Raw genomic sequence first — 115,343 nt, 5'->3', positions numbered from 1 at the left:
CATCCAATCTATCTCGGATTCGTCATTGGCTTCTGGGCAACTGCGAGGATGACGGTTGGGCATTTGCTGTTTTCGATTGGAACCACCTGCTACATACTGCTGGGAATTTACTTCGAAGAACGCGACTTGATCGCCAGCTATGGACAACGCTATCGCGAATACTGCCGGCGCGTCCCGATGTTGATTCCCTTTCTGAAACGTCCGGAATCAGCGCAGAAGCAGCCCAACCCGACAGCAGTTCAGGCAGGATCGACTCGACAAGAGCGAACAAGTCCCCGGGCGCTATAGCCGGACTTCCAAATTGTTGCAGGAGACTTTGAATGACTAACACCCTCGACATCATTGCGCTCGAAGCGGCAAATACTTCGCGCGTCTCCTTTTCGACCATCGCCGAGCTTGCATCCGCGATTTGCGAAGGGCACCTTGACACGTGGTCGCATCGAATGCTGGAGGAAGCCGGAATACGCTTAAAGGTGATTGGGCGCCAGCACATAAGGGAAGACCGAGGCTACATTGTGATGAGCAATCGTCAGTCCCGCTACGACATTCCAGTGCTCTACCAGGCCCTGGGAATACCGATGCAGATGGTTGAGTCAAAGGAGATCCTGGGCATCCCCTTGCGAGCAGTGGCAAGCGGCAAGCAGATTTTGCCCGTCACAATCGACGGAACGCGGGCAATATCGGCAAGTGGAGGGAGCCACGCATCTCCCGAGCGCACGGCGACCGTCACGATTGGCGAACCGATTGATCCAAGTCCTTATGGTCGCGAGAAAATCGACCGCCTCATCACTGTCGTGAAAGACGCAATCGAGAGCAACCTCTCAGCATCGTCATAGCCTTTGACTCGAGTGTGGAGGAGACCTGAGCAAAGGCACCCGCCCGCTTACCAGCGAACTTCAACCGCAGCGTGCGTGCTGAAGGGTTCCGAGGCTTTTCTGTCAGCCTCGAGAACGTCCGATTCATTCGGAGTGGTCGAATGCGCGAACCACTCCGGTGATTCGGATCGCTCGCGTACAGCAAGGAGCCGAATTCATCCCACGTTGCACACCCTTCGCGGGCCGCGCGGGCGTGTCATTCGGTGTGGTTCGAGTGTTCACTGCGCAATGATCTACGAGGCTGGGAAAGGCGTGGCAGCCGATCTCTCGCAAGCTGCGCGATGGTATCGCAAAGCTGCAGATCACGGTAATCGGTTTGCACAAAATAATCTTGGCGGCCTCTACGAGAAAGGCGCAGGCGTTTCCAGGGACAATGCTCAGGCGATCCATTGGTATAACCTCGCGGCTGAACGAGGAGAAACAATGGCTTGGCACAATCTCGCAAGGATCTATGCCGGTGGAGGCGCCCTGTCGCCGGACAACAACTTGGCCTACTTCTGGGCCCGCGTAACTGCCAGCGCAGCGGCTGATCGCGCACAGAAAGATTTTCCGGCCTTTGTCGAATTGCTGCGCAAACGCCTATCTCTTGAAGATGCGCAGCGCACCGAGGCCCGAGCGGAACAATGGATTGAAGAGCATCGCTCAGCGTGGAAGGACGACGGAGAAGTGACGTTGGAGTTCCCGAATGTCGCTGAGGGGGTAAATTAGTGAGTTATCGCACCTCTTTATATCGGCGAAAATACCTCAAAAGCGCGCTTAAGTGCCCCGAAAGTGTCCCGCCAGCGCCCTGAAACTGCCGCGTTAGTGCTCTGAAACCGCCTCGTTTGGGCCTTAAGACGTAGTTATGGTGCCTTGGACAAGTGCTCGAAGCGGCGCTAAATCACTCAGTTAGCGCCTAGATAGTAGGGTAAAGCAGCGTCTGAGCGATGCCAGTAAGCGGAAAAATCACGCTTATTTCAGCGCATTTTAGTTCCCGGATTGCTGCTTGGCGACCAGGTTTGGTGTCAGATTCCGTCGCGTGAACGCCAACTCATGCCCCAGGAGTAGAGGCTAACGAAGATCAGAACGTCGAGGAAGGGGCCGAAAACGAAGTACAGAAGCGGCATATAGAGGATGGAATTGTGGATTATCCAGACGTGCAGCATGTACTGGAACGGCAGAAAGACGACCAGATAAGCCATGATCCCGACGGTTAGGCCGACTTTTTGCAGCAGCCGGAAATCGAATAAGAAGTAGCTGAAACCCAGAATCAGCGGCAGCAGGGTGATAAAAATTGTCCCGAAATGGAGCATTCCGACGATGTAGCTGGGCAGATCGTGCGGAAATTTTGCCGCCGCAAAGAGAAAATATGCGAGCGCTGTGCCCTGAATGATCACTAGAAAGCGCAGTAAATATGCGAATGGAAGATGCTCTTCGGGGATTCCAAACGACATCCAGAGGGCCAATAGCGTCACTGCGGCCGTTGTCCACCACGTGAAAGCGTCAGGCGGACCGGCGGAAATGAGCACCGTTGGCATCGAAAAATGTATCGGTCCCCAAACCTGAGGCGCGCGCGCAACCGATCCTTCAAGTCCTAAAGCGCGGTGCCAAAACCGGAAAATATGGAACCAAAGCTCTCCAACGTAACGCAGTGAGAGCAACCACGCTGCGCTAATTGCCAAAACTGACGCCCCAATGAGGTAAAAATCGCGCGCAGTGAAGTGCAAACGCGCAAATGCGCGGTGAGGAGTGATGATTCCACCGCGCCAACCCCGGCGTCGAATGTCGTAAACCTGCGCTTCTGTAAGCGCTGATGGAGTGGTTGTGCTCATTAGAACTCCACGAATAGGCCTACCGTGCCTCCGTTGCGGCGAAAGAACGGGGTGTTTTCGTGATTAAAGATGATGTTTACGCCCCATCCTGGGCCGATCCACTGGCGCCACGTGCCCGAATATTGGCGGAAGGCGAAGTTCTGGAGCACATTCTGTGGGCCCACGATCAGGTATCCCTCGCGTCCCAATTCGGCGCGAACGGTGATGTAATGTTCCTTTTCGTGTCCTTGTGTGAGCGCCAAGTACTCAGAAAAAGTGGATATATTACCTGGATTCGCCCTCACAAAGTTCACTCCACCCTGCGCCGTAATAGGCCAAGGGGTGTAGTAAGTGAACGCTGGACCGAAGCGAAAGTCGTGATTCACTTCTTTGGATTTGTCATATCCGAAGATTCCGGTAAGCACGAGCCGCTTATTGCTAAGAACTTTGCGGCTAATGCTGCTATCTACGCGCAGTTTTGGAAGGAAAAATCCGCCTACGCTGCTGCCAACATGTGCATCGGCGAACCAGTTCTCGGAGATGTCCCGCACAATTCCGGCCCCGTAATACCAGCCAGTGTCGCCATATCGGTCTAGGCGAGATGCTTCGCCATGGAAGGTATTTCTTCCACCGGAGGCGAGGATCCGCACATAGGCATCTCGCCAAGGCACGTATGGAGGCGGATACATGTCGCTATATCCGCCGCCAAATTCAATGTAGCCGGGCCCATCGAGACCGGATCGGATGCCTCCCAATCCGGGAACGCTTGCTCCCTGTGCCACAGGAGTACCCGTATCCTGCGCAAATAGTGCAGGTAAGAGAAGCAAACACAATGCAATCGCGAGAGTCTTTTTTGTTTTTACAGTCATTCGAAGCCTCAAGTGCTAGTTTCCAGCCTGAGGATTCGCATTGCTTGTCTGGCGCTCTGCTAGTGAAACATTGAGATTCTTGCAGTCCTTCGCAGCCACGATCCAATAACCGTCCTGATCGTGGATGTCTGCGAAGCCTTTAGTCACACGTGGCTGACCGTATTTCGAGTCTGGAAAGATCCACGCTTCGTGCTCGAGAGTGCGGTGATGGCTCGCCGTAAGCACGGAATTGGCGCCGCGATGCTGGATCGACCACGTAACTTCCTGCCGCTCATTCAGGAAATTCGCTGCCTGCGACATCGTGTACCAGCGGAATCGTCCCTCACCGGTAAGTTCGCGCGTGTGCTGAAACCAGGTTTGCAGCGTCTCGATGTAGCGTGATGCCCCCAGCGGATGCGAATAAACTAGCCGGACGACGTGCTTACCAGACGTAAAATCCGCCACATTTGTCAGCCAATTCTGCACTGCGGCCTCGGAGATCGATCCCATGTGCATCTCCTCGAGGCTGGCTTCAGTCCCAAAATGGAGAATGGGGAATGCCCAAATTCTGTCTCCATCACGGCCATTGTCTCGATAAACTCGCGTTGGACCCATGCCCGAGTCGCCTGCAAAGTAATAGGCAACAACGTTGTTCTTCTCTAACCACCGCGTAACCCATGCTGGTTGATTGCCGAGCGGCGCCGAATATTCGTGTACGGGATGGCCTGTGCTCTCTTCAATGGTCTTCTTATTAAGTTCCAGATATTGCTGGAACGACTCCTGGTTGGAATCGGACAGGTTCCTTCCGAAATAGTTGTGGATCCAGCCACCGTGACTTCCAACTTCATTGCCGTGTTCGATCAGGAAACGCACCCAGGAACGTGATTCCGCGTCATTCTGCAGATTGAGGCCCTTCCCATCGTGGAACTCATCCACATCCGGGCCTGCCGTAAAGTCTGCCGAGAATGGCCCATTATTGAAGATTCCTGCTTTGCGCAGCATCGTCAATGGCTTGAGGGCAGACGCTGCATCGATATGCCAGTTCATCACAACGCCGCCGATTCCGTCGGGAACGTTCGCCAGATGTGGCAGTTGCAGCATCTCTTCCGCGAAGTAATGAAGGAAGGAGTGAAGCAACATGCCGTCGGTGCGAGTTGTGAGATATCCAAGCGGGAGATTTACGAATAGCACCCGACCCGCGCCGTGGTCTTTTTCGCCTGCGACTATGCCATTCGTCGTCTGCAACAGGGCCTTACCCTGGTATTCGCCCGTGGTCTGGAAACTCGGATATTCCAGTTCTCCATACAAATATCCGACCAGAACCTGACGATCATCCGCCGAGTGGGGCCCATGCATCGCTACGCGCTTTAACGGTGGCGATTGCCGCTTCTCCTTAATCGGCGCAAAAGCTCCCGGCGGAATTCCCAAATCCTGCATGGCCTGAGTGCTACCCCAGACATTTCCGGAGAGGATGCTGTCTGTACCAAAACGGTCATAGAGCGCATAATCAACGCCGGCAAGATCAGATAATCGCGAGCTTCGCGTGGCATAGCGGCCGTTCAGGTCCCAAGTGCAGGCATCGTAAACCAGCATTAAAGCCCCGCCTTGCTGGACGTAATGGTGCAACGCGCCGACAAGTGCGTCGTTGGCGTGTCTATGAATTTGATCAGGGACGATCAAACCGGCTGCCTTTATCGCAAACATCGGATCGAGCAAGGCGGAGTCCGGTATGACCTGAAGATGAAATCCTTCTTCGGCGGCTGCATCAAGCCATACCTGGACTTGAATGTCTTTATCGCTGAGCGAATCGGGAAGCAGAAGCAGAATCGTGTCGGCAGAAACCGGCGCGATGCCTTTGTTGTGATACACGACAGCCGCCGCGCACGTGAGGAGCACCATGGCAACTGCAATCGCCAGTTTCGGTTTCAACATGGCCTTCATGGTGCGCTGTTCACCTCGGAACAAGCATTAGGATTCGACTTCACTGCATCTTGCAAATGTGCCTGCACAGCCTGGAACGCAGACTCTTCGAGCACATTCCAATTCGTGCTGTACCGCAGCGGCTCGGAGCGTGAGAGCCAGCAGGCAGCGCTGGCGTCGTCACCGAATTTCAGCGCGGCCATTGCTACCAGCCCCCACGGATGCGGATCAACTTTCTTTTCCAGCCACTCACTGGCGAAACGATTCCTCCACCGATCCCATGCTTCCCGAGTTTGCACGTCAGACTCCATAGGGAGATCGGCCAGCCAGGGATATACCTGGGCAACAACGTCAGGATAGAAAGCAGACCTGCTCTTCTGGATAGATGGTCGAAACCACTCCGCGTGTTTGTTCCAAAACACTTTCTGGATGCCGAAATTCAGCTTCTCTGCTTCTACATACGTGGATTGCGCTTCCTTAGTGTCGCCGAAGCGCTTTTCCGAGTGCGCAATGGCCATGAGCGCGGAGTAGACCTCGATGTTGTCCATGAGAAGAGCAACATGGTTACTGCGCGAAATGTAATAGACCTCGAGTCGTCTGTTTCTCAGGCCTTTCAAACTATCGCGGGCTTTGCGAACGCTTTGCTGCCATTCTGTCGGGATCCCCGAATCCGGAGCGTTCGTATAAAGCAATTGCAACCAGAGTGCGAGCATGGAATCGTCGGCGTCTGCCGGCGCGCAGAGCTTCCAGTCGGCGCCTGGCTTGCGGCAATAGCGGCCAAACCCTCCATGCTTGTCCTGCCGCGGAAGCAGCCACTGGATCCACTGCTGAATCGGCTGGCGTGCGTCGAGTCCTGCTTCCTGTGCGAGAAGCAACGCTTTGGTCGCAAAGTAGGGCTCGATGTATTCGCCATGATGGTGGAGTGAGATCGCACCATCGGGAAGCTGATAGCCGTTAGGATTGAACTCGCGCGAAGTAGTGGTTGCGCAGAGAGCCAGCGAACCAAGGAACAACACAAGGATTGTGCCGCGCATTCAGTCTCCCACGCGGCCTTCTGCTCTTGCCCACACAGTGCCGTGGAGCACTGACCCAGGAGCAAGACGAATCAGAGGAGCGCTGATCGTCGTTGGAGTTCCTGGGAGCCCCACCTGTACGCCTGAGTCGATGATCACTTCGCGCTCTGCGATGATTGGGCCTTTGACAAAGGCTCCGCTGCAAATGTGAATCCGTTTTGTGCTTACGACACTGCCGTGCACCTCAGCTCCTTGTTTGAGCAGAATCTCGCCATTAGCCTTCACACTGCCGTAGAGGCATGCCCTTTGATCTAAGTCGAGCTTTCTGGTTGCTAACACGTCTCCACGGTGCTGGTCATCGGCAGGGAAGTGCATTGCGCCGCGAATGCGCTTGCGCCCAATGCCACTCTGCGCCAGCTTTGCATACACGGCGTATTCGATTCGCAGGGTGAGTGCCTGTGCTTCGCTTGAGCTGTAGATTACTGGTGCGTAAATGCGTTCGAAGGTGCATCCAGGTGATAGAGTCAGCGATTTGCCGGACGACGCACGGTTGAATAGCCTGCAGTTTCTTCCTGCAAGCAGAGCGGATTCAGAATGAATCCAGCGGAGAATCTGCGTGCCCTCGCCTAAGACGATTTCTGCGTCGCTCAGAAGAGCACGAAACGTGTTCTGCTCTCCGCATCGCACGCTTCCTCGAGAATAAAAGTCGCCGATTGATTGGTATTCAGCAGGGAGTTCGAGAGGTCCGGCGCAGAGGACAAGTGTGGTCGTGTGTTGCGGACCGGTCCATCTCCCGGGCTCTCCAATCAGAAATACGTTGCCCTGCGGAGACTCAACAAACTGGTTCTCGCAACGCCGTGCACACTCATCCAGCATGGTTTGAAGCGGTATGCAGCGAGTGCGCAACGAGGAGGCGAAGTTGGCAATATTGCCATCGTCTTTGCGAGTGATGAGTGGCCCGGCATCGCGCTTGCGAATCAGCTCACGCAGAGCTGGGGCGAGTGGCACCATCAACAAAGCACCAGTAGAAGCAGCCAACGCTAGAGGGCCGAGAATGGAGGTCACGCAGACTTCTCCAATACCACCGGCGCCACACGCGAGCGCTCCGTCTTGTGCCACACCATTTCCTGACCTCGAATCGACGCAGTGAACTGCTGCCAGGCGGCGCGAGAGACGCTGATCGCGCTTACGGTAAAGCCGAGGAATGTAAGCGGCAGTAGCTGAATCCGTCCTCTTGATCCGTCAAGACGCGCAGCCGCCGCAATCTCGAAGAAAGCGGCGAAGTTTCCGAGAGTCGTAAATGCTGCGAGACCCAATACCGCAATTCCACCACCGACAGGAGCGCCGAGATAGAAGAGGACGATCGCCAGCAACCAGCCCAGGAGTAAGACGGGAGCCATCATGTAGACACCGAGCAGCAGCAACCCATCGAATCGTTCCCACCAACTGACGTTGTGACTGCGCAGCAACGCAGCGGAGTAGCCAACCATCGCCTGGTTATGGCCCTTGGCCCAGCGCATGATCTGGCGCACCCGAACTGGCCATCGTTCAGGCACTTCTTCGTAGCATTCTGCGCGGTTCTCGTAAACGGTTTTCCATCCGGCGAGGAGCAGGCGATATGTCAAGTCTGTGTCTTCAGCAAGGGTGTTCTCATTCCAGCCCCCGATTTCATCGAGAGCAGACTTGCGAATGCCTGCCACAGTTCCACCGTATTGCGGAACAAAGTGCAGATTCATGCGCGCCTGTTGATCCACCTGATATCCACCCGACCGTTCAAGATCGAGGATGCGTGTCAGTAATTTCTTGCCGACGTTCAACGGCACAACGCGCCCCATAACGCTTCCCACTTCGGGATCGAAGAAGGGCGAGGCCAATTGCCGGATCAGAGCTTTTCCGGGCACATAGTCCGCGTCGAATACGAGCATGATCTCCGTATTCACATACGCCATCGCGTCTTTCAGCGCTGCAGCTTTACCGGGTTTGCCGCCACTTCGGTGGAATGGAGTGATGCGTCCGGGATACCTGACTACGTAGCTGTCGATGATTTCGCGAGTGCGGTCGACTGAGCGATCGTTTACCGGGACAATCGCGAGCTTCTCCGCTGGATAATCAACTTCCAGCAGAGCGGTAAGGATGTCGCCAACAACCGCCTCCTCGTTGTGAGCGGCAATCAGGACAGTGACTGGAGGCCACTCGGCGGTGTCGACATCAACATATGGATGGCGTTGCTGACCGACGAGGCGACTGACCGTAAAGCAGTAGTGCCGGATCGTGTAAATACAGATCAGCACGACAACTGCTGTGAATAAACCCAGTAACATCTTCCCTCCCGAGTGGCTCCATGCTTGACGAGTCAGAAGCCATCGGTCGGGCAAGCTTGATGCACGCGCATGCTAAGGCCCTTAACCCAATGAGATCGACGCTCTGAAATTTCTGCTGCTTCAACGTTCGGTGCGGCTCAACTATGTAACTGTGGCTATTTGCTCCCTAATTCCACTTTCAAACTGTTCCGACGTGTCCAGCACTGGCATGACCCCATTGAGCCACCGTGAGAGACTCTGGACGATTCGCGCGGAAGCGCGTCCGTCCCCGTATGGGTTCTGGCCTTCGGACATCGTGCGGTACACAACTGTGCTGCCGAGGATGTCGCTGGCTTCTCTTACGATCGCTTCTCGCGATGTACCGACGAGGCGCCCGAGTCCCATCATCGAAGCTTCCGGACGCTCTGTAACTTTTCTGAGCACCAGCACCGGCTTTCCAAATGTGGGAGCCTCTTCCTGCACCCCTCCCGAGTCCGTCAACACCATGTAGCAACGGCGGAGCAACGATAAAAATCCGAAATAATCGACAGGCTCGATCAAATGGACCCGGTCCAAATTTCCTAAGCGGGACATCACCGTGCTGCGAACGTTCGGATTCAAGTGCACGGGATACACGGCGCGAACGTCAGGGAACGCCTCAATCAAGTCACGTATTGCATTGCAGATGTTCTCGAGTTCTGTCCCCCAGGATTCGCGGCGATGAGAAGTGATGAGTAACAAACGAGAGCCATCATCCGGGACACCGACCGGCAGATCCTGATCTGCCATCTTCCTATCGACCAGCATCTTTACCGCATCGACCACGGTGTTTCCAGTGGTCACGATCGCCGTCGGTGCAACTCCCTCCGCCAGCAAATTGTCGCGTGCCATGGAAGTAGGAGCTAAGTGCAGAGAAGTCACAACGCCAGCGAGACGGCGGTTCGATTCCTCAGGAAATGGATTCATCATGTCGCGGCTGCGTAGCCCAGCCTCTACATGTGCGACTGGGATCTTGCGATGGAAGGCTGCCAAAGCCGCCGCCATCGCTGTCGTGGTGTCTCCCTGGACCAGAAGGCAATCAAGCGGATTTGCTGCGAGGACGGAATCCATCGCCTGGAGAACGCGACAGGTAAGGCTGTTCAATGTCTGATTGGGCTGCATCAGGTCAAGATCGATGTCAGGCGTGATACCGAACACTTGCATCACTTGATCGAGCATCGAGCGATGTTGCGCAGTCGAAATAAGGTACGGTTTGTATTCGTTGGAATGCTGCTTCAGCTCCGCAATTACCGGAGCGAGTTTGATAGCCTCAGGTCTAGTGCCAAATACCACTCCCACTTGTAACCGCTTGTTAACCACTGGATAAATAGTCACTCGACTGAGTAGAGTCCGAAGCCGCCGCTCTGGTTGCCCTTCAAATCAGTGCTTCCACAACACTTACAATTTTTTCGATGTGAATTCACAGGAAAGTCGACACCAGCGAGCAACACCGCTCTTAACGAATTCATCACTACCACAGTGAGCTGCACAAGCAGAGACTCTGCTTCGCGATAATCAAGAAGAGGAAGAACCAGAAACGAATCAACGCGCCGCGAATCGCTTCCGCGGAGTGTGTGACCGAAAACGCTGGCAAAGAGTTCAGGAGTTATGTTGAGGCGCACGAACACACAACCTCTTCCAGAAGCGACGCCGGACGTACGTTTCCGACGTTTGGCTACTCTTCACGAAATTCCACAGCCGAAGTCCATAAAAGGTACATCTGCGATCCCAACCTTTACCGAAGTAAGCGCGCCCAGGCAATGGAGCCGTTGGGGAGCCAGCGGCCTGATTCACTTTGCTGCGCTTCTCTCCATCCTGCAAATCGCCGCCTGGCTGCCGCGAGAGACAGCGAAATTTGTAGCGCCGACGCATGAAAGTGTGACCTTGATCGCGCCCACGCTGGAGAAGCCGGTGATGGTGAAGCCCGTGCCTCCACCGCCTCCCAAAGTTCTCGCGCAACTCCGCGAGGAACCCAAGCTGCCAGCTCCAGCGCCCAAGGAACTTCCCAAAATGGAAGCGCCGGTTGTTAAGCCCATGCCTGTGCCTGAGGCCCCTAAAGTTGTCGCGGAGAACACGCCACCTCCGGTTTTGCCAAAACCGCCAGTCCCGGAAAAGAAGGTGACGGAAGGCTTGTTTGATTCCGGCAGCTCGGCCAAACCCACGATCAAAGCTCCTGTGCGCGAAGTACAAACCGGTGGATTCGGCGATCCGAATGGGGTTCCCGGCAAGTCCAACGCTGACCGAAAACTAACTGTCGCCGCTTTGGGAGCATTCGACATGCCTAGCGGTCCTGGAAACGGCAATGGCGCCGGTGGCGCGCACGGAAAACAAGGAGTCGTGGCCAGCGCTGGATTCGGAGATGGAATGGCAGGAGCCGGTTCCGGTGACCGGAATCCTCGCGGAGCTGTGAATACCGGCGGATTTGGCGACGCCACCACGGCTGAAGCGCCGGCAAAGCGCGCGGCTCGGGCTCCTGAGACTACGCCAGTAGAAATTCTTTCGAAGCCTCGTCCGGTTTACACCGCCGAAGCGCGGCAACAGCGAATTGAAGGCGAGGTTCTTCTCGCCGTGATGTTCGGCGCTTCAGGGGATATCCACGTGGAGCGCGTGATTCGGGGCCTGGGACACGGACTGGATGAGGCTGCGCAGCGCGCGGCAACGCAGATTCGTTTTAATCCCGCAAAGAAGGATGGCCGGCCCACTGACTCTGACGCCGTCGTGCACATCGTCTTTGCGTTAGCACAATGAAGTTTCCTACTTGGAGGAATTACATGTCGTTCGCACGCAAAATCTGGATTCTCGGCGCAACAGTGCTGACGGCCTCACTCGCCATGGCAGCGGATAGTGCCACGCCGCCTCCGAGTTCAGCGAACTCGCAGCAGCAAGCCGTTGTTAACAGCATCTTCTACCAGGAAGCGAAGCTCGTCGAGAACATGCACAAGTACACGCCACTGGTGGAGACCTACATCCAGAACCTAAAACCCGATGAGGAGCTTGGTGAAGTGCCCGCCAGCGACCACTATTTCCTGGGTCGTCTCGTGCTCGACAAGCGCGGCATCAACGACATGAGCTACGACAAAAAGAAGATGGGAATGTTCTCGCGTGTGCTCGATCGTCTCGATAGCTTCTACAAAATGAAGTACCTCCCCGAAGGCTTCATGCAGCTTGTCTTCCTGAGTCACGGCTTCAACGCACAGAACTATGACCTGAAATATCTGCGGCAGGAATTTCTCGGAGATGTACGTACGCTTGTGTTTGATGTGGTTCCTCACAAGAAGATCAAAGGCACCCATTTTGTGGGACGCATCTGGGTGGAGGACCAGCAGCACAACATCGTCCGCCTGAACGGGACATACGAGCCGCAACGCAGCGGCAATTTCTATTTTCACTTCGATAGCTGGCGCATGAACATGCAGCCCGGATTGTGGCTGCCGGCGCTGGTTTACACCGAAGACTCCGACGTGAAGTATGACGTCCTTCGCAAGATCAGCATGAAGGGGCAAACCCGCCTGTGGGGATACGACCTGAAGCATTCCGGCCGGCAAACCGAATTCACCGATATGCAGGTGGAAGAAAACAATCAGGGGGTGACAGACAAGAGCGGATCGAGCGCCAATGAGATGAGTCCGCTCGAGAGCCGTCATAAATGGCAGCGCGAAGCGGAAGACAACGTTCTGGATCGAATGGAGCGCGCGGGGGTATTAGCGCCAGCCGGTGAGGTCACGAAGGTCCTTGAAACCGTAGTGAACAACCTCGAGGTCACAAACAACCTGAATATTCAGCCCGAGGTTCGCTGCCGGGTGCTCCTCACTACTCCGCTGGAGTCGTTCACGGTTGGAAACACCATCGTTCTCAGCCGTGGATTGCTGGACGTGCTTCCCGACGAGAGCTCGTTGGCGATGATGCTCTCGCATGAGCTGGCCCACATTGCATTAGGTCATTCGGTCAACACGAAGTATGCCTTTAGCGATCGCATGATCTTCCCCGATGAACAGGTGCTGCAGAAGATTGGTATGCGGCGCAACGACTCGGACGAAGATGCTGCGGACAAGAAAGCGGTCGAGTTGCTTCGAAGTTCGCCGTATAAAGACAAGCTGGCGAACGCTGGGCTCTTCCTCAAAGCGTTACAGGCACGATCGGACGAGTTGAAGTGGCTCATCAGTCCCAATTTCGGAAATCGGATGGCCAAGGGCAGCGATATCCTCCGCATGGAGTCCCTGATTCAATCGGCCCCTGAACTCAAGACGAGTGATGTTCGCCAATTGGCCGCACTTCCACTGGGCAGCAGAATCAAACTCGATTCGTGGGATGACCACGTAAACCTGAAGCGGAGCAAGCCCGAGTCCGTGCTCTCTGCCCGCGATAAGTTACCTTTCGAGGTTACACCGATGATCCCCAATTTGGTGCGTGTCGGCGAAGCTAAAGGGAACGAGGTAGCTGAGAAGCGCTGAGGTTTTTCGGCGAAAGCCCCCGATTTCCGGGCTTAAAAGACTGTCATCCTGAGGCCCTATGTTGGCCCTGAGCCTGTCGAAGGGATCGCCCGGAATGGTTCAGACTGATTGCTGCATCTCGGCTCTTTCACGAGGATCTTCGCCGGAGAGCCTGACGCAGCATGGATGCCGCAATCATCGCGGGAGATCCCTTCGACAGGCTCAGGGCCAACACAGGGCCTCAGGATGACAGTCTTCGGTGATCCCGCAACTCTCGATTGCTGGATTATCAGCAGAGCTGCACAACTCGCGCCCGCCGGCCTTCATCACAACCCAAAACGCAGTATTGACCGCCACTTCGAGCAAAGGTGATTCATGCTACGGGCTCGTCTCACAGGATTCTGGCATTGTGCCGTGATTGCTCTTGCTTCCTGCTACCTTGCGGGGTGCATGGCGCTGGTCGGCTCCTCAAATGGCTCGGGAGGCAACAATCCTGGAGGAAATTCCGGCGGAGGTTCTGGCGGTTCTACCCCGGTGACGAGCACTCCTGGTCCGAACAACGGCCCAACGGGAGACATAAGCGCAATCAATCACATCGTTTTCATGTCTCAGGAAAATCGCTCATTCGACGCCTACTTCGGGCACATGAACGAATATCGCGCGTCCCAGGGTCTTCCTCAGGATGTCGACGGAATGCCGGCCAACGCGTCGAATCCGGCCTTTGATGGAAGCATCATCAAAGCCTTCCATCTGCAGACTATGTGCGTAGAAAATACCAGCGCCGACTGGGCTACCAGCCACATCAACTTTAATCGCTTCAACGAAACTTCGGATATTCCGACGATGGATGGCTTCGTCGTACAGGCGGGAGCCGCGGCCATGGGCCAGGGAAGCAAGGACACAGTCGGTGTCCGCGCAATGGGTTATTACACCGCAGCCGATCTGCCTTACTACCACTTCATGGCGTCGCAGTTCGCTACTTCTGATCGATGGTTTGCTCCGGCGCCAACTGAGACGGAAGCCAATCGTATGTACCTGGTAGCCGCGACTTCAGCAGGGCACGTCCATAGACCAACGGCTCAGGTGAGCGCGAAGACAATCTTCGACCTGCTTGATACGAAGAACATTTCTTACAAGATCTACTACCTGGATACAAATCTCAATACTGAGTTGGACGATTTCTCTGGGTTCATGGCTACGCACCAGGACAAGTTCGCGCCGATATCGCAGTACTTCACCGATCTTCAGAACGGAACGCTCCCACAAGTTTCGTATATTGAACCTGGATTTATCGAGGGCACTTCTGAACATCCCGGATTGGGAAATCACATTCAGGCAGGAGCCGCCGAGACGGCAAAAATCATTAACGCGTTGATGGCCAGCAGCGCGTGGAAAGACTCAGCCTTCATCCTCGTTTACGATGAGGGCGGCGGCTTTTACGATCACGTTCCGCCACCCACGGCCAATGTCCCGAATCCGGATGGCATTCCGCCGCAGGACCTCATTACTACGAGTCCGCCCGATCCGAAGGGGGACTTCACGCGTTATGGATTCCGCGTTCCCATGATGGTGGTTTCGCCGTTCACGAAGAAGCATTACGTCTCACATACAGTCACGGACAGCATAGCGGTGCTGAAGATGATTGAGGCGCGGTTCGGACTGCCCAATTTGAACAAGCGCGATGCCGCTGGAATGGACATGAGTGAGTTCTTCGATTTCACAGGGAAGCCATGGGCTACGCCTCCGACGCCGCCGGCACAGCCGACTAATGGACCTTGCTACGACGCCTTGCCGTAGTCTTCGCGGGCTAGTACTGGTTCGGTCTGACGATTGACCGCTCCTCAAACCGCCAACAACATTTGAAACTGTCATCCCTCGCGCGCTTTTTGCGCGGGGGATCTGCTTTTCTGCTTAGAGACAGCAGATCCCCCACTCCGCGTTGAAATCATTGATGAGATAGACGGCGTCGCCTGCGGAGTGAGGGATGACCGTGTCGGCGAGGGTCGCGTCCCGTGCAATCGCGGCACTTTTCAAATTAACCCACCACCTCACTCTAGTTGCATCTTCCAGCCGCGCGTCATAGCCTTGGACGTGCGGCTTCATCCCGGCAAAATCTTCGCGATTCTACTTGCCTCTGTTTCGCTTACTTCTATTGGTCTATTTGTCTCTCGTCATTGGTGGATGCCCGCGCCAGCGGTCAGTCATGCGTCTGATCTCGACCGGCTGGTTGTCCGGGCGATGATCGATGTCGGCTTTGCGTTTCTGCTGGCACAAATTCTGCTCGCAGCACTGGCGTGGAAGTTTCACGCGAACTCGACGGCGAAGCCGCTGACTTCCGCGGCGCGCGTTGCCCTCATCGTGAGCGTACTTTTTATTTCTCTTGAGCTGTTCAGCGCAGCTACGCTTGGCCGACGCGCTTGGGGAAGCATGTTCTCGGTTCCGTTTAGTGGGGATGTGGTCAGGGCTCAAGTCATGGGGCAGCAGTTTGCCTATTACTTTCGCTATCCGGGGCGTGACGGTCAATTTGGTCCAATCCATGTTCAGAAGATCGACCCGAGCGTCGGCAATTACTTCGGATTGGATACAAAACAAGACGTCGCTTCCAGAGACGACGTCGTAAGTGCGAGTCTGGTGCTTCCTGTCAATCAGCCAGTCGAGCTCATCTTGAATTCTGAAGACGTAATCCACAGCTTCTATGTTCGCGAATTCAGGATCCAGCAGGACATGGTTCCCGGCATGCAGATCCCTGTGCGCTTTACGGCGACGAGGATCGGCAAATACGAGATCGCGTGCACACAGCTGTGCGGCTTGGGGCACTACAGAATGCGTGCCTATTTGGAAGTTGTTTCGGCAGATGATTTTCAGAAGTGGATGCGGGCGCATGCGCGCTGACTGGGAATGTCTTATGGGGACTGATTCAGATAAATTCCAAACTGTCATCCTGAGGCTCGCTGTTGGCCGAAGGATCTCCCGTGATGATTGGGACATACATGCTGCACCGCGGCTCTTTGGCGAGGATTCTCGTGAAAAAGCCAGGATGCAGCAACGAAGTCCAGTCCATTCCGGGAGATCCTTCGGCCGACAGCGGGCCTCAGGATGACAGTCAATCAACTCCGCAATGTCACCAGAGATCCAACTTAGCGCTGGTCAGCAGACAAAGGGATTTCTGCGCAAATACATCTTCAGCACCGATCACAAGATTGTCGGACTTCAGTATTTCTTCCTTTCGCTTTTCGCGGTCGTAATTGGAATGGCCCTCTCCTGGTTAATGCGAATCCACGTCGCCTGGAGCGGCGCGCGAATCTTTGGGCTTGAACATCTTTCTGCTACCGGAGCTCCAGGCGGGGTGATGACGCCTGAGTACTACCTGTCACTGATGACTCTGCATGGCACGATCATGATCTTTTTCGTGCTTACGCTCGCTCCTCAGAATGCCTTTGGTAATTACTTTCTGCCGCTTCAGATCGGTGCGGAAGAGACCGCCTTCCCGATTGTGAACATGGTGTCGTTTTGGATGACGCTTGTCGCTCTCCTTGTTCTTGCCGGGACCTTCTTTGTCAAAGACGGCCCACCAATTTCCGGCTGGACTGCATACCCTCCGATGACTGCGGTCGGAAACGATGCTGGTCCCGGACTGGGAACAGGACAGAACCTCTGGCTCATCTCAATCGGCATCTTTTGCATCGCTTCAGTGGCAAGCTCAATCAACTTCCTCGTCACCTTCATCGACATGCGATGTAAAGGCATGTGGCTTCAGCGCCTGCCCCTGACCTGTTGGGCGTGGTTCATTACTGCGATTCTGAGTCTGTTGAGCTTTTCTGTCTTGCTTGCTGCCGTTGTTTTGCTCTTCCTCGACCGCAATGCCGGCACCAGCTTCTTCGTGCCCGCCAATCTGCTGGTAAGCGGCAAAATCGAACCACACTCCGGCGGGTCGCCTCTGCTGTGGCAGCACCTGTTCTGGTTCTTCGGGCATCCTGAGGTTTACATCACGATTCTTCCCGGATTCGGCATTGTCTCTCATGTTCTCGCTTGCTTTTCGCGCAAGCCAATCTTGGGTTACAGGTTAGTGCTGGGATGCATGCTGGCGATCGGCTTTTTTAGCTTTGTCGTCTGGGGCCATCATATGTTCGTGAGCGGCATGAGTCCCTTTTCGGGATTCCTGTTCTCGATTCCGACGATCATTATTTCGCTGCCGGCGACGATTACCACGCTGTTGTGGCTAGGCACGCTCTGGGGAGGCAGACTGCAATTCACCACGGCGATGATGTTTTGCCTCGGCTTCATCTCAACCTTTGTAGCAGGTGGACTCGGCGGGATTCTACTGGCACATCCAGCCGTCGATTCGTATTTGCACGCTACATATTTCGTCGTCGGTCATCTGCATATGGTCATGGGAGTCTCGGCAATCTTCGCGATCTTCGCTGCAATTTATTTCTGGTACCCGAAGATGTTTGGAAGAATGCTGAATGAACGGCTCGGGCAGATTCATTTTGGGTTAACTTTTGTCGGGGTCTATTGCATCTTCATGCCCATGCATCTGCTTGGGCTCTCCGGCAATCCACGTCGCTACGCGATGCTGAGCGACGACTTTCTGCTTCCACTGATTTCATTACACCAGTTCATTACTGTGGCCGCGCTGGTCACTGGAGCCGTCCAGTTTGTTTTCCTGTTCAATCTCTTCTGGAGTATGTACAAGGGCGAGCGCGCCTCCTCAAATCCATGGAATGCGTCATCTCTGGAGTGGACAACCAGTTCACCTCCGCCGGAAGGCAACTTCATAGAGCAGCCAGTTGTCCATCACGGGCCGTACGAATATGGTGAGACGAACGTCGGAAGGGATTTTGTCATGCAGTCGAATCCCGAGAACCTGAAGGTGAAAGAGTGAATCGGATTAGAGGAATCGTGCTGGCGGCTGGAATATTGTGCGCACTCTCGCTGTTTTCAGTGAAATTGTGTGCTCAAGGATGCGCATCGTGCTACACGACGGCCGCGGCTGGTGGGCCGCAAACTGCGCATGCGTTGCGCGTCGGAATTTTGCTGCTGGTATTTCCGCCGACACTAATCTTTGCGGGCATCATTATCGCGGTTCGAAGGTGGAAGAATGCGCCTCAGACGCTTCCGAATTTCACCGAGCAATACTGCGGACTCGAAAACTCTGAGCCGGATGTTGTGAGGACAGAATGAGCGTTCTCTCGCCAACGTCGCTCGCAGATTCGGCAGGCAGTATCCCGCCAAGACTCGATCCGCCACGCATTTGCGGCGAAGATGACTTCTCCCTGATGTTGAGACGTTATCGCCTCGCTCTCGCCCTGTTTGTCGCTTCGGTTGCAATGTTGTTCATTGGCTTCAGCAGCGCGTACGTCGTCCGCAGAGGAATTCCGACCTATGACGCGGCGACGGGTGCTTATTCGACTGCGTGGGAACCACTGCGGCTTCCGATCGGAATTCTGATCCTAAATACGTGTCTTCTGATTTGCGCAAGCGGAGCGATTGAGGTTGTTCGCCGCAAGGCTCGAGTTCTTCTACACGGAGAAGCAACAATCGAACGAGGCAGTAGGTTGTGGCTCAACGCATCGCTGTTGCTGGGAATCGGATTTCTAGTGGGGCAGGGACTCGCTTGGCATTCACTAGCGTCGAGCGGGCAACTACTGAGCACCGGGGCGCGGGCCGCATTCTTCTACGTCCTGAGTGGTACGCACGCGGTGCATGCATTCGTAGGAGTGCTGGCGGTTGCGGTGATCGCTGTCTTCAACGTGCCAGTGTCCGCTGCGCGTCGGCGCATTGCTGTGGATGTGACGGCATGGTATCTGCACTCGATGACCTTGCTGTGGATCTACCTAATCTGCTTCTTGCTGTTTGCCTGACAGGGCTGCAGCGAGGCCGTCATCTCAGCCGGAGTTCCCCTGATAGTTCCCTGTTAGTTTCTTGAATCCCGAGCAAGACAGCATTAAGTGCTTTGCGAATGGTGGTTTAGGAAGAAGTCCACAGAAATCGCTGATAATTCCCTGGTTTTGACCGAAATTCGCGGATTTTGGGCAGAATTCGATAACTTTTAGATCGAATTCGAATTTTCCCCTGCTATTTTGGCTGTTTCTTGTGTGTGAGCGGATTTTTCCTGCCTGTAAGACTCAAATAACCGCGGTGATGCTAGTGCCGGTCGCAGCGAATACACCAGCAACTTCGAGTTCGGCAATCTCCAGGAAACACCGCAGCACACTAGGATCGAACTGAGTGCCGCTACCGGCATTCAGCCGGCGAATCGCTTCGGCATGATCAAGGCCTTTACGGTAGCAGCGGTTGGAGATCATGGCATCGAAGGCATCGACGATGGATACGATTCGTGAGCCTAGGGGAATCTCCTCGGCCTTGAGACCCCCCGGGTAGCCAGTGCCGTCGTACGACTCGTGATGATGGAGTGCGAACAGACTGGCCTCTTCCAATCCGGGAAACAGCCGCAGAATCGACCAGCTGTATTCCGGATGCTTGTTCATGATCGCGCGCTCTTCGTCAGTGAGCTTGCTTGGCTTCTTCAGGATCGCGTCGGGAACACCAATCTTGCCGATGTCGTGTAAAAGAGCGGCAACTTCATACTGATACAAGTTCTCTTCTTCAATTCCCAGCCGGCGCGCGACTCGCACCGCCCACTCTGCCAGACGCGTGCTGTGCACACCAGTATTGAGGTCTTTTAAGTCGAGCAATTGATTCAATGCGCATATGGTGGCGGTGCGCATGGTCACCTGCTGCTCTTCAAGTTCTTTCACCCGAAGAAACAGCGGTGACCACGAATCAAATGTCTGATGCAGGCTCATGCGCGTAGTCCAGCGTTTCGTTACCGCAGCCCCAGGGCGTTCCTCCAGGCTTTAATGGCTTGATAAGTATCAAGCACGCCGTAGCCGTACTGAGAGTAACCAATTTGCTGCGCATTCGAGAGCGCCTTGGCCGCCTGCTGCTTTGTCAGGAACAGAGAGTTCACATCGGCCATTAGCGCCACGGTTCCAGAAACCAGCGGTGCGCTGAACGATGTACCCCAACCGGCAGCGTACGTGTTGAACGGATAAGTGGTCATCACGGCTTCACCGGGTGCTGACAACCAGACCGGTGGTGCACCGTAGTTCGAGAACGCTGATGGCGTGTTGTTGTTCGAGGTCGAAGCCACGTCGATAACGCTGGGAAGTGACGCCGGATATACCGTGGCGATCTGTCCGTCATTTCCGGCCGAAGCTACGCAGATCACACCTCGCATAGTGGCGTAGTTGATGGCCGTCGCCAGCTCCTGCGAGTACGAAGTGAAGTCAAAGCTCATGCTGATGACCTTGGCTCCATGATTGGTCGCGTAGTAAATCGCGCGCAGAACATCGGAGGCGTACCCGGTGCCGTTTGCGTTGAATGCTTTCAACGGCATGATCTGTGCATTGGGAGCTACCAAGTGCACAATGCCTGCGGTCATGGTGCCATGTCCAAATGCGGCATATTGGGAGTTGTCCACGACCCCAACCGTCGATTGGTCCACAACACCAACGGTGGATTGGTTCAGCTGTGCTGGCTGAGATGAACCATCGACAACGCCAACCGTCGACTGGTTAATGTCTCCCATTTCGGATCCGCCGGTCTTGTTGCGGGTGAAATCGTAGCCGTATACCAGTTTGCTCTTGAGTACCGTGTTGTTCGGATCGACGCCTGTGTCGATGATCGCCACAGTGACGCCGGTTCCATCCACACCATATGCAGACTGCATGGTGGCGGTTCTGACGATCTGGTTCGGTGTCTGCAGCACGTATCCTTCCCAAACCGTACTGCCGTAATAGGACACCGGAGTCTTGTCGGTCAAGTACGCAGGTGTGGCGCCGATCGTTGAGCCTTGAGTCGCTACGGGCTGATCGTGTTCCACATTGGTAATGCTACCGCCAGACAGGAGCTGAGTAATGAAGAGCACCGGATTCAGAAGACCAGAAGTTGTGACTACGTATAGCTGGGCATCGGGATCGCCGATACCCTGAAGTACCTGGCAGTGAAAAAGCAGGCAAGTTAAATTCAAGTCCAGCAGGCCCTTCGTGTCCCGAACAATGTAACGGTTGGTCGCGAGCAAGCCACCGCCCCCCAACAATCCGCCAAGCAGTTGCGCATTGGTTTTTGACGGAGGCGGTGTTATGGCAGACGCAGGCTGCACATACACGCTGAAAATCGCCAGAATAAGAGCGATGCAGACCCCTGCTTTGGCTCGGCTGCATTTTTGGACAAAGGTGTACTTACTAGTCATCGGATCTCCAAAGACTCTCGCCTCTTAGAATTTTGCAGGGGGACTACAGCGGGGAAGTATCCAGTTTATGAGGCGCCTGGCTCTATCGGCCAGTTACGCCAGTAACTTCAAAACTAGTTCTGCCCTCGACTTGCTCCCACCGGTCGCTTCCGTTCTTCTATTCCTGTAATGGGCAGGTAGACGGGGTTTCCGTCACCAACCGTGACCGAAAGGCGCAAATTGTTTTTGATCATGAATTCAATCTGAAACTCGCCATTGTTGTTACTGATGGCGCTAGCTACATTCTTACGGCCGTCCAGCAGTATTACGGGGACTCCGGACACCGGGTGGCCGGGCCGGGCGCTATCCAGCATTTGGCCAACCAGAGCGGCGCGCTCGGAATTCACTTCGGAATCCACGCGCATATCTACATAGACGGTTCCAACTCGATACAAGAGTTGACGCGCGGAAGCCACCGAGGCCCTCGCTCCCGCAACTGCTGGCTGCGCTAGGCTGTCAAAGAGCAGCTCAAATACGCCCTTTGGCTCAGGAGTATCGCGTTGCTGAGTCTCGAAATAGGCCTTCACTATGCGCAGGATCCCTGCTGGAGGTTCATAAGCCGATTCGTTCGCGCCAACACGCACCACTTCGCGAAACAGTCCAGCTAGATCGGTGCACTCACGGCATTCTGCCAGGTGCTGTTGCACCTGACCGGCTTCGGTTGGGGGTAAGGTCTGCCGAATGAATTCAGCCAGCGATTCTTGAGGGATATGCCGCATCAGTTCTCCCGTGGGCGCTCTCTCCTTGGGGCGCCAACCAAGTTTCTTCCACGTCTGAGCATAAGTGCGCGCGGCGGCTCCAAAAATATAGGCTGATTGATAAAAAATTCGGTCATGCGGAACCGCCCGCGTACTTACCCATCAAAACAAACGGAGCCCATTGATAAGGATGGGGATAGCTCTCGCGCATCTGGATCATCGCCCCACGGACGGCTGTCGCCTTATCTTCGCCTGCCTGAAACCGTCGGTAGAAAGCAGCCATAAAGTCAGCTGTACTTTGATCGTGGACGTCCCACAGGCTTAACAACAACGATTGCGCACCTGCCTGGAACAGCCCGCGTGCAAGGCCAATCAGTTCGTCTCCCGCTGCGACGACGTTCAAGCCCGTGGCGCAGCCGCTCAAGGTCACGAGTTCGACGGGTAAATGCAACTGATAAAGGTCGTACAAGCTCAAGTAAGAGTTCCCCATTCGGATCGAGGAGAACATAGGGCTGTCCTGCCGAAAGTATCCATGCGTTGCGATGTGAATCAGCCGTACGCTTTGTGCGACATCTTTCAGAACGTACTCGCTCGCGAATCTTCCAACGAACATCTTGGGATGCGGCAGGATCTTGCACAACGCACGCAATTCACCAAGGATCGATGGCGTGTTCTGATCTGGGACTCCCATTAGCAACGCTGCACCGGACTTGTTTACCGCCTTTTTAGTACAGAGGGCGTAGATGCTCGCGCTTGGCGCGTACGAGACCGTGTAGTCATCGATTAAGTAGCGGTCACCGTCGAATAGCGCATGAAAAGGAACGTAGTGTAGAGCCCCGTGTGGCACAAAAAGCAGATGCTTCGCATCCATGCGGTCGCGAATGGGCGCCAGAAGCTCGTCATAAAGCGTCTTCAAGTGTGTATTTGTCGATTGAATTAGAGAGTCGCGAAACGCCGATGCGTATTCAGTGCCAAGCCGGAACTTTGAGAGTTGGAATTGCAGCAATCGCAATGCATTGCTGATTCGGGAGGCCAGCGTGACCGGCAGGACTTGCAGGCGTTCCTGTCCAAGCAGGCAGGCGAGAATCCGATCGCCGGTCTGGAAGTATTCAACAATGAGCGTATCGGGAGTAATCGCTGAGCGTATTTCGTCGATCGATATATTTTTGCTGAATTGCATTTCCGGATTGTCGATCCCGGAAAGATTCGATTCCTGAAGAACGCGTATTAGATCCGTCTCGCGCGCCCGGACTTGTTCCTCCAGCCGCTTTATGTGCTCCGGAGAGCGCTGCTCCGGGCGAAGCTGCTCGAGTTCGATGAGGCTGTAATACCAATTCAACTCGTCACGCAGACTGCGCATGCGGCGAACGAGATCGCTTTGACCGCTTTCATCCGCACTGGAGTACACCGGCTGCAGCATTTGGTCCATCAAGGTTCGCGACTTGGCTTCTTCGATATATCCGAATGCCTCCTCGAGCGAGTTTCCGCCAGGTTGGCCAGAGAGGCACGCGTCCACGAGCAATTCGTACACTTCTAGGCGATTCTTCAGAAAAGCTAACTTGAGTTCCTGGCCGCGTAGATTGCTGCGCAACATCTCTAGTGATTCGCGGGAAGTTCGAAAGCATTCGTATGCTTCTCTCCTGTTTCCCGAAAGGGAATGCATTTGGCCCATCAGCAGATACGCCTGATGCCGGAGCATCGGCGCCTGCATGTCTTTTAGCTTCTCGATCGCCGTACTGCATTCCTTATGCGCAGTTGCAAGGTCGTTAGTTCGCTGAGCAATGCGTGCGAGCAATAGCCGGCAGAGCACGGCCTTTCCTGGCAACAGTGAAGAATCAAAGAACTCCAGCGCAGACTTTGCCAACCTGCGAGCTTCGAAGTGTCTGCCTTCGTTGAACAGCACCAGGGCCTGATACAAGTCGATCAGCGACGGCCAGACCTGGTTCCTCTCCTTCACGAACAACTCACGAGACCGAGCAAAGACCTTCAAACTCTGGAACGCCTGTCCCTGCTGTCCCATCGCGATCGCTTCGAAAGCGAGACACTTGGCCGATTCATAGCCCATCTGGAGGGCCTCGAATTCAGCAGAGCCAAGGCGGGAAAGCTCGGCTGCTTCCGCACTGAGGTTGAGCTCCAGATAAAGTTCCGAAAGGTCGAGGTTGCAGAGGCCATAATGATATCGATCACCAATCTCGCTACAGCGCAATCGCGTGGAGCGAAGCATATCGATTGCTCGGCTGTATTCCCCCCGCAAAAAGTACAGATACGCTATGTTGTAGTCGGCCTGTGCAACCAGCAACGGCATGCCGTGCTTCTCGCAATACTCGCGCGCGTTTTGATAGCTCTCAAGCGCCTCTTTGAACTGACCAAGACCGATCAGACAAATGGAAAGATTGCTCAGCGCTGCGGCGATGCCTTCGCTATTTCCGTGCTTGATTACACCTTCATACGCACGGCGGTAGCAGGCCAGGGCATCTGAAAATCGATCCTGGCGGTAAAAGACGTTTCCAATGTTGATGTCGAGACGAGACAACCGCAGCTCGTCTCCCAATTGGGTAAAGATGAGCCGCGCTCGGTCGGCAGCCGCAAAAGCTGCGTCGTAGTCTCCGCACAAATTCAATGAAAGGATGCTGGCGCTGAGGGTTCTTCCGACTTCTTCCATTTCTGCAGCAGCGTCAAATAACCGGATGGCCTCTGTGTGCAGTTCAACAGCGGCTGAATATTGCCCTAGGGCATGCAAAGCGTTGGCCTTAATGCGGATTGCATGGGCCATTCCGACTTCACTTTGAATGATTCCGGCGATGTCTATTGCCAGTTCCGCAAGACTGAGAGACTGCCGTGCGTCGACTCGTAAGAGCCCGCGAGCCTGATTCGCAAGCTCGACAATCGCGTCCAGGGCTAGCTTACCTTTTCGAGCGGCGAGCGATTGCTTCCGCACTTGCGCATCAGGAATTGCGGCGAGCTCCTGGAGTGAGAGTTTCGCCGTTGCGATTGAGGCAGCGGTGCTCATTTCCAACCCCGCGACAAAAGCTGTTTCCTCAGGCGATCCAGGCAGCGCCCGCGTATGAATCCGATTGACCCGGTTGCCAGTCCAAGCTTGCGCGCGATGTGCTCGTACGGTAGGGCCGGAGAATCAAAGAACAGCATGCGGATCATCTCTGCACAGCGTCCAGCTACTGCAGCGATCGCGTCTCGCAAGATCTGCTCACGCTCTACTTCTTCAACAATCGTGCCGGCGGGGACGGTCGTCAGAGCCAGACCTTCTGAAATCTCCTGATCCGAGAACCGGCTTTGCTGTTGACGCCAACGCGCACACTTATGCACCGTTGTTTGAATTAACCACTTCGGCAGCGCTCGTGGCTCGCGCAGTCTGGATAATTCCGAGTAGAGATCAACGCACACTGATTGAAAAATGTCGTTGGCATCCTGGTGAGGAAGTTGCCATTTGACGGGAATGGAGTAGATCAGCTTCTTGTATTTTTCAATGAGGGCAGACCACGCCTCCTGATTGCCGCGAAGGCATTCTTGTACGAGACGCTCGTCGGACCAAATCGGTGCGCTCTCTTGTTCGGCTTTGGCGGTGGCAATCACTTTGCCTGGGCAACTCCTTCCTGACGTAGGTAGAGCTCATCTACGTTCCACAAAACATACGGTTCGAGGGCGGCAGGGCGAAAATTCGCAACTTGCTTCGTTGCGCCTACCACCACATTGGGGCTAGCCAAAAATATGAACGGCAGATTGTGCGCAATGATGGCCTGCGCTTCGTCATAGAGCTGCTTGCGCTTCTTATAGTTCAAGGTCACTAGTTGCTGATTGAGAAGTGCATCGAGCTGCGCTTCCCAAGCTGTTGCAGGCTTGCTCTCGTGCATGTTCCAGAGATGGGTGCTCCCATTCGACATCCAAACATTCATGTCGCCGTTTGGGTCTGCATCGCCGCCTCCGAGTGCGAACACGCTAGCCTCGTAGTCGGTTGACTGAAAAACCCGATCCATAACCGCGCGAAACTCGAGCGGCACGACGTGCACGCTCATTCCAAGTTGAGCCAGATCATCCGCGATGAGTGTCGCCATTTTTACGCGCTGTGCATTCGAGGAGCTCGTAATGATTGTGAATTCGACGGGATTATGCAGAGTGTCAAAGAGCTTTCCGGCTTGATCCCAGGAGAACCCCGCAGATTTCAATAGCTCTTTCGCTTGTGGAATTGAACGTTCCGGATGTGGGAGGTCTCGATTGATCCACAGTTTGTTTCCGGGAGTCACGTTTCCCCAAAGAGCGGTCCCGCGTCCGTTGTAGACCAGTTTCACGATGCTCTGACGATCAACAGCCAGGGAGACGGCCTGGCGGAACTTCACGTCACGAAACCACTCTTGCTTTCGAGAAATCGCCGGAAACTGATCTGCCGGTAGTTCGTTTAGATTAAAGAACAGAAAGTTGTATTCAAGGCTTGGCCCGAGGTCCACCAGATCGTAACCGCGGCTTTGCTGCTCGCGCGCCAAAGCTGAGTAGTTTTCCGGGCTGAAACGACTGATTACGTTGGTCTCGCCGGATTGAAATCGCAGAATCTGTGCGTCCTCGTTACCTACGAACAAAAACGCAATTTCGTCGAGGTAAGGTAGACGGCGATGGTTCCGGTCCGCCTTCCAGTAATACGGATTTCGCTCCAGAACCAGTCTCTGGCCAGGGAGATATTGCTTTAACCGAAACGGTCCCAACCCTGCGATAGCATCAGGCGCGGTATTAAGCGTGAGCGCCTGCGCGAAGGATCCCTGTTCGTAGCTCTTACGCAGCAGATGTTCCGGGAGGATCGCCAGGTTATCGAAAATGCGTTCCGCCGCAGCGTACGGCTGCGACATATCGAAACGCACTGTATGATCGTCGATCTTGACCGCAGAAATCGGCTTGCCGCCGATAATTAAGAGGTCGCGATTCGAGGAGCGGATCTTTTCGTCCAGGTAGAGGCGAAAGCTGAAGACTACGTCATCGGCACTGAAGGGATAGCCATCGGAAAAGCGGACTCCACGTCGCAGCTTCACGGTGAAGCTGCGTCCATCTGTTGATAACTTCCACGAACTTGCCAGTGCGGGTTCCGTCTGCTGCGTAACCCGATTGATGTGGACGAGGTCCGCCATCATGCGGCCGATCACCTCGCGTGATGGTGCATCTGTGGCCGTAAGAGGGTTCAGCGTCTTCGGTTCGGCACGCTGCCCAACGACAAGCATTCCGCCGTACTGACCAACATCGGCTGAACTTATTGCTAGCTCCTCACCTCGCTGAGTCGGCTCGGGACCTGGCGCCGATGAGGCATGGCTGGCAATGCCCAATATCACCGTAGAGAGGAGTAACGGAATAGCTCCGAACTTACGCATAGCTTTGTCCCGATTTGATTCCGGCTCCCGCATGATGCAGAGCATCAGCCAGAACAAAGTAAGTGAGGGAAACCGCGATCAAGGCGGCTAGAGGGAACGCCATCCACCAATACGAACTTACCGTCGAAAATTGCTGAAACGCCGAGAGCATGTTTCCCCAACTGGGCACAGGCTCCCCGATGCCGAGGCCAAGGAACGAGAGGGTGGCCTCGGCCGCGACGAATTGCGGAATCAGAGTTACGGCTTGCGCAGTGACTATCCCTAGAGTCTGCGGAAGAACATGGCGTCGCAGCAGATACCATTCTGAGGCGCCGAATCCTCGTGCAGCCGTAACGAAGGGCCTTTCCTTTGCGCTGAGAACCGCACCCCGAATGAGACGTGCTGGGCGCGCCCATCCCATTACGCCGATAACCAGGGATAGCAGGACCAAGGTTCTGGCAGGATCAAGGTGCAATGGAAGAGATGCACGAATCGCCAGCAACAAGTAGATCCATGGCAGCGCCAGAACGAGTTCTGAGCTGCGCATGACAAGTGAATCAACGCCGCCACCGAACTGTCCTGCGATCCCTCCCATTACAGCGCCAATCAGGAGCGCAAAGAGGGTTGCCACGGCTGCAGCCAGCAGTGATGTGCGCCCACCGAACAAGATGCGGGAGAAAATGTCGCGTCCATAACCATCGGTTCCCAGCAGGAATAAGTTTGCTGGGGTGCCAACCGCCAGCAAGTGAAATCCATCTTGTTCGCGAGTCAGGCAGCGAACTGGATATTCCGAATCGCGATCCTCGCTGTATCGGAACCCTTCGCCTTCCATCGGAACCGACCGGTAGACGAATGGCCGAAGGTGGATATGACCCTCCGCGCCTATGAAGTGCAACCTCGTGGGCGGAGCATAAGCGTATTGCCTGTGTTGTTCGGTAGGCGCATAGGGCGCGACGAATCCTGCGAACAGAATTCCACTGTGAACAAAGGCAAACGCTAAAGCGATGACCAGCATCTTTCGGCGGCTCAGCATTCTGCCCTCACCCGCGGATCGATCGCATACAGAAGCAAATCGCTTGCGAGACTCGCGATAACGAGCACGACGGAAAACAGCATAACGACGGCCACCACGACGTGAAGGTCGCGAGCGAATATGGCACTAATAAAGAGCGGCCCGAGTCCCGGCCATCCTGTGATGACTTCCACGAGAAATGATCCACTTACCAGTCCCGCGAGAGACAACCCGAAAAGCGAGATCAGGGGATTCGCAGCCACCGGCAAAGCGTGGCGAAAGAGCAAGCGGGCATTTCCAATTCCGTGTCCTCTTGCCGCCTGGATGAAGGGTGCGTTGAAGGCTTCGAGCATCGCTGCGCGAACGTGGCGGAGGAGCACAGGCGCGGCTGCCAGCGCGAGCACTACGGCAGGCAGTACGAGATGACGAGCCACATCAGCAACAGCGAGCCAACGATTTTGCGCCGGATGTATGGACGTCATTCCCCCCGCAGGCAGTATTCCCAAGCGAGTCGCAACCAGCAGGCACACCATGGCAAGGGCTAGTTCCGGCGTACCAAGGAGTAAGGTCGATACTACTGAACTGCCACGATCAATCCAGCCTTGAGGATGGAATGCGGTCCAAATCCCTAATGACAACGCGAACATCCAACCGATGATCATCGCAGCGGTGCCGAGCAGAAGAGTATTCTGCGTCCTGGTCCACAACAGCTTGCTTACTGGAGCGTTGTATGCCAGTGAATAGCCAAACTGACCAGTGACTACAGAGGAAAGCCAGCGAACATATCGAATCGGGAGCGGTTGATCGAGACCGTACTGCACTCGCAGCGAATCAATAGTCTGTGCTGAGATTTGCGGATTCAACCTCATCTCGTCCAGAAAGGTGCCTGGAGCGAGTTGGGCAATCGCGAACGTGAACACCGAAATTGCCCCGAGCAAGAGCGCAGAGTGCACGAGCCGGCGTTTGAGGTGACGCGCGGCTCTCACTTCGCCTCCAAAAGTGCGAAGGGATTCCGAGCCTGCGCGTTCAGCAACTGCTCCGGGAAGATGCTCGCATTGCGGTCCTTATCTTCTCTATGCTGTTGCTTTACGATTCTGCCGTCATGCATGACCGCGACGCTGTCTGCAACTCTGGAGACAACCTCGAGGTCGTGGGAGATGAGGAGCTGCGTGATTCCGAGCTTCTGTCTCAAGCTAACAAGCAAATCGAGAATTTCATTTCGGGTCTCGGGATCAAGTCCGGAGAACGATTCATCGAAAATTAGGAGACTCGGTTGAAGTGCCAGCGCTCGCGCGATGATTAGGCGTTGCTTTTGGCCACCACTGAATTCGTGGCACGATCTGTGAGCTACCGCCGGATCAAGTCCTGTCTGTTCCATCAGTAATTCGGCTCGCCTGTTCCTGTCTTCTCTGGTCCCAAGATTTTGAATGACTAATGGCTCTGCGATAGTTTCTGCTGCTGAGAGTCGCGGATTCAGAGCCGCTGCCGCATCTTGGAAAACGTATTGCAGGCGTGCGCGGAACGTGCGGAGCTCTGCGGCTCGTACGCGAACAAGGTCCTTATCCTCGAAGAGAATCTCTCCTGCATCCGGCCTTTCGAGTAGTGCCAAGCAGCGCGCTAGGGTCGATTTTCCGGAGCCGGAAGGTCCGACAAGTGCCATCAGCGAGCCTCTCGCGATGCTTAGATCTATGCAGTCAAGAACTTGTTTGTCGGCTTGGTTGTTTCTGAAGAGCCCCCGAGGTTGATAAGACTTGCTTAGGTTCCGTACGGAGACTAGCTGGGTGTTTTCGCGTAATACAGAGTTTCTATGGTCCGCAACCGAAGGAGCGCTCATAAGGACGACAGGAGTTCTGCGCTCACCGTCTAGCGAGAGGTCAACGGTCCGATTCGCGAGTCTTCCCGTAACGCTACGGTCGTGACTGATTAGCAGGAGCGCCGCTCCAGTTTCGCGCCGCAGGCGATCGAGCAAATCCAGAATTTCGTTCTTAAGTGCGTAGTCGAGGCCTGCCGTAGGTTCGTCGGCGATCACAAGCGCAGGGCGACACACAAGTGCTTGCGCCAGTACGACGCGATGGCGCTCTCCGCCGCTCAGTTCGTGCGGATAGGCTCGGTAATAGCGCTCGGATCCGAGTTGAACCTGATCTAAAATCTGCCGAGCCTGCTCGCGACGCTCGGAAGGGGTGAGGGTAGTGTGAGCACCGAGGATCTCGGAGATCTGCTCGCCAACTCGCATTACAGGGTTCAATGCGAGAACGGGCTCCTGATACATGATGGAGACTTCGCGGCCACGGACTTCGCGGAGCTCAGATTCCGGAAGCTTCAGCAGGTCTCTGCCGCGGAAAAACACCGCACCACTGACCTTAGCGGAAGTTGGTAGGAGTTTCAAAAGAGCCAGCGCGGCGGACGTCTTTCCACACCCTGACCGACCCTGTACGCCCAGCACCTCTCCGGCGCGAATCTCAAAATTCAGGGCATCAACGACCACACGTGTCTCGTCCCCTGCACCATAGGAGACAGAGAGGTCGCGCACCTCCAGCACGGCACGGTTTGGCAAGCAAGCCGGCAAAAGCGACACTCCGTCCATAGCGCCGCCTAGGCGCTTGTAGCGATCAACTAAGTATTTCCAATCCAGATAGGCATGGCGCTATGGAACTCAGGGGGCACAGTCACTTTGGTAATCAGGAGACCGCCAGACTGTAACCGCCAAAAACATGAGGCAGGAAAGAAAGGTTGACACGACTGGTGCCAATAAAGGACGACGTAGCAGGCGAGCCGCTGAGGAAAACAATCGAACGTGAGGTATCACGCGCGAAGCCCAACAATCTCAGCCGTTTGATCCTTCATTCTTGCCTGGAGCGATTGTGCCGTGCGGCCCGATTCAACTGCGCATCGTAAGATGCTGGTTTCTGCTGTGTGGTTGGCCATGAAGGTCATCACTGAAGGAACCAAACCTGACGCCGAACCTGTTTGGCATGAACCATGTTACAGGCGGGCAAGCGGGCTACCCCAGGATCCGTGTCCCTGGCAACCTGGTATTACTGAATGCGAACGATATAGAAGATTGATCCCGCCATGGGCAAACAAAAAAGGAAACCCCACGATCGTGACCGAAACCGCACACCTGAAACTGGATTTCGGTCCAAACTCTTGTGCGTCAGTGAGTACTCGCGTCAGGAACAAAGGGCTTATATAGACATTCGACTGGAGAGGGGATTGCTCAGATTTCTATCAGACTAGCCTTACGGAGATATTGATCGTGAAATCTCGAGTACCAAGAGTAGCTGTTTCAGCTATAGTCTCGTCCATTCTCGTCTTAGGGAGCGTTTGCCATGCGGCGGAATCAGCCGCGCATCCCGAAATGTTGGTTTCAACCGCGTGGTTAGCCGATCACTTGAGCGATTCCAAGGTCGTCGTTCTTCAAATCGGGCACGACAGCAGCGACTATCAGAAGGAGCACATACCAGGCGCGCGTTTCTTAGGCACAAATGATTTCACAACCGGGCACACAGGTCTGATGGTTGAGTTGCCAACGGTTGAGAAGCTCAAGCAGACGTTCGAGGGCTTAGGAGTTAGAGACGACACGCGCGTCGTAATCTATACGGTCGATTGGTATCCGGTTGCGGCACGAGCATTTTTTACCCTCGATTATCTCGGACATAACAACGCGGCTTTGCTCGATGGCAGCTTGGCGCAATGGAAGGCGGAGAATCGGCCAGTGACTCCGGAGGCTCCCAAAACCGAAAAGGGGAGCATGACCCCGCATGTCAACGAGTCAGTGCTCGCCCTACTTGCTGATGCGAAGGCTGCATCACAGTCAGGTTCTCAGGCCATCCTTGTCGACTCGCGCCCGCAAAAGCGTTATACCGCAGGACATCTTTCCAGGGCTGATCACATCTTTTGGGAAGAGACCGTAAAGAACCCGAACAGGCCGATTTTTCTCCCGCCGGACGATCTGCGCAGGCTCTTTGTGTCGAGAGGCGTTACACCCGGGAACAAGCTCATCACCTATTGCGAGATTGGTCTGCAGGCTTCGCATATGTACTTCGTTGCGAAATACCTTGGTTATGACGTTTCAATGTTCGATGGTTCGTTTTATCAATGGAACGATGTTGAGCACCTTGCATCGGTGAAAGGTAATTCGCCGCAGTGAATGGTTGCGACAAGGATAGAGCGCTTCGCTCAATCCAGAGATTCATAGCCATAGTCGTGGCGACAATTAACTTCGGACCTTCGTCTCCGGCCGCGCAATCGGAAGCTCCCATCCGACGAGAAATGCTAGTGAATACTGATTGGCTAGCCACCCACTTGCATGACCCCAATCTGATTGTTGTCTGCATTGTGGATGACGAGCGCTTCTACTTGTCCGGTCACATTCCCGGCGCACGGATGATTCGCCTATCCGACATTGTGACCACGCGCGACGGGGTTCCGAATGAGTTACCGTCGGTTAGCCATCTTCGATCTGTATTTGAGAAGGCGGGAGTAAGCAACGATTCGCGCATCGTTCTTTATGGGGAGCGTTCAGGGATGCCTGCCGCTCGCGCTTACTTCACACTCGATTATCTGGGCATCACAGATCGAACGTCGCTACTGGACGGTGGCATGGAAAAATGGCGAGCGGAGGAACGTCAGGAGTCAACTGCGACCCCTCCTGTTCGCGTGGGCAAGCTGGAAATCCGTGCTCATCCGGAGATTGTTGTGAGCCTTGCGAAAATGGCTGAGTATTCACGCTCCACTGAAGGTCCCGCAATATTGATAGATTCCCGCCCGAAGGCCGAGTACACCGGAGAGAAGTTGTCCGAGGACGTGCCCCAAAGAGGTCATATCCCACATGCCGCGGGACTCTACTGGCGCAATTTGCTTCGAGACGATTCCATTCCTGAATTGAAATCGGCTACCGAACTGCAAGAGTTGTTCCATGCCGCCGGTGCTGCTCCGGGTAAGGAAATAATCACCTACTGCCGAACCGGCATGCAGTCCTCGTTCAGCTACTTCGTCGCCAAATATCTCGGTTACAGGGTCCGAATGTACGATGGCTCGTTTTACGAATGGAGCCGCTCATCCCTGCCCATTGAGCCTTGAATCCCTACGAGGCTTGGTAGTAAGCCAAGCAGACTTGTACGCTTCCTGCAACACTACTCCACTCCAAGAATGAGACACATCTTTTCAGCCTGCGTTACGACTTTCGCCCTAATTCTACTTTTTGCCACAACAGCAACTGCACAGACGCCGGATACCGCGACGATCGTGGGACAGGTCTTTGACCCAACGCACGCTGTAGTTCTTGGCGTTCACATCACCGCCACCAACGACTTGACCGGCCTGCAACGTACCGTCGAAACCGACAGCGGGGGCAAGTTCTCTCTGACTGCTCTGGCGGTCGCGGGCAGCTACACGCTTACGACCAGCAAAACTGGATTCGCAGATGCTCGAATTCAAAATCTGACTCTGGCTGGTGGGCGCACCGCAGAAGTGACTCTGCAGCTCAATCCTGCAGCGGAGTCCACGGTGATAAACGTGACCGGAGTGGTCGGTGAAGTCCCAACTGACGAGCCTCAGTTAGGCGAACGCATTGATTCGAAGCAGGCGCAAGAGACTCCTCTTTTGAATCGGCGCATTACCTACCTTCCCTTGTTGAACGCGGCGAATCGTCCAGCGCTGAACCAGGGCGATGTGTTCATGAATGAGAATTTGTTTACCACCAACGGGTCGGGCAGACGTCAGACCTCTTTCGAGATAGACGGCAGCACAGGCAACGATAGCTGGGGCAGGCAGACGATATTTACGAACCTGCCGCTGTCCAGCGTGCAGGAGATGACCGTTCTCGAAAATGCGTTCTCTGCGGAGTATGGAGCAACGACGGGTGGAGTAGTAAACATCGTCACCAAGAGTGGGAGTAACGAGTTTCACGGCGAGGCCCTCGGCCTATTCCGTCCATCCGAAACCCAAGCCAAACTTTCAGGATTTACCGCGGCGAACGCCCCCAATGGCAACGCGATTACTGACGATTCGCTGAAGCAAACGTCAGCTTCGCTGGGGGGGCCGATCGGTTCGAGCGGGCGCACCCACTTTTTTGGTTCCGGCGAATACAGTTGGCAGAATCGCACTTCACCCGTAACCGCGCCGGTCGCACCCGGCACATTTGAAGGACATTATCGAGGCTGGCTGGGCTTTGCTCGCGTCGATCATCGAATCAACGATCGCAATAATCTATTCTTCCGCGGCAGTGCGGATAGCTTTCACGACACTAATCCCAATGGCGCAGTCGGCGGCAACAGCATGCCCACTGTCGATCGGGTGTTCAAACGGCGAACCTATTCGGCAGAGGTAGGCGAAACTGCCGTACTAAGGCCTTCACTCATTAACAACGCCCGTGTGCAATTCCAACTGGGATCGCCGATCACTCAGTTTGATCCCGTAATCTTCTCTACGCAGTACACAGTTCCAATTACGGGAGTCGGAACTTTTGTAACTGGAACATCACAAGCGGCGCAGTTGCAGAATCGACAGTACCAGTTCAGCGACACGCTTTCGGTGTCCAGAGGTCGGCATGAGTTGCGATTTGGCGCCGACATGATTCACGCCCACAATGGTGGGAATGGAAAAGAATTTGGTGGCCCGAGTTTCCTGGGAGCTTTTACTTATAAGGCCTGCAATTTGGGAATCGCGGGGTGCGAAAGCCAGGCATACATCGGCAACATTAATACTGTCAGCAGTTACACGCAAAGCTACGGCAACGCTACATACACTGTCGACGATACGCTTTGGGCCTTGTTCGCGCAGGATAATTTTCGCGTACTCCCAGATCTGACATTGAATCTTGGATTGCGCTACGAGCAACAGACATTTACCGATGCTCGCAAGGATTTTGCGCCCAGAATTGGATTTGCCTACAACGTCGGGGGGAATGGAAGAACGGCAGTTCGCGGTGGTTTTGGAATCTACTACTCCCAAGTGATCAACAATGCGCAAGCCAACTATGCTCTGTCAGGACCAACTGGCTTCTTCAACTTCACAGCTGCCGCTGGCCAGATAGGCTTTCCAAGCAGCGTATCGGCAGCTCCGTTGCCTGCGTTTCCACCGGGGGCACGGATGCCGGTCCGCAATCTCTACGTCCGCCCTGGCCGGGCCTCCTTCTACAACCAGTTCTTTCCCGTCTCCACGCTGGTTGGATATCCTGATGCTCTGCTCAATCCTTATTCAGAGCAATGGACTCTCGGTGTCCAACACCAACTCGCTCCGAACTGGCTGTTGTCGATGGACTATCTGGGTTCACACACGTTGAGGATCGTTCGCCCTCTCGATGTCGATTCTCCAGCATCATTCGTGCGGACGATCACCAGTGCTAGCACACAATCAGTACGTACGGCACAAGCAGCCAACTGTACCCGCCCGCTCTGGATCGCTTTCTACAACCAGCTTGGTACTCCTTGCAACACAACCCAGGCCACCAATCCACAACCCGCGTATGCGCAAATCCTCAGCGACGTAAACAATGGCTACGCCTTTTATCACGCGCTGAACGTGAATCTGAATCATCACTTCAGCGATCATTTCGTGATGCTTGCCAGCTACGTCTGGTCACACTCAACCGATAACGTCGATCCAGATGTGCCGGGCCAGAATCCGAACGATCCGAATATTACCGGGGCTACGGAGTATGGCAATGCCATCTTCGATCAACGTCATCGGTTTGTGCTCAGCGGATATTACGTGGGCCCGCTGAAGATCACCTTTGGCGGAGTCGCCACTCTCGCTTCCGGTTTGCCCTACAACCTCACGACAGGAGCAAACAATTTTGGAGATCCTGGTGCAACGGCAGATCGCCCCCTGATAAATGGAGTGATTGTTGGCAGAAACGCTGGGCGGGGAAGAGCGATCTATGACGTCTCGCCGATGATTGAGCGACCGTTTGCGCTTGGATCTGAGCGCGTCCAACTAACACTGCGCGCGGAGGCTTTCAATGTCTTCAATCATCCCAACTTCGTCGGGTTTAATGGCGCATTCGGAAACGGTGTGGCTCCACCTTTAGGACCAAACGGCCAAAGCGTCATCGGACAGCCGCTGATCGGAATCACAAACCAGTTGCCCCCGCGTTCATTGCAATTCCAGGCCAGACTCAATTTCTAACATTTGCCCGAAGAGTGACTGCTCGATCTATACTTGACGCGACTGGAGAACCTGGATGTGGCTTAAACGGAAATCCGGGGCGCGACAAGCCCCGGTAGAACAATTGGGCGCGCTCGAGTCGGAATTGATGGAACGGATTTGGGCTCGCGGCGAAACCAGCGTCCGAGAGCTTCACGACGAGATCGGCCCCCGCTTGGCATACACCACAGTCATGACGACCCTGGATCGGCTCTTCAAGAAGGACCTCCTCGAGCGCCGGGCGGTGGGGCGTGCCTTTTACTACACGGCAAGAGTAGGCAAGCACGATTACAACCAACAACTTACACAACATTTGCTCGGCATCGCCGTCGAGGAAAGCGGGAGCAAGCACGCACTGTTGTCTTGTTTTGTCGATTACGTGAGCGAGTCCGATCGCAAGCTGCTCGATGAACTCGATGAGCTGATCAAGGCGAAGCGGCGCAGTCTACGGCAGTCTAAATGAACGCGTTTTGGCTATTGTGCGTAACTCTGTCACTGGCGGTGTTTTTCATCGGCTGTGCGGCAGGCACCTTACTTGCAAACGCTGCCGCCTGCGCCATTTGCCATGTAGGCAGTAAGCCACCGGTCCTTCGTTTGCCTGGATTGTTGTTCTCAATCCGGGTGTTTCCGATTGCTTTTGGGGCGGCTCTTACCGTTGGTTTCGCCGTGCCTTCCTTTCTTTTACTTGAGCCAGATCGATCGGTAGAAGCTCCAGAGCCTTATCTAATCGTCCTGGCGGCCCTTGCAGTTGCTGTCATTTTGTTCCTCGCAGCACGATGCGCACGGCTACTTTCCCGCTCACGGAAAATCCGCAACCAATGGTTGCGGGAAGCGGAGTTGTTGCCGGTCTCTGTCTCCGTTCCTGTATATCAGGTGCAAGCTCCGGAGTCGTTGATTGCGGTTGTGGGTATTCTCCATCCAAAGATCTTTGTGGGAAAGGCAGCATCAGCTAACCTGACCAGGGAAGAATTGGAAGCGGCAGTCGCTCACGAGTTGGCTCACATCCGTTCGTTCGACAACCTCAAGCAATTGGTTCTGAAGACCACGCGATTACCAGCCTTCTTTGCATCTCTAGGGAAAATGGATCTGGCATGGTCGGGCGCTGCCGAATTAGTAGCCGATGCAAGTGCTTTGCGAAAAGGAACGTCTGCACTTGAATTAAGTTCCGCAATTCTCAAAGTTGCCCGAATGAAGACCGTCCCAAATGAGGTCATAGCCGTTGCCGCCTGCCATTTGGTTCCACCAGATACCTCATCTTCCGCGCTGGCGATGCGGGTACAGCATCTGCACGATGTGCTGGAGATGCATGCACGGCCGAGGACCCAAGATGCCAGGTACTGCCTGCCTGCAATTCTGTTAACAAGTGCGGTCGCGTACCTGCTGGTTTTGCCAACTGCGCTTCCCGTCGTCCATCGATGGATGGAGTGGCTGGCGAAATAAGAGAAGTCCCATTGTCGGGACATTGGGGCGAACGTCCAACTGGCGCGGGCGCAGATCTTCAAGCCAAGTTGTTCGATCCTCCGAACAAGCTGCCTTGTGCGCCAGTGTCGTTTTTTAGGCCGAACCGGGCCGAAACGGGAAGAGCTTACAAAAACCGTAAATCCCCGTCAGTCGATTTTGCCAAATAGTACTTCCGTACTACAATTCCGCCAAACTATTTATCCCATGTTTATTGAGGCCGGCAATAAGCTACGCCATCTTCGCGAAGCCCTTGGGCTCACCCTGCGCGACGTCGAAACCGGAAGCTCGGAGATAGCCGCGCGCCACGGGAACCAGGAGTTCTTTGTACCGTTTAGCCGTCTCTCCGAGATTGAAACCAAAGGCATCTTGCCGAGCATATACAGGATCTACACTCTCGCAGCTATCTATCGATCCGACTACCGGACCATATGTACCTGGTATGGCGTGAAACTCGATTCAATTGCTGAAGACAGCAATGTGACCGAGATTCCCCGCACCCATCGTTTCGGTTCCGTCCCACGGCCAGACTCGTTGATGTTGCCCGTGGCAGTGGATCCTGGGTTCGATGTTCGCCGGACCATGAATCTGGCAAGAATGATTCAGCAGTGGGGTACTGTTCCGCTGCAGTTCATGCCACGCTTTACCCGGGGATCCCATACATATGCGTTTCTTGGCACCGAAGACTTCACGATGTATCCACTGCTTATGCCGGGAACATTTCTGCAGGTGGATGAAAGCCGTACTGAGATCCTGAACGAGGGTTGGCGTTCGGAATATGAACGGCCAATTTACTTTGTGGAGACGCGGCAGGAGTTCCTGTGCTCATGGTGCAACGTCACGGATTCCGATCAGCTTGTGATTCAACCGCATCCGCTGTCGCCGGTCGCACCCAAGGTATTCCGGCATCCCCAGGAAGCGGAAGTGATTGGACAGGTTGTTGGCGTTGCTATGCGGCTGAGTGACTGGAAGCCCGCTGCTTCTCGTACACCAGACGCACCGCGAGGGCGATTGAACTGAAGTGACGCGGCGAGCCGCCTTCCACGTTTTCCGGAACAAGTTGCTGTTTACAGTCCGCAATCTTCCGCACTAATTCTCTCGGATCAGAGCCGTCGCTGGTCATCTCAATCTCTTCTACTAAATCCCGGATCGGAGTGCGCAGCAGCGCTATGTAGAGTTCGGAGTGCGCTTTGCTCAAGGCAATTTGGCTGGGCGATTCTCCATGCACTCGTCTGTGTCCCCAGTGGTGATATTTCCCATCGTCAGAGCGAAGTTCAGCCATATATAGCAGCCTCGCCCAGAGTCCCGATAGAGCGGACAAAGTACGGGCTTGAAAGTCTTCAAAAGGGGAAAGCCGCGCTCCCCTAGTTACAACTTCCGGAATCGGCAAGGATTTTCCAGCCTCCGTCTTCCATAGGCATCTGAGTCCATCCTGCGACGCAAATCCACACAAGGAGTTGCGTCGTGCGAAAACTACTTCAGCTTGTTCTCACCATTCTCCTACTAACAGCTACGCTGTCAACCGCTTCTTTTGGCGATGGACCAGATCCGCCCCCATGTCCCACTTGTGATCTGAGCAGGTAGAAGTCCCTTCCCTTAGGGCTGAGTCCAATGTATGGTTTCTGCATCAATCGCCATGCATTGGACTCTCCAAGGAGGGCTTTGGCTGCTTGGATTCCTTTTGGAATTGACAGTGGCCATTGCGATCTTTAGACGCCGCCTACATCAGGACTATCCGCTGTTCTTCTCTTATTTGGTTCTGGAACTCATTAGAACAATAATGCTCGCGGCGATTCGTCCTCACCACACTCCATATTTCTACGCCTATTGGATCAGTGAATGTCTTGTGGCCCTATTCGGTTTTTTAGTGGTCGAGGAGGTATTCCGAAAGGCATTCGAGCGGCGTCTCGGGCTTCAGAAACTGGGAGCTGCGCTCTTTCGCTATTCGCTGCTCGCACTCATCGTAACTGCTGTTGCCGTTGCTGTGGCGGCACCAGGCACTGAATCTGACAAACTGTTTGCCGGCATCCTCATCTTGAAACGCACTCAATCCCTCGTGCGAGTCGGGCTGGTGGTTTGCTTGTTTCTGTTTGTTTTTCTGATGGGGCTGCCCTGGGGAAACTACTCCATCGGCATTGCTCTCGGTTTTGCCGTTCACGGAGTCTTCGAATCGGCAGCGATGATCGCCAGATCCCATTACGGCTCCAAGTTCAACAGCATCTGGGTGTGGAGCATAATGTGTGTTGCAGTTTGTGAGAGGTTAGTTTGGATTGTTTACTTTGTGCGTCCTCGCACTTTTCACTCGCGCACCTCGGCTCAGGACAAAGGTTATTCTCCTCTGCCAATTGCAACTGAAGTCAGTAAGATGAACGAGGTTGTTGAGTCTCTTCTAGGACGCTGATGGCGATACTCTTCCTAAGCACCGGTGCGTTGGCAGTAATGTTGCTAATGCTGTGGATCGTCCGGGGAGGAGCAACACGTCCTTCCAGCGGTGAGCAAACGAGTGCCAGGTTTTATCCCGTCGACCTTGTTGCGTTTCGGAATCTTCTTTCACAGGATGAAGAGGACTTTCTGCGCAGCGCACTCACAACCAGTAACTACCATAGAGTACGCAGGGCACGATTGAGAGCGGTGCAGGAATACCTCCTATGGATTGCCGCAAACTGCGCAACCTTGGTTGCTCTGTTGCGGGTGAGGACAACGGATTCCGAACTGGCTTCTACTCCCGATACCGAGGGACTCGTCCAGAATGCGTTGAAATTGCGAGTGATCAGCCTGGGTTTCTGGGTGCTGCTGTGGATCGAGTTCCTGTTACCGGGCATCGAGGTACGACCAGCTGCTGCCATAAGACGATACGAGGACGTATGGCGATTCGCAGAGAGTTATTTCCGTGCCCACCTCTTTGAACCGAAAGTCCTCGCCGGGGAAGCTGTCGGCTAGAAGGTCTATTGCCGTGCCCGCTTCCGCGCTGCCCATCTCTTCTTCTGTGCCAGCGAGATGCGGCGCTTTGCTTCGGCGCTCATGCGCCGTCTTTTTCTTGGCATGCCTGCGAAGGTCCGGCTGGCTCCGAAACCGTTATTGCTGGAGAGAATCTGTCGAGCTCGCTGCAGGCGTTCGATTTCCGCGTCGATCAGCGCAAGGACGTTGGGCTTGTTCATGGATGTCCCTTGGAAAGCTAAAGTGAGATGCGACTGGCAGTTGCGACTAGTACTATAGTACCAGTCGCCGAATTTGGCATCTCGCCTGCCCCACTACTATTTCGGCTAGTTTCTCGCTTAGCCTTGTTCGGAATTCGTAAATTTTCGATTCGATTTGTTGTGTCGAGCCGCGGTCGGGCTAGCTTTGTAGCTATGCAGGCTCTATCTCCGCGCGAATATCAAGTGGCGCGATTGGTTGCGGCCGGGCGTTCGAACCGTCAGATTGCTGAGCACTTAACTATTTCGGAACAAACCGTCAAGAACCATATCCAATCGATCTTCCGCAAACTGGCCATCGGCAATCGAGTCGAACTGACGATCCGGATCCACCGCGTGAAGCCTCGCAGCCTGAAGACATCCGGTCGGAACGGTCGACTCAAGCGGGTATGAGTAAACCAAAGGGACCCCTATCGGTAGTCGCCGAGGTGTTTTGCTTCGTGGATCTATAATCAGGCGGCGAATTCTTCCGGTTCCGGAGGAGGAGAATTCCGGGTCTGGCTAGTTTCCTTTTGATCACGGTCCGCCACTTCTATTAGCTGCCCGATCTTGTTCGCGAGTTCGCTGGTGAGCGCCTTTTTCTCCACACGCCACGACCAGTTATTGTCCGGACGGGATGGCACGTTCATACGGCCCTCCCCGTCAAGCCCGAGCCAGTCCTGCATGGGAATCACGCAAAGATCCGCAACCGATGTCGCCGCAGCTCGAACGAGCGCCCAGTGAACACCGTCAGAATTCGGCGGCATGTAGCATTCAACTGCCTGCTTTTCCTCGGGGGTGGCTCCAGTCTTCCACCAACCCACTGTCGTGTCGTTGTCATGGGTGCCTGTATAAACGACCGTGTTGGACTCGAAGCGATGAGGGAGATAAATGTGTGCTCCAGGATTCCCAAAACCGAACTGCAAAATGCGCATTCCCGGCATCCCGAATGAACGGCGCAGGTGTTCCACTTCGGGGGTGATAGTGCCGAGATCTTCCGCGATAAACGGAAGATCGCCCAAAGCCTGGCGTAGAGCATGGAATAGATCGTGGTTCGGCCCTTGTGCCCAACGACCGTTGATCGCGGTTTCTTCGTTCGCGGGAATCTCCCAGTAAGCCTCGAATCCGCGGAAGTGGTCCAGGCGGATGATGTCGCACTGCTGCAGCGCCCACTTCACCCGCTGAATCCACCAATCGTACCCGCGCTGCCGAAGGACATCCCAGCGGTAGAGAGGATTGCCCCAGCGCTGGCCTGTCTTGCTGAAGAAATCTGGCGGGACACCGGAAACACAGATTGGGTTCAGATCTTCGTTAAGCTGGAAGATCTCAGGATGGTTCCAAACATCGGCACTATCTAGATTCACAAAGATTGCAACGTCGCCGATCAGTTTTATTCCTCGCGACGCGCAGTACTGATGCATCGCGCGCCATTGCTCGAAGAAGAAGAACTGGATTGCTCGAGCGACCATCAGTTCGCGGGCATCGTCCCGTTTCACTTGCTCTATTGTCGTCGGATCACGGCGGCGCAATTTCTCGGGCCATTCTGCCCAGCTTTTCTCCCCCTGTCGATTACGAAGAACTTCGAACAGAACGTAATCCTCGAGCCACCATCCATTCAGCCAGCAGAACGTCTCGAACCGCTTGCGCGCTGTTCCGTCAGCTCGATTTACGAAGACCTCAGCGGCTTTCCGAAGCAGAGGCAGCTTTGTTTTCTGCGTCTGAGCAAAGTCGACTTTGCAACCAGGCGCAGCAAGATTTCGCGCGTCTTGGTCACTCAACCAGCCGCGTTCAGCAAGGCGTTCAATATTGATAAACAGTGGATTACCGGCGAAGGCTGAGGTCGCGGAATATGGCGAGTTGCCGGTTGCGGCTGGACTGGTCGGCAGCACCTGCCACAGGTGCTGATGGGACGCAGCGAGGAAGTCAATGAAGCGATACGCTTCCTCTCCCAGATCACCGATTCCACCACGGGAAGGCAGTGACGTTATGTGCAGCAGCGTTCCGCAAGCTCGTTCAAATGACATTAGAAAATCCGCGAAGGAATTATGTGAACAACAAAAAGCTGCCCAGCAGGGCCGGGCAGCTTCGATGAGTGTTTTGCTCGCCTAACTCCCCGCTGGTGAGCGACCGGGTTGCTGCTGCTCTTCCTTGTTGTACTTGATGCGCCCGTCCTTCTCCATGCTTTGAATCAGGTTTGATGCATAGAGTTGAAAACTCTGGCCGCGCTTTTGTTCCAGAGTCCGCTCCCGTGCCACATCCTTATTCTTCGCAAATTCTTCCGCTGACGGCTCCTGAATATCGAGCACCTGAAGCACAATGCCATTGCGTCCCGTGGAGATGGGTCCACTGATTTGGTTCTTTCCCAGAGTGAATGCCACGGATGCCGGCCCACTCAGAGGGCCAATATCGGGGACTTGGCTTTGCTGAGTTACGAAGTCGCTTGTCTTAAGTTGGGCGCCCTGCTCGTTAGCTGCTTTCTTCAGGTCGTGAAGAACCTTTGCGCGTTCTGAGAGTTCTTGCGTCTTCCGATCGAGCATCGACTGAGCTTGTTCATTGCGAAACTCATCCTCGACGCGTTGTTTGGCTTCCTCAAAGCTCGGTGTCTTGGCCGGTTGAGAATCAAGAATTTCGAATATCGCGTAGCCATTAGGAGTCCGCGCGAGTTGCGGAGCAGACTTCGGTTTTGCCGAGAAGGCTGCCTGCATGAAGTCTGGCGCTTGTCCGATCCCAGGAAGGGAATCGGTGTTGGAAAAGAAGTCAGAAGTTTGAACCGGTAAGTTGTGCGCTGCCCCAGCCTTGTCTAGTCCCTGCGATTTCGCCTGTACTTCCAGGGTACGAGCTAGTTCGTCAGCGGCCTTCGATTCCTTTTGCTGCTTCACGATGGGAACGATGTCGACCCTTACTTCATCCAGCGACTTGGTGTGCGCCGACTGTTTATCAATCAACTGGATGATGTGATATCCATATTGGCTCTTCACGAGTCCGCTGAGTTGACCTTTGTTCTGCAGAGCGAATGCTGCCTGCTCAAACTCAGGCACCATGGCACCATGCTGGAAGGCCGGCAGCTCTCCACCTTTCGCGGCGCTGCCCGGATCATCAGAATTCTTCCTGGCGAGTTCCTCGAAATTGCCGCCATCATGAATTTGTTTTAACAGTCCTTCAGCTTTGGTCTTTGCTGCATCCAGCGCCTGCTGGTCGACCTTGCCGTCAGCGGCTGGCGGAGTTTTTACCAGGATGTGGCGTACGTGTACCTTCTCGGGCAGTTTGTACTGATCGGCGTGCTGGTTGTAATAGGCCTTAACATCGTCGTCACTAACGTTCACTCCGGGAATGTTCGAAGTACTGATGGCTATGTAGCGCGCCTTACGCTTTTCCGGAATTGAGTTAACGTACTCCTGCTTGTGCTTGTCATAGAACGCCCTGAGTTCCGTGTCGGTGACCTTCACCTGCTTTCTCATTTCTTCAGGGGTGAGCACCGCGTACGAAAACTTTGCTTTAAGGTTTTGCTTGAGATAGTCCTGCTTAACTTCGGATTCAGGCACTGTGATATTGCCCTGGACCATCGCGATGAGCTTGGATATCAGCAGTTGCTCTTTAACCAGGTCTTCGAATTGCGAAACGCTCATACTGAAGTTCTGCTGGACGAAGTCCTCGTATTTTGTCTGGCCGACGAACTCGCCCTTGGGGAAGAGCGCGTCGCCAAACTGTCCCTGATGAAGGAAGTTGCGCACTTCTTCGTCAGTTGCCTGCAAATGCAGCCTGCGCGCCTCCGCGATTAATGCGTACTTAGTGACGAGTTGGTTCGCAGCTTGGGGACGGATAAACGAAACGAACTCTGCAGGCAGGCGTTGCTGTCGGGCGAGCTGTTGTGCAGTACGATCGACATCGGCACTAGTCACATCGTGCCCTCCGACGCGCGCATAAATGCCCCTACCCGCGGTGTTAGTAAGGCTGTCAAAGATTCCAGGAATGAGCGTGATCACCATCATCACGGCTACGATGACTAACAAGCCTCCCAAGACGAACTTCTTCGCCTTCGTTGGGGTTTGAAGGAACTTAATCATTGCTTTTGGATGAACTCCAGGCAGGATTGCCGAGAATTTGATTATAGAGGAAGACCAGTTCACAAAGGCTTGCCCACGCGGGTTCTCCCCAACTCCGACGCGAAATATTCATCGCGCAAAAAGCAGCCAGATGTGACGAGATCGCGACGATCTTTTGAGGGGCTTCTCTGACTTGTTTTCGAGGTGTCCCACTGTCCCACGGCGTATAGGATTTTGGGACAGTGGGACAGCCCTATGCATTCCACGTAAGTGATTTGTTATTAGTTGATTACAGGAGTTAAAGAGCTTGGGACAGCAGCCTCTGTTTCGCCCTGGTGTCCCTCACCGTTGCTCGAAGACAAACGAGGCTTGTGGTCAACGTGAAAATATTCGCGAATCAGCTTCGCCCTAGCCGCCTGAAATCGACGCGATCTGCGGCAATTGTGCGCGCTCGAAGGAATGGAACCGATCCATATCTACGCCCAATATGTGACCGTGCTCGTCATACTTGTACACGTTTACGAACTTAGCGCCCCAAACCAGTTCGTCAGCGCGGTAGGAAGAGCGCGCGTGGACAGTCTGCGAGAAGGTTTCCTCGGTGCCGGTAAGCAGGATTAGGAACTCCGCATCATTGGCAATCATCTCTTCCTTCGACAATCCGAACATCGGACTGTTTTCATCAATCGGATGCACAATCGTCCAGGTGAGGGGAAAGAAGACTACTTTTTCGCGTTCCAGCTGCAATGCGTGGTACTTGCGAATGCGATTTCCGTCGACATTCTCGAATTTCGACAGCAAAACGCGCGCGCCTAACTCGATAATCTGGTTATTTCTGGCATTGATAATGCGAAATTGAAAGGCGCTAATGCCGTTGTAAGGGGCGATGATCGCTGCTTGGCTAAACAGAACCTTCGCCGTAGGACGCGAGAATCGCGCGAATAAGAGACCTGTGGCGAGCGCGAGTCCAAGCAGTCCGCAAAAGGCTTCAGTGCAAACTACCGCATTCGCCGCCCGCCCAACCGGCACGATATTCCCGTATCCGATAGTCGAGAAGGTATCGACACTGAAGAAAAATGCCTTCAAAAAGCGAGGGGAAAGCTCCGGAGGAGTGGCCGTTTGCAGAGCATCAGAACCCAACAAAAGATAAATAACCGCGAATGTCACGTTCAATAGCGCATAGCCACTGGCCAGCAACGCAATAAAGGCAGGCCACGACATGGTGAGCAACGCATGATAAGAGGCCAGTGAATCGACCCAACTCTGCTTGCGGCTGACGTTGAAACTGCCATCGCGATTCAGCAGTCGTACGTGCCGTTGCTGAGAAACAAGCGAGCCAAAGCCCAGATCGCGGTCGCGTTCTTCCCTGGTTTGTATGTCAATAACTGGAATTCGAGTCGCCATAACGCGATAAATCTGCTGTTTTCAGGACGCAGATGCAGTCATCTTAAATGTTTTGCAGCGCAGAACGCTCAGTAGGGACGCACCATGCGACGCCTTTCGCGATGCAGCCGGTCACGAAGGGGTGAGCTTTCGGATGCCGATCTGACCGTTATCCGCGCCGCTATGGATATAATCCGCACAAGTCCAAAGCCCGCGTGAGCAACTTCCTCCCCACCGATTCCGGCGCGATTGCCACCTTTCTGTTCGGTTTAGTCTTCGGAAGCTTCCTTAATGTAGTCATTTACCGCGTTCCGCGCGGCCAATCTGTGGTCAAGCCGCGCTCAGCGTGTCCCAATTGCGGCGCACAAATCCGCGCTTACGACAACATTCCGGTCGTTAGCTGGATATTTCTGCGCGGAAGATGTCGCGATTGCGCGCACCCAATCAGTGCCCGCTACGCAATGGTGGAGCTTCTATGCGGATTTCTGTTCGTTTCCGCATACCTTTACGCCGCTCCGCTGGAGACTACCGTCGCTATCTGGACGCTCATAAAGCTCTGCGTATTCTTTTTTCTGCTCCTGCCGCTCATCTTTATCGACTACGAACATCATCTTTTGCCCGACGTGCTCACGCTCCCGGGCATCGCTTTGGGCCTAATATTCAGCCTGTTGGTGCCAGTTGGCGGCATGCCGACGTTCATTACGCGCAAATTGTTAGCTCTTCAGTGGCCGTTACCGCTCATTTCGTTCCTCGATGCGCTCACTGGAGCGGCTCTCGGAGCATTTTTCATCTACGCCGTAGGCGAGATTTACTTCCGTTTGCGCCACGTTGAGGGCATGGGATTCGGCGATGTGAAGCTTATGGCGATGGTTGGAGCCTTCCTTGGCGCCAAGTTAGCGCTCTTTACCATCTTCACTGGAGCCGTTCTGGGCACGATTTTTGGGCTGATAACCACCCTTGCCGTGTGGCGTAAGCGCATTCAACGACGCAAAAAACGTCGCCAATCCAACGTCTTTGGACGCTCCTGGAGCTCTGCCAGGCTCATGTTGAGGTACTACGAAGTGCCGTTTGGGGTCTTTCTGGGCAGCATGGCGATCCTCTCCGTTTTCGTCGGTAACCGTATGGTGGACTGGTACTTAGGCCTGTATCGTTAGGCTCCGGCAGGACGTGCACTTGTGGCTTCTCGGCAACGAAAATCAGGCGGAAAACGCGCGATTTGCGTCGCCTTTAGCGGTAAAATTGCGGAAGTTTCGGCCACTCAGAACGCGGTTTTGGGGCACAAGGACAAGATAGAGGACAGGTTACAGGGGACAGGGAACAGGGCCCGGAGCGTCCGGGCGCCCTCCCCCCGGCGTTTTCCGACAGGGTAAAAGTCTGTACCGGCGGCGGTCGGGGTCCGCGAGAAGCGCCGGGGTTGCGGTTCTTGGGGTGAAGGTAGCCGCTGGGTGAAGTCAGGGTAAAAGTCAGTACCGGCGGCGGTAGCCGCTGGGTGAAGTTTTTAGGACACAAGAATGAAGAAGCATACGCTCGTATTTCTGGCTTTCGGATGCACCTTTACGGCGCTTTCCGCGGCGCAGCAGTCACTCGGCGACGCCGCCCGCGCCGCCCGCAAGAACAAGCCCCCCGAGCCCACCACCAAGGTAATTACCAACGACGATTTCGGCCGCCCCTGGACCTCGGTCCAGCCGGACTCCTCAGACACCGCAGCCAAGTCCGACTCCGACAAGGATCAGGACAAACCTAAAGAAAAGAAGAAGACCTCGGCCGAGGAGCAAGCTGAACTCGACAAGCAGTGGAGAGAAAAGATCGCCGCGCAAAACGAAAAGATCGCCCTCCTCGAGCGCGAACTAGACGTTCTCCAACGCGAGAATCGCCAGCGCGCCACGAACTACTACGGCGACGCCGGCAACCGCCTGCGCAATCCAGGAAAGTACGCAGACGACGACCACAAATACCGCGATGACATGGCTTCTAAGCAAAAAGAAATCAACGATGCCAAAACGGAACTCGAGAACATGAGAGAAGAAGCCCGCAAAGCCGGCGCGTCAGGTAGCTAGACTCCGTACCCCTTTACAACGAACTTCTTTCAGCTATCTGGCACAGCCGCCCCTCGGCTGTTTTGGAACAACCTCAAAACTTGCTAGACAAGTTTTGAGAGTTGGAGTGCTGGCCTCTTTTGTGTCAGCCAGGCACCGTACTCAAGGACGGGTTGACAGTGCATTAGGAATGGGGGCTCAATGACGGCCATGACCGGCCGAGTAGCTCCTATCTCAGTCAAGTTTTCTTCACGGTACTTTAGTCAATCCTCTTGCAACTCAGCGCTCGGTTTCCCGAGTTGGTCTTTGTTACCATCGTTCCCATTTATGCACCGATCTCTTGCGAGTCTTCTTCTTTGCTGCTCGGTCGCGGGTGTGGGCTTGTGCTCTTCCGCAACACCAGAGCCCTTACGCATTCAGGAGAATTCAGCGCGAGCTTCGCTTCAGCCGGATCGGGTTCAGCTCACGTTGCCGCTGAATCGGCCCGGGGGCGCTCAATATTCGATAACGGTTCGTCTTCTGGCTCCCGACAATAAACAGCTTGCAGTGCAGGAACGGGCCCTCCTTGCCGGCTACAGAAGTGTCGAAATGGAATTTCGGAAATTAGGGGTTGGCGCAGGGGAATTGCCATGGGTTCGTGCGAATTATCAAATCCTGGAGAACGGCCAGGCAATTTCGAGTGGAACTGTTTCACTCGGCGCGATCGACCCTGAACTCTACTCGCTCACGGTTGCGCATTCCGACTTTGTTGAACGAGGGCAGGCCTTCGCTTTCCGTGTTACCGCCTCAAATCCTGTGACACATGATGCTGTTCGCGGTGCAAAGATTTTGGCGGACTTAGAACTTGATTCCACCGATGACGACGAAAAGCACCTGCAACGGTCTGCGATTACCAACTTCAAAGGCGAAGCTGTCATTGCCTATCAAGTTCCTGATCTCGACATTACGGAAGCCTCACTTACCCTAACGGGACTGTCGAAACGAGCCGATGAGAAGCAGAATGAAGCGCAGAAACTCGACATCAGCCTATCGGTCCACCACCGCCAGCGTGTCCTGATTCAAACCGACAAACAGCTCTTTCAGCCCGGACAGACGGTGCACATACGGGCGTTAGCCATTGGTCCCGACCGCAAGATGCAATCACGCCGGAATCTAGTGCTGAAAGTTACCGACATAGAGAATCAGGACGTGTTGAAAGAGCAACTGCAGACGGATCGCTTCGGCGTGGCTTCATATGATTGGAAGTTAGACGAGCATGCTGAGCTTGGCACGTACCAAATCGGTATCGGGGATGATGAAGACGACGATTCGGGAGCGCGATCGAAAAATCATTCTCAAATCACGGTAAGCCGATATGAATTGCCGGAATTCGTCGTCAATGCCGAGCCGGACCGGCCCTATTACCTCCCGGACCAGGCGCCGGCGGTAAAGATCAGCTCAAAGTACCTTTTCGGGAAGCCCGTCGGGGAAGGACACGCCCGCCTGGTTCGTGAGGACAGCCGGCAATGGAACAGCAAGAAACAGCAGTGGGAGGTTGATTCTGCTGACGAACTCACAGGCATTCTGGACTCGCAAGGCGAACTCACGCTCAAACCGAATACGAAGCAGATTCTCCAAGCCTTTCGCGACGAAAGTTACAGTCGCCTGCGCGATCTCACGTATGCAGCCTTCGTGACCGATGACACGACTGGCAGGACCGAGCAGCGCAGGTTCTTCATCCGCCTCACGCACGAGCCGATCCATATCTACGTTCAGAAAACCGGGGGCGATGTGCACGATGGCGAGTACGCCATCAGCACTCAGTATCCGGACGGTACTCCGGCAGAATGCGACGTTTCCTTGCAGCACATCATTGACTTCCGCGGGTCCGATGGAAGTGACAACCAGGTTCGAAAGCCAGTCGCACAAACTCACACCAATCGCTACGGACTGGCAAAGGTACGCATGCGGCTGGACGATGAGTCCTCAGATGCTCACAACGTTCAAATCACGGTGGAAGCGAGAGATAGCCGTGGCGCAAGGTCTCATTTCGACGATTCCATCTACTTCGCAAGAGATGAGGGAGCCGCAATCTGGATCTCAACCAATAAGACTTTGCTCGCGGCTGATGATCCAATCGCTGCGGTCGTGCACGGAAAGCCGGGATCTCTTGTTGAGGTCGATCTGTTGCGCGACGGAATTGTGCTTCGTTCTTCGGAGCTAATGCTGCGCAAGAATTCGGCCGATGTTTTCTTCCGAAAAGACGAGCGCTTCCACGGCGAGATGGAACTCCGCGCTTACTCGCTGAACGACGCCTCCTCATACAGCATCGATACGGTCTCAAAGCGATTCTTGTATCCGGAAAACCGCAGTTTGGATGTGAAATTCGTCGGGCTACCGTCTGTGCTTCATCCCGGCGCTGTCGTCCAAGCGGGGCTGAAGCTAAACGACACCGATGGAGCAACGCCGGGTGTTTTCGGTATAGCAGTAACCGACAAGGCCGTCGACGAACGTAGTCGCACAGAAACGGAGTTCGCAAGCGAGTACCAAAATTGGGATTACGATTTCAGCAACGAAGTCAGCGGAGTCAAACGAAGCGATCTTGACCGGATCGACATGTCCAAGCCGGTACCTGACGGCTTGGATTTGGTCGCTGAGAGAATCCTGTCCGAAGAGTATGGGGAGGGACTTCGCATCAAGAAGGACGATACCGAGGCAGCAAACGCAGCCCGGTCAGAATTCGAACGCACGATGACGTCGAATCTTCGCGAGTTGGCGCAGGCAATCGATGCCAGTAACCAGGATTCCACCGCGGACCTGAAGATTCTCCGAAAGATCGCTGAAGAGCGCGGCGTTTCGCCTGCTGTGTTGCTGGACCCGTGGCAGCAGCCCTATCGAGTTCAGTTGAGTCTCGAATGGAACCAGTACATTCTCACTTTCAAGAGCGCTGGGGCTGACAAGATTTTTGACACCCGGGATGACTTCTTGTTGCCTGTCCTGAGGCGAAGCATTTTCAGCGGAAATGGCAATTTGCTGGCGGCAATCCTCAGTCCTGAGATTGCAACTGGAAATGTGCCGACTTCCAGCGATGCGGTGCTCAAGATCGCCAAGAGACATAGCCTCGACTTGGCGTCGCTGCGCGATCCATGGGGACATCCGTACCGATTTGAGACCAGGCTATTCAAACAGTGGCTCAGCGTCTATGTATATACGCAGGGTGAAGGGCGTGTCGAACCAAACAGTAATGGTTATCTGGCCTGGAACTCGAGCTTTGACTTCTTTGGGAAAACCGAGAAGCAGTTATCCAATGCACTAGAGGCCTGGAGGAAAAAAGGCCATCAGTTTCCGCATTCGGAACCGGAGATGTTTCAGGCAGCGCGCGACGGTGGCATCGACTTAACTAATCTTCTCGATCCATTGGGCAAACCTTACGAAATCAAGTTTCGCGACGACCAGATATACACTTCAGAGACACAGGTCTCCGGAGCACAGGGAGCGGCCTCCGCCAAAACGGTTCCGGTAACGCGTTCGGTCCGAATACTCGATATTCTGCGTTCAGTACAGCTTGAAGCAGTTCCCTACGGTACTGAGACAGAACAGAATCGCGTGGTGGCGGAGTTCGTTCAACCATATGACCGGCAAAGTGGTCGCGACATCCAGCCGGTCAAGATCGATGAAGGAAGCTTTCGCTCTAACACCGGAGCCATTGGCGGCACGATTCTTGACCAGACAGGCGCCGTTGTTGCGGGGGCTTCGATAAAAGTTCTGCTTGGCGGCAACGGTGCTGCTATTGAAACCAAGTCGGACAGCAACGGTAAGTTCTTGTTGCGCGATCTGAAACCAGGCTCTTACCGCATCTCCGCGGTTGCTCCCGGATTCCAAACTATGGAGCTACGCGATGTGATGGTCTCCTCGGCCTCGCTTACCAGAGTAGACGTCACACTGCGTGTGGCGTATGCGACGGAAACCGTAGAAGTGACTGCCGAGGCCAGCTCTACCCTGTCAACGTCGTCGAGCGTTTCCACTCATTCGATGAGAATATCCACCCCAGCAGGAAGTGCAGTCGTCCAGACGCTCGATTTCACGCCGCGTCTGCGACATGACTTTCAGGAGACCGCTTATTGGGCGCCAGCTCTGGCGACCAATTCCTCAGGGCGCGCACAACTTCACTTCAAGCTACCCGACAATCTCACTACCTGGAAGGTCGTTGCATTCGGTTCAACCGTAGACGGAAAAATGGGAAGTGCAGAACGGGAATTCCAGAGCTTCCAACCGTTCTTCGTGGATCTCGATACACCACCGGTTCTCACAGTGGGTGATCAGATCTCGCCACCGGTGGTCTTGCGCAACTATGGCAAGAGCAGCGCGACCATGGACGTATCGCTTGCCTCAGCCCCGTGGTTCGAATTGCTGAGCCCGGCTAATACGCAAGCGACTGTGCCCGCCGGCGGCTCATCGAGCGTGGACTTTTCATTCCGGGCCTCGAACTCTACGCCCGCCGGAAAGCAACGGGTTACGGCAAAGAATCACACGGATGGAGATGCCATCGAAAAGACGGTTCGCGTTCATCCTGACGGCGAACTACGCCATGTTCTGGCGGGCGGCCTTGTAGTAGACAAGTCTCACCCGATTGTGATTCACGTTCCGGAAGATGCGATCCCAGGATCGTTGTTTACGCGGCTCACGGTGTATCCCAATCTGGGATCGCACATCACCAGGAGTGTGGAAGCCTCGCTGGTACGTCCGTATGGCTGCGGCGAACAGACAATTTCTTCAACATATCCGAGTCTTCTGCTGCTTCAACTGCTGCAAGCGGCCGGCAAGACGTCCGTCTATTCGGTCCGAGCTGAAAAGTACGTCCGCCAGGGATACGACCGTTTAATGAATTACTTCGATCCCTCCGGCGGGCTCACTTATTGGGGGCGAGAAGAGAGGAAAGAGAAACCTGATCCAGCGCTGACGGCGTATGGAATTGAATTTTTGACAGATGCAAGTTCGCTGATTGCCGTTGATGAGACTCGCATAAGCAGTGCGCGTGATTGGCTCTTAAAAACGCAGTTGAGTGATGGCTCTTGGGAGGGTCATTTTGGCAAAGGGGAGACAAGCTCAGTATTGTTCACCGCCCTTGCCCTTGCACGGTCTGCAAACGCCGGCGATACATCCGCGCAAAAGCAGCCGATTGAGAAGGCGGTTCGCAAGGCAGTGGCATGGAGCAGGCTGTCCGCCGCAGCTGCAGAGAGTCCGTATGACGTAGCTCTGGAGCTTCGCATAGCAGCGGCGCTGCACGATCCTGAGGCTGTCACGAAGGCGAAGGAAAAACTCTTGGCGCTCAGCGATGTCGACAGTCGCGGCCGGCACTGGGAAATCAAGGCATCCTCTCCTTTTTATGGTTGGGGACATGCCGGTGATCTGGAAGCAACTGCCATGGCGGTGCAAGCCCTGGAGGAGAGCTGCAGCGGCCCAGCATGTGAAAACGATCCAGTAATTGCCGAGAGCATCTACTCACTGCTGAGAAGTAAAGATGAGTATGGAGTGTGGTACAGCGGACAAGCGACCGTGCAGGTGCTGCGCGCTCTGTTTCCTCTTGCCAAGAAGCAAATTCATGCACAGGGCGAGCACCTCCACGCCTGGATCAATGGCAAAGATCTCAGCGATGCCGACGTTGCTTCACTGCAGCCTAACGCTGAGATCGCCGACGCGCCCAGGTCTCTCGATATATCTCCTTATCTGGTCACCGGTGACAACACGATCGAAATCACATCGGACCACGGGGTCGCGTTTGCGAGCGCTCAGGCGATCTCCGAATACTACATTCCATGGCGCGACCGCGATGCCCGCGAAAAATCCCAGCCTGGGAAGGAATCCGGTCTCCAGTTCGGTACTCATTGCAACCTGTCGAACCTGCAGGTTGGAGCGGAGACTCAGTGCTTCGTAAGCGTAAAGCGATTCGGCGCGAGTCGTTGGGGAATGCTGCTGGCAGAAGTGGGATTGCCTCCCGGCGCCGAGGTCGAGCGCGCTTCCCTCAAACAGTTAATTTCAAACGGGCAGATAAGTCGCTATGAGCTGCAGCCTGACAAGTTGATTTTCTACTTATGGTCGTGGCGCGCCGAGGGAGAGGAATTCTCGTTCAAGATGAAACTACGCTATCCAGTGAACGCCCAAAGCGCGGCTTCGCAACTGATGGATTACTACAATCCTGACCTGCAAGTCGTGCTTGCGCCGCAGAAGTTCACGGCAGTGAAACTGGAAGGGAATTATCTGGCAGCTGCGTCGCACGAGCGATGACAGTTGAGGACGCAGCGGTGTCTAAGAAAGACAAGTAAACCGGAGTTGCGCAGATTCTCGAATCCCACCCTAGCGAACAGCACGCGAGACCGGGGTCCCCAGCAACTCGATTTTGTTGCTGGGGTGGGGGAGTGGGGCACCCTTTACATGGGAGTCGCATGTGGAAACCAAAACGGGAAGAAGGGTGGGCCACCCGTCCCAAGGATGTATAACGAGTGAGCCTATGACCAGATTCTTCAAGAGGTACTACTGGATGCTAGCATCACCGTTCTATTACTTCTTCGCATTTTGGGTGTTGCAACAGCGATCCCCAATTCGTTTTGATGGAAGCGGCCCCATGGCAACCTTCTATTGGGGCAAACATTATCCAACCGTATCGCTAGCAGAATACTTCGGATCCAGCTACATAAGACGAGAGTTCATATATCCGTACTTGATCGGGGCAGTTATTGTTACGCTGTTGGGTTGTGGGCTCGTTGGAATGATCGTGCATGCTTCCCGGCCGAAGCGCTCTCGTTTGTTCATGATTTCATTTGGCACTTGTTTCGTAACACTGCTGGCTGTAGCTGCTGCGTCAGACTCTGGCACAGTGCTTCGCCTTTGGAATGGCCCGCTACTATGGGCCGCCCCGATACTCTTATTCTCGATTACTATTCCGATGTCTCTTATCTCGGGCTTGCTGAGCCTTGCCGAACAGAGACTCCGCATGGATGAGGGACGGGTTGCGCAGTCATAGCTTGGCAGTGCTTTGTTTCTGTTTTTGTTTTTCTCAGTGATCTCCCACCAGCGGGTACCGTACTCTGGACGGGCGCCCTTCTTGTCCTAGATTCCCATAATTCTCCAAGCTGCGGAATAGGGACGGGTGGCCCTTTCCCGTTTCGGTGTCCAGATAAGGGAAAACAAAACTGACCCCGCATCCGTGAGATCGACCTGAATCACAGCTCACTAACAAGACCGGGTTGGTTCTCCGATGTTGCTCTGAAGAACGAACCCGGTCTACGTCCAGCTGCTCATCTGATCGTGCGAGACGCTTTCAGTAAGAGAGACATGCCCAGGCTCAGCAAACCCACAAGGCCAAGCAGTGGGAACATGCTCGCTGTCTTCGGCAAGGCAGCCGGAGTGGCCGCCTCCGCTGGTGCAGGTGCAGGTCGGGCGACTGGCGGGTGGCCCAGCCTTTCCCATTGTGGTTCTTGTGTCCAATTCCAACCAGCTGGGTGCCCCTCGATAAGAACGAAGGCGTTGTCAAGGTACCTCAATCCTGTTACGTGCCGAAGGCACGGTGAATGAGCCAGGGAGTTGCAACACTAAGTAACGCATAGGGCACTCTTAGCATCTGAGTCGAGCACAAACACCCAAAACGGGAATAGGCTAGCCTCCAGCCTCGAGCCTCTTAAAAGCCGCCTAGAAGCAATGGGTTACAGGCATTACGTTGGTGTTTTGACTTTGCACTTCGGGAATGGCAAGTTTATAGGCAATAACCGAGTGGTATTCCCTAACCACTCATAGAGTTAGACATCTCCCGACTCCCCGCTAAGAAATTCTGCTCCCCCCTTGAAGTCCGGCACCGCAGACAAGCGTTCTGGCCGACGCTGACTGAACGGCGGTTCGTGGCCATGGAATGAGAGGGTAAGAAAGTGAGAAGTTCAAGCTCTTTCCTGCGCGCACTGTTCTTTCTTCTTGCGCTGTGTCCTTCGGTTTTGTTCGCTCAGGCGCCCGTTAGCGACGACACATTTTCGTCTGCCGATCGCAAAGCAAATTATGGGGATAAGGACTACCTCGCAGTGCAGGGTCCGAGCTCGACTGCATACATCAGATTCGACCTGTCACGCTTGCCACAGGGAATAACCGGAGACCAGATCAATAAGGCCACGATTCGACTGTGGGTGTCTGCTGTAACGCATCCTGGTTCCTTCGATGTAGTTCGCGTGGCGAGCGCGTGGAATGAAGACACACTTCAAGGCAGCAACTTGCCGTTGCTTGGCCTTACCGATGTAAGCAACGTGGCAGTGTCCAAGGAATCGAAGAATCATTATCTCGTCATCGACGTAACCGACTTAGTGCGGGACTGGGTGAACCATGCGCAAATGAACTACGGCATCGCGCTGGTTCCGGTCGGAAACATTTCAGCGGCATTCGACAGCAAAGAAAACGGATCGAACAGCCACGACGCAGAATTAAACGTGCAGCTTGAAAAGGTAGGGCCGATCGGTCCACAAGGTCTTCAGGGTGTGCGTGGCTTGGCTGGACCTGCAGGAGTAGCTGGACCTGCGGGACCGCAAGGTCTACCGGGCCCCGCCGGACCAGTTGGCGCCACGGGAGCAGTTGGAGCCACCGGACCCGTTGGAGCCACGGGGCCTCAAGGACCCGCTGGTCCGCTGGGAGTTCCAGGACCTGCTGGGCCCGCCGGAGCGGTTGGCGCTATCGGACCTCCTGGACCAGTTGGGGCGACAGGACCTCAAGGATTAACCGGTCTGCAGGGGGTTCCAGGACCTGCTGGGCCCGCCGGGGCAGTTGGCGCTGCAGGACCTACTGGACCAATTGGAGCGACAGGACCTCAAGGACCAGCTGGTCTGCAAGGTATTCCGGGAGCTACTGGACCAGCGGGGCCAACGGGAGCGATGGGACCGCAAGGTTTGCCAGGAGCTACAGGATCCGTAGGAGCAATGGGGCCGGCAGGACCCCAGGGCCAAATTGGTCCTCAAGGAGCTACCGGAGCTGCCGGATTACAAGGACCTCCAGGACCACAAGGTCCTGCCGGAGCGCCAGGTGCTATCGGACCCGTAGGACCGCAAGGACCTCCCGGACCGACAAACTACCCTGGCACGGGCTCATTGAGCGCCTCGCACACGCTGGCGCCGAACAGTGTCATCAATCTGTCGGGTGAAGGAACTCGAGATTGGTTCGCGCCTGCCGGCAACACGACTGGGAACTACCACAGCAAAATGCTCGGTGGTCAAATCATGAAGAGCTTCGATTGGGTGACAGCCGGCGGCACCCTCTTCACCCAGGGAAGTTCTTACTCGATCAGCTCTGTTGCGTCCGATGATGCAGCCGGGGTTGGCCTCGCGTCATTTAACAACGATCAGGGCGTGTTCATCCCCGGATCGGGAACGGGGTCTGGGTTCCGGCTTCGTGCGCCGGCAAATTCAAGTGCAGTGAGAACACTAAAACTTTATTGCAGCGTATTCTCGGGAGCAGTCACTCTAACTGCGCGTCTGACTGATGGATCAGCCGCTGATGTGACTGACGTTGTCGATGTTGGAGCTGGCGGATACAACTTCTTCGTTTGGACCGTCAGTTATCAACCAGCACGTGACGGGCAAGAGATTGAGCTTTCTGGCGTCTTAACCACGAATCGCGGGAGTACGCCGAACGTGAAGTTCATTGCCGCAACTCTGCAATAGCCAAGACGTACGATCGTGCGTCCCGCAATGCTGGCCACCGACCAAAAAGGGAAGGGTGCGACTAGTCTTACTGAGCAAGCAGGTTTAACTCGGCCATGGTTGCCCAGGGATTGCCGTTGATTTCGGTAATCTCTCGCAGACGCACAAACTGAGCCGGCGTTGCATTGGCGGGTGGCCCCTGCTGTATTCGTGTTCCGTTATAGGACATGGATAAGAGCATGGCCCACCCGGCCGCATCGCGATCCACGTGCCGAGTTGGCGCAAATGCCCCTGGTCAGCGCAGGCCAGACCGTTGAATTGATTGGGCGCTCTCGCATCCAGCATAGGCTGATGTGCGCATAGCGGAATTATGGCTGCAGTCGTGGCCGGATCGGTGGCTGGGTGGAACTCCCTTCCACCCAGATGTGATTCAAGTGAATGGTCCTCAACCACACTGGCTCATTCACCGTGCCTTCGGCACGACAACATACCTTGACAACGCCTTCCTTCTTATCAAAAGGAGAATCGCACCTCAATAACAAGACCGGGTTCGCCTCCGAGGTGGCTCTCAGAAACGAACCCGGTCGGTGTCCAGCTGCTCATCTGATCGTGCGAGACGCTTTCAGTACGAGAGACATGCCCAGGCTCAGCAAACCTACAAGGCCAAGCAGTGGGAACATGCTCGCTGTCTTCGGCAAGGCAGCCGGAGTGGCCGCCTCCGGTGCTGGTGCAGGTGCAGGTCGGGCGACTGCCACGAGGATTGGCTGATCAGGCGGTGGCGGCGGCGGCATCGTTCCCGCCAGACTCCTGTTGACTGAAACCTCAGTAATCGGTTCCTCGACGACTTTCGTTGCTGAGACCCTCATCCCTTTCTTCAGGCCAAAGGCATCCAACTCCTGTCCATCGATGTTGAATTTCTGACCCTTGGGGATGGTGAATTGCTGATTTGTACCGTCCTCCAAAGTCAGAACCACACTGTTGGGCGGAGCAACATGCCACACCTTGCCAGTCACAGTCTTCACTGTGGTGACGAGCTTTGGCGTTGTGGTGGTGGTGATTGTACGTTCCAGCTTCATCCCCGGCTTCAAATCGTGGACGCCGAGCTGCTGGCCATTTACCGAGACTTTGGCGCTTTCCGGCACATTTGGGACATGCCTGAGAGTGCCGTCTTCCATCTTGACTAGCAGGTCATTTCCGCTGACATAGACCACCTCGGCTCGTTCCACTTTTACCTCTTTGCTGGCCTGCCCCGAGGTTGTCGACGATTGCGTTTGCACTTGCGCGTACAGGCTCATGGCAAAGGCCAGGCAAACGACGCCTAACACGAGCACGAGCGACAGTCGCGTCCATGTGTTTCGTAAGTTCATTTTTGTAGTCTCCTTTATTGACTTAGGAACGAAGGAGCGAGAGCCGGTAGTGTTCTGTACTTCAAAGCGTTCACTTGACAGCGACCTTTCTCCTCGGTTTTTCTTGCCTCGGGATTGGTGTGCTTGTTAGCACGCGAATCCCTTCGTCTGAACTGACCATCCGGACCTGAACAATGCATCCGAGGAGCACCGGCCGATGACGCAAGAAGTGCGTCACCGACGCCACTGCGAGCATGAACGCACTAGCGGAATTGACATCCCCCTGCTGGGCAATCTCGATTCCGGATCACTAGTACTCGCCTGGCTCGGTGCTCCTCTAGCTCCCAGAGATTAAGATTGACTGGGAAAATGTGTAACTGTCATTGATGACAGGGGGCCAGCCGTTCCTGACCGCTCTTGTCGTCTGGCCGGGCGTTTCCGATCGAGCGGTGCGCACGAGGACTGCAGTCAAATGGAGTCAAGAGTTGAGGCTCCCGCTCTCGGATTGGGTTCTTCCAGAGGAGCCCAAAAGGGAAGAGTGCCGACGATTTCATTTGGGGAAACCCACAGATTGCAAGGACTGGTGGCGAGCCCGCACCCTTCGATTACTCGAAGGGTGCGGATATCCTGCGTTACCTGCTGCCGCAGGTGGTTCTGTTTATTCGGGATCGCTGGGATTGTTAAATAGCACAGTCAACTTGATGCTCCCATGTCCGGATTGAGGATAGTTTGTCGCGCCTCTATTTCCCGGGTCCAGCGATGACGCCGTGTCGTCTGGCGGAAAGATGATGAGCGAGTTCAGGAATGCGACTACAGCATCCTGGTCTTCGGGTTCCAAATTGGCAAAGGCATTCCGTGAGGCTTGCGATTCGCCGCCGTGACGCAGGATTACTTCGCTGAGATTGATGCTGCGGCCATCGTGACCGTATGGTCCGGTGGACCCTACACCCCAGAGAGGCCGTGTTAGGAATTGGGTGGTCAGCGTGCCGTCGTAATTTCTCTCGTAGAAAGCGGGGCCGAGGTCATGCCGCTTGAAGTCCGTGTAAATATCTTTCACCAGGAACGGTTGCAGATTCGGCTTCTTGAGCGCTGGGAAACCGGAGCCGTCGTCGACTACATTGATCAGTGGCGCTGCAGTCGCGAATAGATTATTCAAATTACCGCGGACCGGATCGTACACCGTCTCAAGATCTGCGACACGACGATCATGTTGAATCCACAAGTCGGCAACGTGGCAAGACGCGCAGCCGATCTTGGTAAAGAGCTTGTCTCCCCGTTGGGTCTGGTGAGTCTGTTTGTAGATTCCGGGTTTGAAGTAGTTCAGCAAATAGAACTCCATGTGGTCGATAAGGCTCACAGGGATCTCATTTGCGACATGATCTCCATCGGGATCGGCTCCCGGATCTGAGGCCGGCGGGGCTTCAATCTTGTCCAGTGAGCCATCGAGCACCATGCCGGATGGAGTCGTAACTTTTCCACCATTGGAGGCCAGGAGCAGATCGGGATCTGCTGCAGGCATTCCCATCTCGTTGCGGAAGGCGCCGACCAGGAACTCGCGCATCGAAATTGTGCTTCCTTCGGCGAAGAACGGTCGCACGCGAAGATCGGGATTCACTCCACTGACCTGCCCGGTATCAAACGAACCGTCGGGATTTGCCGTGATTGAGCCATAGGAGATGCCCTTGCTCTGGAGAGCAGCGGTCACACTCTTTCCCGAAGCCTTGGCCACAGCCGACGCTGATGAGCGAATCGCCCGTAGATCGCCTGTGATCTCATCTGCGAGCATCTCTTTCAAACCGAGACCAAAAAGATGTGGAGCATCGCGGCTGTCAGGCCGCGTGGCGACGTCTCCGCCCGCTCCAGCGGAACCTCTCGGACGTCCGTGGCAACTGGCACAACTATCGGAAAGCCCAGCGCCGATTCCCGCAACGGTATTAATATCGCCGACTCCGTCACTGTTATTCGGGCCCTGTCCCTGCTCGCGAGTGAACTTGCGCTGAAAGATCTGGCGCCCGCGACGAATCGAACGATACGGATCGCGATTGATGATGAATAAAGAGGAATAGGGCGTCATGACGTCGCCGCGCCCAGTGCCAATCTCGTCGGCAAGCGACTTATTGATTCCAGCGTTGATCTTGTTCGACGCTTGAGTGTTGTCAATGAGCTGCGCACTGACGAATAAGCTGGTGCCCAGCAGACAGACTCCTGCGACTGCAAGTACTACTATGCGCGTTTTCACCTTGGCCTCCCTGGCCGCTGATTTAAGAAGTGTCACGCAGAGTTGGCCCATACCGTATCGGGAAGGGGGCACTCAGCTACTTACTGAGATAAGCTGAGTAGCTCAAGAACATTTCAGGGTGGTTGTGGATTTCTCGAATGAGAACGCCAGGGCAATCGCCAAACTGTCCGCGACCGCCTCCTCCATCACCGCCGATACCGGCGGCCACAACGAGGCTGAGCCACCATTGCCTCCAACCCCACCACCGGCCGCCACTGCCATTTCCGCCAGTCGCACTATTGCCGGAAAGTGTGACCCGTCCTCCAAGCGAGAAACTCTGTCGTTTACGCAAATCTCATTTTTCGAATCTGAGGTCAATACAAGGAGGGTATGAAGCACATAACATTCGGGTAATTGCGTAACTCGCACATTCAAAATCGCCTTGCAAGAAACATCGATTTGAGGGAAACTCGATTCCCCGTTCCTCTAGTAAGTATTCCTATGTCGAAACAAGTCCCGACTCATGCATTCGGCCCTTTTGAGCTGCGTATTCCCACGCGCGAACTCTACAAGTACGGAGTGAAGCTAAAATTACGGCCGCAACCACTTCAGATTTTGCAAATGCTACTGGAGCACTCCGGGGACGCAGTTACCAGGGAAGAACTGCGCAAGGCGCTTTGGGTGGAAACGACCTTTGTGGATTTTGAGCACGGACTGAACAATTCCATAAAGGAACTACGCAGAGTCCTTGGCGATTCGGCTGCGGAACCACGCTATATCGAAACTCTCCCGCGGGTAGGCTATCGATTCATCGCGAGCGTTCAGAGAGATGAATCTGCAGGAGACGATCATGTCGTGGCCATGCCGACTCCACCCCCAACACCAGAATTGCCTGCCACTAGCGGACCTCAGCAACGCTGGGGGATGCGGTGGCTTCCCGCGCACTTCCGGTTGCTTGTGGCAGTGACCAGCCTGATGATGCTGGCAGCAGCGGTTTACTTGATGTGGTGGTCTTCCCTTCACCCTTCTCACGCAAATACACGAGTGGTTCTTGCAGTTCTTCCCTTTGAAAACCTCACTGGTGATTCGGGCCAGGATTATCTAAGTGATGGGCTAACCGAGGAGCTGATTTCGCAACTGGGACAAGCGGACTCTCGCCGCCTGGGCGTCATCGGCCGCGCGTCAGTAATGCATTACAAAGGTGGCCATGAGTCACTGCAGGAAATCGGCCGCGCATTGCAGGTTCAATACGCGGTTGAAGGAAACGTGCGCCGCGACTCTGGCAGGGTGAGCATCTCCGCGCGGCTCGTGGACATGAGGGGACGCAGCCTCTGGTCGGGCGAATATGACAAAGACACGACTGACTTGCTCGCCATTCAGCAAGAGATCGCCCAGCAGATTTCCAATGAAGTGCGCCTTCGATTCGGCGGCTCCGAATCCTCCGCGCCTGCGAAAACTGCGGCGATTCATGCCGTCTCAACCCAGGCACATGATCTCTATCTAAGAGGAACCTATTTCCTGAACAAACGAGATGTAGCTGGATTGCGACAGGCCGTTTCCTGCTTCCAGCAGGCTGTCACAATCGATCCGGGCTACGCTTCCGCCCATGCCGCACTGGCGAATTCCTACGCATTGTTGAGCAGTTACAGTGGCGGCTTGCAGGCACAATATATGCCTAAGGCTAAACAAGCCGCGCTTCGCGCTCTGGAGTTGGATGGAAATCTTCCCGAAGCTCATGTCGCGCTCGCAGTGATCGCCCAAAACTACGATTGGGATTGGCAGGCTGCGGAACGAGAATACCGACTCGCGATTCAGTTGAATCCAAACTATGCCACAGCACACCACTGGTATGCAGAGCATCTTGCTTACCGCGGCCGCTTCCGGGAGGCACTTGCCGAAAGCGAGCTAGCGCGACAGATTGAGCCCCTCTCCATGATCATAGCGGCCGATCGAGGTGTCATCCTCTATTACGCTCGCCAGTTTGACGATTCCATCAAGCAGTTCGCCGCTGTGCGCGAGATGGAGCCGAACTTCGTTCGGGCGGGCATGATTGTCTACCCTATGGTGGAGAAGCAACTCTACTCCGATGCTCTGAAAATAGAGGAGCAAGCGCATCGGATCTACGGAGAGAATGCCTGGTATTGGAGCAATGTGGCGTATGTTGCCGGCCGCTCAGGCCGGCAAAAGGACGCCCACCGCGCATTGCGGCAACTGAAGCAATTGAATCGCCGGCGGCCATTTGATCCGGGGATTCTGCTGTTGGCAAACCTTGCTATCGGCGACCGTGAACAAGCCTTCTTCTGGATGGAAAAAGCATACACGGAACACTCCTGCGTCTTGGCCTCACTCAAGGTTGAGCCGGCATTCGATCCAGTGCGCGCTGATCCGCGTTTCCAAGATATGCTTCAACGCTTGCGCCTCGATCGGTAAGTCAAGTTGCACTCGAGAATCGCCCATCGCACTCAATATGGATGGTTTAAAACGTGGGACGATCTGAAGTGGATAACTCAGAGGAACTGTTTTTCTCGTGTTAACGCGCCTGCAAGGATCAATGCGACACGACAGCGACAAGATTCGAGCAGGTTTGTCCCGGAGTGAAGCTCACCTGAACCGCGCTGTTCATCGGAAATTGGGAGGATTGATTTCCGCAGAAGGTCAGCGTGTTCATTGCTGGAGGTGTGACCAGGGTCACAACCGTCACATTGATGAGCGTACCGCTGCTGTCGAAGATCGCGGTGAAGTGAACGAAGCTGACCGTTCCGGTGGATGTCGAGGTGTTCACATTGAGTGCTCCGGACACACGGAATGTTCCACAGCCAGTGAGCACTAACAGTAGAGAGAGGAGCAACAGCCGCGCCGGGTTGCTGAATCGGAGGCGCATGAGTACAACCTGAATAAAGCTATTCTAAACCCAGGCTGAATTGTCATCGCCTCCAACCGAATCGGCAGCATCTACGCTGTCGGCCGTGAGCAAGGTGGCAGTATCATTCTGGTCCCGGCCGCTTCGCTACCTTGCATCAAGCGCGGCAGCACTACGATTCAGAGTTCGATCCATTCCGTGAAGTACGCAGCCAAGGCTGTGCGGCGCGAGGTAAGGCCATCGTAGTAATCGGACCACTCGGTGATCTTGCCATTGTCGATGCGCACGACGCAGACACCATGAAACACGACCGGAACTTTCCTTGAGAGTCCGGCATAGAAAGGTTCTGTTAACGTACTTTGAATTGTCCACTCGATGATCACGTGGTCACCGCTGACAAACATCGAGTTGGTGTGCAATAACGAGTCTGGGTAGAATTCCTTTGTCTTTTGGAAGAATTCAGCCAGGCGGCCCCTGTCTTTGAACTCCAATCCAATCCCATGATCCTTGAATCTGAACTGCTCGGCAAAACACGCCGTGGCGTCGTCGATCTGCTCGTTTCTCAGGAAGGCCAGCGCGCTCAACACCGCTTCTTCCGGGGCTTCCACCCCAACCATCGTTTTACTCATTTCTGCACTCCTTGTATGTCTTATCGCGCTGAGTGGATCTTTTTCGCCCAGCCAGCGTCAGGATGCTCTGCTGCGGCTAGTCCACTCAGCGCGTCTTACAACGTGATCAGTAGACTGCATAGCGGATTTGAAGTTGTGTCTGGATCTTCGGGGTTGGGCCGATTCCTGCTGAATTTCATCAAGACGCAGACACAACCCGGCGGATTCGGTATTCAGCCGTGAGCGAAACGGGAGGCAAACGAAGTATCGAAGGAATGCTCGTTCCGGAAAGTTGCCATCAACTTCTGACTGAATCATGTCCCATTGTGGGACTTACTTCGCCTTTGCAATGGCTGCGATCGTTCCACTGACAGCGCGGAGGTAATCTTGAGGAGTCAGCAAGATTTGTAGTCCTCTCATGCCGGCAGACACCGAGATTACATCGCAGATTTCAGCAAGTTCATCGACATAGACCGGATACTCCTTCTTGCATGCCAGTGCGGTAACTCCACCGCGAATGTAACCGGTTGCGGCTTGCACTTCTTTCAAAGGAAGCATTTCGATTTTCCGATCGCCTGTCTGGCGTGCGAGGGCCTTGAAGTCCAGCTCTGCATTGGCGGGAATTACCGCCAAGGAGATTCCATTCCGGTCCCCCTGCACTGCCAGGGTCTTGAACACCTGCTCTGGTGGCAGGCCGATCTTCGCGGCCACCGTTTCCGCGGACAAATCGTCGGGATCTACCTTGTACTCGCGCAACTCGTACTTGATTCCAAGGCTGTCCAGAAGTCGTGCTGCGTTCGTTTTCGTCACTCAATGTGCTCTCAACACACATCAAGAATGATAAGACGCATCAACTCGGCAACTCACGGTGGATTGTCGATCCATTGCCCCCGGGTCCATGGGCAGAGGAGTCCGTGTCAGCGTAGTAGCTGGCCTCGTGGGCAGCGACGAGAGCCTGGGTGTCTGCGTATTCTTCGAACTTCGCAATCTTGCCGTCGCGAATAAGAAAGAACATAACCCAGCGGTTGTTGAACCTGCGGTGCGTGCTCTTCACCTGGCCGCGGGACCAGCCAGTCACGACGACTCGATCCTCGTCCGCGATGAAGTCGCGTGGTTCGAAAGCTTCGATGGCAACGTGAGCATCGAGATTTTCGAAGAAGCCGGCCACGCTGCCTCGACCCTGGTAAATGCCGGAGTAGTAGGGCACCTTGCCCGGCAGGCGCCAGATCACATCCTCGGACAGCATGGCGAGCAACGCCGGGATGTCTCTGTGCGTAAAGGCCGCGTATAGATTCTTCACGAGGTGTTTGTTGCGTTCGCTCACGGTGATCCCTCCTGCCGATTCTTGATGCCCCCTATTCAAGCTTTCCTCCTGAATTCGTTGACAACACCAGCGGGCTTTGGTGGCGACTTCTCGCGGTCGGACTGACTCCCAACGCGAAATTCTTGACCGGTGATGTGTTTGCTTTCATCAGAGGCGAGAAACACGGCAGCTTCAGCGATCGCTTCTGCATGCTCAATGCCGCGTCCTTCCGCAGCGCGCAGCAGTTCTCTGGCTTGTTCGGCGCCGGCCACCGGCAGGTTCGCTGGATCCAACAGTCCGACCTGTACGAGCAACGAGGCCTGATCCCACCAGACATGTTCGTGAGCAACCTTCCCGTTTTCGAACTTCATGACCACAACGTGCGGGAGCTCGACGTGCTTTCCCGTTGGAGGAATTCCGGGCAGGAGGTAATCCCATCGCGTGTCGTGAGTGAAACTCACAATGATCTCGTCTACGACCTGATCTTTGCCGATGGTCCGGGAGATGGGCGTTACCGTGGCATCTTTGGGAATTTGATTGATGAAGTGTTCGCTGTAAAAGCGCCGGACTTCCTGTCCTCCGAAGGCTCCTGTGGCGACCGGCACACAATAGACGTAGGGTTCTGGAACCATGGTCTTCATGGTAGCGTCGACATCCTGATCGGCGAACTCCCGCTCGATGTGCGCGTCAAAGACCGCGCCCAGATCGGGAAACTCTTTAGGATTAGCAGACATGTGAATTCTTCTCCTTCTCGGCATTGTTCTTGGCCTACCTCGATCAGTAAATCCGATCGCGCGTGTCGAGTTGTATCTGTATTCGTGACTCCAGACCGAATCTTTCGGAATTGTTAAGGAGTGGCGACGTGCACTGCGCCAGAGAACACTCGGTTTCTACGCGAATGACTACAAGCGTGAGGTCGTCCGCTTGCGGACAGCCGGCAGAATGGGCCGAAAGCTCTTGCAAGATGTGCTGCAGAATCTCTTGAGGCTGCTCAGCAGTGCAACTGCACAGGATTCTCTTCAAACGCTCTTGTCCGAAAGCGCTCCCACCCGGATTCTCCGATTCTGTGAGTCCGTCCGTATAAGCGATCAGAAGATCGCCAGGTTCGAGCTGAAATGTTTCAGAGTCATAATGGGACTCGTCTAGCGCGCCTACGGGCACACCGCCAGACTGCAAGCTAAGGATCTTGCACCGGCCATAACTCCGGCGAGCTACAACAGGAGGGTTATGTCCGGCGTTCACATATGTGAGCAGCCGAGACACAGGCTCATATTCCGCATAAAAGAGCGAGGCAAAGAATTCTGCGGGAGATGACTCGCGGACCACGAGATTCACGTTCTTCATGAGCGTTCGAATCGCAGGACGCGGCGCCAAAGTTTGAGCGCGAAGCGAAGCTTGCAGCGTGGCCATCACCAGTGCAGCTCCAAGTCCCTTTCCGGATACGTCGCCAACCGCGATGCCCCAAGTGCCGTCGTCGAGCGGGAGGAAGTCGTAGTAGTCGCCCCCAATGCTGTGCGCTGGCCTATAGAAGGTGGCGCACTGTAATCCGGGGATCGCCGGCGACTTTTGTGGGAATGAGGCCTTCTGAACTTTTCGGGCGATCTCCAGATCGCGATGCAGTAGGCCAAACTCAGCCACTAACGTCTCAGTGTCAGCGTTGCTCTTCAACAGCAATGCTGTTTTGCCGTCTCGACATCTATATAAAGCTTCGGTAACGGCCTCATAGAAAACTGCTGGTGCTTGCGTGGGGAACTTCATTTCTTAGAACTCCTGTCTTGTATGGAAGGGAAGATTGCATGAATAAAGCCGAAGTAGAGACGCCCGCCGCGGCGGGCGTCTCTACGTTGCGGCCGGTGCGAGTTTGGCGGCCGTATTAGCCGAAGACCTCGCGCCGATATTGAGTAGGACTGCTTCCGCAGATCTGGCGGAATACTCGCGCGAAATGCTGTTGCGTCTTGAAGCCGCAGGCTACGGCGACGTCGAGCACGCGTGCCTCAGCCTTACGCAGTAACTCCTTCGCACGTTCCACCCTTTGCTGCAAGACAAACTGGTGCGGGCTCTGTCCGGTTGATTTGCGGAACATCTGCGAGAAGTGAGCTACGCTTAAGTTCACCTCCTGTGCCATCTGCTCGAGCGTCAACTCATCCTCAATCTTCGTGTGTACCAATTCGGTAACTTTGCGCAGGCGAGAAGGAGTGAGACCGCCTCGGAATATTTGCGGCGAAGGACGCCGGACCGCATGACCGTCGATCAACGCAGCGGCCAGTGCTCGCTCCACAGAATCCAGAAACACTTTCCCACTGGGGAAGCCGGCAATCCGCTCGGCATTTACGGCGGCAAGCAGTGCCCCGACGCGGGCATCCACGAGCTTGGTTTCGCCACGCAACTCCACTTGGCCGTTCCGAGTATCGGTGGCGGCGGTCAGCGCAGCGTCAGAGATGCACACAGCCAGGCACTCGGTGTCGGCGCTCCTGACCCATTGCGCCATCTGTCGCGGGCAGAGTGCCATTTCGCCGGCATCGTATGTAACCCTGTTTACTTCGGAGCGATGTAAGCCAACTTCGACGAACCCAGGCCGCAGCATCATCGCCACCATATTTTCATCGGGCATTTTCCAGTGCGGCTCCTTCTCGAAGTCGATTACGTTGACTGCAATCTTCATTCCTAACTTCCTCCAGTGTTCCGCTTTGCTCGAAAATCGGTCATTCGCCCGTTTGTCCCAGGCGGGAATTAAAATTAATGTTGCTCATTGCTCTGTACTGACATCCACTATGGCGAAGCTTTGGTAAATCGTTTAACCTAAACGTGCATCGCCACTCTGGCTTTGCCCTCAACTGGTGCGAGCACCGCAACCAAGCCTGCCGCGACGCAGCCAAACCAAATGGAATAAAGATCAGGAAGTTGTGTTCCAGCTTCAGACTGTCTTTGGTAATAGCGGAAAGGCGAAGGTGCTTTGCTCATAACAGCGACAGAATATGAAAGCCAACGTATTGCGCGTGTGAAGTCGCCGTGGGGATTCCGTTGAGTTTTTGTGGATGACGGACTTTCAGAAAGGCTAGTAAGAGAAATGAAGTGGCAAGCAACACATAGCAGACGGTCTTCTCGTTGCATTCCCAGGGTGGGACGTAATGGTTGAGCAGGGCACAACGATGAAGTCATTCAAGACGTTTCGTCTGGATACCGCCAACCACCTTCTGTGGCGGAACGGCGATCGCGTACCAGTTCCTCCCAAAAATTATGACGTCCTGGCCTACCTGGTGGATCGCGCCGGACAAGTTGTGACGCAGGACGAACTTCTCGAGGCACTTTGGCCGGAGACGTACGTGAATCCGGAGGTTCTCAGAAAGTACATTCTGGAAATTCGGAAGACCCTCGGCGACCGGCCCGACAAGCCCGAGTTCATCGAAACCTTGCCTAAGCGCGGATACCGGTTTGTTGCCCCCGTAACAGAAGAGAATGGAACCAGGCCGCAACACTTGCCCGCTCCGGTCGTAGTAAAGGACGAACCCGCGGACGTAATCGCCGCGACTGAGCTTGTAACAGAAGAGAAGGTTCCACAGGAGACGATTAGCGCAAATCTGGTAGCTACTTCTCGCAGCCGCCATGCCTGGAGACTTGCGGCCATATCGTTCCTGGCAATCCTTGTTGTGGCAACGGCAGGCAATTATCTGTTGCGTTCCCGAAATAGGACGCCAGTTGCGTCCCCAGACAGTAGATCTATTGTCGTTCTGCCTTTTGTGGACATGAGTCCTGGGAGAAATCAGGATTATTTTTCCGACGGCCTCTCCGAACAACTCATTCACGACCTCGCCAGAGTGTCGGGGCTCAAGGTCGTAGGGCGATCCTCGGCCTTTCAGTTCAAAAACAAAAACGAAGACGTCCGCGAGATAGCAAGCAAGCTCGGCGTGGCCAACGTTCTCGAGGGAAGCGTGCGCCGTGAGGGCAACCGTGTCCGCATCACAGCGGAACTCATCAAAGCGCAGGACGGTTTTCAGCTTTGGTCGCAAACATACGACCGCAAGATCAACGACATCTTTGCCGTGCAGGACGATATTGCGCGGGCCGCGACCGATGCGTTGCAGGTGAAATTGCTGGGAACCAACGGACAGCCGGTTCCGTCGACCGTGGCCAGCGCCAATCCTGAGGCGTATGAAGCGTACTTGCAGGGCAGATACTTTATGGGGCAGGGCCACAGCAAGGAAGCTCTTACCAAAGCGCTGGCCTATGCCGATGAGGCAATCAAGCTCGATGAGAAGTACGCTCCAGCGTGGGCTTTACGAGCGGCGGTGCAGGGCAGGATGGCCGGATTCAGCCTGATCGATATCAACGAGGGCTCGCAAAAAGCACGAGACGATGCCAAGCGGGCGATTGAACTCGATCCCAATTCGGCGCCAGGCTATCTCGCGCTGGCACGAATCCAGAATGATTATGACTGGAACTGGGAGGCCGCAAAGATTTCGCTCAGCAAAGCTGCTGATCTGGAGCCGGGCAGCCCGGATGTCCTCCGCCACCGTGGATACATTTTCAGGGAAACTGGAAATCTCGACGAGGCAATCAAGCTAAATGAGCAGGCAATTGCTCTCGATCCACTGCGCATTGATTTCCATCTGGGGCAGGGATACGCGTTCTACCTGGCCGGCCGATATCGCGAAGCCGAAGCCGAACTGCAGAAGGCGCTGGAACTGAACCCGAAGGCTCCATTTGCCCATCTGACGATGGGTGAAATCTTGATAAACATGGGAAAGCCGCAACAGGCGCTGGCCGAAGTGGAGAAGGAACCAAGCGAGTGGGGAAGACTCACGGGACTGGCATGGGCCTATCACGCGCTCGGCCGCGAGCAGGAATCGAATGCGGCGTTGAACGAGCTGATCGCCAGGCACGACATCGATTCGGCTTATCAAATCGCCCAGGTGTACGCCTTCCGCGGCGAGTTCGACAAGTCGTTTGAATGGCTGGAGCGCGGCTACAAACAGCGAGACGGCGGCATGACAGACGTAAAGATCGATCCCATGCTGAAACCTCTGCAGCGGGATCCCAGATACGCTGAACTACTCAAGAAGATGCGCCTGCCGTTGTAGCTGATTGATAGGGGGCACCGGCGCGCGCGAAGGCGATGCCGGGGCCCTGCCGAAGGGATCCCGTGTTCGGTTTGGCCGCTCCCCTGTTCCCTGTGCCCTGTAACCTGTCCCCTAGTTTTCCTGATTTCTCAGAGCACATCCTTTGGGAAGGACGGTCGATCGTCTCGAAAGGCTTCTGCGATCGCGTATTGAATAAACTCCCAAAAAACATCGCCAAACAGGTCGAGGATAACGTCGAGCCAGTCCACGGCGAAGAATACGCAGAACACATTTCGTAAGTTTCAAATGTTCTCGGTGGCAGTTGGCGGAAAACGAACATCCGCCTTCGATCTTCTCTGTTCCCTGTTCCCTGTAACCTGTCCCCTAGTTATTAGATACGCGTATCTTTCAGCCTTGTCAGTGCTTAGGTATCAGGTGGGAAGGTAGGCCGAGGAGCACTCAGTTCTCGCGCAATACTTGATGTCGCAAGCTGAGAATCGCGCCTCCATTCATTGCTCAAGATCAGCAGATGTCAGATAGCGCACTTGGATGGGTTTATTTGCGAACACGGCCCCTATGTTTGTTTTCGTGGAGTTCGACCATGACGAGCATGAGGTCGCAAGGACCATCTCTCGAGCACCAATCAGTTCCGCCAGTTCACAGTACTTCTTTAAAGTAGAAATTTCCTCCACGCTAGTATTCTCTAGTTGATCTTGCGACTTTGCCTCGCCAATCGTCAGTGTTCCGTCGATGATGCAATTCAAATCGCTCTCAATGAATGGCTTAACGCTGCCAGACTTGGTAAACCACAGCTCGGGTGTAAACAGAAAAGTGTCTTTTGAGTTGCGTCTTAGAAAATCTAGGGCCATCATCGGAACCTGCATGTTGTGGAGAAATCCCTGATAGCAAACCTCATCAAGCTTGAAGTACCAGTTAGGCTGGTCAGGATGTTTCCAGTGCTCTCGCGTGTATCGTTGCTGCCGCGAACATCGTTTGCAGGTGAAGGATTCCGTGATCTCTGCTACGGCAAACCAATCGGAGTTACGGCAAAATTTACACTGGAAGATGAAACCACGGTGCAGTAGGCCAATCGTGCCCAGGTAATCCGTTAGCTTTACCGCCAGATCGTTTTTTCCAACGGCTACCGCAAGGGACGCGAAATCGAGATAACGGCGCCCGTCCGATAAGAGTACGCCATTCGTATGTACTCCGGGTTTGTTGGCGGACGAATCTAGATATTTGGAAATGAGCGCCTTGCCGTGACCACTACGACAGAACTTGCCAAACTCAGCCAACGAACCAAACTTTCGAAGAGTATCACTCGCATAGAAGCCCTTATCCGAAATGGAACATTCCAGTTGGGCAGAAAGACAGACTCGTTCCAACACATCCATCAGATCAGGTACCTGGATGTCCGGCCGAACAAGCGCTGTATCGATGTCTTCGGTACCCAGAAGGAAGTCCGTAGGACAGAAGTATGAAGGTCCAACTGAGGAGATTCGGGCACCTTCAGTCCCCGTTTGACGGATACCAATCACAAATGTTCCTAAACTAGGGTGGCGAGGAAGCTGATTATGCTGAACGCGCAACTCTGTTATCCAACGGTGTTTTGATGGCTCTACAGGTTCGAAATGCTTCGGCTTTGGGGTTTGGAACAACGCTATCGTTCTATTTTGAGGCAGCTGGAATACTGCAGGAACAGATGCATTATTCCTCTCATATAACCGTTCGGGAAACTCGATGAGATCCCCGACGGCTCCGCCGATTATTGTTTTCTCGAACTTTGATCCGAGAGCAGTTTGTTCTATGCTCTTCAAAATTTGATCGAGCTGCTGATCATTCAAGGTGGCGCTGATTAGCTGTAATCCGCGGCCGTGCTGGCCATAACTGGTCATCGACCGTAAAGTGGTTGCAAAATGAAACAGATCCTCTTCGTTCGGCTCGCCCTTACCCCCTGAAAGAGCCCTGTCAGTCATCGCTGGCAGTATCCATAGAACGCGTGATCGTAGCCGCGAGAGACAAAAGTAAAGACAGAAATCAGAGAGCGTGTTGCCAGCAATTGCGACAGTAGGCTCGGTCCAATCTCGAGCGTGGGCTCGGATGTTTTGATATCTTGCAAGTTGGACAAGCGAGAGGGCAGCCGGGCATCTTGACGGCACTTCGGTTACTTCCGTCGAAAGGTTATCTCTCCATAAACCCGCCAATGAACCAGAAACTCTTCCTTCTACCGCCGTATGAATCAATTGGGGCCTATGAGCCTTCGCGTCGATCGTAGTCGTTTTTATGCCTATACCCTCTAAGTCCTTCTGAGCTCGATGATCGAAATAACCAAAGGCGGCACTGTACCAGAGCTTCTCGAGCCAGCTTTCACCTTCGACTTGAAGTACGTGTTTGGTGTGATCCGTATGGGGAAGAATTTCTGAGATTGACGTATGCGGGTGAAATGCTGACGAGTCAGCCGACAACCACCCAGCGTGGACGATGTACTGTTCAAAGAAGAACGGCGCCAAACGAGCTTTCAACTGCTGTTGGAGGTCGGCATCCACATGAAAATTGGAGAGAGGCCATCGGCTTACATCCTCTTCGATAGATTTTCTGATCTGAGGACTCAGGTCATTCCCATTACTCTTCCACTGGTCCTCCTTTTGGTTTATCCATTGTTGGAATTTCTGCGGCTCGGCCTTTTGTACGTCACCTCCCGTGCGGCGATATTGATGAAGATAGTCGGGATCGTAGGTTTCGAGGAGCTGCCAGAATAAAGGAGAAATCTCCTTACCATTGGTAGGTACGATCAAGCATCCGAAACCACCCCAAAAATTTGCAAGCATCTGCAGGATATGAAGGGCAGTGCTTTGCCATTCTGGATCGTCAATGTCGGTGAAGATTGCCATGCGACCAGGGCGGACGCTAGCGAAAATAGTGACGCTCTCCATAGAAGCATTTTCCCATGTTCCAAACACTCCGAAAACGGAGAACTTGATCTGTGCGGTTTCCGACGAATGAATTGGATACATCCAAATAGAATCTGACTCATGGCAGCCGAATGCGCGTTTTGCGGCAATACCGCCGACTTGTCGCTTGAGCACTTATGGAGCGACTGGATGAACGACTTGTTCCCAGGTAAGAAGCGATTTACCCGCAAGAACGAGCAAGGAGAGATCGTCGCGGATTGGAAGGCATCACATTTGGACTGGAAAGCACGCGTCGTTTGCCGCGCTTGTAACAACGGTTGGATGAGCGACCTGGAGAATAACCACGCGAAGCCCGCAATGACGGACCTGATACTCGGCAATAAACGTCTCACGCTAACGCAGTCGCGAGCGCGTTCGGTCGCGCTTTTCGCTTTTAAGACAGCGGTGATTTTCGATCATATTCGGCGCGACCGGTCGCCGTTTTTCCAGCGATCTTCTCGTCATCGTTTTGCCACCAATTTGGTAATTCCCTTGGGTGTAAGTATGTGGATGGCTGCTTTCCTACCCGTGGGCAAGGGTGAGGTTCACACCTCCTACCACGAAGGAGACCTTTTTCCGACAAACCACCTCCGGATGTACGTCCTCACCTATGCCGTTGGGCACTTGTCGTTTCAGGTGGTCGCGGCCAGGCAGCAAGGATTCACACCGTTCTCGCCACGGGAGGGATTTGAAAGTCTCTCAATTCCGTTCTGGCCTCACCTCTCTGGGCGTATGACGTGGCCTCCAGGCGAGTTCCTGAAGAACGTCGAGGATTTCGACGCCTACTCAATGCGATGGCAAGTAATCGGTATTCGGTAACAGAGATGAGCGTAAAGAATATCTCCGAGATTCTTTTCGAACGGTACTTAGGTGAGCGAGGGCTAACGTTCCAATTCGAGAAGAAGTATCCAGCGAAATCGAAACTTGTCGACTACACAGTTCCTATTAATGGGCGCGATTTTCTTTTCGAAGTAAAGCAATTCGAGAACAAAGACTATCCGTTTCCGCAAACTGCAACCTTTACCGACCCTCATCGCCCGATTCGATCAAAAATTGAACAAGCGAAAGACAAGTTTCAAGAGTACGAGGATTTTCCCTGTTGCCTTGTGATGTACAACAACAACGCGTTTGTAATGGCTGCCGATCCTCACGCCGTGCTTGGCGCAATGTATGGTGAAATCGGAATACAAATGCCCGTCCAGGGTGGTAGAGTCACGATCGCAACGCCTCCTCCTCCAGTAACATTCGTAGGTGCCAAGGGCAAAATGCTGCACAGAGATAGGCAATACAATACTCGCATCAGTGCCCTCATTACGCTTTACGAGTACCATATCGGTTCGCTACGGTTCGGTCGTTGGTATGCGGAAATGAAGAACCGGGTTGAGACTGGCGAGTTAAATGAGGAAGACGTTCCGAATCCGGACTTCGATGTTCAGGAGAAACATCTGGCGGTTTCTGTGTGGCAAAATATTTATGCGGATATCGCGTTTCCCAATCATGCGTTTCGAGGCAAGTACGACGAGCACTGGGGACTTGAGGGTGACTACGTCAAGCGCACTTACATTGGTCCGGGTCGAGTTGAGTAGGACAGCGAAACCTGCTAGCGACCAAGCCAATTGTTGTGAGTATGAGTCACTACTTCTGAGGCGAAGAGACGCGGATAGCCGATGCTCTTTCTAAATCCTCCACAAAATGCTGACGATATCCGTGGTTTCTGCGGGCGATTCAACGAAAGTATTCGAGTCGAATACAAAAGTAACTTAGACCAAAATGTCAGGCGCGCATTACCGAAAGTTCTCTCTTCGTTTGCGAACTCGTTAGGCGGTGTTCTTGTTATAGGAGTCGACGCCCAAAATGGAGTTCCCGTTCAGCCAATACAGGGATTCCCAACGCCAGCTGAAGAAGTGCCGCTCACCATCGAGAATATCTGCCTTCAAAACACGTATCCGCCAATTTTTCCACGCATTCACATGGTTCCAAGTGATGTTCAGGGTATGACCTTCGTGGTGGTGGAGGTGGAGGAAAGCTGGGAAGCGCCCCACGCGATTGAGAACAGCACAAAGGTGTACGTGCGAACCGGAAATGCTTCAGAGCCATATCAGCTGGCAAACGTGGATCTCGTGATCGAGTTAGTGCGGCGTCGCGCCGAGCCACTCGCAAAACGGGGAAAGCTAATCGCGAGCGCGAGAAGGCGAGCCGAAACTGTTGTTCGAGCGCATACTATGAGTCTGGAGGTAACCATCGGTCCTAGTTATCCTCGACACGCGATTTGTACTCGCGACGCACTCTGGAATTTTTTATGGCAATCAATGTTTAGAGGCGCGGCGTACTTTCCCCATCAGACGTTGCGGAGAGTGGAGGATGGTGTCGCATCGTATAACCGGAACCAGGAGTACGGACAGGTCAGCGTCGATGGAATTCTGCTTCTCCGGCGCGAAATGCGCGTAGACCATGACGAGAACCAGCGGCCCGTAATCCACATTCGGGAATTCGTTCTTCCGTTTATCCGGTTGCTACACTGCGCTCAGACCTTTTATCGCGCAGCGCAATACCGGGGAGAGCTGACTGTCGATCTCAGTGCGGCGGGCATATACCAACAATCAATTCAGTTCTTGGCAAACCAAGTATTCTTCGAACGTGACGACTTCCTTTGCTTTGAAGATACGGTCTTTACGCGAGAAACCATTCAGGCTGAGCAACTCGATGCAGGTCTGGCTGACATCGTTCAAACCGTGATACGCCAGCTCTGTTGGTCATTTTGGCAATCAGCAGAGGCCTTCCCAGTAGACGCCTTGCGCGTTCAACTTGCTGACGTATTGCAACGGATGGGCGTTTAGAAGGTACCGGAAATCGACAAGGCTCCGGGTACCGAGGCCCCCGCCCATCAGCAACAGTCGCGACAGCGGTCTTCGCCCCGGATTCCGTCGACACCTTTTTTTGCGATGATCGGTACTAGGGAACCAGGGGACAGGAGATCCTTCGACTTCGCTCAGGACGGACAGGGGACAGGAGAGCAGCCAAGCCGGCGAGAAGGACGGCTAAGAGGTACGCACAGAATTCTCGGGCAAAGCCCGCGTTCAAGTTTGGGGCCTCGGATTTGGATTTCAGGTGGGAGCCCTCGCATTCATGCGGGGGAGAGGCTTTCAAGCCTCGCAAGGCGCGCATTTCTTCTTTCCCTCGGCTTTAGCCGCGGGGTTTCACATCGGGAAGGCCCGGGGCTAAAGCCCGAGAAGTTATTATGAGATTGCTCTCTTGCAACGCTAAAGCGTTGTTCCCCCGCATAAATCCACCCCAACAACCGCAACAGCGGCGCTTGTTGGGGGCCCCGGAATGCGGGGCTCCCACCCAAACCCCGAGTGCTCGCATAAATCCACCCCAACAACCGCAACAGCGGCGCTTGTCGGGGGCCCCGGAATGCGGGGGCTCCCACCCAAACCCCGAGGGCTCGCATGAATCCACCCCAACAACCGCAACAGCGGCGCTTGTTGGGGGCCCGGTATGCGGGGGCTCCCACCCAAAATCAAACGATCAGGCACAAGGCATCACGTTCAGACACAAGGCAGTCTTCTCTGCGTGTTTTCCTGATCTCCGAGTGGTTGTTCTCACAAAGGAGATTTGCAGATGACGAAGATGTCGAGGTGCTTCAGCGCGACTACATTAGCCGTGGTTCTGGGTACGAGTTGCTTTGCTCAGCACTACAAACAAACGAATCTTGTTTCCAATACGTCGGGAGTTGCTCCTGTCACCGATCCGCAACTGATAAACGCATGGGGCTTGTCGCGAGGCTCTGGAAGTGCGTGGTGGGTTTCTGATCAGGGGACTGGGGTCAGCACGCTTTACAACGGGCCAGGCGCGAAGCAGTCTTTGATCGTCACGATCCCGCCTGCTGACCCGACGAACAAGAACACGCCGATCGGTTCACCAACAGGCACGATCTTCAATGGCAGTCAAAACGATTTCTTGCTGGCGCCCGGCAAGGCAGCCGCATTCCTCTTCTCAACGGGGGATGGGACGATTGCTGGATGGAACCCGACCGTAGCAGTAGAGCAAGGCGCAGCGCCGCCTTCGACGCATGCTGTAACCGTGGTAAAGACAACCGACGGTTCAGCCTACACGGGCCTCACCAGCGCTTTCGTCGATGGCAAGCCCTACCTCTACGCAGCCAATTTCGCCAAAGGCCGCGTGGATGTTTACGACAGCGCATTCCAGCGTGTGGGACTTTCGAAGAAGGGTTCCGGGCACGATTCGGATGAAGACAATGACGGGCCATTCCCTAAGAACGCATTCACGGATGAACGCTTGCCGCAGCACTATGTCCCGTTCAACGTGCAGGCAATCGGCAACGACATTGTCGTGACCTATGTGCTCCACGAGGAAGGTTCCCCTTTTGAAACAGACGGGCCGGGCCTGGGCTTCGTCGATATCTACAGTTCCACGGGCCGGCTGCTGCAACGTCTGGAACACGGCGATTGGCTGAATGCACCGTGGGGTGTGGCTCTGGCACCGCTTGATTTTGGCCGCTTCAGCCATGACCTTCTCGTCGGCCAGTTCGCTGGTGGCGGAAATACGCAGTCCAGCGGGTACATCGCCGCCTACGATCTCACTACCGGAAAGTTTGACGGGTTGCTCGAGGACGCTAACGGGAAGCCGCTGGCGATCAATGGCATCTGGGCGATCAGTCCGGGCAATGTGAGCCCCGGCAACAATGATCCGGCAGCCGCCCCGGCTGCAACGATGTATTTCACCGCAGGACCGAATCAAGGTTCTGGCGGACTGTTTGGTTATCTGACCGCAGTTTCCACCGACCTAACTGAGGGAAATGCTCAGTAGCTAACCAGTCCATAACCAGCGCTGAAGGGTGGAGTGCGTCACTGAGGCAGATGCATTCCACCTGACGGCAGTTTGCTGAACATCGCGTTCGTCTTGTCCGGAACGGCCGCGCCTCAGCACCGAACATAGTTCGGTGTATCACGAGTCAAGACTAGAGGTCAATGGAAATTTCATTTTGGAACTCGCGCCGGCTGCGGCAGATCGCTCGTGGCGATCAGCGCATTCAGATGCGACCAACGGATTGCGATTTTGGGAATTCACTGATCATTCACTGTTATTCACTGCTCTTTGTGGCGGCCAAAAATCGCAATTTCTGGTAATCCCTGACACGGCAGGCGTTTGCGTGGAGTCGTCCGCTGCTCGCCGGCGTTTTCGAAAAAAATTCACTGTTAGATTCACTGATAAATTCGCTGTTCGGTTAGCACCAGTGAATTAAGCCGGGGTCAACCTGAATCCGTTGCTCTCACCAATCAACCTGGGATTCAGGCGTGCCATGCCTCGGCTGTTCGAGAAATCGTGCCGTGATCGTTTTGCCCCGTAACCCAGGTGCGGCGAGGTTTCCGATCCAATGGCTAGAAATCCGCCACAAACAACCGTCTGACATGCTGCTTTTTGTTTACTCCTCAGATTCCGCCCCCTGCACAAGTTCCGGTGCTATATGCACAATGTCGGCGCTCATGATTAAGGCGATTTTCCGACTCACAGAAATCGAAAAGCAGAAGATCTTCAAGCTGCGCGAGATGGGCGTACGTCCACCTGATATCGCTCGCCGCTTCGGCCTAAGCCAAGGTGTCGTGCACAAGATCATTCAGTCACAGCGTGCACTGATCCAGCCGCCAAAGGTCGCTCCACAAAGCGAGATGCTTGCGTCAGCGGATCTTCACAAGCAGGAAGCGTCCTAACCCAGCTTCGGGATTCGCGGCTGGCGCGCGATAGCTCGCATCCTCGCGAGCCTGTGTGCCCTGCAGGTCACGACAGGGCGTCCATTTACAATTGAGCTAGTCACAAATGGCTACGCTCACCCACGCTTCCCCGGCTCGGGAACGATCTGCAATTCCTACTAACATGCGGGCCGCTGTTTACCGCGGCGTAAATGATGTTCGCGTCGAAACCGTTCCGGTACCCAAGATTGCTGCACGCGAGGTGCTGATTCGCGTACACACGTGCGGTATCTGCGGCACAGATCTAAAGAAAATTCATACTGGCTCCCACTCCGCGCCTCGAATTTTCGGGCACGAAACCTCTGGGACAATCGCCGCCGTTGGTCCCGACGTCGAGGGATTTGCCCTCGGAGACCGGGTTATGGTCTTCCACCACATTCCTTGCGGCAGGTGCTTTTACTGCGAACGAAAAGTATTTGCGCAATGTCCGGTCTATAAGAAGGTGGGGTGCACGGCCGGATTCGAGCCATCGGGCGGCGGCTTCGCCGAGTATGTCCGAGTGATGGATTGGATCGTCAAGCGTGGCTTGGTGAAAATCCCAGACGGAGTCTCGTTTGAACAGGCTGCATTCGTTGAGCCGGTCAATACGTGCCTAAAGGGGGTCGAGGCCCTGCGCCTCCAGCCCGGCGAGACCGTGCTGGTCATCGGCCAGGGGCCAATTGGCGTGATTTTGGCGTCTTTGGCGCGGCGAGCGGGAGCCCGGGTGATTGTTTCCGATTTGTACCAGCAGCGGCTTACAATATCCAAGGCCCACCAGCTTGCCGAGACGATCGATGCCTCCAAGGGCGACGTGGTCCGAGAGGTAGGCGCGCTGACTGAAGGGCGGGGCGCGGATGCTGTAATGCTCGCCGTAGGCGGCAACAGTCTGATTCGTACTGCCATGGATGCTGTGCGATACGGCGGGCGTGTGATGCTGTTTGCCCAAACAGCCCGGGGGGAAGCGAGCATCGATCCGGCGGCGATCTGCGTCGATGAGAAGACGCTTCTAGGTTCTTACAGTGCGTCGGTTGAGCTGCAGGATGAGAGCGCACGACTGGTTTTCAACCGTGAGATCGATCTGGAAAGCCTGATTTCACACCGCTTTCCATTGAGTGAAGCTGTGGAGGCGCTGCATCTGGCCTCGAATCCTAAACCGGATTCAATGAAGATCGTGATTCAACCTGGGCTATAGGCTGTTGCGCAGTGATGTTCAATCGGGAGCGCAAAAAGGAAAGCTTGAACGGAACCATGAAAGCAGCCGTCCTCTACGGGAAAGAGGACGTGAAGATCGAGAAGGTCCCGATCCCTCGGCTGGAACCGGGCGAGGTTCTCATCAAAGTGCAGGTTGCCCTTACCTGCGGGACTGATCTCAAGGTCTATCAGCGTGGTTACCACGCGCGCATGATCCAGCCTCCGGCTCTCTTCGGACACGAACTCGCCGGCACGATTGAAGAGGTAGGTGCCGGTGTAAAGGAATTTCGGCGCGGGATGCGCGTTGTAGCGCTGAACTCGGCTCCTTGCGGCGTTTGCTTCTTCTGCTCGAAAAAACAGGCCAATCTTTGCGAGGACTTACTGTTCAACAACGGCGCCTACGCGGAATACATCAAGGTGCCGCGCCGGATTGTCGAAGTGAACATGCTTCGCATTCCCGACAAAGTGAGCTTTGAAGCGGCCGCAATGTGCGAGCCGCTGGCTTGCGTGCTGCACGGGTTGAATGAGACTCATGCGGAGCGGGGAGACAGCGTCGTGATCATCGGCGCTGGACCGATCGGCTTGATGTTCATGCAGGTTGCCAAGCTGAGCGGGTTGCGAGTAATTGCAGTGGTGAAGCGCGATGAGCAGGTAAAAGACGCCCGCCGATTCGGAGCCGATGAGACGGTGCAGATCACCGCCGTCGATGATCCGATCAGCGCTGTTCGTGCCTTCACGCCAAAGAAGCGCGGGGCAGACGTCGTAATCGAAGCCGTGGGCCGGCCTCAGGCATGGCAATGGGCCGTCGACATGGTTCGCAAGGGCGGAACCGTCAACTTCTTCGGCGGATGCGCCAGCGGTACCAAACTGGAACTCGATACCCAGCTCCTCCACTACTCTCAAATCACACTGAAGGCTACGTTCCACCACACTCCGGAGATGGTTCGTAAGGCTTTCGGTTTGATTACTCAGAACAAAATCCAGAGCGCCGATTACGTTACTGGCGAAGCCCCGCTTTCACATCTAAAAGAAGTGCTTCGCAAAATGGTGGATCGCAGCGGCCAGATCAAGACAGCTATCATTCCGGGCCGGAATTAATCGCGGATGTCCTCGCGTACGCAGAGTTCGATTGCAGGCAATGAATCGGCCAGTGGTTGGGCTGCCTTACCTCCTGAATACGCCATTCCCGAAACGGCTCCCTCGCTCGAAGAGGCGCGAGCATATTGCGAGCGCCTGGCGCGGAGTCACTACGAGAATTTCAGCGTCGCGACCTGGTTTCTGCCTTCTAAACTGCGGCCGCATTTTTACAGCATTTATGCTTATTGCCGCGTCTCGGACGATTTGGGAGACGAAGTTGGCGATCCACAACAATCACTGGCGTTGCTGAACGAATGGGAAGAAGAGCTCGATGCCTGTTACGCGGGTATCCCGCGTCATCCGGTTTTTGTTGCGCTACGGCCGACCATTCTCACCTGCAGGATTCCCCGCGATCCGTTCGCAAATCTGTTGAAGGCCTTTCGCCAGGATCAAACGGTTACGCGCTATCGGACCTTCGACGAACTCCTGGGATACTGTGTGAACTCGGCTAATCCCGTCGGTCGTCTTGTGCTGTATGCCTGCGGCTATTCCGATGCCGAACGGCAGCAGCTCTCAGATTTCACATGCACGGCGCTCCAGCTCGCAAATTTCTGGCAGGACGTCTCTGTCGATTACGAGAAAGAGCGGATCTACCTGCCCCTTGAAGATCTCGATCGCTTTGGAGTGCAGGAGCGTGACATCGCGGAACGGCGTTTCTCTCCAGCGTTTCGCGACCTGATGCGATTCCAGGTAGAGCGTGCACGCGAGTGGTTTCAGCGAGGACGTGCTCTGATTAGGATGGTCGACCGCGAGCTGGCGATCGACATCGAGCTCTTCACGCGCGGTGGGGAAGAGATTCTGAATTGCATCGAGCGCCAGGATTACGACGTCTTGCGGGCGCGTCCAGCAATCTCTAAGCCGCGCAAGCTGGCACTGGTGGCAGGCGCTGCCGCACAGGCTTTGTGGAACCGGCTGTGAGCGTCTCTCAACTCACCACTGCATACGCCGTTTGCCGCGGCATCGCGCGTCGCCGGGCCCGCAACTTTTACTATTCCTTTCGGGTACTGCCAACAGCGAAACGCAATGCCCTCTCCGCCGTATACGCGTTCATGCGGCACGCGGACGACATTAGTGACGACGAGAGTGCGACCGTAGTTGAGCGTCGCGAGCGATTGCAGAGTTGGCTCGATGAATGGCATCAAGTTCAGGCTGGGACTCCGAGCAACGATCCAGTTTTCGTTGCACTCGCTGACGCTCAGAGGAAGTACCGGATTCCACCGGAGTTGCTGGATCAGTTGGTCCAGGGAACGAGCATGGACTTACCGGCTCCAGCGGAAGATTCGCATCGATTGTCCGCTCTCGAGGGCAACACTGCTGTTGCCGCCTCCTCGATTCGCATCCACCGAACCTTTGCCGACCTCTACGAGTATTGCTACCTCGTTGCCTCGGTAGTCGGGTTGGTGTGCATCCGTATCTACCAATATGAGGATCTGCGTGCCGAGCAACTCGCCGAGCGCTGCGGTGTCGCGTTTCAATTAACGAACATTATCCGCGACGTAAAGGAAGATGCGGCCATGGGCCGTGTGTACTTTCCCGAAGAGGATCTGCACCGCTTTGGTCTAACCATAGATGATTTTCTCCTGGACAAAGGTGCTCGCCTGGAGCAGTCCCGCTTGGCGCCTCTTCTCGAATTCCAAGCGCAGCGGGCCCGGGAATACTACGCGTCGGCGGGTGAACTGATTCCGCTCATTCACGAGGACAGCCGAGCCGCTCTCTGGGTGATGGTCACGATCTATCAGCGGTTACTTGGAAGAATCGCTGAGCGAAACTATGACGTCCTGCATGGGCGAGTGCGACTCAGTGGGACGGAAAAGATGAGGATTCTCGCACGCGGTATCATCAGATCGGTATTCGAAAGAATCTGAGCCGCGAAAGACTGCGCTTTCATTTCAGCATTGACCAACAAAGAACAACATGCGACTGTCGGAATTGTCGGCGGCGGCATCGCCGGACTTGCCGCAGGATGCGCCCTCGCGGATGCAGGATTTCGAATCAGCCTCTTTGAACGCCGGCCTTTCGTCGGCGGCCGAGCTTCTTCTTATGAGCATCCCGGGACCGGCGAGATTGTAGACAACTGTCAGCACGTGCTGCTCGGGTGCTGTACGAACTTGCTCGACTTTTATCGCCGTATCGGAGCGGTAGAGAAAATCCGATGGTTTGATCGCCTCACTTTCATTGAGCCCGGAGGCCGACGCTCGGAGATCGGTCCTTCCGGATTACCAGCGCCGCTGCACACAGCTTTGTCCTTCTTGCGAGCCTCGTCACTCTCGTGGGCCGACAAGATTTCGATCTCTCGCGCCATGCTGGCGCTGATGGGGCCGCTTCCTCCCGACAGTCCGAAGAGTTTTGCCGACTGGCTTCGCGAGCATCATCAGACGCACGGCGCGATTGATCGATTCTGGAAAGTGGTGCTGGTGAGCGCCATCAATGAAGACCTGGATCGGATTTCCGTTCGCTACGGCGCCCAGGTCTTTCGGGAATCGTTTCTGAAGTCTGCTGAAGCCGGAAAGATGGGTGTACCGACCGTTCCGCTTTCGGATTTGTACAGCAAGGCGATTTCGTATATCGAGCAGCGTAATGGAAAGGTACATCTGCGGACGAGCGTGGAAGGCGTCGTTGCAGAACGCGAGAGCGTGGTCCTCCAGTCATCGGGCACGGCTGAACGCTTCGATTTTGTTGTGCTTGCAGTCCCGCACAATGCGTTAGGCAAGCTTTTGCCGTCCCAAAATGGATCGGGTGAAACAAGCACACAATTGCAAGCTCAAATTGCGAAGTTCGAGAGCTCTCCGATCACTGGCATTCACTTGTGGTTCGATCGTGAGATCACTGATCTTCACCATGCCGTGCTGCTCGATCGCACTATTCAATGGATGTTCCAAAAGTCCAAGCTCCAGCCTCAACGTCAAGGCGCAGAACAAGCAGGGAGCTACATCGAGTTAGTGGTTAGCTCATCGAAGTCGCTGGTTGGAATGGGGCGTCAAGAGATCCTTGATCTGGCGCTTCGCGAATTGGCCGAGTTCTTCCCGCGAGTACGCGAAGCGCAACTCTTGAAGTCGACCGTCGTGAAAGAAGTTCACGCAACCTATTCGGCGTTGCCGGGCTCAGATTCGTACCGTCCACAATCAAGAACGCCGTGGCCGCGGGTCTTTCTCGCCGGCGACTGGACCGCTACTGGATGGCCGGCGACCATGGAAGGTGCCGTCAGGAGCGGCTACAGAGCCGCGCAGGCACTAGCTGAAAGCGATGGGGCGAATGAGAAGTTCCTCGTTTCAGATCTGAGGCCCGCGGGTCTGATGCGCTTCGTCGGGGAATAAGTCTCCGCGTCCTCGAACGACCAATCCGATTCAATTACGCTCTAAGCAGCATAATTCCACCCAGTACCAGCAATCCCGACATCCATCTCCGGAGGGTTATGTGCTCTTTCAGGAAGAACTTCGCTCCCAAGAGGTTCGACAAGAACGTCAATGACGCCGAGGCAGGAATCACGACACTCAAATCGATCAGCGAGAGCGCGGCAAGTAAGGCGAAAAAGCTTAGCGCCATCGCCACCAGACCGAGGTAGAACCACGGCTCGGTAAGCACTGCGCGCGCTACGCCTAAGATTCCAAACTTGCGCCGCAATTCACCAAAGTCGCCGACGCGCCGCATCGCTCTTGCGGTCAACATATCTCCCGTAGAGTTCAGTCCAACCAGCAGAAAGATAAACAGCCACGTCGCGACTATCCCGAGATGCCTCATGAGTGCACCTCAAGATGCGGGGAGGGACCTTCCGGCGTCGGCGTAACGGTTAGTGATGGTCCACCGGTAACAAATCCCACGCCCGCTGTGATCATGAGAATCCCAATCCAACGTGTGAGAGGGATGTGTTCGCCCAACATGAAATGAGCCAGGAGTGCAGTGAGGACATATCCGAATGTTGTTGCCGGCATGATGTAAGAGAGATCAGCCCACGACAGCGAAGCCAAGTAGGAAAGATAGAAGGTCATCAACAGCACGATGCCGAATGCAACGTAGGGATTGAAAGGCGCGAAGATCAAGTCGCTCCAGCGACTCAGGGAAATTGCACCAATCTGTTTCATGCCCTTAGCCAGGTAAACATCGCCGAAGGTGCTACCCAAAACAATGAGCGCCAGCAAGAAATAGCGAAGGAAGCTCATGCTGTGTACGTGCTGATTTGTCGTCGTGCTCTGCTCGAGCTTTTGCATGTTTAAAAGAGTACAAGGATGGCGGGTCTGGACGAGAATCGGAACACCTGATCGGGGCGGCTCTAGGTTCAGGAGTTAGCTCAAGGTGTGAGACTCAGCAAATTTTGATGGATATGCGTACTTGCGTGCGTGCGAGTTAATCTCACGGCGCAAGTCTTCCCAGATTGAATCAGGCATTCCCAGGAAAATCTCCACTACCTTAGGATCAAATTGCGATCCGGAGAAACGCTTGATCTCTTCGCGCGCGGCTTGAATGGGCTGGGCTGCACGATATGGACGATCGGAGGTGATGGCGTCCAATGTATCTGCGACCGCAAATAGACGGGCTCCGATTGGGATTTCATCGCCTACCAGTCCACGTGGATAGCCCGATCCGTCGTATCTCTCCTGGTGAGCGTAGACGATCTCTGCTGCCTCGGTGAGAAACGGAATCTTCTTCAGCATGTGATACCCGCGCGCGCAATGCTCGCGCATGATCATCACTTCCTGCTCGGTCAGCGCTCCAGGCTTGCGCAGGATCGCATCGGGTATCGCCATTTTTCCGATGTCGTGCAGAAAGGCGCCACGAGCGATAACCCGAATCTTGTCGCCCGACATTCCCATAGCTCGCGCCATCGCTATGGTGAAGGCGGTTACGCGTTTGGAATGTCCCTCCGTCTCGGCATCTTTCAAGTCCAACGCGTCACCTAGAGCTTCGAGCGTGATGTCGTAGGAACGTTCCAGGTCCGCCATTGTCTGGCGGAGCTGCTCAGTTCGAGCCGCGACTAAAGACTCTAGATTCGACTGGTACGAGCGATTCTCGAGTCGCAACTTACGATGCTCGAGGGCACGTCTCACCATGGCGAGCAGCTGCTCGCGCTCGAAGGGCTTCAGCAGGTAGTCGTAGGCCCCGTTTCGGATCGCCGCGAGGGCCACAGAAATATCGTGGACCGCTGTAACCATGATCGCAGGCATGTCGGGATAGCAGTCCTGAACCCGGTCCAGCAGCGCGATGCCATCCATCTCCGCCATCATCAGATCAGAGAGCATGAGCTGGAATTCTTCGCCCGATCCGAGAATCTCCAGTGCCTGCTTTCCGGACGATGCCTGCATGGCCGTGTAGCCAGCGTTTTGCAGCATGGACGTGACGATCTCACGTATTGCTTCTTCATCGTCCACGACCAGAATTCGTTCGGATGTCATCAGGTAGTTTCTTACTTTTCGGTGAGAGCCCTCACATTCTAAACGTAGTGCACCTTTCCGACTCTTAGGCTTTCGCCCGGGATACTGCCGGAAGTAACTATGTTGAGTCCGTATCAGGTGACCATCCGTGTAGCCGTCAGGGGTCTAGTTCGAAAAACTGGAGCTTTGAATGCTTCGGAAGCTGGGATTATTGAATCTGCGTATTGAAATCCCGCTAGAACCGCTGTGTAAGGGTTACACGGTCGTTTTCAAGGGCTTAGGGCAAGATGTGGTATCGCAATGCCAATAGTGGGTGGAGCGCTTCCCTGTGGAAAACCTCGGGTTTCCGGGCGACATAGATTGGCTCTTTTCAGTTCAAGCACCTGAGTGATCGAAGTAGCCCAAATTCCGGTGTTTGTATGGGGATTTAAGGCGACTCTGAGCCAGTTTCTGAACTCCTGAGCTGCGCCAGACCAGCACAGTTCAGGTACAAAGAATTGGAGAGGTAACTGCAAAGGTAAGAGCAGCACGTCGGCAATCGCCACGACAAGAAAAGGACCCCTGAATGTCGAGTCGAGTGGACGGAATTCAATTGGCGGCTTTTCTCCCCATCATTCAGCATGCTGAACAGGCATCTGTTGACCGCTACAAAGGCGTCTTTGAGGGAAACCGCCACCGCGTGTACTCACTATCCTTCTATATGACGGGAAACGAGTTAGAGGCGGAAGACGTGATGAGCGGCACTTTTTGCCGCGCTTTTGCGACAAGTTCCAAGCCTGATGCGGAAACTATTGACCGCGCTCTTGTGACAGAGCTGCGCGAGTTGACTCCGATCGGGAATCTCACGGTGCAGTGCAAACCAGTGACCCAAGTGAGTCAGGTGCGCCGAAACACGCGGCGGGCCGATCTGGAAAATGCGGTGACGCAACTCCCTTCCACCGAGCGGCTGATTTTCCTGATGCACGATGTTGAGAACTACGATCATGCACGCATCGCGAGAACGATTGGCATCACTGAAACTGAGTCCAAAAGCGGCTTGTTTCAGGCTCGGCTGAAATTGCGGGAGATCCTGGCAAGCTAGTTGTCCGAACCAATAGCCTGTTGATTGACGCTCATTTCTTTTCCCGCTCTTCTCTCTTTTTCTTAGCCCAGCCTTCTTTCACAACCTGCATGCCGCGCGCGATCGCCAGTGAATCTGGCGGTACATCGCCAGTAATGCACGACGCTGCCCCAATGTACGCTCCATGACCGATCTTTACCGGAGCTACCAGCGTTGAGTCGCTACCCACGAAAACGCCATCCTCGATCACTGTCTTGTATTTCTTGGCGCCATCGTAATTGCACGTGATGGTGCCGGCGCCAACATTCACGCCTGCGCCAATTTCTGCGTCTCCCAGATAGGTGAGATGGTTGGCCTTTGAGCCCTTTCCGAGACGAACCTTTTTCGTTTCCACGAAGTTTCCCACATGTGCGCCTTCCCCAATCTCGCTTCCCGGACGCAGCCGAGAGTACGGACCGACGATTGCGCCATCCGCAATCGAGCTTTGATCCATGACGCAGCCCGGAAGAATGTTCACATTGTTTCCAATCTGGGAATTGGCGATCACCGAATATGACCGTACTCGGCTACCCTCACCGACAGTTGTGTTTCCCAGAAGTTGGACGAACGGCTCGATGGTACTGTCTGGAGCGATGCGTACCTCCTCGTCAATCACGCAGGTATCCGGCCTAAAAATCGTCACACCCTGGCTCATCAGTTCGCGAGCCTTTCGCAAGCGCATATTCGCATCAAGGCTCATGAGTTCGGCGATCGTATTGCCGCCTAAAACTTCGTCAGGGTCATCTGCGCGGATCGCCATCACTTTTTGCCCCTCCGCGACCAGCAGCGCAGCCATATCCGTGAGGTAGTGCTCGCCGTGAGGATTGTCAGCCTCGAGTCGATGAATGTTGGCGAATAGCGGCTTGGAACTAAATGCGTAGAAGCCGGAATTGATCTCGCCTACGTTGGATTGCTCGGGAAGAAGGGATTTCTGCTCCACGATTGCCGCCACGTGGTTGGTTGAGCCCTGCCGCAGCACGCGTCCGTAGCCGGTTGGATCCGCAGGCGCAGCGGTAAGAATCGTCATCGCGGCGCCTTGCTTGATATGGAAATCGCGGATGCCGCGAATTGTTTCGGGACGAATCAGCGGCGCGTCTCCGGAGAGAACCAGGAAATTCGCATATGCAGCCAGCTCTTTTTGAGCGCTCTGGATCGCGTGTCCGGTCCCGCGCTGCTCGGTTTGCAGCACAAACTTCACGCCCGTGTGCGCAACCGCAGAGCGAACGCTCTCCGCTTCGTGCCCGATGATCACATAGATGTTCTCTGGGGCAACAACTTCCGACGCAGAACGGATCACGTGCGCAACCAGCGGCTTGCCTCCAACTTCGTGCAATACCTTGGGACGCTTCGACTTCAGCCTGGTCCCTTTTCCTGCCGCCATAATGGCGATAGCAAAGTCTCGTGCAGACATGCGTCCATGGTACAAGGTCGCTGGTTGCGCCTAGTACTCGGGCCTAGCAACTGCGCAAGAATGCACCATCCGAGACAAATAACAGCGAAAAGGACAGCGCATTTTTCCAATTCGATCTCAAAGTCAACGAATTCTGCCCAAAATCTGCAAATTTCGCTCAAAGGCAGGGAATTAAAAGCACCCGTGGGTGAACACGAAGGGCACAAAGGTCACAGAGGTAAGACCGGGAATCAAAAATTCAAAGCCAGAACACGGATCTAACGGATTAAACGGATCGCACGGATGAAGACGAATTTTGCGTCTTCGTCATTTTGTGATTTCGCGAACGACAAATCACTGGATCCGGCAATGATCGTTTACACAGTTCTGCTTACATCCTCATAATCACCAACTCAGTAGTATCCGTTCGATCCGTTTAATCCCGTTAAATCCGTGTTCTGGCTTTTGACGTCTCTCTGTGAGCTTTGTGCCCTCCGTGTTCAATTCGGGTCTTAGGGTTCACTGTATATAGTCGGATCGGGAATTCCCGCTTCGGCAAATCCTTTACGGCGCAGCTGGCAGGAATCGCAACGCCCGCACGCGCTCCCGTCTGGCGAGGGATCATAACAACTGAAAGTCAGAGAATAGTCCACGCCAAGTGCGGAACCTGCAGCGATAATCTGCGCTTTGCTCATCTCGATCAGCGGGGCGTGGATCGTGACACCCTGGCCTTCCACACCGGCTTTCGTAGCCACGTTCGCCAATTTCTGGAAGGCGGCGATGAACTCCGGCCGGCAATCGGGATAGCCACTGTAATCGAGTGCGTTCACACCAACGAAAATGTCGGTGGATCCGATCACTTCGGCCAGCCCCAGCGCGAATGAGAGAAAAATCGTGTTGCGCGCGGGCACGTATGTAATGGGAATGCCGTGCGACATCTGAGAGTCCGGACGATCCTTCGGCACATCGATGTCGCCGGTAAGCGCCGAGCCTCCAAACTGGCGCAGGTCGAAGCACATCACGGAATGCTCGACACCGAACGCCGCAGCCAACTGCTTCGCTGCGCGAAGCTCGATACGATGGCGCTGGCCGTAGTCGAAGCTGAGCGCGTGAGCAGCGAATCCATCGCGACGCGCGATCGCCAGAACCGTGGCTGAGTCGAGGCCGCCGCTTAATAGGACTACTGCCTTAGGTTTGGTCTGGTCTCCGGCCATCGAGATTCTTGCTTGCGCTCCAATCAGGATCTGCTGTGCATACATATTCTCGCAGGAAGGAACACGGCCTTAGCCGGATATTCAGAGGTCAGTTTGCGAAAGGTCAGTTTACGAAACTCGACGACTAAGCTCCTCACATCGTGCAGACTGTATCCTCTTCCTACGTGTCCATCGTTCTCCAAGCTCAGCATCTCGTCCGCGCGGTAAATGGCAAGACCATTGTTAACGACGTCAGCTTCGATGTGAATGCCGGCGAGCTTCTAGCCATTGTAGGTCCGAGCGGAGCAGGGAAGTCTTCGCTGCTGCGACTGCTCAATCGACTCGACGAGCCCACCAGCGGCACCCTGCTGATCGAAGGCAAAGACTATCGGGAAACTCCCACCCGAGAATTGCGGCGGCGCGTTGGCATGGTGATGCAGCGGCCATTTGTCTTTGCTGGCACCGTGGCTGAGAATCTGCGCTTCGGTCCGCAGCAGCAGGGAAGAACTCTCAGCGACGAAGAGATCGAGGGACTGTTGCACGATGTGGGACTCGCTGGCTATGCCGCCGAAGATGTCGGACATCTCTCGGGGGGCGAAGCCCAGCGAGTTTGCTTCGCGCGCGCCTTAGCGAACCAGCCCACCGTTCTTCTGCTTGACGAGCCCACATCGGCGCTCGACGAAGCGGCAAAGCTCGAAGTGGAAGCGGTGATACGAAGAATCTCCGGGCAGGGGGTGACGTCGGTGATGGTCACCCACGACTTTCGCCAGGCGCGGCGCCTTGCTACCCGCGCAGCTCAACTTGCGTCCGGCAAGCTTGTCAGAATCGGACCGGCATCTGAGGTGCTGAATGTTGAAACAACTCTTTCCTAATCAAGTGGCACTGGGCTTTGCCCAGGCCGGAGTCACGGCAGTGCTCGCGATGCTCGTCGGATTTGCGGCCAGCAAGCGCGGCATTCGCGTGGAATGGGAGACACTGGTCGCCCTCGCTCGCGGATTGGCGCAGATCGTCGCCGTTGGCTTCATTCTGGTTTTCATGCTCAAGGGCCCGCAATGGACGAGCGCCCTCATGCTCTCGGCCATGGTGATCGCCGCCGGAACGACCTCAGCACGACGAACGAAGAAAATTCCCGGCTCTTTTGAAGTGTCATTTTGGTCCATCCTGATTGGGTCCGGATCCGTAATCGCGGTCATGACCTGGGCTGGCGTCATCGACGGTGCCATCACCTCCATCGTTCCCGTCGGCAGCATGATCATCGCCAACGCGATGAACACGAATGCGCTCGCGCTCGATCGCTTTCGTGCCGAGGTGGAAGCCCACATCGGCGAAATCGAATCAGCGCTGGCGCTCGGCGCCGCACCCGATGTCAGCGTCTCACCAGCAGTGCAGAAGTCATTCTCCGCGAGTTTAATTCCCGCGCTCAACAACCTGCGCTCTCTGGGATTGGTTTGGATTCCTGGCCTCATGGCCGGCATGGTGCTTTCTGGCTCCTCACCGCTGTATGCCGCTATCTACCAGTTCGTTGTGATCGCGATGATCTTTGCTTCTTCGGGCCTCACATCGCTCATCTGCACGAGCTTGATTCGTCAACGGATATTTACGCCGGCAGAGCAGTTGGTCTTAGCGAAGTGATGGCGAGACTGTCATCCTGAGGCCCGATGTTGGCCGAAGGATCTCCCGTGATGCTTGAAACATAAATGCTGCGTCCTGGCTTTTGTACGAGAATCGTCGTGAAAGAGCCGGGACAGAGCAGTCAACTCCGATTCATTCCGGGAGGTCCCTTCGGCAAGCTCAGGGCCAAACCCGGGCCTCAGGATGACAGTTCTTATAAATCCGCAACTACTGTCAGCTCCTGATCAACGAACTCGCAATCTCTTCCGCTGCCCGATATCCGCCAGCGATCGCCCCGTGAACGGTTCCATGGTGTCCCGCAAAATTCGTAGCTTCTCCGGCGAAGAAGAGCGTGTTATCGATGGGCGCCGCGAACTCCCGTTGCGTATCGCTAGCGCCTTGCGCGACATAACTGTAGGCGCCTCGAGCGTAGGGATCATTCTGCCAATTGTGCGTGTAGGCGTGTAGCAGATCCTCGCGACAGCGCTCCACCGGGAGGTGGAAGACATGCGCAAGCGAGATCAGTGCGCGTTCACAAATCTCGTCATTGCTAAGAACCGAAAGCCGCTCGGCAGCATCGGCTGGAGCCCATCCGGTGAGCAACGGTACTTCGAGCGGCGCGAATGTCCACCAAGTCGGAAAATCCGGATCTCTGGAGAAAAGAAATGTCATGTTTGCAAGGGACTGTCCGTTGGCCTTCATTTCAGCCCAGAAGCGCCTGCGGAAGATCATGCTCACGCGGATCACGTGGCCGACGCGCAACCCTGAGAGTGCCTTCGTCTTTTGGGAGAGCGGCGGGTCGAAGTTCACTGCTCCGCTCCGAGTGTCCTGCGCCTGCAGCAGGCCGAGTGGCAAGGTCGAGAGCAATCGCCGGGCTGAGATTATGGCTCGCATATCATCGTTACGCGCGACGTAGACTTCTACCGAACCCGGTTTCCACTTCACTTGCGTTACAACCGTGCTGAGTTGAACCTTCGCGCGCTCGCCATCGAGCCTCTGTGCAAGCGCGGCTAGGAGGCGATCGTATCCTTGCGGCAGACGGAACTGACTATCGCCGTCGATCTCCTCTTCGGCCTTCATTCCCTCGATTAGCGATTGCACGCTGATCTCCTCGGGATGAGCCGCGTGAAATCCGCGCACATACATGCAAGCGGCCTTCTTGTCTTCGTCGCTGATTTCCGGATCTCGGAGTTGACTCACGAATGCATCAAAGGACTGCTGCGGCGAAGCCTGCTTCTTCATTGCCTCAAGTACCTTCTCGATGCGTTCCCAGAAGTCGCATTTTCCGATGGCGTGCTCGTTTGAGCAGAAGGGCCGGCCTTCGATTTTGACCGCGTGAAGCCCGCTGCTCTTGATTAACTCGAAGCTCTCAGGCGGACGCCCGTGAACGAACTCCGCTCCAAGCTCGACGGCCGTTTCGAATCCGGCGGGATGAATCGTGAGCACGCGGCCACCGATGCGGTCGCGCGCTTCAACAACCAAAACGCGAAGCCCAGCCTGCGACAGCCTTCCGGCTGCCGCCAAGCCTGCTACTCCGGCACCGATAACGAGCACATCAGGTTGAAATGCTTCCATGTGAAGTTGGATGACGTTTGCGTGCGATGAATTCATTTTGCGAACTGTCATCCTGAGGCCGGGTTTTGGGCCGAAGGATCTCCCGCGACGCATCAGTCTTAATTGCAATTTCGAGGCTCTCTCACGAGAATTCCTTGCCAAAGAGCCAGGACGCGCCAATCTAGTGTGAGATATTCCGGGAGATCCTTCAGCCAAAACCGGGCCTCAGAATGACAGTCACTGGGACGGGATGATTGTTTCTCAGCAACCTGATACGCCGCAATCGACGCACTTCGCCGGGCGGCGGCGCCCGGCGCTCCGTTTATTGAATCAGTCCCAGTCTTCAGGATTCAGCAATTCCGAGGGAGCGCCGCTTGCGACTACGCGGCCGTGCTCCATAACCAGGACGCGCTCACCCAGCGCCAGGGCCTCTCGGACAGAGTGCGTCACATAGAGAATCGGGACCTTTTGAGCTGCATTCCAACCGCGCAGATCGTCCACGATCTTCTTTCGCGTGGTTCGATCCAAAGCCGCCAGCGGCTCGTCGAGCAAAAGCACGCGTGGATCAGTCACCAGGGAGCGCGCCAGCGCCACACGCTGCCGCTCGCCTCCGGAGAGATCGCCCGGACGGCGCGCTTGCAATTGCTCGATGCCAAATTGCGCCAGCATCTTGCGGCTCCGTTCGGTGGCGGCGTTTTTTGGTTCATGCCGCAACCCATAAGCAACGTTTTCCGAAACGCTCAGATGCGGAAATAACGCGAGGCTTTGAAACACATAGGCCAGCCGGCGTTGCGAGGGCCAGAGGTTCAGATCCTGCGATGAGTCGAACATCGCGTTGCCGTCGATTGCGATTTTGCCCGCGTCGGGCGTCTTGATTCCGGCAATGCAGTCGAGGACTGACGTTTTCCCAGCTCCGGAAGGCCCAAAGAGTACGCTGAAGCCCGGTGGTACCTCGAAGGCGCAGTCGAGTTGGAACGACGACGATAGCTTTAGTCGGATTTCTGCTGTGAGTACGTTCAAGCGTTCCGCGCGCTCGACCACCAGAGGGAGCTTCGCCGATTTAGAGCGTACACGAGCGCGAGAGTCACAAAGGAGAAAATCAGCAGCAGCGCCGATGTACGCGCGGCAACCGCGTAGTCCAGCGCCTGAACCTCATCGTAGATCGCGATCGAAATCGTCTGCGTTACGCCGGGAATGTTGCCGCCGACCATGAGCACGACTCCGAATTCTCCGAGCGTGTGCGCGAAGCTCAGGACCGCTCCAGTGACTACTCCGGCCTTGGCCAGCGGCAAAGTGATCGTGCGGAATCTGCGCCACCTCGATGCTCCGAGCACGGCTGCCGCGTCGAGAAGTCTGGGGTCCACCGAGCCAAATGCGTTTGCCATCGGCTGAACCGCGAACGGGAGGCTATAGAGCACCGATGCGATAACCAGTCCTGGGAAGGAGAAGGTTAGCCGAGTAGACAGTACTGATTCGGCAAAGCTCCCCAGCGGACTCCTCGGACCAAGAGCCACCAGCATGTAGTAGCCGAGTACAGTCGGTGGCAAAACCAGCGGCAATGCAACCACGGCTTCGACTAGAAATTTCCACCGGCGGTGCGAGAACGCGATCCAATAAGCGAGGGGAGCGCCGACCAACAGCAGCACAACACACACGGTTGCCGCCAGGCGCAAGCTGAGACAAATCGCAGACCAGTTCATCGCGCCTTCCCCGGCTCCTGGAATCCGTATTGAGAGAACAGTGAGCGAGTGTCAGGAGCTTTCAGAAACTCGATAAAGCGTGAGGCAACGGCTTTATGACCAGAGGCTCTGATAACGACAGCCGCCTGCCGAAGCGGAGGATACATTTCCTGAGGAACGACAAAGTACTTTCCTCTGTCCTTCATGGCCGGAGCCAGCACAAGGGAGAGCGCGAGTATGGCGGCGTCGGCATTGCCCGAATTGGCGAACTGAGCGGTTTGGGAGATGTTTTCGCCAAGCACTAGTTTGGACAAGACCTGTTGCCATAACCCCGCATTCTTGAGTGCGGTTTCGGCGGCGCGGCCGTAGGGAGCGTGCGCCGGATTCGCAATTGCGAGTCGGCGAATTTGGGGATCGGCGGCTACGCCCAAGCCTTTATTGACGTCGATGTTGGAATTGCTCGGAATCCAGAGCACGATCCTCCCCGTGGCGTACTCATACAGCGATCCAGGCTCAGTTAATCCTGCAGCTTCGAGTTTCTTCGGATACTCCACGTCGGCAGACAGGAAAACATCAAAGGGCGCACCATTCTGAAGCTGTGCAAAGAAGTTGCCTGACGATCCGAAGACAAGCTTCACTTTGCTTCCGGTTTGTTTTTCAAACCGAGCCGCAATCTCTTTCATCACCGGCTGCAGATCGGCGGCAGCAGCGATGGTCAGCTCCTCCTGTGCGTATGCGGGAAGAGATCCACACAGTAACCAAGCAAGAGTGAGAAGAAGTTTCAATCGTCTCGATGGGTGATCTATACGATTTCAGACGATTTAAGTCAATTCGTCAATACGATTAGCGCTTAGACGAGGTTTGTTGAGTGCGCTTTAGGAATGGGCGTAATTTCCCTCTTCTCAGCACTGTCATCCCTCGCTCCGCCGCGAAGTTGTGGAGGACATCAGTGAGTTCAATGCGGAGCGGGGGATCTGCCGTTGGCGTTGAGCATCGTAAGCAATGAGAACAGCAGGTCCCCCGCGTCCGCTGCGGCGGACGCGAGGGATGACAGACCTAATGGAAAGTCGGCTGTAGTGCGAGCAAGAAAGACTTGCTACAAGACTGAGCGAGGCGAAAAACGTCAATCGGGAAGGACAATCATGACTTCGGTGGATTTGACCAATGCGGCTGCGACCATGCCCTTGGCAAGGCGCATCTCCCGGGCTGCGTCGGCGGTGATGATGGAAGTGATCTTCTGGTCGCCAATGCCGAGCGTTACCTGGGCCAAGAGTCCTTCAATCTTCAGATCCATAATTCTGCCGATGAGCTGGTTGCGTCCGCTGATGCGGCGAAAGGTCTGGCGGCGTTTCGGCACGGCACCATGCTTACGAATGGAAGCGAGGTATTTATCTATTTCCGATTCGGGAACACGATGGTGTCCGCCTGCAGTGAGCGCCGTCTTCAGCTTGCCGCGATAGATCCACTGCTTGATCGCGGGATAGCTAATGCCAAGCACTTGAGCGGCGTCGCGTGGAGTGTAGAGTTTCATAAGAAAGCTTCTAGCTGCTAGGCTCCTGAGCTGCTTAACGCCGACAAATCAACTGATTGTTCTAGCGGTACGGCTGAAGGCGGTGCCCTTCCCTAAGCTCAGAAGCTAAATGTGACAATGGCTCATTCCGCGCTTTGCCAGATACTTCTGGTGGTAGTCCTCGGCGCGATAAAAAGTGGAAGCGGGTGTAATTTCAGTCACGATCGGCCGACGAAACTTCCCGGAGGCTTGCATCCTTTCTTTCGACGCGCGAGCGAGCCTCTCCTGCTCTGGCGAGTGAAAGAAGATCGCCGAGCGATACTGTGTTCCAATATCGGGTCCTTGCCGATTCAGGGTTGTGGGATCGTGGGACTCCCAGAAGGCGTTCAGCAATTGCTCGTAGCTAACGTTCGCCGGATCGTAGGTGACCTGAACTACTTCGGCGTGACCGGTCTCGTCGGTACAGACGTCCTGGTACGTGGGGCTCTGCATGTGGCCTCCGAGATAGCCGACAGCCGTATCGAGAACGCCCGGTATTTGCCGAAATGATTCCTCAACTCCCCAGAAGCATCCAGCGCCAAAGGTTGCAGTTTCCATAGTGTTCCTCGCCTCCAATTCTATCGTGCCGGTTTTTGGGAAGCGAAACATGTGGTACAGCAAATCAAAGACTTCCTCTCTGCATGGTTCGAGCGGCTGGGAGACTGGATTCTCCTTGGAAACTGTCATCTCTCGCGCCGCGTCGACTTTGGTTGTACCTCGAAGCATAGCCTGGCGGCGCGGGGGATCTGCTGTTCTCCAGTTCGAAACAACAGCAGATCCCCCAAGCCGCCTTGAGTTGTTTTGGGCTCATTAACCACCACGCGGTGGCTCGAGGGAGGACAGTTTCATTGCCGTTCCATGGCGCCTGGCCTGTTCGTCACTCACCTGTCCTTCAGCCGGAACACGAATTTCAGTCCTGACCATGTTTCATCGACGGCGCAGACTTTTACATCGACGAGTCCCGCTTTGAGTCCGATCTCCCGAACGATGTTCTCATCCAGATCGGTTGGAAGCTTGGCAGCCTTCTTAGGCCAGGAGATCCAGAGCATGCCGTTGGCGTTCATTGCGTCGCGCAGCTTTGGGATTTCCGTCGCTAGAGTCTTCCGGCTCGCTGTAAAGAAGTGGAGGAAGTCCAATTCCTTGCCGAGCTTCTGCACTCTGTTGAAGTCGCCGATGTTACGCAGCTCGTCTTCATAGCCCGACGGATTCCCGGCGAACCACGCTCGCTGTCCTGGTTTGATGCCGAGCTTCTTGTAAAGCGGAGTGCCGGAGTAACCAGCGGCCTTCATGTCGCATCCTCAATCAGCAGGTAATACAGCGTTGGTTATACTGCCGTCTCGGGACACCGCGCGCAAGTCAGACACTCTTGCATGGGACTCATCATTCGTTCTTCCGACATTCACGCCGCCGGTTGCTACACCACGACCAAAATCCGCAAAGGAACCTTTGTGGTTGAGTATACCGGCCCACTCATTTCGCCCGAGCAAGCCGATGAAATCTATGATGGCCGTTCTACTACCTATTTGTTTGGCTTGAGAGACGGAAAACGCATCATCGATGGGCATGGCACGGCGATGTTCATCAATCACTCCTGCGATCCCAATTGCGAGACCGATGAGGCAGACGGGCACGTCTGGATCATCGCCATCCGCGACATCGAAGCCGGAGAAGAGCTTACTTACGACTACATGCTCTACGACGGAGCGGAGGACGATCCGGCGCCGTGTTTTTGTGGATCGAAGAATTGCCGCGGCACGATGTATTCAGAGGAAGACCTCAGGCGGCAGAAGCGGCCTAAGGGCAAAACCAAGACAGCGTAAGTGGGACGAAAAGTGTGTAGGCAGCGGGAACATCGGGGCGGGTAGCGTGTCGGTCGTCGCATGAGGCGTCCCTGAGTCGCGACCCAGTCGTACGATCTGCACCAGCGCGTTGGCCGTCTCGCCAACTTCTGCTCAATCTGTTGCCGTTCCTCTGTACTCGCAAGATTGGGACCATGTTTTCCTCATACTTCCCGGGTAACCCTCTGATTTTTCACTTGATATTTAACTTTCGCCTTCTCATAATCAGAGTGAAAAGAAGGCGAACCGTTTGACCGGAAACGTTGGCGTTAAACTAACCTCAACCGAGCCAGAGTGGGCGAGTCGGGAGCCGTGGAACGATATCTTCGAGCTGAAGTAATTCGCATGCTGCGCATCAGTCCGCACCAGTTGGCGGGATGGGAGCGTGCTGGACTAATCGCCGTAGCCGAGAGTTATTCCTTTTACGATCTTCTCCAAATCAAAAAGCTGAACGAGCTTCGTGCCAAGAAAATGCGTCCCGCGATGATTCGAGCGTCGCTCGATGCGATGCAGCGCCAAGTTGCGGGAATGGAGAATCCGCTGCTTGAGGCAGGTGTCTTCTCGCATGGCTCACGGATTACCTTCCGTCACGAAGGACGTGAACTTGATCCGCTCGCCGGCCAATTTTTTCTCGCTTTCGATCGTCCGAAGATCGTAGAAGCGCGAACGGCGCAGCCGCGAGTAGCTCAGACGGCCGCTGAACTCTTTGTGGCCGCGGTTGCGATCGAGGAGAATCCAGCACGACAGCAGGAAGCCATTGCCGCCTATCGGCGAGTTCTGGAACTCGATGCCAAGCACGCGGCAGCCTGTATCAATTTGGGAACGATCTATTACAACCAGCAAAATTACCGGGAAGCCGAGAACCAGTATCGCCGCGCAGTAGAGATCGATCCGCGATACGCGCTGGGGTTCTTCGATCTCGGCAATGTCCTCGACGAGACCGGCAGGCTGAGCGAAGCCGTGGAGGCATATCGCTCCGCTATTGCCATCGCTCCTAACTACGCTGACGCGCACTACAACCTGGCGCTTGCGTACGAGCGTCTCCGCAAGCCGCGCAAGGCTCTGGCTCACTGGCGCGCGTATGTGCGCATGGATCCCGTAGGCGCCTGGTCCAACTACGCCCGCGGACAAATGCAGAAGATTCTCGACGGCGAGAAGTTGCGGATCGTGTGGCGTAAGCCTGGGCTCCTTTCTACAGCGAAATAACGTAGTCTTGCTGCTTGCGTGGTTCCGGCTGCCCTCGCCGGGGCTTTGCAATTTAGTGACTCCATGATTGCTAGAACCCTTCTCTGAACGCGAGTCCGCTCACCGGTATCTCTCACCTAAACCGGTTTCGCGTAATGCTAAAATCACTTGTTTGCCCAGCTTTCGGAGTAATCAGAATGTCTGAAGCAGTGATCGAAGCCACAGCCCCGCCTGCGCCTCTTACTAACCTCACCGAGGACGAAGTCCTATTTCGGGACAACGTACGCCAGTTCGCGGAAGAGAAGCTGCGTCCGCTGGTGCGGGAGATGGATGAGAAGCAGGTCTTCGATCATGGACTGATCGAGCAGTTCTTTCAGCTTGGACTAATGGGCATCGAGATTCCTGAGCAGTATGGCGGAGGCGCCGGCAGTTTTTTCGAAGCCATTCTTGCGGTGGAGGAGATCTCGCGCGTTGATCCCTCAGCAGGGGTGCTCGTTGATGTGCAGAACACACTCGTGAACAATGCACTTCTTCGCTGGGGGAATGAGGACCAGAAGCGTCGCTACCTCCCGCGCATGGCAGCCAATACCGTGGGTGCGTATGCGCTGAGCGAAGCCGGTTCAGGTTCGGACGCGTTTGCCATGCAGACTCGCGCCGAATTGCGCGGTAATGAATACGTCATTAATGGCCGCAAGCTGTGGATTACGAACGCCAAGGAAGCGGGCGTTTTTGTTTTGTTCGCGAATGTTGATCCATCTGCCGGCTATCGCGGCATCACCGCATTCCTGGTTGAGAAAGAGTTTTCGGGATTTTCCGTTGGCAAGAAGGAAGACAAGCTGGGTATTCGCGCTTCCAGTACCTGCGAGCTGATCATGGAAGATGTCCGCGTCCCGAAAGCGAACGTCCTTGGAGAGTCCGGCAAAGGCTACAAGATCGCCATCGAGACGCTGAACGAAGGGCGAATTGGCATCGGCGCTCAGATGCTCGGTTTAGCACAAGGCGCGTGGGAAGCGGCAGCCAAGTACTCGCAAGAACGCAAGCAATTCGGAAAGCCCATTTCGGACTTTCAGGGAATCCAGTTCCAGTTGGCGCAGATGGCGACTGACATTCAAGCTGCACGGCTGATGGTGTACAACGCGGCACGCATGAAAGATGCAGGACAGAACTTCGTGAAGGAAGCGGCGATGACCAAGCTATTCACCTCGCAAGTAGCCGAACGCGTGAGTTCGCTGGCCGTCGAAATCTACGGCGGCAATGGATTTGTGAAAGAGTATCCGGTAGAAAAATACTTTCGCGACTCTAAAATCGGCAAGATCTACGAAGGTACATCGAACATGCAGCTCCAGACCATCGCTAAGCTGGTGCTATCGAAGTGAAGTCGAGCAGCAATCGTCGTCGGTTTCCGCGCTTGGTTGTAGGGGAAGAGGCACGCGTGTATGACGAGACTGGGCGCGAACTTGGATTGCTGTCGCAAGTCAGTGGCAATGGAATGAACGTCGAGGTCTCATCGCTTCCATTCGCGCAGTCCCTTGAACCGGGACGCAAAATGCGGATCAGCATCGTGGAGTCAGTCTCGCGCGAGACGAATGTGGTGGATGTTGTCGTACGTCGTCTTGAGGGCAACATTCTGGGAATGCAATTTGTCGACAAGGTAGCCGACTGACACTCCACGACTCTTTCTACGCAAAATTGCTGCAGGTATAATTCGAAACATGTCGATCGTGAAGCACATCGCAGCTATTGCCAAAGGCATGTCCATCACTTTCAGGGAGATGTTCCAGCCGACGACAGTAGAGAATTATCCGGACGGCCCTGGCCCGCTGCGTGGTGCCGTATTTCAGGAGCGCTTTCGCGGTCTTCACGTGCTGCAACGCGACGAAAATGGCCTGGAGAAGTGTGTCGCATGCTTCCTGTGCGCCGCTGCCTGCCCTTCTAACTGCATTTACATCGAGGCGGCCGAGAACACGGCCGAGAACCGCATTAGCGGTGCCGAGCGTTACGCTGCCGTGTACAACATTGACTACAACCGCTGCATTTTCTGCGGTTACTGCGTTGAGGCATGTCCTACTGACGCGATCACGCATGGCCACGGTTTCGAACTGGCCACCTTCAATGCGACCAACCTTATCTATCGCAAAGAACAACTGCTGGCTCCTATTCCCGGCGGAAAGCTCCGGGCAGTAAAGCCGGAGCCGGAGTTAGAAAGCGCGCACTAAGACGCGACGGTCCGTAAGTAACCCGGCCATTGTGACCTCCGCCTTCCTAGAGCAAGTGCGACTTTTCGCGCAACTGCGCACCTTGAGCCGCTCCTAATGCTTGCAAAGTAGGGGGGTTGGGAGTACGCTTTCGGCCTGCACTCCGTGAGGGCTCTATGGCGTTAAAAATCAGTTCTCGCACCATTGAAGGTGTGAAGGTAATCGACTGTGTTGGCCGCATTGTCTTCGGCGACGAGGCCAGTCAATTGCGAGAGACGGTTAAGAGGGAGCTGGCCGAGAACAATCGTGTTGTCTTGAACTTGGGAGAAGTCAGCTACATCGATAGCGGCGGCATTGGAACTATGGTCAGCCTGTTCACTACAGCGCGCAATGCTGGTGGTGACATTAAGCTGGCGAACCTCACCAAACGCGTCGGGGATTTGCTGCAGATTACAAAGCTAATCACCGTATTCGAGAGCTACGACGACGAGTACAAGGCCGCCAGTGCGTTCAGTTCGTCTCCCCGCGGGACGGTTGCGACTATGTCGCGCAGAGAAACTGCCTAAAGGACGTTGATTGCGCATATCTCCGGACTTCCTGGCGCGTTGAATCATTCTGCGCGAAAAATGAAAGCGGCATTCTGGGTCTTTCTCTTGGGGTGCTCCTGTGCCTGGGCGCAGACTCTTGCGCCGAATTGCTGCCCGCAGACTCCTACCAAGGAAAAGCAGCAGGCTCTCTGGAGCAAATTACAAGACAAGATCACCGACATAGACCGCCATCTTGACGGCGTTATGGGCGTCGCTATTCGCGATCTGAGCAGCGGTGAAACTTTTCTGCTGCACGGTGACGACGTTTTTCCGCAAGCCAGCTCCATCAAGATCGCGGTTCTAGCCGAACTCTACGATCAGGAGCAGCGTGGACGTCGCGGCGAGAGCGGCGTAGCCCGGCTCGCCGACCTCTATACGATGCGCAGCGAGGACCTTGTCCCTGACAGTTCCATTATGGGAGGACTTACTCCGGGCGTTAGCCGCGTCACGAATCGCGATTTAGCGACGATGATGGTCGCCGTGAGCGACAATTCCGCGACCAATGTGCTCATTGATCGCGTCGGAATGCCCAACGTTGAGCGAATGTTGACGTCTCTCGGACTCAAGAACACGCATTTACAGCGCAAGATGATGGACATCGCCGCAGCTCGACAAGGCCGAGAGAACATCTCGACTCCACGCGAAATGATGACTCTGCTCGATGCTATCTACCGCAATAAGCTGTTCGACAAGGAACTTACCGCCGACTTCTTCAAAGTTCTCTCCACACCCAAGGACAGCAGTATTCCCAAGCTTCTGCCGAACGATGTAACCATCGCCAACAAACCGGGAGAACTCGAGGCAGTTAGGAACGATTCCGGCATCATTTTCGTGCCCAATCGGCCCTTTATTCTCTGCGTTATGACGACGTACCTGCATGATGAGCGCGCCGGACAACGCGCAATCAGCGAAATCGCGCTTGCTGCGTATCAATATTTCGACCGCATGGGCCGATCGTCGGAGTACGGGCGCGCCGTTCCGGCGAAGTAAGCGGTAACTTTCGTGCATCAGTCGGGGGGCACAAATCCGCGAATCCACGGCGTGATAAATTCAATTTTTCGATCAACAATCGAGGGAATCGACGAATGCGAAAGCTGCTATTGCTGTGTGTAGTGTTGTTTTGCGCCAATCTTTGGGGACAGGAGGTCACCAGCGGCAGCCGTGAAATCGAGTTCTTCGCGCAAGGCGGACACAGCGTCGCCGGCGGACGCGGCGACACAACCATCTTTAACGCCGGCGTACGCTACGGATTCGGGCTCTTTGACCTCGGTCGCGGATCGTTTCAGTACGAACTAGAAGCGATCCCGATCTACTTTGTGCGCCAACCGATCCAGAACGCGTACGGGATAAGCTTCACTCCGTTCGACGTTAAGTACAATTTCCGGCGCAATGCGAGCCACGCTATTCCCTTTGTGGAGCTCGGTGGCGGCGTTCTTATCACCACTCACGACGTTCCCTCCGGCACCAATGCAGTCAATTTCACGCCCCAGGCGGGCGTCGGAGTGCACATTCCGTTCGGCAATAACGACTATCACGCCACCTTAGCGCTCAAGTATGTGCACATTTCCAACGCCGGATTGTCCGTTCCCAACCCAGGTTTGAACACCATCCAGGTCCGATTCGGGATCGGTAAGTTCCATAAATAGGTCTGGAAAACGCGATTTTCAGGCTTTGCGCAATGCAATACTGCCGACAAAACATCGCTTGCAGCCTCAACAGAGGGCATTAAATCCTTTGTTATGAGTGAACTTTCAACCCTTATTGACGTCTATAGGGCATGACTGAGCGTCGTTCTGAGGTGCAAAAACGTCGGTTTTGGGGCACTCAAGAGCATATTTTGAGGCTCCGGAAGACGGGTTTTGGGGCAGTGGAGAACGACTTTCAGACGCACTAGGCGCGTTCCTCCATGCGAAAACTACTCCTCAACCTCCACCTCTGGGCCGGACTCACAGCCGCACTCTTCCTCTTTCTATTAGGAGTCAGCGGCGCCCTGGTCGCCTTCGAAGGCGAGATCGATCGCGCGCTGAACGCCAAACTTTCCTACGTTCACCCGGAAGGGCAACCGCTCTCACTCGACGCGATCACAGCGAGACTCCTCGCCGCGAATCCCGGAGCGAAAATCGAAGAGTTCGGATTGCCGCAGCGCGCCGACTTCTCGCTTTTTGTCGGGCTCAAGGATGCGTCCGGCAAGAACCTTGCGCTGTTCATGAATCCCTACACCGGCGAAGTACTCGGATCGGACGACCAGGCCAATCACTTCGCCAACAAAGTTCATCAGTTCCATACGCATCTACTCGTAGGCGAGATCGCAGACGAAATAACCGGATGGAGTTCCGTATTCCTGTTAGTTCTTTCCATAACAGGAATCGTCCTTTGGTGGCCGCGAAAGCTGTTTCGCCTATCTTGGGATTTCCTGAGGGGCGAAGGATCGCTCAAGCGCTTCAACTACGACTTGCACAACCTGGTCGGAGTAGCTTCGTCGATCTTCTTGTTTATCTTCGCCTGGACCGGCATATGTATCCATTGGGAAAGGGAAGTAGGCAAGCTGGCCCAGCAATTATCATCCACTCCGGCAGTCCGTCCGGTCTCCCCAGAGATTCCCGCTTCAGGAAGCGTTCCACTATCGCCAGACCGCATAGTACAGATCGCGCACAACACTCTCCCGGAAGCGAGGATCACGGGAATCCAACTCCCCGAAAGTCCAAAGCAAGCCATAACCATCGGACTAAAGTTCCCCGAAGACCACACCCCAGCCGGCCGCAGCCGGATTCGCATCGACGCGTACAGCGGCAAAGTGCTGCAAGTACAAAGTTCGCGCGACATGTCAGCCGCAGTAAAGTACGCCCGCATCTGGAACCGCGAACTCCACACCGGCGACATCTTTAATTTACCTATGCGGATTCTGGCAGCCTTCTTCAGCCTGATGCTGCCGATCCTGGCAATCACTGGCCCGCTCATTTGGTGGAACCGGCGCAAGGCAAGCCAAATGGCAGGGCCGGCCTCAGCTGCTGCCCCGCTCAAAGTCGACGTGGGTGCTGGCGCCAGTTAATCCTTATTGGGAATAATCAGGGTTCCTATGTGGTACAAATAGGACCGCACACAGGGAAAAGCCTCATTCTGGGAATTAAGATCTAGTTTTCCACAGATTGTTGCAATAGCCTAACTACAAGTGTTGCATCAGGCTGTTCCGTATTCCGGAATTTCCACAACGGGAAGGTTGACAAGTTGATTTTCTCCGGTATGCTTCCGCAACTCTAGTTTCCGTAAATAAGAGTTACTGGAGGCCTCCCCCTTGCAGAGACAACTGAGTCGAGCCTTTCCGAGCGTTCTTTCCGCTGCCGTTCTGGTTTTCGCAACCTACTGTCTTGCACAGAGCCCAGTGGCCGCCGATACCACTTCAAAGCCGGTAACAAGCTCAAATTCAGCGGATGCTTCAGCGGTAATTCGTGCCGCGATTGCAGCGTTGGGTGGAGAGCGTGCAATTGCCTCTTTGAGGAATGTGCACGCCACTGGAACTATCGCGCTTCCCGAAGAAGACTCCAAGCGCAGTCTCGCGTTTACATGGGACGACGACATCTCGGGGCCAAAGCTCGAATTTCGAGATGAGGTCAGGGATGGACCCAACGTGCGCGTGTTTGTCAGTGGGCACGGTTCGCCGGCTCAGTTAGTGAACGGTAAAAGGCAGAGTTTGTTCGCGTACGTGGCAGATGCAGCACCTCCATTGCATCTACCAGCCGTTGTCTTATTCAGGAGGCGCAATGGAGGAGCTCTCAAAAACACGATTGTTGCGCAGGAAGTGTCGGATGGAAAAGCCGTAGTACATGTACGGCTTGCGATCGAGACAGGTTCTCCCGCAGATGTGTTACAGGTGCAGGATTGGTACATCGAACAGGGCACTGGATTGCCCTTGCGAGTGGACTACCGCGTGCCTAGCACCGTGGATGCCCTTACCTTTGAGGATGCTCAGGCCGCCTTTTCGGACTTTCGCAATGTGGACGGGGTTTATTTCCCGTTCCACATTGAGGTATCTCAGAACGGAAAGCATACCAGCTCCGTAATCATCGATTCCATCTCCACGAACGAAACTATCTCTCCCGCTCTTTTTGAGACTTCGGGAGGTGCTCAGTGAAGCTACTGATTCACCTGACCTCACTGCTTAGTCTCTGGCTCGGCTTGAGCGCCTTCGCTCAGCAGAACCCGAATCTAGAAACGGGATTCAAGCCCTACGGAAGCTATGAAGATGGCGCAATCGATACTGTCAGCCTTACCAACGGGAACCTGATCGTCCACATTCCTTTGTGGAGCTATCCGCAGCGTGGCAGCGTAAAGCGAAACATCACTGCATTTTGGACCAATAACAAACACTTCTGGGTGTTTCAGAGCTGCAATCGCTTTGGCATTTGTACAGACAGTTGGAAGTGGCAATTTCAGCCTGCTTGGGTACCCAGTGACCCTGATCAGATCGGTGTCCATTGGACATACAACGGGAGTGTGTACCTGTTTTCGGCTTACACGTTTGATGGTGCACAGCACCAGATGGCTCCGGCAAATGGTGGATACGAAACGATTGATAACGCCGGAATTTTTTATGGTGGCTACCCAGCCACTGGAAATTCAACGACTCTGAACAGGAACGGCCATCGTGCTGACGTCGTTGAAGATCCAAACGGGAACTATGTAACGCTGAACAACGATGGCTCTATAACCGATACCATTGGCAGAACTCTGGGTAGCGGCTCAGTCACTACGGATTATTCCGGATGTAACGGTCCACGTTCCATCGTAAGCGCTGGCATCAGTACATTTCCTGGACCGTCGGGCGTACAGCGACAAGTCAAGTACTGCTACGTTAGTGTTCCCATTCAGACAAACTTTCAGGCCACGGACGTCAACAGCAATCCCATTAGAGAACTGAGTACCACGCAAACAATGTTGCAGAACATTGTTGTCTTTAACGGGACCGGATGGACGACAAGTCCGGTTTGGACGCTGGAGTATGCGGGCGACGGCACGGGCTTCAATTATGGAGACATCACCAGGATCACGCTTCCTACAGGTGGAACTATCTCCTATGGTTGGAATAACGGTGCGATGTGTGGTTCTGGGCTGATACCAGTAAGCCGAATCGTGGTAAGCCGGAGCGTGGATGCAAATGACGGCTCTGGGCCGAAAACGACCAATTACGGACTGATGAACGGCGGAGTGGTAGTCACTGATCCTGCCGGAAACGATACAACCCACACCATCACAGGTCTTGGCGGATCGTGCTCGTTCTACGAAACCTCAACGCAATACTTCCAGGGCTCGCGAACTTCCGGCACTCTACTCAAGACTGTTAATACCGATTATTCGTGGCAATCCAATCCGTTTGACAACGGCGGTGATGGCACTACGACGGCCATGGACGTACACCCGATCCGCGTCACCACGATTTGGCCAATCGGTTTGACGTCGAAAACCGAGACTGACTACGACCATAATCTCGGCTTCTATTACTACGGACAGCAATACATCTCGTACGCAGGAAATCCTTCAGAAACTCGCGAGTACGCTTACGGGCAGGGTGCTCCCGGTCCGCTTCTGCGCCGCACGGATCACGGCTATCAGGCGTTTGCGAATTCGTCGTATCTATCTGCCAACTTTCTGGATCTCCCTTCCTCAAAGACGGTCTACGATGGCGCAGGCAATCAAGTCGCATCCACCAGCTATGGATACGACGAGTATGGCCTTGCGGGCTCAGGAATCACAACACAGCACGATACAAGCATTCCCAATCCAGGAATACGCGGTAATCAGACTTCCGTTCGCGAATGGCTCAACACAACCGGCGGAACGCTGCAAGCTACCACAACCTATTACGACACGGGAATGCCTTATCAGGTGACCGATCCGGGCGGGCACACCACTACGTACAGTTACTCGTCAAGCTTTGCTGGAGCCTACGTCACGCAGACGCAGATGCCGGATACGGGCAGCATTCATCACATCATCTCCGGCAACTACGATTTCAATACTGGGCTGCTCACGACTTTCACGGACCAAAACAACCAATCGACTGGCTATTCATACGACACTCTTGGACGGATCTTGTCGGCAAATTATCCCGACGGGGGCCAAGCCACAATTAACTTCAACGGCGACCCTGTCCCGCCGCACATCACCAAGACCGTTCTCGCAACCCCGAATCCGAGTGTCGTGAGCGACAGCTTTTACGATGGCTTGGGACGAATCAAGCGGACGCAGCTCACCTCGGACCCAGAAGGCGCGGACATCACCGATACCACTTACGACGCCCTAGGGCGCGTGTACTCGGTAACCAATCCATATCGAAGTGCTGCGCCGTCTCCGACGGATGGCACGACCTATCACACATATGACGCCGTAGGCCGAGAGACCATCCTTACACGGCAAGATGGCAACACGGTCCAGACCGACTACTCAGCCTTTCCGACAGTGGTCGTCACCGATGAAACCGGACGCAAGCGACAGAGCACAACCGACGCGCTGGGCCGCCTTACCCAGGTAGTCGAACCAAATCCGTCCACCGGTTCGCTGACCTCGGGCTCGTATCCGACCTATTACACCTATGACGCTCTCGGCAACCTCACCTACGTCAATCAGCTGGGAGACGGCTCCGCGCCGCGCACGCGCAGCTTTACTTATGATTCACTCTCGCGGTTGTTAACCGCATACAATCCCGAATCGGGATCTACGAGCTACAGTTACGATGCAGATAGCAATCTGATCAGCAAGACTGACGCGCGAGGGATCGCGGCCAGTTACTCTTATGATCCGCTTCATCGGTTGACATTAAAGACTCATTCTGACGGAACCCCACCGACCGATTACACCTACGATCTGGCAGTGTACACATGCTGCGGGAACTCCATCCCTGTCAGCAATTCCGTCGGCCGCCTGATTCATATTTCGAATGAAGTAAACGCTGCGACAACGTATTCGTTCGATGCGATGGGTCGCGTTGTGCGCCAGAGTAGTTGTATTCCGAGCTACTGTAACGACACCGGCAGCCCGGTGAATGCAACCTATGACTTGGCCGGCCACCTGACCTCGCTTATTTATCCGAGTGGGCGCAAGATTACTGAGGGTTACAACGCCGTAGGTCGGCTTTTGAATGTAAACTTCGATAATTTCAACGGCGGATATGCTAGTTACTCATACTTTACGGCTTACCAAAATGCCAGTGGGAATCCTGGCTACCACCCGACCGGCGCATTACGATTGTCCTATTTTGGAAATAGCGTCTGGAACTATGAAAACCTCAACTCTCGGCTGCAACCGATTCAGCAAGTATCCCAAGCGAGCCTTTCAGGTAATCCCTACTTGGTGAATCGCGCTTTCTATTACGGTGAATCGAGTTTCAATAACGGGAACGCTGGTAATGTGGTGAGCGTTGTCGATGGACTGAGCGCTACGAGAAATCAGAGCTACGCGTACGATTGGCTCAGCCGGATCACTAGCGCGAGCCAGACTGATGGCAACTTCAACCAAACATTCTTGCCTGATCCCTGGGGAAACCTCAAACAGTTTGGTACTGCGGCGTTTACGCCGAACTTTGATGGGAACAACCGCATTTCACAGACTGGCTACAACTACGATCCCGCTGGCAACCTGCTGAGTGATACCTTCCACAACTACATCTATGACGCCGAGAGTCGCATCAAGAGCGTAGACACAAATGGCGCAACGTACACCTACGACGCCGATGGCAACCGCGTGCGGAAGGACGTAGGCTCTGACGCAACTGAGTATATCTACTTTAACGGCCAGCCAATCGCGGAGTACAAGCCTGCGAGCGGCGATTGGTCAGATTACATCTACGCAAACGGGCAACGTATCGCGAAGGCCGATTCCTTCGAATACCGCATCCACATTCAGGGAAACAACTGTTCGAATTGCGGCTGGCAGTACACGGTTTACACGCCTAATGTTGCTTGGCTTCCTTATGTCGTCCAATCCGGCGACAAGCTCTACTTCCGCCAGTGGCAGTCTGCCGGCGCACGCGGCGGTATGATGTTGTCGTTCGCCGATGGCACGAATTCCAACTGGAATACATACGATCAAGACGGCCAACAGCTTAATAACGACAATACAACAGGCGTATGGCACTCGCGCATCGTCGATATCTCGCAGTTTGCTGGTAAGACACTTGGGACGGTAAGCGTTCACGCGGACGGCTACACGCAACCTGGAGTGTGGGATATTTATTACGACAAAATCGTGATTGTCAGCCCCGACGGAACGGTTCGGCCAATTTACACGAGCGAAACTTCAGCTAGTGCGAGCCTAAGTGGAACGAGCGGAGTCACGGGACGGTTGTTTGAAGTCAACCATAGTGCTGGATCTGGTCCGTACCCCTTCCTCACCACGACGTACTATCACGATGACCATCTAGGCACATCGCGAGTGCTGACTTCCGAAGGAGGCTGGCCGATCTGGCAAGGCACGTTCCTGCCCTTCGGGCAGGAGTGGAACCCGCAGATCACCACCAACCACTATAAGTTCACCGGCAAGGAGCGCGACTCGGAGTCGATGCTCGACTATTTCGGCGCGCGCTACTACTCCTCGGCCATGGGACGCTGGATGAGCCCGGACTGGGCCGACAAGCCCGAGCCCGTCCCCTACGCCGACCTCTCCGACCCCCAATCCCTAAACCTATACGGCTACGTCCGCAACAACCCCATGAGCCACGCGGATTCTGACGGTCATCAAAATCCAGTCGTCGAAGAAATCCTTGAGAGTCCACCAGTTCAAGCTGTTTGGGAACGGCTATCGCCATATGTGGAACAGGCTGTCGGTGCGGTTACCGCCGCTGTCGCAGTTGGATATGCCGAATCCAAAGGCTGGATTCAAAAAGGATTTGATGCAATCCAAGCCAATGGTGGCTTAATTCCGATCTCTGGTTCCGATCCGATGGGATCGCCACTGCTCTTCCACAAGGATGCATCACCCCCTAATCCTTATGGCTCGCCAGGGAAACCAGATCACCAAGCGAAAGTAGGTGAGCTTGTCGAGAAAGCCAAAGACGAGGCGAAACCGGGCGAAACTGTAGAATCCAACACGAAGGTAAAGGGATTAGATTCAAACAGAAAGCCGGACGCCCATATCGTCAATGCACAGGGCAAGACTCGGAAAGCGTTCGAAGCCGAACGGCACCCCAATCGGCAGAGGAACCTGAACCGTGAGAAAGAATACAAGAAATTGAAGCTTCCTAACGAAACACACCCTCTCGACAAATAGGTTGCCAAATTGTCAGAACATTTGGACATAAAGGGGTACGCGCTGGAACTTCTTGAGCTCTCGAAGAAGTTCCTCGCGGAAGATCGCACACTAGATCCAACAGCCTTCATCGTTACAAAATCGGGAGAGCCCGTCCTGAGACCGATGAACCTAGAGGATGAGGAACATAAAGCTGACTCTACTGAGAAAATCATACGCGAGGCGAAAGAACATGAAGCTCTAGCCATAATTACGATCTTTATTGCTCGTTCTAAGGAATTCGCCGATGAGGACTTTGACGAACAGAGCTATTTCTGGGGAAAGCTCGAGCAAGAGGGCGCCCCGAGAAATATTCTGCTGACTCTTTCAGGGCCTGCGATCACCAACTGGGCAGTTACGGTTCCATTTCAGGAGAAAAATAACAAGATTGTGTTTTCTCAACAGCATGAGATTGCGGAGGGAGTAGTGCTGAGTCTACTTCCAGGTTGGGCGAGTGAAAACATCAGGCCTTCTTAAGAATTCTGGGATCTTGATAACTGAATAGGTCGGTCTGTCTGGCAAAACACGTTTCTGCCTTTCGGGCAGGAATGGAACCCGCAGATCACTACCACCCACTACAAGTTCACCGGCAAGGAGCGCGACTCGGAGTCGAGCCTCGACTATTTCGGCGCGCGCTACTACTCCTCCGCTATGGGACGCTGGATGAGCCCGGACTGGACCGACAAGCCCGAGCCCGTCCCCTACGCCGACCTCTCCGACCCCAATCCCTAAACCTCTACAGCTACGTCCGCAACAACCCCATGAGCCACGCGGATCCGGATGGGCACGAAGGTCCAATGCCTTATGAACAAGCAATGGAGGAATCGAGGAGGGTAGCTCCGATCCTGGCGAACGCCCTAGTGAAAACCTTGAGCCATCCATTTGTTCAGGCCGTTCTAGACCTCGTTGGCCTGGCGGCTGGAGGGGCGGTAGAAGGCGTAGAAACGGGGCTCTTAAAGGGTGCGACGTCGAAAGCGGAACAAATGGTCGTAAATAAAGCCACGGGAAAGGCCTTTGAGCAAGTCGTCAAGACTGAACTTGAATCGAAGCAAGCAGGGGTTGTAGAACAGCTTACGGTGAAGACCGAGAGTGGAGTTAAAACAAGACTCGATTTTGCCGGCAAAGAGTCTGAAAAAGTTGCTCTGACAGAGGCAAAGGGATCAGAAACAGCTCCTTTAACCGACAAGCAAAAGCAAGCCTTCCCAGAAATTGAAAGGACAGGGTGTACGGTATGCGGTCACGGTAAGCCTGGTTTCCCGGGAGGCTCACAAATCCCCCCAACTAAAGTCAAGGTGATCAGACCAGAGGATCTCAAGAAGTAGTCCGAGTCTAATTAACATAGCGAAACGCATGTCTGTAGATCAGCCAAGGGTTATCGACTTTACGGGAGTTGACAAAGCCACGGGAGAAGTCATTCTCACGATTTCTGATCATCTGGATTGGAGTAACAGCAATGAGCACCAGTTAATGCTGCAAGAGAAGATCAATTGGTATCTCGCTTTCATTGAAAGCGGCGAGATTCTTACAAGCTATCCAGATTCAAGAGGCCGCCCAGTAGTAATCAACGTTGTGTTCAAGCACAAGCCCGATCAGCATGGACAGCGATTTTTGGCCAAAGCGAAGAATGTTGTCGAGTCAGCGGGATTTAGCTTGAGACATGAGATTTTTGCGGACTCTTACGACAACTGATTCTCTTTGAACGGGGGCGGGAAAAAGGGGACCGGAAAGAGAAAAAGCGGACATCCATGATAAGTGGGAAAGAAACCTGGAAGAAACCTGGGGACAGGAAGAAACCTGGGGGGAAACCTGGGGACAGGAAGCTGTGAAGAAATTGGTTTCCGTCGGACTTCAGTCGAAGTTTTGCTGTTGTACTGTGGGTGATGGAGTTGTCAGACCGGGCCCGAGTTGCCTCGTGATTCTTGTAGGCGAGTCGAGGTGCGGTGCAAAGG

General features: G+C 54.8%; 97 protein-coding genes (1 of these 97 running past the window's edge). 52 read left to right on the top strand and 45 right to left on the bottom strand.

Features of this window, described 5'->3' with window-relative positions; translation table 11 throughout:
• The 3 genes from VNX88_02985 to VNX88_02975 all read left to right on the top strand — a co-directional run.
• Positions 1 to 288: the end of an isoprenylcysteine carboxylmethyltransferase family protein gene (locus VNX88_02985; GenBank protein ID HWY67600.1), read on the top strand. The gene continues 525 nt to the left of window position 1, outside the view; only the last 288 of its 813 coding nucleotides appear in the window; its start codon lies off the left edge, out of view; the stop codon is at positions 286 to 288.
• Positions 289 to 320: 32 nt separating this feature from the next.
• The gene (locus VNX88_02980) at positions 321 to 836 is read left to right on the top strand and encodes a hypothetical protein (protein HWY67599.1); all 516 of its coding nucleotides are present in this window, start codon (positions 321 to 323) and stop codon (positions 834 to 836) included.
• 267 nt (positions 837 to 1,103) lie between these two features.
• Entirely contained in the window at positions 1,104 to 1,583 is a 480-nt protein-coding gene (locus VNX88_02975) for a tetratricopeptide repeat protein (protein HWY67598.1), read from the top strand.
• A gap of 296 nt (positions 1,584 to 1,879) precedes the next feature.
• On the opposite strand, the gene VNX88_02970 is transcribed toward VNX88_02975, so the two are convergent.
• From VNX88_02970 to wecB, 7 genes are all read right to left on the bottom strand, one after another.
• Positions 1,880 to 2,686 (bottom strand): hypothetical protein, encoded by an 807-nt coding sequence (locus VNX88_02970; protein HWY67597.1) that lies wholly within the window; start codon positions 2,684 to 2,686, stop codon positions 1,880 to 1,882.
• The gene (locus VNX88_02965) at positions 2,686 to 3,534 is read right to left on the bottom strand and encodes a YaiO family outer membrane beta-barrel protein (protein HWY67596.1); all 849 of its coding nucleotides are present in this window, start codon (positions 3,532 to 3,534) and stop codon (positions 2,686 to 2,688) included. The genes VNX88_02970 and VNX88_02965 overlap by 1 nt, the downstream gene beginning before the upstream one ends.
• Before the next feature lie 15 nt (positions 3,535 to 3,549).
• The gene (locus VNX88_02960; GenBank protein HWY67595.1) at positions 3,550 to 5,454 is read right to left on the bottom strand and encodes a hypothetical protein; all 1,905 of its coding nucleotides are present in this window, start codon (positions 5,452 to 5,454) and stop codon (positions 3,550 to 3,552) included.
• The gene (locus VNX88_02955) at positions 5,451 to 6,467 is read right to left on the bottom strand and encodes a hypothetical protein (protein ID HWY67594.1); all 1,017 of its coding nucleotides are present in this window, start codon (positions 6,465 to 6,467) and stop codon (positions 5,451 to 5,453) included. The genes VNX88_02960 and VNX88_02955 overlap by 4 nt, the downstream gene beginning before the upstream one ends.
• A complete protein-coding gene (locus tag VNX88_02950; protein HWY67593.1) occupies positions 6,468 to 7,511 on the bottom strand; it encodes a polymer-forming cytoskeletal protein in 1,044 nt (347 codons plus the stop codon).
• Positions 7,508 to 8,767 (bottom strand): glycosyltransferase family 2 protein, encoded by a 1,260-nt coding sequence (locus VNX88_02945; protein HWY67592.1) that lies wholly within the window; start codon positions 8,765 to 8,767, stop codon positions 7,508 to 7,510. Before VNX88_02945 ends, VNX88_02950 begins: the two co-directional genes overlap by 4 nt.
• Positions 8,768 to 8,908: 141 nt before the next feature.
• Positions 8,909 to 10,084, bottom strand: coding sequence for a UDP-N-acetylglucosamine 2-epimerase (non-hydrolyzing) (wecB, locus tag VNX88_02940; protein HWY67591.1), 1,176 nt, complete (start codon positions 10,082 to 10,084; stop codon positions 8,909 to 8,911).
• Positions 10,085 to 10,393: 309 nt separating this feature from the next.
• Between wecB and VNX88_02935 the strand changes: the two genes are divergently transcribed.
• From VNX88_02935 to VNX88_02925, 3 genes are all read left to right on the top strand, one after another.
• Positions 10,394 to 11,533 (top strand): energy transducer TonB, encoded by a 1,140-nt coding sequence (locus VNX88_02935; protein ID HWY67590.1) that lies wholly within the window; start codon positions 10,394 to 10,396, stop codon positions 11,531 to 11,533.
• A gap of 23 nt (positions 11,534 to 11,556) precedes the next feature.
• Positions 11,557 to 13,236, top strand: a complete 1,680-nt coding sequence (locus VNX88_02930) for a M48 family metalloprotease (GenBank protein HWY67589.1) — start codon at positions 11,557 to 11,559, stop codon at positions 13,234 to 13,236.
• Positions 13,237 to 13,590: 354 nt separating this feature from the next.
• Positions 13,591 to 15,012, top strand: a complete 1,422-nt coding sequence (locus tag VNX88_02925) for an alkaline phosphatase family protein (GenBank protein HWY67588.1) — start codon at positions 13,591 to 13,593, stop codon at positions 15,010 to 15,012.
• A 114-nt stretch (positions 15,013 to 15,126) separates the two neighbouring features.
• Here VNX88_02925 and VNX88_02920 read toward each other — a convergent pair whose 3' ends face one another.
• Positions 15,127 to 15,318, bottom strand: a complete 192-nt coding sequence (locus VNX88_02920; protein HWY67587.1) for a hypothetical protein — start codon at positions 15,316 to 15,318, stop codon at positions 15,127 to 15,129.
• A 78-nt stretch (positions 15,319 to 15,396) separates the two neighbouring features.
• On the opposite strand from VNX88_02920, the gene VNX88_02915 reads away from it, so the two are divergent.
• The 4 genes from VNX88_02915 (at position 15,397) to VNX88_02900 (ending at position 19,079) form a co-directional block, all read left to right on the top strand.
• Positions 15,397 to 16,107 (top strand): hypothetical protein, encoded by a 711-nt coding sequence (locus VNX88_02915; GenBank protein ID HWY67586.1) that lies wholly within the window; start codon positions 15,397 to 15,399, stop codon positions 16,105 to 16,107.
• Between the two features lie 226 nt (positions 16,108 to 16,333).
• The gene (locus tag VNX88_02910; GenBank protein HWY67585.1) at positions 16,334 to 18,100 is read left to right on the top strand and encodes a cbb3-type cytochrome c oxidase subunit I; all 1,767 of its coding nucleotides are present in this window, start codon (positions 16,334 to 16,336) and stop codon (positions 18,098 to 18,100) included.
• Complete coding sequence (locus VNX88_02905; GenBank protein HWY67584.1) at positions 18,097 to 18,399, top strand: hypothetical protein; 303 nt, start codon at positions 18,097 to 18,099, stop codon at positions 18,397 to 18,399. The genes VNX88_02910 and VNX88_02905 overlap by 4 nt, the downstream gene beginning before the upstream one ends.
• Complete coding sequence (locus VNX88_02900; GenBank protein ID HWY67583.1) at positions 18,396 to 19,079, top strand: cytochrome c oxidase subunit 3; 684 nt, start codon at positions 18,396 to 18,398, stop codon at positions 19,077 to 19,079. Before VNX88_02905 ends, VNX88_02900 begins: the two co-directional genes overlap by 4 nt.
• 264 nt (positions 19,080 to 19,343) lie before the next feature.
• On the opposite strand, the gene VNX88_02895 is transcribed toward VNX88_02900, so the two are convergent.
• The 9 genes from VNX88_02895 to VNX88_02855 all read right to left on the bottom strand — a co-directional run bounded on the left by VNX88_02895 (position 19,344) and on the right by VNX88_02855 (position 31,150).
• The gene (locus tag VNX88_02895; GenBank protein HWY67582.1) at positions 19,344 to 20,024 is read right to left on the bottom strand and encodes an HD-GYP domain-containing protein; all 681 of its coding nucleotides are present in this window, start codon (positions 20,022 to 20,024) and stop codon (positions 19,344 to 19,346) included.
• A gap of 20 nt (positions 20,025 to 20,044) precedes the next feature.
• Positions 20,045 to 21,472 (bottom strand): S8 family serine peptidase, encoded by a 1,428-nt coding sequence (locus VNX88_02890; protein ID HWY67581.1) that lies wholly within the window; start codon positions 21,470 to 21,472, stop codon positions 20,045 to 20,047.
• A gap of 113 nt (positions 21,473 to 21,585) precedes the next feature.
• Complete coding sequence (locus tag VNX88_02885; protein ID HWY67580.1) at positions 21,586 to 22,230, bottom strand: zf-HC2 domain-containing protein; 645 nt, start codon at positions 22,228 to 22,230, stop codon at positions 21,586 to 21,588.
• 112 nt (positions 22,231 to 22,342) lie between these two features.
• Complete coding sequence (locus VNX88_02880; GenBank protein ID HWY67579.1) at positions 22,343 to 25,219, bottom strand: CHAT domain-containing protein; 2,877 nt, start codon at positions 25,217 to 25,219, stop codon at positions 22,343 to 22,345.
• Positions 25,216 to 25,800 carry a sigma-70 family RNA polymerase sigma factor gene (locus tag VNX88_02875; GenBank protein ID HWY67578.1) on the bottom strand — a complete coding sequence of 195 codons (585 nt, stop codon included), beginning with the start codon at positions 25,798 to 25,800 and terminating at the stop codon, positions 25,216 to 25,218. The genes VNX88_02880 and VNX88_02875 overlap by 4 nt, the downstream gene beginning before the upstream one ends.
• On the bottom strand, positions 25,797 to 27,575 hold the full coding sequence (locus tag VNX88_02870; protein HWY67577.1) for an ABC transporter substrate-binding protein: 1,779 nt from the start codon (positions 27,573 to 27,575) through the stop codon (positions 25,797 to 25,799). Before VNX88_02870 ends, VNX88_02875 begins: the two co-directional genes overlap by 4 nt.
• Positions 27,568 to 28,587, bottom strand: coding sequence for an ABC transporter permease (locus tag VNX88_02865; protein ID HWY67576.1), 1,020 nt, complete (start codon positions 28,585 to 28,587; stop codon positions 27,568 to 27,570). The genes VNX88_02870 and VNX88_02865 overlap by 8 nt, the downstream gene beginning before the upstream one ends.
• Complete coding sequence (locus tag VNX88_02860) at positions 28,581 to 29,552, bottom strand: ABC transporter permease (GenBank protein HWY67575.1); 972 nt, start codon at positions 29,550 to 29,552, stop codon at positions 28,581 to 28,583. Before VNX88_02860 ends, VNX88_02865 begins: the two co-directional genes overlap by 7 nt.
• On the bottom strand, positions 29,549 to 31,150 hold the full coding sequence (locus VNX88_02855; protein HWY67574.1) for an ABC transporter ATP-binding protein: 1,602 nt from the start codon (positions 31,148 to 31,150) through the stop codon (positions 29,549 to 29,551). The genes VNX88_02860 and VNX88_02855 overlap by 4 nt, the downstream gene beginning before the upstream one ends.
• A gap of 672 nt (positions 31,151 to 31,822) precedes the next feature.
• On the opposite strand from VNX88_02855, the gene VNX88_02850 reads away from it, so the two are divergent.
• From VNX88_02850 to VNX88_02815, 8 genes are all read left to right on the top strand, one after another.
• Positions 31,823 to 32,716, top strand: coding sequence for a rhodanese-like domain-containing protein (locus VNX88_02850; protein HWY67573.1), 894 nt, complete (start codon positions 31,823 to 31,825; stop codon positions 32,714 to 32,716).
• A gap of 128 nt (positions 32,717 to 32,844) precedes the next feature.
• On the top strand, positions 32,845 to 33,648 hold the full coding sequence (locus VNX88_02845) for a sulfurtransferase (protein HWY67572.1): 804 nt from the start codon (positions 32,845 to 32,847) through the stop codon (positions 33,646 to 33,648).
• Positions 33,649 to 33,717: 69 nt separating this feature from the next.
• Positions 33,718 to 36,696, top strand: coding sequence for a TonB-dependent receptor (locus tag VNX88_02840; protein ID HWY67571.1), 2,979 nt, complete (start codon positions 33,718 to 33,720; stop codon positions 36,694 to 36,696).
• Between the two features lie 55 nt (positions 36,697 to 36,751).
• A complete protein-coding gene (locus VNX88_02835; protein HWY67570.1) occupies positions 36,752 to 37,177 on the top strand; it encodes a BlaI/MecI/CopY family transcriptional regulator in 426 nt (141 codons plus the stop codon).
• On the top strand, positions 37,174 to 38,154 hold the full coding sequence (locus tag VNX88_02830; protein ID HWY67569.1) for a M56 family metallopeptidase: 981 nt from the start codon (positions 37,174 to 37,176) through the stop codon (positions 38,152 to 38,154). The genes VNX88_02835 and VNX88_02830 overlap by 4 nt, the downstream gene beginning before the upstream one ends.
• Before the next feature lie 225 nt (positions 38,155 to 38,379).
• A complete protein-coding gene (locus VNX88_02825) occupies positions 38,380 to 39,192 on the top strand; it encodes a helix-turn-helix transcriptional regulator (GenBank protein ID HWY67568.1) in 813 nt (270 codons plus the stop codon).
• 595 nt (positions 39,193 to 39,787) lie between these two features.
• Positions 39,788 to 40,573: a hypothetical protein gene (locus VNX88_02820; protein ID HWY67567.1), complete on the top strand. Its 786-nt coding sequence runs from the start codon at positions 39,788 to 39,790 to the stop codon at positions 40,571 to 40,573.
• The gene (locus VNX88_02815; protein HWY67566.1) at positions 40,573 to 41,112 is read left to right on the top strand and encodes a hypothetical protein; all 540 of its coding nucleotides are present in this window, start codon (positions 40,573 to 40,575) and stop codon (positions 41,110 to 41,112) included. The genes VNX88_02820 and VNX88_02815 overlap by 1 nt, the downstream gene beginning before the upstream one ends.
• A 5-nt stretch (positions 41,113 to 41,117) precedes the next feature.
• Here VNX88_02815 and VNX88_02810 read toward each other — a convergent pair whose 3' ends face one another.
• From VNX88_02810 to VNX88_02795, 4 genes are all read right to left on the bottom strand, one after another.
• Positions 41,118 to 41,330 (bottom strand): hypothetical protein, encoded by a 213-nt coding sequence (locus VNX88_02810; GenBank protein HWY67565.1) that lies wholly within the window; start codon positions 41,328 to 41,330, stop codon positions 41,118 to 41,120.
• A gap of 488 nt (positions 41,331 to 41,818) precedes the next feature.
• Entirely contained in the window at positions 41,819 to 43,369 is a 1,551-nt protein-coding gene (malQ, locus tag VNX88_02805; GenBank protein ID HWY67564.1) for a 4-alpha-glucanotransferase, read from the bottom strand.
• 81 nt (positions 43,370 to 43,450) lie between these two features.
• The gene (locus tag VNX88_02800) at positions 43,451 to 45,409 is read right to left on the bottom strand and encodes a peptidyl-prolyl cis-trans isomerase (protein HWY67563.1); all 1,959 of its coding nucleotides are present in this window, start codon (positions 45,407 to 45,409) and stop codon (positions 43,451 to 43,453) included.
• A 387-nt stretch (positions 45,410 to 45,796) separates the two neighbouring features.
• Positions 45,797 to 46,789, bottom strand: a complete 993-nt coding sequence (locus VNX88_02795; GenBank protein ID HWY67562.1) for an ion channel — start codon at positions 46,787 to 46,789, stop codon at positions 45,797 to 45,799.
• Positions 46,790 to 46,983: 194 nt separating this feature from the next.
• Here VNX88_02795 and VNX88_02790 point away from each other — a divergent pair, with 194 nt between their 5' ends.
• From VNX88_02790 to VNX88_02770, 5 genes are all read left to right on the top strand, one after another.
• Positions 46,984 to 47,922, top strand: coding sequence for a prepilin peptidase (locus tag VNX88_02790; GenBank protein ID HWY67561.1), 939 nt, complete (start codon positions 46,984 to 46,986; stop codon positions 47,920 to 47,922).
• Between the two features lie 357 nt (positions 47,923 to 48,279).
• A complete protein-coding gene (locus tag VNX88_02785) occupies positions 48,280 to 48,825 on the top strand; it encodes a hypothetical protein (GenBank protein HWY67560.1) in 546 nt (181 codons plus the stop codon).
• A gap of 567 nt (positions 48,826 to 49,392) precedes the next feature.
• Positions 49,393 to 55,068 carry an alpha-2-macroglobulin family protein gene (locus VNX88_02780; GenBank protein HWY67559.1) on the top strand — a complete coding sequence of 1,892 codons (5,676 nt, stop codon included), beginning with the start codon at positions 49,393 to 49,395 and terminating at the stop codon, positions 55,066 to 55,068.
• Positions 55,069 to 55,291: 223 nt separating this feature from the next.
• A complete protein-coding gene (locus tag VNX88_02775; protein HWY67558.1) occupies positions 55,292 to 55,804 on the top strand; it encodes a hypothetical protein in 513 nt (170 codons plus the stop codon).
• Positions 55,805 to 56,702: 898 nt separating this feature from the next.
• On the top strand, positions 56,703 to 58,472 hold the full coding sequence (locus VNX88_02770) for a DNRLRE domain-containing protein (GenBank protein HWY67557.1): 1,770 nt from the start codon (positions 56,703 to 56,705) through the stop codon (positions 58,470 to 58,472).
• 67 nt (positions 58,473 to 58,539) lie between these two features.
• On the opposite strand, the gene VNX88_02765 is transcribed toward VNX88_02770, so the two are convergent.
• From VNX88_02765 to VNX88_02750, 4 genes are all read right to left on the bottom strand, one after another.
• Positions 58,540 to 58,692: a hypothetical protein gene (locus VNX88_02765; GenBank protein ID HWY67556.1), complete on the bottom strand. Its 153-nt coding sequence runs from the start codon at positions 58,690 to 58,692 to the stop codon at positions 58,540 to 58,542.
• A gap of 358 nt (positions 58,693 to 59,050) precedes the next feature.
• On the bottom strand, positions 59,051 to 59,818 hold the full coding sequence (locus VNX88_02760) for a hypothetical protein (GenBank protein HWY67555.1): 768 nt from the start codon (positions 59,816 to 59,818) through the stop codon (positions 59,051 to 59,053).
• A gap of 637 nt (positions 59,819 to 60,455) precedes the next feature.
• On the bottom strand, positions 60,456 to 62,036 hold the full coding sequence (locus tag VNX88_02755) for a di-heme oxidoredictase family protein (protein HWY67554.1): 1,581 nt from the start codon (positions 62,034 to 62,036) through the stop codon (positions 60,456 to 60,458).
• A 102-nt stretch (positions 62,037 to 62,138) separates the two neighbouring features.
• The gene (locus VNX88_02750) at positions 62,139 to 62,297 is read right to left on the bottom strand and encodes a hypothetical protein (GenBank protein HWY67553.1); all 159 of its coding nucleotides are present in this window, start codon (positions 62,295 to 62,297) and stop codon (positions 62,139 to 62,141) included.
• A 219-nt stretch (positions 62,298 to 62,516) separates the two neighbouring features.
• Between VNX88_02750 and VNX88_02745 the strand changes: the two genes are divergently transcribed.
• Positions 62,517 to 64,445: a winged helix-turn-helix domain-containing protein gene (locus tag VNX88_02745; protein ID HWY67552.1), complete on the top strand. Its 1,929-nt coding sequence runs from the start codon at positions 62,517 to 62,519 to the stop codon at positions 64,443 to 64,445.
• Positions 64,446 to 64,563: 118 nt separating this feature from the next.
• Here VNX88_02745 and VNX88_02740 read toward each other — a convergent pair whose 3' ends face one another.
• The 7 genes from VNX88_02740 to VNX88_02710 all read right to left on the bottom strand — a co-directional run bounded on the left by VNX88_02740 (position 64,564) and on the right by VNX88_02710 (position 69,448).
• Entirely contained in the window at positions 64,564 to 64,797 is a 234-nt protein-coding gene (locus VNX88_02740) for a hypothetical protein (protein ID HWY67551.1), read from the bottom strand.
• Positions 64,798 to 65,054: 257 nt separating this feature from the next.
• On the bottom strand, positions 65,055 to 65,504 hold the full coding sequence (locus tag VNX88_02735; protein HWY67550.1) for an ester cyclase: 450 nt from the start codon (positions 65,502 to 65,504) through the stop codon (positions 65,055 to 65,057).
• 312 nt (positions 65,505 to 65,816) lie between these two features.
• Positions 65,817 to 66,293: a Cys-tRNA(Pro) deacylase gene (ybaK, locus tag VNX88_02730; GenBank protein HWY67549.1), complete on the bottom strand. Its 477-nt coding sequence runs from the start codon at positions 66,291 to 66,293 to the stop codon at positions 65,817 to 65,819.
• A gap of 40 nt (positions 66,294 to 66,333) precedes the next feature.
• Positions 66,334 to 66,807 (bottom strand): nuclear transport factor 2 family protein, encoded by a 474-nt coding sequence (locus VNX88_02725; GenBank protein HWY67548.1) that lies wholly within the window; start codon positions 66,805 to 66,807, stop codon positions 66,334 to 66,336.
• 35 nt (positions 66,808 to 66,842) lie between these two features.
• Complete coding sequence (locus VNX88_02720; GenBank protein HWY67547.1) at positions 66,843 to 67,520, bottom strand: ester cyclase; 678 nt, start codon at positions 67,518 to 67,520, stop codon at positions 66,843 to 66,845.
• Positions 67,521 to 67,563: 43 nt separating this feature from the next.
• Positions 67,564 to 68,544 (bottom strand): PP2C family protein-serine/threonine phosphatase, encoded by a 981-nt coding sequence (locus VNX88_02715; protein HWY67546.1) that lies wholly within the window; start codon positions 68,542 to 68,544, stop codon positions 67,564 to 67,566.
• Positions 68,545 to 68,659: 115 nt separating this feature from the next.
• Positions 68,660 to 69,448, bottom strand: a complete 789-nt coding sequence (locus VNX88_02710; protein HWY67545.1) for an AraC family transcriptional regulator — start codon at positions 69,446 to 69,448, stop codon at positions 68,660 to 68,662.
• 487 nt (positions 69,449 to 69,935) lie between these two features.
• On the opposite strand from VNX88_02710, the gene VNX88_02705 reads away from it, so the two are divergent.
• Positions 69,936 to 71,864: a tetratricopeptide repeat protein gene (locus VNX88_02705; protein HWY67544.1), complete on the top strand. Its 1,929-nt coding sequence runs from the start codon at positions 69,936 to 69,938 to the stop codon at positions 71,862 to 71,864.
• Positions 71,865 to 72,352: 488 nt separating this feature from the next.
• On the opposite strand, the gene VNX88_02700 is transcribed toward VNX88_02705, so the two are convergent.
• Entirely contained in the window at positions 72,353 to 74,929 is a 2,577-nt protein-coding gene (locus VNX88_02700) for a hypothetical protein (protein HWY67543.1), read from the bottom strand.
• Positions 74,930 to 74,944: 15 nt separating this feature from the next.
• On the opposite strand from VNX88_02700, the gene VNX88_02695 reads away from it, so the two are divergent.
• The 10 genes from VNX88_02695 to hpnE all read left to right on the top strand — a co-directional run bounded on the left by VNX88_02695 (position 74,945) and on the right by hpnE (position 86,186).
• On the top strand, positions 74,945 to 75,613 hold the full coding sequence (locus VNX88_02695; GenBank protein HWY67542.1) for a hypothetical protein: 669 nt from the start codon (positions 74,945 to 74,947) through the stop codon (positions 75,611 to 75,613).
• 5 nt (positions 75,614 to 75,618) lie between these two features.
• A complete protein-coding gene (locus VNX88_02690; GenBank protein HWY67541.1) occupies positions 75,619 to 76,380 on the top strand; it encodes a hypothetical protein in 762 nt (253 codons plus the stop codon).
• An 81-nt stretch (positions 76,381 to 76,461) separates the two neighbouring features.
• On the top strand, positions 76,462 to 77,631 hold the full coding sequence (locus VNX88_02685) for an ATP-binding protein (GenBank protein ID HWY67540.1): 1,170 nt from the start codon (positions 76,462 to 76,464) through the stop codon (positions 77,629 to 77,631).
• 784 nt (positions 77,632 to 78,415) lie between these two features.
• Positions 78,416 to 79,624 (top strand): TIGR03118 family protein, encoded by a 1,209-nt coding sequence (locus VNX88_02680; protein ID HWY67539.1) that lies wholly within the window; start codon positions 78,416 to 78,418, stop codon positions 79,622 to 79,624.
• Between the two features lie 677 nt (positions 79,625 to 80,301).
• Positions 80,302 to 80,526: a hypothetical protein gene (locus tag VNX88_02675; GenBank protein HWY67538.1), complete on the top strand. Its 225-nt coding sequence runs from the start codon at positions 80,302 to 80,304 to the stop codon at positions 80,524 to 80,526.
• A 106-nt stretch (positions 80,527 to 80,632) separates the two neighbouring features.
• Positions 80,633 to 81,736 carry a zinc-dependent dehydrogenase gene (locus tag VNX88_02670; protein ID HWY67537.1) on the top strand — a complete coding sequence of 368 codons (1,104 nt, stop codon included), beginning with the start codon at positions 80,633 to 80,635 and terminating at the stop codon, positions 81,734 to 81,736.
• A gap of 56 nt (positions 81,737 to 81,792) precedes the next feature.
• Entirely contained in the window at positions 81,793 to 82,833 is a 1,041-nt protein-coding gene (locus tag VNX88_02665) for a zinc-binding dehydrogenase (GenBank protein HWY67536.1), read from the top strand.
• Positions 82,834 to 82,839: 6 nt separating this feature from the next.
• On the top strand, positions 82,840 to 83,790 hold the full coding sequence (hpnC, locus tag VNX88_02660) for a squalene synthase HpnC (protein ID HWY67535.1): 951 nt from the start codon (positions 82,840 to 82,842) through the stop codon (positions 83,788 to 83,790).
• Complete coding sequence (locus VNX88_02655) at positions 83,787 to 84,737, top strand: phytoene/squalene synthase family protein (protein HWY67534.1); 951 nt, start codon at positions 83,787 to 83,789, stop codon at positions 84,735 to 84,737. Before hpnC ends, VNX88_02655 begins: the two co-directional genes overlap by 4 nt.
• Before the next feature lie 30 nt (positions 84,738 to 84,767).
• Positions 84,768 to 86,186 carry a hydroxysqualene dehydroxylase HpnE gene (gene hpnE / locus VNX88_02650; GenBank protein ID HWY67533.1) on the top strand — a complete coding sequence of 473 codons (1,419 nt, stop codon included), beginning with the start codon at positions 84,768 to 84,770 and terminating at the stop codon, positions 86,184 to 86,186.
• A 34-nt stretch (positions 86,187 to 86,220) separates the two neighbouring features.
• Here hpnE and VNX88_02645 read toward each other — a convergent pair whose 3' ends face one another.
• From VNX88_02645 to VNX88_02635, 3 genes are all read right to left on the bottom strand, one after another.
• Positions 86,221 to 86,610 (bottom strand): EamA family transporter, encoded by a 390-nt coding sequence (locus VNX88_02645; GenBank protein HWY67532.1) that lies wholly within the window; start codon positions 86,608 to 86,610, stop codon positions 86,221 to 86,223.
• Entirely contained in the window at positions 86,607 to 87,029 is a 423-nt protein-coding gene (locus VNX88_02640) for an EamA family transporter (GenBank protein HWY67531.1), read from the bottom strand. The genes VNX88_02645 and VNX88_02640 overlap by 4 nt, the downstream gene beginning before the upstream one ends.
• Positions 87,030 to 87,152: 123 nt before the next feature.
• Complete coding sequence (locus tag VNX88_02635) at positions 87,153 to 88,259, bottom strand: HD domain-containing phosphohydrolase (protein ID HWY67530.1); 1,107 nt, start codon at positions 88,257 to 88,259, stop codon at positions 87,153 to 87,155.
• Between the two features lie 544 nt (positions 88,260 to 88,803).
• On the opposite strand from VNX88_02635, the gene VNX88_02630 reads away from it, so the two are divergent.
• A complete protein-coding gene (locus VNX88_02630; protein ID HWY67529.1) occupies positions 88,804 to 89,319 on the top strand; it encodes a sigma-70 family RNA polymerase sigma factor in 516 nt (171 codons plus the stop codon).
• Positions 89,320 to 89,350: 31 nt separating this feature from the next.
• Here the strand turns inward: VNX88_02630 and glmU are convergent, their stop codons facing one another.
• Positions 89,351 to 90,748 (bottom strand): bifunctional UDP-N-acetylglucosamine diphosphorylase/glucosamine-1-phosphate N-acetyltransferase GlmU, encoded by a 1,398-nt coding sequence (glmU, locus tag VNX88_02625; GenBank protein ID HWY67528.1) that lies wholly within the window; start codon positions 90,746 to 90,748, stop codon positions 89,351 to 89,353.
• Between the two features lie 491 nt (positions 90,749 to 91,239).
• A complete protein-coding gene (gene queC / locus VNX88_02620) occupies positions 91,240 to 91,941 on the bottom strand; it encodes a 7-cyano-7-deazaguanine synthase QueC (GenBank protein ID HWY67527.1) in 702 nt (233 codons plus the stop codon).
• Positions 91,942 to 92,081: 140 nt separating this feature from the next.
• Between queC and VNX88_02615 the strand changes: the two genes are divergently transcribed.
• Together VNX88_02615 and VNX88_02610 are read left to right on the top strand one after the other, a co-directional pair.
• Positions 92,082 to 92,792 carry an ATP-binding cassette domain-containing protein gene (locus VNX88_02615; protein ID HWY67526.1) on the top strand — a complete coding sequence of 237 codons (711 nt, stop codon included), beginning with the start codon at positions 92,082 to 92,084 and terminating at the stop codon, positions 92,790 to 92,792.
• Positions 92,770 to 93,552, top strand: coding sequence for an ABC transporter permease (locus tag VNX88_02610; GenBank protein HWY67525.1), 783 nt, complete (start codon positions 92,770 to 92,772; stop codon positions 93,550 to 93,552). The genes VNX88_02615 and VNX88_02610 overlap by 23 nt, the downstream gene beginning before the upstream one ends.
• A 213-nt stretch (positions 93,553 to 93,765) precedes the next feature.
• On the opposite strand, the gene VNX88_02605 is transcribed toward VNX88_02610, so the two are convergent.
• From VNX88_02605 to VNX88_02575, 7 genes are all read right to left on the bottom strand, one after another.
• Complete coding sequence (locus tag VNX88_02605) at positions 93,766 to 95,142, bottom strand: NAD(P)/FAD-dependent oxidoreductase (GenBank protein HWY67524.1); 1,377 nt, start codon at positions 95,140 to 95,142, stop codon at positions 93,766 to 93,768.
• A 273-nt stretch (positions 95,143 to 95,415) separates the two neighbouring features.
• Positions 95,416 to 96,126, bottom strand: coding sequence for an ATP-binding cassette domain-containing protein (locus VNX88_02600; GenBank protein HWY67523.1), 711 nt, complete (start codon positions 96,124 to 96,126; stop codon positions 95,416 to 95,418).
• Positions 96,102 to 96,785, bottom strand: coding sequence for a molybdate ABC transporter permease subunit (modB, locus tag VNX88_02595; protein ID HWY67522.1), 684 nt, complete (start codon positions 96,783 to 96,785; stop codon positions 96,102 to 96,104). Before modB ends, VNX88_02600 begins: the two co-directional genes overlap by 25 nt.
• Positions 96,782 to 97,549: a molybdate ABC transporter substrate-binding protein gene (gene modA / locus VNX88_02590; protein ID HWY67521.1), complete on the bottom strand. Its 768-nt coding sequence runs from the start codon at positions 97,547 to 97,549 to the stop codon at positions 96,782 to 96,784. Before modA ends, modB begins: the two co-directional genes overlap by 4 nt.
• Positions 97,550 to 97,887: 338 nt before the next feature.
• On the bottom strand, positions 97,888 to 98,295 hold the full coding sequence (locus VNX88_02585) for a helix-turn-helix domain-containing protein (protein HWY67520.1): 408 nt from the start codon (positions 98,293 to 98,295) through the stop codon (positions 97,888 to 97,890).
• 105 nt (positions 98,296 to 98,400) lie between these two features.
• Positions 98,401 to 98,871: a peptide-methionine (S)-S-oxide reductase MsrA gene (gene msrA / locus VNX88_02580; GenBank protein ID HWY67519.1), complete on the bottom strand. Its 471-nt coding sequence runs from the start codon at positions 98,869 to 98,871 to the stop codon at positions 98,401 to 98,403.
• Between the two features lie 323 nt (positions 98,872 to 99,194).
• Positions 99,195 to 99,602 carry a hypothetical protein gene (locus VNX88_02575; protein HWY67518.1) on the bottom strand — a complete coding sequence of 136 codons (408 nt, stop codon included), beginning with the start codon at positions 99,600 to 99,602 and terminating at the stop codon, positions 99,195 to 99,197.
• An 81-nt stretch (positions 99,603 to 99,683) separates the two neighbouring features.
• Between VNX88_02575 and VNX88_02570 the strand changes: the two genes are divergently transcribed.
• The 14 genes from VNX88_02570 (at position 99,684) to VNX88_02505 (ending at position 115,083) form a co-directional block, all read left to right on the top strand.
• Positions 99,684 to 100,133, top strand: coding sequence for an SET domain-containing protein-lysine N-methyltransferase (locus VNX88_02570; protein ID HWY67517.1), 450 nt, complete (start codon positions 99,684 to 99,686; stop codon positions 100,131 to 100,133).
• Positions 100,134 to 100,445: 312 nt separating this feature from the next.
• Positions 100,446 to 101,357, top strand: a complete 912-nt coding sequence (locus tag VNX88_02565; protein ID HWY67516.1) for a tetratricopeptide repeat protein — start codon at positions 100,446 to 100,448, stop codon at positions 101,355 to 101,357.
• Between the two features lie 176 nt (positions 101,358 to 101,533).
• Complete coding sequence (locus VNX88_02560; protein ID HWY67515.1) at positions 101,534 to 102,712, top strand: acyl-CoA dehydrogenase; 1,179 nt, start codon at positions 101,534 to 101,536, stop codon at positions 102,710 to 102,712.
• On the top strand, positions 102,709 to 102,999 hold the full coding sequence (locus VNX88_02555; protein HWY67514.1) for a PilZ domain-containing protein: 291 nt from the start codon (positions 102,709 to 102,711) through the stop codon (positions 102,997 to 102,999). Before VNX88_02560 ends, VNX88_02555 begins: the two co-directional genes overlap by 4 nt.
• 49 nt (positions 103,000 to 103,048) lie before the next feature.
• Positions 103,049 to 103,552: an NADH-quinone oxidoreductase subunit NuoI gene (gene nuoI, locus VNX88_02550; GenBank protein ID HWY67513.1), complete on the top strand. Its 504-nt coding sequence runs from the start codon at positions 103,049 to 103,051 to the stop codon at positions 103,550 to 103,552.
• A 155-nt stretch (positions 103,553 to 103,707) separates the two neighbouring features.
• A complete protein-coding gene (locus tag VNX88_02545) occupies positions 103,708 to 104,097 on the top strand; it encodes an STAS domain-containing protein (protein HWY67512.1) in 390 nt (129 codons plus the stop codon).
• Between the two features lie 60 nt (positions 104,098 to 104,157).
• A complete protein-coding gene (locus VNX88_02540; GenBank protein ID HWY67511.1) occupies positions 104,158 to 105,108 on the top strand; it encodes a serine hydrolase in 951 nt (316 codons plus the stop codon).
• A gap of 95 nt (positions 105,109 to 105,203) precedes the next feature.
• The gene (locus tag VNX88_02535; protein ID HWY67510.1) at positions 105,204 to 105,764 is read left to right on the top strand and encodes an acyloxyacyl hydrolase; all 561 of its coding nucleotides are present in this window, start codon (positions 105,204 to 105,206) and stop codon (positions 105,762 to 105,764) included.
• A 260-nt stretch (positions 105,765 to 106,024) separates the two neighbouring features.
• Positions 106,025 to 107,167: a PepSY-associated TM helix domain-containing protein gene (locus tag VNX88_02530; protein ID HWY67509.1), complete on the top strand. Its 1,143-nt coding sequence runs from the start codon at positions 106,025 to 106,027 to the stop codon at positions 107,165 to 107,167.
• A 243-nt stretch (positions 107,168 to 107,410) separates the two neighbouring features.
• Complete coding sequence (locus tag VNX88_02525) at positions 107,411 to 108,247, top strand: hypothetical protein (protein HWY67508.1); 837 nt, start codon at positions 107,411 to 107,413, stop codon at positions 108,245 to 108,247.
• A complete protein-coding gene (locus tag VNX88_02520) occupies positions 108,244 to 113,376 on the top strand; it encodes an RHS repeat-associated core domain-containing protein (GenBank protein HWY67507.1) in 5,133 nt (1,710 codons plus the stop codon). Before VNX88_02525 ends, VNX88_02520 begins: the two co-directional genes overlap by 4 nt.
• 144 nt (positions 113,377 to 113,520) lie before the next feature.
• Positions 113,521 to 113,871 carry a hypothetical protein gene (locus tag VNX88_02515; protein ID HWY67506.1) on the top strand — a complete coding sequence of 117 codons (351 nt, stop codon included), beginning with the start codon at positions 113,521 to 113,523 and terminating at the stop codon, positions 113,869 to 113,871.
• A gap of 320 nt (positions 113,872 to 114,191) precedes the next feature.
• The gene (locus VNX88_02510) at positions 114,192 to 114,716 is read left to right on the top strand and encodes a hypothetical protein (protein HWY67505.1); all 525 of its coding nucleotides are present in this window, start codon (positions 114,192 to 114,194) and stop codon (positions 114,714 to 114,716) included.
• 28 nt (positions 114,717 to 114,744) lie between these two features.
• A complete protein-coding gene (locus VNX88_02505) occupies positions 114,745 to 115,083 on the top strand; it encodes a DUF6572 domain-containing protein (protein HWY67504.1) in 339 nt (112 codons plus the stop codon).
• The last annotated feature ends 260 nt before the right edge of the window (positions 115,084 to 115,343 follow it).

The organism is Terriglobales bacterium (assembly GCA_035567895.1).
Classification (GTDB): domain Bacteria; phylum Acidobacteriota; class Terriglobia; order Terriglobales; family Acidobacteriaceae; genus Gp1-AA112.
Note: the sequence above shows the minus strand (reverse complement) of the source record. Positions and strands in the feature narration are given on the sequence as shown.

Bases quoted from the DNA above. Each gene is read 5' to 3' on its own strand.
- VNX88_02970 (HWY67597.1), bottom strand. From the start codon at position 2,686: ATGAGCACAACCACTCCATCAGCGCTTACAGAAGCGCAGGTTTACGAC.
- modB (HWY67522.1), bottom strand. From the start codon at position 96,785: ATGAACTGGTCTGCGATTTGTCTCAGCTTGCGCCTGGCGGCAACCGTG.
- VNX88_02960 (HWY67595.1), bottom strand. From the start codon at position 5,454: ATGAAGGCCATGTTGAAACCGAAACTGGCGATTGCAGTTGCCATGGTG.
- VNX88_02685 (HWY67540.1), top strand. From the start codon at position 76,462: ATGCTCTTTCTAAATCCTCCACAAAATGCTGACGATATCCGTGGTTTC.
- VNX88_02535 (HWY67510.1), top strand. From the start codon at position 105,204: ATGCGAAAGCTGCTATTGCTGTGTGTAGTGTTGTTTTGCGCCAATCTT.
- VNX88_02765 (HWY67556.1), bottom strand. From the start codon at position 58,692: ATGCTCTTATCCATGTCCTATAACGGAACACGAATACAGCAGGGGCCA.
- VNX88_02695 (HWY67542.1), top strand. From the start codon at position 74,945: ATGAACGACTTGTTCCCAGGTAAGAAGCGATTTACCCGCAAGAACGAG.
- VNX88_02630 (HWY67529.1), top strand. From the start codon at position 88,804: ATGTCGAGTCGAGTGGACGGAATTCAATTGGCGGCTTTTCTCCCCATC.
- VNX88_02890 (HWY67581.1), bottom strand. From the start codon at position 21,472: ATGACTAGTAAGTACACCTTTGTCCAAAAATGCAGCCGAGCCAAAGCA.
- nuoI (HWY67513.1), top strand. From the start codon at position 103,049: ATGTCGATCGTGAAGCACATCGCAGCTATTGCCAAAGGCATGTCCATC.
- VNX88_02925 (HWY67588.1), top strand. From the start codon at position 13,591: ATGCTACGGGCTCGTCTCACAGGATTCTGGCATTGTGCCGTGATTGCT.
- VNX88_02870 (HWY67577.1), bottom strand. From the start codon at position 27,575: ATGCGTAAGTTCGGAGCTATTCCGTTACTCCTCTCTACGGTGATATTG.
- VNX88_02865 (HWY67576.1), bottom strand. From the start codon at position 28,587: ATGCTGAGCCGCCGAAAGATGCTGGTCATCGCTTTAGCGTTTGCCTTT.
- VNX88_02640 (HWY67531.1), bottom strand. From the start codon at position 87,029: ATGAGCTTCCTTCGCTATTTCTTGCTGGCGCTCATTGTTTTGGGTAGC.
- VNX88_02910 (HWY67585.1), top strand. From the start codon at position 16,334: ATGTCACCAGAGATCCAACTTAGCGCTGGTCAGCAGACAAAGGGATTT.
- VNX88_02575 (HWY67518.1), bottom strand. From the start codon at position 99,602: ATGAAGGCCGCTGGTTACTCCGGCACTCCGCTTTACAAGAAGCTCGGC.
- VNX88_02680 (HWY67539.1), top strand. From the start codon at position 78,416: ATGACGAAGATGTCGAGGTGCTTCAGCGCGACTACATTAGCCGTGGTT.
- VNX88_02945 (HWY67592.1), bottom strand. From the start codon at position 8,767: ATGTTACTGGGTTTATTCACAGCAGTTGTCGTGCTGATCTGTATTTAC.
- VNX88_02965 (HWY67596.1), bottom strand. From the start codon at position 3,534: ATGACTGTAAAAACAAAAAAGACTCTCGCGATTGCATTGTGTTTGCTT.
- VNX88_02810 (HWY67565.1), bottom strand. From the start codon at position 41,330: ATGAACAAGCCCAACGTCCTTGCGCTGATCGACGCGGAAATCGAACGC.
- VNX88_02835 (HWY67570.1), top strand. From the start codon at position 36,752: ATGTGGCTTAAACGGAAATCCGGGGCGCGACAAGCCCCGGTAGAACAA.
- VNX88_02710 (HWY67545.1), bottom strand. From the start codon at position 69,448: ATGAAGATTGCAGTCAACGTAATCGACTTCGAGAAGGAGCCGCACTGG.
- VNX88_02885 (HWY67580.1), bottom strand. From the start codon at position 22,230: ATGCGGCATATCCCTCAAGAATCGCTGGCTGAATTCATTCGGCAGACC.
- msrA (HWY67519.1), bottom strand. From the start codon at position 98,871: ATGGAAACTGCAACCTTTGGCGCTGGATGCTTCTGGGGAGTTGAGGAA.
- VNX88_02920 (HWY67587.1), bottom strand. From the start codon at position 15,318: ATGAAGCCGCACGTCCAAGGCTATGACGCGCGGCTGGAAGATGCAACT.
- VNX88_02935 (HWY67590.1), top strand. From the start codon at position 10,394: ATGTTGAGGCGCACGAACACACAACCTCTTCCAGAAGCGACGCCGGAC.
- VNX88_02715 (HWY67546.1), bottom strand. From the start codon at position 68,544: ATGAAGTTCCCCACGCAAGCACCAGCAGTTTTCTATGAGGCCGTTACC.
- VNX88_02900 (HWY67583.1), top strand. From the start codon at position 18,396: ATGAGCGTTCTCTCGCCAACGTCGCTCGCAGATTCGGCAGGCAGTATC.
- VNX88_02545 (HWY67512.1), top strand. From the start codon at position 103,708: ATGGCGTTAAAAATCAGTTCTCGCACCATTGAAGGTGTGAAGGTAATC.
- VNX88_02610 (HWY67525.1), top strand. From the start codon at position 92,770: ATGTTGAAACAACTCTTTCCTAATCAAGTGGCACTGGGCTTTGCCCAG.
- VNX88_02735 (HWY67550.1), bottom strand. From the start codon at position 65,504: ATGAGTAAAACGATGGTTGGGGTGGAAGCCCCGGAAGAAGCGGTGTTG.
- VNX88_02825 (HWY67568.1), top strand. From the start codon at position 38,380: ATGTTTATTGAGGCCGGCAATAAGCTACGCCATCTTCGCGAAGCCCTT.
- VNX88_02840 (HWY67571.1), top strand. From the start codon at position 33,718: ATGAGACACATCTTTTCAGCCTGCGTTACGACTTTCGCCCTAATTCTA.
- VNX88_02665 (HWY67536.1), top strand. From the start codon at position 81,793: ATGAAAGCAGCCGTCCTCTACGGGAAAGAGGACGTGAAGATCGAGAAG.
- VNX88_02880 (HWY67579.1), bottom strand. From the start codon at position 25,219: ATGAGCACCGCTGCCTCAATCGCAACGGCGAAACTCTCACTCCAGGAG.
- VNX88_02830 (HWY67569.1), top strand. From the start codon at position 37,174: ATGAACGCGTTTTGGCTATTGTGCGTAACTCTGTCACTGGCGGTGTTT.
- VNX88_02635 (HWY67530.1), bottom strand. From the start codon at position 88,259: ATGACATCCGAACGAATTCTGGTCGTGGACGATGAAGAAGCAATACGT.
- VNX88_02510 (HWY67505.1), top strand. From the start codon at position 114,192: ATGCCTTATGAACAAGCAATGGAGGAATCGAGGAGGGTAGCTCCGATC.
- glmU (HWY67528.1), bottom strand. From the start codon at position 90,748: ATGTCTGCACGAGACTTTGCTATCGCCATTATGGCGGCAGGAAAAGGG.
- VNX88_02955 (HWY67594.1), bottom strand. From the start codon at position 6,467: ATGCGCGGCACAATCCTTGTGTTGTTCCTTGGTTCGCTGGCTCTCTGC.
- queC (HWY67527.1), bottom strand. From the start codon at position 91,941: ATGGCCGGAGACCAGACCAAACCTAAGGCAGTAGTCCTATTAAGCGGC.
- VNX88_02505 (HWY67504.1), top strand. From the start codon at position 114,745: ATGTCTGTAGATCAGCCAAGGGTTATCGACTTTACGGGAGTTGACAAA.
- VNX88_02560 (HWY67515.1), top strand. From the start codon at position 101,534: ATGTCTGAAGCAGTGATCGAAGCCACAGCCCCGCCTGCGCCTCTTACT.
- VNX88_02705 (HWY67544.1), top strand. From the start codon at position 69,936: ATGAAGTCATTCAAGACGTTTCGTCTGGATACCGCCAACCACCTTCTG.
- VNX88_02800 (HWY67563.1), bottom strand. From the start codon at position 45,409: ATGATTAAGTTCCTTCAAACCCCAACGAAGGCGAAGAAGTTCGTCTTG.
- VNX88_02605 (HWY67524.1), bottom strand. From the start codon at position 95,142: ATGAATTCATCGCACGCAAACGTCATCCAACTTCACATGGAAGCATTT.
- VNX88_02780 (HWY67559.1), top strand. From the start codon at position 49,393: ATGGAATTTCGGAAATTAGGGGTTGGCGCAGGGGAATTGCCATGGGTT.
- VNX88_02855 (HWY67574.1), bottom strand. From the start codon at position 31,150: ATGGACGGAGTGTCGCTTTTGCCGGCTTGCTTGCCAAACCGTGCCGTG.
- VNX88_02820 (HWY67567.1), top strand. From the start codon at position 39,788: ATGGTTTCTGCATCAATCGCCATGCATTGGACTCTCCAAGGAGGGCTT.
- VNX88_02795 (HWY67562.1), bottom strand. From the start codon at position 46,789: ATGGCGACTCGAATTCCAGTTATTGACATACAAACCAGGGAAGAACGC.
- VNX88_02975 (HWY67598.1), top strand. From the start codon at position 1,104: ATGATCTACGAGGCTGGGAAAGGCGTGGCAGCCGATCTCTCGCAAGCT.
- VNX88_02670 (HWY67537.1), top strand. From the start codon at position 80,633: ATGGCTACGCTCACCCACGCTTCCCCGGCTCGGGAACGATCTGCAATT.
- VNX88_02675 (HWY67538.1), top strand. From the start codon at position 80,302: ATGATTAAGGCGATTTTCCGACTCACAGAAATCGAAAAGCAGAAGATC.
- VNX88_02815 (HWY67566.1), top strand. From the start codon at position 40,573: ATGGCGATACTCTTCCTAAGCACCGGTGCGTTGGCAGTAATGTTGCTA.
- VNX88_02750 (HWY67553.1), bottom strand. From the start codon at position 62,297: ATGGCAGTGGCGGCCGGTGGTGGGGTTGGAGGCAATGGTGGCTCAGCC.
- VNX88_02645 (HWY67532.1), bottom strand. From the start codon at position 86,610: ATGAGGCATCTCGGGATAGTCGCGACGTGGCTGTTTATCTTTCTGCTG.
- VNX88_02785 (HWY67560.1), top strand. From the start codon at position 48,280: ATGAAGAAGCATACGCTCGTATTTCTGGCTTTCGGATGCACCTTTACG.
- VNX88_02720 (HWY67547.1), bottom strand. From the start codon at position 67,520: ATGTCTGCTAATCCTAAAGAGTTTCCCGATCTGGGCGCGGTCTTTGAC.
- VNX88_02915 (HWY67586.1), top strand. From the start codon at position 15,397: ATGCCCGCGCCAGCGGTCAGTCATGCGTCTGATCTCGACCGGCTGGTT.
- VNX88_02585 (HWY67520.1), bottom strand. From the start codon at position 98,295: ATGAAACTCTACACTCCACGCGACGCCGCTCAAGTGCTTGGCATTAGC.
- VNX88_02980 (HWY67599.1), top strand. From the start codon at position 321: ATGACTAACACCCTCGACATCATTGCGCTCGAAGCGGCAAATACTTCG.
- VNX88_02530 (HWY67509.1), top strand. From the start codon at position 106,025: ATGCGAAAACTACTCCTCAACCTCCACCTCTGGGCCGGACTCACAGCC.
- hpnC (HWY67535.1), top strand. From the start codon at position 82,840: ATGTCCTCGCGTACGCAGAGTTCGATTGCAGGCAATGAATCGGCCAGT.
- VNX88_02930 (HWY67589.1), top strand. From the start codon at position 11,557: ATGTCGTTCGCACGCAAAATCTGGATTCTCGGCGCAACAGTGCTGACG.
- malQ (HWY67564.1), bottom strand. From the start codon at position 43,369: ATGTCATTTGAACGAGCTTGCGGAACGCTGCTGCACATAACGTCACTG.
- VNX88_02745 (HWY67552.1), top strand. From the start codon at position 62,517: ATGTCGAAACAAGTCCCGACTCATGCATTCGGCCCTTTTGAGCTGCGT.
- VNX88_02760 (HWY67555.1), bottom strand. From the start codon at position 59,818: ATGAACTTACGAAACACATGGACGCGACTGTCGCTCGTGCTCGTGTTA.
- VNX88_02515 (HWY67506.1), top strand. From the start codon at position 113,521: ATGAACCTAGAGGATGAGGAACATAAAGCTGACTCTACTGAGAAAATC.
- VNX88_02540 (HWY67511.1), top strand. From the start codon at position 104,158: ATGAAAGCGGCATTCTGGGTCTTTCTCTTGGGGTGCTCCTGTGCCTGG.
- VNX88_02775 (HWY67558.1), top strand. From the start codon at position 55,292: ATGACCAGATTCTTCAAGAGGTACTACTGGATGCTAGCATCACCGTTC.
- VNX88_02690 (HWY67541.1), top strand. From the start codon at position 75,619: ATGAGCGTAAAGAATATCTCCGAGATTCTTTTCGAACGGTACTTAGGT.
- VNX88_02570 (HWY67517.1), top strand. From the start codon at position 99,684: ATGGGACTCATCATTCGTTCTTCCGACATTCACGCCGCCGGTTGCTAC.
- VNX88_02895 (HWY67582.1), bottom strand. From the start codon at position 20,024: ATGAGCCTGCATCAGACATTTGATTCGTGGTCACCGCTGTTTCTTCGG.